Origin of the sequence: Streptomyces sp. NPDC060002 (genome assembly GCF_042737245.1) — a bacterium.
Classification (GTDB): domain Bacteria; phylum Actinomycetota; class Actinomycetes; order Streptomycetales; family Streptomycetaceae; genus Streptomyces.
Map to the genome: position 1 here is coordinate 254,540 of NZ_JBHWUW010000001.1, position 111,144 is coordinate 365,683.

General features: G+C 72.3%; 103 protein-coding genes and 3 pseudogenes (1 of these 106 running past the window's edge). 48 read left to right on the plus strand and 58 right to left on the minus strand.

From position 1 onward, the window contains the following. The first annotated feature begins 242 nt into the window (after nt 1–242). From ACFWBD_RS01125 to ACFWBD_RS01135, 3 genes are all read left to right on the plus strand, one after another. Nucleotides 243–950 carry a DUF4232 domain-containing protein gene (locus ACFWBD_RS01125; protein WP_385660840.1) on the plus strand — a complete coding sequence of 236 codons (708 nt, stop codon included), beginning with the start codon at nt 243–245 and terminating at the stop codon, nt 948–950. Between the two features lie 156 nt (nt 951–1,106). Beyond that, complete coding sequence (locus ACFWBD_RS01130; RefSeq protein WP_385660842.1) at nt 1,107–2,300, plus strand: sensor histidine kinase; 1,194 nt, start codon at nt 1,107–1,109, stop codon at nt 2,298–2,300. Between the two features lie 187 nt (nt 2,301–2,487). Further along, nucleotides 2,488–3,024 carry a LuxR C-terminal-related transcriptional regulator gene (locus ACFWBD_RS01135; protein ID WP_385660845.1) on the plus strand — a complete coding sequence of 179 codons (537 nt, stop codon included), beginning with the start codon at nt 2,488–2,490 and terminating at the stop codon, nt 3,022–3,024. A 144-nt stretch (nt 3,025–3,168) separates the two neighbouring features. Here ACFWBD_RS01135 and ACFWBD_RS01140 read toward each other — a convergent pair whose 3' ends face one another. Further along, nucleotides 3,169–3,567 carry an ATP-binding protein gene (locus tag ACFWBD_RS01140; RefSeq protein WP_385661493.1) on the minus strand — a complete coding sequence of 133 codons (399 nt, stop codon included), beginning with the start codon at nt 3,565–3,567 and terminating at the stop codon, nt 3,169–3,171. A gap of 225 nt (nt 3,568–3,792) precedes the next feature. Between ACFWBD_RS01140 and ACFWBD_RS01145 the strand changes: the two genes are divergently transcribed. The 4 genes and pseudogenes from ACFWBD_RS01145 to ACFWBD_RS01160 all read left to right on the plus strand — a co-directional run bounded on the left by ACFWBD_RS01145 (nt 3,793) and on the right by ACFWBD_RS01160 (nt 6,148). Further along, nucleotides 3,793–4,170 (plus strand): STAS domain-containing protein, encoded by a 378-nt coding sequence (locus ACFWBD_RS01145; RefSeq protein WP_385660848.1) that lies wholly within the window; start codon nt 3,793–3,795, stop codon nt 4,168–4,170. A gap of 1 nt (nt 4,171) precedes the next feature. Further along, nucleotides 4,172–4,557, plus strand: a pseudogene (locus tag ACFWBD_RS01150) (hypothetical protein); the annotation flags it as partial. Between the two features lie 205 nt (nt 4,558–4,762). Continuing rightward, nucleotides 4,763–5,329 (plus strand): universal stress protein, encoded by a 567-nt coding sequence (locus ACFWBD_RS01155; protein WP_385660851.1) that lies wholly within the window; start codon nt 4,763–4,765, stop codon nt 5,327–5,329. Nucleotides 5,330–5,776: 447 nt separating this feature from the next. Beyond that, nucleotides 5,777–6,148: a tetratricopeptide repeat protein gene (locus ACFWBD_RS01160; RefSeq protein ID WP_385660853.1), complete on the plus strand. Its 372-nt coding sequence runs from the start codon at nt 5,777–5,779 to the stop codon at nt 6,146–6,148. 64 nt (nt 6,149–6,212) lie between these two features. On the opposite strand, the gene ACFWBD_RS01165 is transcribed toward ACFWBD_RS01160, so the two are convergent. Next, nucleotides 6,213–7,604, minus strand: a complete 1,392-nt coding sequence (locus ACFWBD_RS01165; protein ID WP_385660856.1) for a PepSY-associated TM helix domain-containing protein — start codon at nt 7,602–7,604, stop codon at nt 6,213–6,215. 159 nt (nt 7,605–7,763) lie between these two features. Here ACFWBD_RS01165 and ACFWBD_RS01170 point away from each other — a divergent pair, with 159 nt between their 5' ends. After that, nucleotides 7,764–8,408 (plus strand): peptide deformylase, encoded by a 645-nt coding sequence (locus ACFWBD_RS01170; protein WP_385660859.1) that lies wholly within the window; start codon nt 7,764–7,766, stop codon nt 8,406–8,408. A gap of 76 nt (nt 8,409–8,484) precedes the next feature. On the opposite strand, the gene ACFWBD_RS01175 is transcribed toward ACFWBD_RS01170, so the two are convergent. Continuing rightward, nucleotides 8,485–9,903, minus strand: coding sequence for a dihydrolipoyl dehydrogenase family protein (locus tag ACFWBD_RS01175; protein ID WP_385660860.1), 1,419 nt, complete (start codon nt 9,901–9,903; stop codon nt 8,485–8,487). A gap of 143 nt (nt 9,904–10,046) precedes the next feature. On the opposite strand from ACFWBD_RS01175, the gene trxA reads away from it, so the two are divergent. After that, entirely contained in the window at nt 10,047–10,451 is a 405-nt protein-coding gene (gene trxA / locus ACFWBD_RS01180) for a thioredoxin (protein WP_385660862.1), read from the plus strand. Between the two features lie 30 nt (nt 10,452–10,481). On the opposite strand, the gene ACFWBD_RS01185 is transcribed toward trxA, so the two are convergent. Genes ACFWBD_RS01185 through ACFWBD_RS01195 form a run of 3 tightly spaced genes read right to left on the minus strand, consistent with a single transcriptional unit; the run spans nt 10,482 to nt 14,211 of the window. Further along, entirely contained in the window at nt 10,482–11,918 is a 1,437-nt protein-coding gene (locus tag ACFWBD_RS01185; RefSeq protein WP_385660865.1) for an aldehyde dehydrogenase family protein, read from the minus strand. A 39-nt stretch (nt 11,919–11,957) separates the two neighbouring features. Further along, complete coding sequence (locus ACFWBD_RS01190) at nt 11,958–13,136, minus strand: 4-hydroxybenzoate 3-monooxygenase (protein ID WP_385660868.1); 1,179 nt, start codon at nt 13,134–13,136, stop codon at nt 11,958–11,960. A gap of 25 nt (nt 13,137–13,161) precedes the next feature. Further along, complete coding sequence (locus ACFWBD_RS01195; RefSeq protein ID WP_385660871.1) at nt 13,162–14,211, minus strand: LacI family DNA-binding transcriptional regulator; 1,050 nt, start codon at nt 14,209–14,211, stop codon at nt 13,162–13,164. A 116-nt stretch (nt 14,212–14,327) separates the two neighbouring features. Here ACFWBD_RS01195 and ACFWBD_RS01200 point away from each other — a divergent pair, with 116 nt between their 5' ends. Further along, nucleotides 14,328–14,999, plus strand: a complete 672-nt coding sequence (locus tag ACFWBD_RS01200) for a TetR/AcrR family transcriptional regulator (RefSeq protein WP_385660874.1) — start codon at nt 14,328–14,330, stop codon at nt 14,997–14,999. Between the two features lie 17 nt (nt 15,000–15,016). After that, complete coding sequence (locus ACFWBD_RS01205; RefSeq protein ID WP_385660877.1) at nt 15,017–16,144, plus strand: FAD-dependent oxidoreductase; 1,128 nt, start codon at nt 15,017–15,019, stop codon at nt 16,142–16,144. Here ACFWBD_RS01205 and ACFWBD_RS01210 read toward each other — a convergent pair. Next, nucleotides 16,128–16,811, minus strand: a complete 684-nt coding sequence (locus ACFWBD_RS01210; protein ID WP_385660880.1) for a TetR/AcrR family transcriptional regulator — start codon at nt 16,809–16,811, stop codon at nt 16,128–16,130. The two genes, ACFWBD_RS01205 and ACFWBD_RS01210, sit on opposite strands and share 17 nt — an antisense overlap. A gap of 118 nt (nt 16,812–16,929) precedes the next feature. On the opposite strand from ACFWBD_RS01210, the gene ACFWBD_RS01215 reads away from it, so the two are divergent. Both ACFWBD_RS01215 and ACFWBD_RS01220 read left to right on the plus strand, forming a co-directional pair. Beyond that, nucleotides 16,930–17,493 (plus strand): NAD(P)H-dependent oxidoreductase, encoded by a 564-nt coding sequence (locus ACFWBD_RS01215; RefSeq protein WP_385660882.1) that lies wholly within the window; start codon nt 16,930–16,932, stop codon nt 17,491–17,493. A 376-nt stretch (nt 17,494–17,869) separates the two neighbouring features. Continuing rightward, complete coding sequence (locus ACFWBD_RS01220; protein ID WP_385660885.1) at nt 17,870–18,817, plus strand: FkbM family methyltransferase; 948 nt, start codon at nt 17,870–17,872, stop codon at nt 18,815–18,817. Between the two features lie 324 nt (nt 18,818–19,141). Here the strand turns inward: ACFWBD_RS01220 and ACFWBD_RS01225 are convergent, their stop codons facing one another. After that, nucleotides 19,142–20,599, minus strand: a complete 1,458-nt coding sequence (locus tag ACFWBD_RS01225; RefSeq protein WP_385660888.1) for an MFS transporter — start codon at nt 20,597–20,599, stop codon at nt 19,142–19,144. A 195-nt stretch (nt 20,600–20,794) separates the two neighbouring features. Between ACFWBD_RS01225 and ACFWBD_RS01230 the strand changes: the two genes are divergently transcribed. Beyond that, entirely contained in the window at nt 20,795–21,250 is a 456-nt protein-coding gene (locus tag ACFWBD_RS01230) for a MarR family winged helix-turn-helix transcriptional regulator (RefSeq protein WP_385660891.1), read from the plus strand. Between the two features lie 71 nt (nt 21,251–21,321). Here ACFWBD_RS01230 and ACFWBD_RS01235 read toward each other — a convergent pair whose 3' ends face one another. Then, nucleotides 21,322–21,741, minus strand: coding sequence for a hypothetical protein (locus ACFWBD_RS01235; protein ID WP_385661495.1), 420 nt, complete (start codon nt 21,739–21,741; stop codon nt 21,322–21,324). Nucleotides 21,742–22,075: 334 nt separating this feature from the next. Between ACFWBD_RS01235 and ACFWBD_RS01240 the strand changes: the two genes are divergently transcribed. Then, the gene (locus ACFWBD_RS01240; RefSeq protein WP_385660894.1) at nt 22,076–23,197 is read left to right on the plus strand and encodes a PP2C family protein-serine/threonine phosphatase; all 1,122 of its coding nucleotides are present in this window, start codon (nt 22,076–22,078) and stop codon (nt 23,195–23,197) included. A gap of 113 nt (nt 23,198–23,310) precedes the next feature. Then, a complete protein-coding gene (locus ACFWBD_RS01245; RefSeq protein WP_385660896.1) occupies nt 23,311–23,499 on the plus strand; it encodes a hypothetical protein in 189 nt (62 codons plus the stop codon). Nucleotides 23,500–23,577: 78 nt separating this feature from the next. Here the strand turns inward: ACFWBD_RS01245 and ACFWBD_RS01250 are convergent, their stop codons facing one another. After that, nucleotides 23,578–24,966, minus strand: a complete 1,389-nt coding sequence (locus ACFWBD_RS01250; protein ID WP_385660899.1) for an AbfB domain-containing protein — start codon at nt 24,964–24,966, stop codon at nt 23,578–23,580. Between the two features lie 248 nt (nt 24,967–25,214). Between ACFWBD_RS01250 and ACFWBD_RS01255 the strand changes: the two genes are divergently transcribed. The 4 genes from ACFWBD_RS01255 (at nt 25,215) to ACFWBD_RS01270 (ending at nt 28,893) form a co-directional block, all read left to right on the plus strand. Beyond that, nucleotides 25,215–26,663, plus strand: a complete 1,449-nt coding sequence (locus ACFWBD_RS01255; RefSeq protein WP_385660901.1) for an amidase — start codon at nt 25,215–25,217, stop codon at nt 26,661–26,663. A 2-nt stretch (nt 26,664–26,665) separates the two neighbouring features. Further along, nucleotides 26,666–26,884, plus strand: coding sequence for a hypothetical protein (locus ACFWBD_RS01260; RefSeq protein ID WP_385660904.1), 219 nt, complete (start codon nt 26,666–26,668; stop codon nt 26,882–26,884). Between the two features lie 135 nt (nt 26,885–27,019). Continuing rightward, entirely contained in the window at nt 27,020–28,402 is a 1,383-nt protein-coding gene (locus tag ACFWBD_RS01265) for a flotillin family protein (protein WP_385660907.1), read from the plus strand. 44 nt (nt 28,403–28,446) lie between these two features. Beyond that, the gene (locus ACFWBD_RS01270; RefSeq protein WP_385660910.1) at nt 28,447–28,893 is read left to right on the plus strand and encodes a type II toxin-antitoxin system PemK/MazF family toxin; all 447 of its coding nucleotides are present in this window, start codon (nt 28,447–28,449) and stop codon (nt 28,891–28,893) included. Here ACFWBD_RS01270 and ACFWBD_RS01275 read toward each other — a convergent pair. Beyond that, a complete protein-coding gene (locus tag ACFWBD_RS01275; RefSeq protein ID WP_385660913.1) occupies nt 28,878–29,738 on the minus strand; it encodes a TIGR02452 family protein in 861 nt (286 codons plus the stop codon). The genes ACFWBD_RS01270 and ACFWBD_RS01275 overlap by 16 nt on opposite strands. Before the next feature lie 308 nt (nt 29,739–30,046). On the opposite strand from ACFWBD_RS01275, the gene egtA reads away from it, so the two are divergent. Genes egtA through egtD form a run of 4 tightly spaced genes read left to right on the plus strand, consistent with a single transcriptional unit; the run spans nt 30,047 to nt 34,465 of the window. Next, a complete protein-coding gene (gene egtA, locus ACFWBD_RS01280) occupies nt 30,047–31,348 on the plus strand; it encodes an ergothioneine biosynthesis glutamate--cysteine ligase EgtA (RefSeq protein ID WP_385660916.1) in 1,302 nt (433 codons plus the stop codon). Further along, on the plus strand, nt 31,345–32,715 hold the full coding sequence (gene egtB, locus ACFWBD_RS01285; protein ID WP_385660919.1) for an ergothioneine biosynthesis protein EgtB: 1,371 nt from the start codon (nt 31,345–31,347) through the stop codon (nt 32,713–32,715). Before egtA ends, egtB begins: the two co-directional genes overlap by 4 nt. Beyond that, nucleotides 32,715–33,506 (plus strand): ergothioneine biosynthesis protein EgtC, encoded by a 792-nt coding sequence (gene egtC / locus ACFWBD_RS01290; RefSeq protein WP_385660921.1) that lies wholly within the window; start codon nt 32,715–32,717, stop codon nt 33,504–33,506. The genes egtB and egtC overlap by 1 nt, the downstream gene beginning before the upstream one ends. Continuing rightward, nucleotides 33,503–34,465: an L-histidine N(alpha)-methyltransferase gene (egtD, locus tag ACFWBD_RS01295; RefSeq protein WP_385660924.1), complete on the plus strand. Its 963-nt coding sequence runs from the start codon at nt 33,503–33,505 to the stop codon at nt 34,463–34,465. The genes egtC and egtD overlap by 4 nt, the downstream gene beginning before the upstream one ends. 68 nt (nt 34,466–34,533) lie before the next feature. On the opposite strand, the gene ACFWBD_RS01300 is transcribed toward egtD, so the two are convergent. Continuing rightward, nucleotides 34,534–35,793: an extracellular solute-binding protein gene (locus ACFWBD_RS01300; protein WP_385660927.1), complete on the minus strand. Its 1,260-nt coding sequence runs from the start codon at nt 35,791–35,793 to the stop codon at nt 34,534–34,536. Between the two features lie 230 nt (nt 35,794–36,023). On the opposite strand from ACFWBD_RS01300, the gene ACFWBD_RS01305 reads away from it, so the two are divergent. Beyond that, on the plus strand, nt 36,024–36,239 hold the full coding sequence (locus tag ACFWBD_RS01305; protein ID WP_385660930.1) for a dodecin: 216 nt from the start codon (nt 36,024–36,026) through the stop codon (nt 36,237–36,239). Nucleotides 36,240–36,375: 136 nt separating this feature from the next. Here the strand turns inward: ACFWBD_RS01305 and ACFWBD_RS01310 are convergent, their stop codons facing one another. Beyond that, nucleotides 36,376–36,864, minus strand: a complete 489-nt coding sequence (locus tag ACFWBD_RS01310; protein ID WP_385660932.1) for a hypothetical protein — start codon at nt 36,862–36,864, stop codon at nt 36,376–36,378. Between the two features lie 151 nt (nt 36,865–37,015). Between ACFWBD_RS01310 and ACFWBD_RS01315 the strand changes: the two genes are divergently transcribed. Together ACFWBD_RS01315 and ACFWBD_RS01320 are read left to right on the plus strand one after the other, a co-directional pair. Further along, nucleotides 37,016–38,029 (plus strand): LLM class flavin-dependent oxidoreductase, encoded by a 1,014-nt coding sequence (locus ACFWBD_RS01315; RefSeq protein ID WP_385660935.1) that lies wholly within the window; start codon nt 37,016–37,018, stop codon nt 38,027–38,029. 114 nt (nt 38,030–38,143) lie between these two features. Further along, nucleotides 38,144–40,513: an ATP-binding cassette domain-containing protein gene (locus ACFWBD_RS01320; RefSeq protein WP_385660938.1), complete on the plus strand. Its 2,370-nt coding sequence runs from the start codon at nt 38,144–38,146 to the stop codon at nt 40,511–40,513. Here the strand turns inward: ACFWBD_RS01320 and ACFWBD_RS01325 are convergent. The 6 genes from ACFWBD_RS01325 to ACFWBD_RS01350 form a co-directional block, all read right to left on the minus strand. Next, complete coding sequence (locus ACFWBD_RS01325; RefSeq protein WP_385660941.1) at nt 40,510–41,565, minus strand: NAD-dependent epimerase/dehydratase family protein; 1,056 nt, start codon at nt 41,563–41,565, stop codon at nt 40,510–40,512. The genes ACFWBD_RS01320 and ACFWBD_RS01325 overlap by 4 nt on opposite strands. Nucleotides 41,566–41,606: 41 nt before the next feature. Continuing rightward, a complete protein-coding gene (locus tag ACFWBD_RS01330) occupies nt 41,607–42,560 on the minus strand; it encodes a lysophospholipid acyltransferase family protein (protein ID WP_385660944.1) in 954 nt (317 codons plus the stop codon). After that, nucleotides 42,560–43,333: a GNAT family N-acetyltransferase gene (locus tag ACFWBD_RS01335; RefSeq protein ID WP_385660946.1), complete on the minus strand. Its 774-nt coding sequence runs from the start codon at nt 43,331–43,333 to the stop codon at nt 42,560–42,562. Before ACFWBD_RS01335 ends, ACFWBD_RS01330 begins: the two co-directional genes overlap by 1 nt. A gap of 317 nt (nt 43,334–43,650) precedes the next feature. Further along, entirely contained in the window at nt 43,651–44,400 is a 750-nt protein-coding gene (locus ACFWBD_RS01340; RefSeq protein WP_054241185.1) for a succinate dehydrogenase/fumarate reductase iron-sulfur subunit, read from the minus strand. Next, entirely contained in the window at nt 44,397–46,355 is a 1,959-nt protein-coding gene (locus ACFWBD_RS01345) for a fumarate reductase/succinate dehydrogenase flavoprotein subunit (protein WP_385660948.1), read from the minus strand. The genes ACFWBD_RS01340 and ACFWBD_RS01345 overlap by 4 nt, the downstream gene beginning before the upstream one ends. A 2-nt stretch (nt 46,356–46,357) precedes the next feature. Next, nucleotides 46,358–47,029: a succinate dehydrogenase gene (locus ACFWBD_RS01350; RefSeq protein ID WP_385661498.1), complete on the minus strand. Its 672-nt coding sequence runs from the start codon at nt 47,027–47,029 to the stop codon at nt 46,358–46,360. Between the two features lie 131 nt (nt 47,030–47,160). Here ACFWBD_RS01350 and ACFWBD_RS01355 point away from each other — a divergent pair, with 131 nt between their 5' ends. Then, the gene (locus ACFWBD_RS01355; protein WP_385660950.1) at nt 47,161–48,045 is read left to right on the plus strand and encodes a LysR family transcriptional regulator; all 885 of its coding nucleotides are present in this window, start codon (nt 47,161–47,163) and stop codon (nt 48,043–48,045) included. Between the two features lie 182 nt (nt 48,046–48,227). Here the strand turns inward: ACFWBD_RS01355 and ACFWBD_RS01360 are convergent, their stop codons facing one another. After that, entirely contained in the window at nt 48,228–49,118 is an 891-nt protein-coding gene (locus tag ACFWBD_RS01360) for an NAD(P)H-binding protein (RefSeq protein WP_385660953.1), read from the minus strand. A gap of 122 nt (nt 49,119–49,240) precedes the next feature. Between ACFWBD_RS01360 and ACFWBD_RS01365 the strand changes: the two genes are divergently transcribed. Continuing rightward, nucleotides 49,241–50,092, plus strand: a complete 852-nt coding sequence (locus tag ACFWBD_RS01365; protein ID WP_385660956.1) for a LysR family transcriptional regulator — start codon at nt 49,241–49,243, stop codon at nt 50,090–50,092. Between the two features lie 2 nt (nt 50,093–50,094). On the opposite strand, the gene ACFWBD_RS01370 is transcribed toward ACFWBD_RS01365, so the two are convergent. The 4 genes from ACFWBD_RS01370 to ACFWBD_RS01385 all read right to left on the minus strand — a co-directional run bounded on the left by ACFWBD_RS01370 (nt 50,095) and on the right by ACFWBD_RS01385 (nt 54,891). Then, nucleotides 50,095–50,427: a DUF4440 domain-containing protein gene (locus tag ACFWBD_RS01370; protein WP_385661500.1), complete on the minus strand. Its 333-nt coding sequence runs from the start codon at nt 50,425–50,427 to the stop codon at nt 50,095–50,097. Nucleotides 50,428–50,615: 188 nt separating this feature from the next. Beyond that, nucleotides 50,616–52,751, minus strand: coding sequence for a putative bifunctional diguanylate cyclase/phosphodiesterase (locus tag ACFWBD_RS01375; RefSeq protein ID WP_385660959.1), 2,136 nt, complete (start codon nt 52,749–52,751; stop codon nt 50,616–50,618). Continuing rightward, the gene (locus tag ACFWBD_RS01380; protein ID WP_385660962.1) at nt 52,748–53,560 is read right to left on the minus strand and encodes an SAM-dependent methyltransferase; all 813 of its coding nucleotides are present in this window, start codon (nt 53,558–53,560) and stop codon (nt 52,748–52,750) included. The genes ACFWBD_RS01375 and ACFWBD_RS01380 overlap by 4 nt, the downstream gene beginning before the upstream one ends. Nucleotides 53,561–53,919: 359 nt before the next feature. Next, nucleotides 53,920–54,891 carry an SCO0930 family lipoprotein gene (locus tag ACFWBD_RS01385; RefSeq protein ID WP_385660965.1) on the minus strand — a complete coding sequence of 324 codons (972 nt, stop codon included), beginning with the start codon at nt 54,889–54,891 and terminating at the stop codon, nt 53,920–53,922. A 285-nt stretch (nt 54,892–55,176) separates the two neighbouring features. Here ACFWBD_RS01385 and ACFWBD_RS01390 point away from each other — a divergent pair, with 285 nt between their 5' ends. From ACFWBD_RS01390 to ACFWBD_RS01400, 3 genes are all read left to right on the plus strand, one after another. Continuing rightward, nucleotides 55,177–55,797 (plus strand): hypothetical protein, encoded by a 621-nt coding sequence (locus tag ACFWBD_RS01390; protein WP_385660968.1) that lies wholly within the window; start codon nt 55,177–55,179, stop codon nt 55,795–55,797. Between the two features lie 21 nt (nt 55,798–55,818). Next, nucleotides 55,819–56,583, plus strand: coding sequence for a hypothetical protein (locus tag ACFWBD_RS01395; RefSeq protein WP_385660971.1), 765 nt, complete (start codon nt 55,819–55,821; stop codon nt 56,581–56,583). A gap of 224 nt (nt 56,584–56,807) precedes the next feature. Further along, the gene (locus ACFWBD_RS01400; protein ID WP_385660974.1) at nt 56,808–57,350 is read left to right on the plus strand and encodes a hypothetical protein; all 543 of its coding nucleotides are present in this window, start codon (nt 56,808–56,810) and stop codon (nt 57,348–57,350) included. Nucleotides 57,351–57,460: 110 nt separating this feature from the next. On the opposite strand, the gene ACFWBD_RS01405 is transcribed toward ACFWBD_RS01400, so the two are convergent. Further along, nucleotides 57,461–57,967 carry a hypothetical protein gene (locus ACFWBD_RS01405; protein ID WP_385660977.1) on the minus strand — a complete coding sequence of 169 codons (507 nt, stop codon included), beginning with the start codon at nt 57,965–57,967 and terminating at the stop codon, nt 57,461–57,463. Between the two features lie 333 nt (nt 57,968–58,300). Between ACFWBD_RS01405 and ACFWBD_RS01410 the strand changes: the two genes are divergently transcribed. Next, nucleotides 58,301–58,969 carry a class F sortase gene (locus ACFWBD_RS01410; RefSeq protein WP_385660980.1) on the plus strand — a complete coding sequence of 223 codons (669 nt, stop codon included), beginning with the start codon at nt 58,301–58,303 and terminating at the stop codon, nt 58,967–58,969. A 33-nt stretch (nt 58,970–59,002) separates the two neighbouring features. Here ACFWBD_RS01410 and ACFWBD_RS01415 read toward each other — a convergent pair whose 3' ends face one another. Continuing rightward, the gene (locus tag ACFWBD_RS01415) at nt 59,003–59,842 is read right to left on the minus strand and encodes a polysaccharide deacetylase family protein (protein ID WP_385660982.1); all 840 of its coding nucleotides are present in this window, start codon (nt 59,840–59,842) and stop codon (nt 59,003–59,005) included. A gap of 115 nt (nt 59,843–59,957) precedes the next feature. Beyond that, nucleotides 59,958–63,224 (minus strand): bifunctional lysylphosphatidylglycerol synthetase/lysine--tRNA ligase LysX, encoded by a 3,267-nt coding sequence (gene lysX / locus ACFWBD_RS01420; RefSeq protein ID WP_385660985.1) that lies wholly within the window; start codon nt 63,222–63,224, stop codon nt 59,958–59,960. Nucleotides 63,225–63,311: 87 nt separating this feature from the next. Here lysX and ACFWBD_RS01425 point away from each other — a divergent pair, with 87 nt between their 5' ends. Then, nucleotides 63,312–63,785 (plus strand): universal stress protein, encoded by a 474-nt coding sequence (locus ACFWBD_RS01425; RefSeq protein ID WP_385660988.1) that lies wholly within the window; start codon nt 63,312–63,314, stop codon nt 63,783–63,785. 33 nt (nt 63,786–63,818) lie between these two features. On the opposite strand, the gene ACFWBD_RS01430 is transcribed toward ACFWBD_RS01425, so the two are convergent. Beyond that, on the minus strand, nt 63,819–64,970 hold the full coding sequence (locus ACFWBD_RS01430; RefSeq protein WP_385661503.1) for a CapA family protein: 1,152 nt from the start codon (nt 64,968–64,970) through the stop codon (nt 63,819–63,821). 222 nt (nt 64,971–65,192) lie between these two features. Between ACFWBD_RS01430 and ACFWBD_RS01435 the strand changes: the two genes are divergently transcribed. The 3 genes from ACFWBD_RS01435 (at nt 65,193) to ACFWBD_RS01445 (ending at nt 67,214) form a co-directional block, all read left to right on the plus strand. Beyond that, on the plus strand, nt 65,193–65,741 hold the full coding sequence (locus tag ACFWBD_RS01435; RefSeq protein ID WP_355702204.1) for a sigma-70 family RNA polymerase sigma factor: 549 nt from the start codon (nt 65,193–65,195) through the stop codon (nt 65,739–65,741). 156 nt (nt 65,742–65,897) lie between these two features. Beyond that, entirely contained in the window at nt 65,898–66,413 is a 516-nt protein-coding gene (locus ACFWBD_RS01440) for a hypothetical protein (protein ID WP_385660991.1), read from the plus strand. Between the two features lie 141 nt (nt 66,414–66,554). Continuing rightward, on the plus strand, nt 66,555–67,214 hold the full coding sequence (locus tag ACFWBD_RS01445) for a zf-HC2 domain-containing protein (protein WP_385660994.1): 660 nt from the start codon (nt 66,555–66,557) through the stop codon (nt 67,212–67,214). Between the two features lie 22 nt (nt 67,215–67,236). Here the strand turns inward: ACFWBD_RS01445 and ACFWBD_RS01450 are convergent, their stop codons facing one another. The 4 genes from ACFWBD_RS01450 to ACFWBD_RS01465 form a co-directional block, all read right to left on the minus strand. After that, nucleotides 67,237–68,298 (minus strand): matrixin family metalloprotease, encoded by a 1,062-nt coding sequence (locus ACFWBD_RS01450; protein WP_385660997.1) that lies wholly within the window; start codon nt 68,296–68,298, stop codon nt 67,237–67,239. 509 nt (nt 68,299–68,807) lie between these two features. Further along, entirely contained in the window at nt 68,808–69,671 is an 864-nt protein-coding gene (locus ACFWBD_RS01455; protein ID WP_385660999.1) for an Fpg/Nei family DNA glycosylase, read from the minus strand. Between the two features lie 31 nt (nt 69,672–69,702). After that, a complete protein-coding gene (locus ACFWBD_RS01460; RefSeq protein WP_385661002.1) occupies nt 69,703–71,790 on the minus strand; it encodes a SpoIIE family protein phosphatase in 2,088 nt (695 codons plus the stop codon). Nucleotides 71,791–71,852: 62 nt separating this feature from the next. Next, entirely contained in the window at nt 71,853–72,335 is a 483-nt protein-coding gene (locus ACFWBD_RS01465; protein WP_385661005.1) for a hypothetical protein, read from the minus strand. A gap of 141 nt (nt 72,336–72,476) precedes the next feature. Between ACFWBD_RS01465 and ACFWBD_RS01470 the strand changes: the two genes are divergently transcribed. Further along, complete coding sequence (locus tag ACFWBD_RS01470; RefSeq protein WP_385661007.1) at nt 72,477–73,898, plus strand: lipase maturation factor family protein; 1,422 nt, start codon at nt 72,477–72,479, stop codon at nt 73,896–73,898. Here the strand turns inward: ACFWBD_RS01470 and ACFWBD_RS01475 are convergent. The 4 genes and pseudogenes from ACFWBD_RS01475 to ACFWBD_RS01490 form a co-directional block, all read right to left on the minus strand. Continuing rightward, a complete protein-coding gene (locus tag ACFWBD_RS01475) occupies nt 73,886–74,710 on the minus strand; it encodes an amidohydrolase family protein (RefSeq protein WP_385661010.1) in 825 nt (274 codons plus the stop codon). The genes ACFWBD_RS01470 and ACFWBD_RS01475 overlap by 13 nt on opposite strands. Then, a pseudogene (locus ACFWBD_RS01480) lies at nt 74,707–75,058 on the minus strand (L-rhamnose mutarotase). Before ACFWBD_RS01480 ends, ACFWBD_RS01475 begins: the two are co-directional and overlap by 4 nt. Then, nucleotides 75,055–76,023 (minus strand): aldo/keto reductase, encoded by a 969-nt coding sequence (locus ACFWBD_RS01485; protein ID WP_385661013.1) that lies wholly within the window; start codon nt 76,021–76,023, stop codon nt 75,055–75,057. Before ACFWBD_RS01485 ends, ACFWBD_RS01480 begins: the two are co-directional and overlap by 4 nt. Then, nucleotides 76,020–76,775 carry an SDR family NAD(P)-dependent oxidoreductase gene (locus tag ACFWBD_RS01490; protein WP_385661015.1) on the minus strand — a complete coding sequence of 252 codons (756 nt, stop codon included), beginning with the start codon at nt 76,773–76,775 and terminating at the stop codon, nt 76,020–76,022. Before ACFWBD_RS01490 ends, ACFWBD_RS01485 begins: the two co-directional genes overlap by 4 nt. A gap of 185 nt (nt 76,776–76,960) precedes the next feature. On the opposite strand from ACFWBD_RS01490, the gene ACFWBD_RS01495 reads away from it, so the two are divergent. Both ACFWBD_RS01495 and ACFWBD_RS01500 read left to right on the plus strand, forming a co-directional pair. Next, a complete protein-coding gene (locus ACFWBD_RS01495) occupies nt 76,961–77,677 on the plus strand; it encodes a FadR/GntR family transcriptional regulator (RefSeq protein WP_385661017.1) in 717 nt (238 codons plus the stop codon). A gap of 90 nt (nt 77,678–77,767) precedes the next feature. Then, on the plus strand, nt 77,768–79,111 hold the full coding sequence (locus tag ACFWBD_RS01500) for an amidase (RefSeq protein ID WP_385661019.1): 1,344 nt from the start codon (nt 77,768–77,770) through the stop codon (nt 79,109–79,111). Nucleotides 79,112–79,175: 64 nt separating this feature from the next. Here ACFWBD_RS01500 and ACFWBD_RS01505 read toward each other — a convergent pair whose 3' ends face one another. Continuing rightward, entirely contained in the window at nt 79,176–79,349 is a 174-nt protein-coding gene (locus ACFWBD_RS01505; RefSeq protein WP_020127513.1) for a hypothetical protein, read from the minus strand. A gap of 484 nt (nt 79,350–79,833) precedes the next feature. On the opposite strand from ACFWBD_RS01505, the gene ACFWBD_RS01510 reads away from it, so the two are divergent. After that, a complete protein-coding gene (locus tag ACFWBD_RS01510; RefSeq protein WP_385661022.1) occupies nt 79,834–80,283 on the plus strand; it encodes a hypothetical protein in 450 nt (149 codons plus the stop codon). Between the two features lie 25 nt (nt 80,284–80,308). Further along, nucleotides 80,309–81,127, plus strand: coding sequence for an SDR family oxidoreductase (locus tag ACFWBD_RS01515; protein WP_385661023.1), 819 nt, complete (start codon nt 80,309–80,311; stop codon nt 81,125–81,127). Here ACFWBD_RS01515 and ACFWBD_RS01520 read toward each other — a convergent pair. The 5 genes from ACFWBD_RS01520 to ACFWBD_RS01540 form a co-directional block, all read right to left on the minus strand. After that, on the minus strand, nt 81,106–82,614 hold the full coding sequence (locus tag ACFWBD_RS01520) for an SDR family NAD(P)-dependent oxidoreductase (RefSeq protein WP_385661025.1): 1,509 nt from the start codon (nt 82,612–82,614) through the stop codon (nt 81,106–81,108). The two genes, ACFWBD_RS01515 and ACFWBD_RS01520, sit on opposite strands and share 22 nt — an antisense overlap. Before the next feature lie 103 nt (nt 82,615–82,717). Then, the gene (locus ACFWBD_RS01525) at nt 82,718–84,076 is read right to left on the minus strand and encodes a wax ester/triacylglycerol synthase family O-acyltransferase (protein ID WP_385661027.1); all 1,359 of its coding nucleotides are present in this window, start codon (nt 84,074–84,076) and stop codon (nt 82,718–82,720) included. A 104-nt stretch (nt 84,077–84,180) separates the two neighbouring features. Beyond that, complete coding sequence (glgC, locus tag ACFWBD_RS01530; RefSeq protein ID WP_385661029.1) at nt 84,181–85,401, minus strand: glucose-1-phosphate adenylyltransferase; 1,221 nt, start codon at nt 85,399–85,401, stop codon at nt 84,181–84,183. A 51-nt stretch (nt 85,402–85,452) separates the two neighbouring features. Further along, nucleotides 85,453–86,604: a glycogen synthase gene (glgA, locus tag ACFWBD_RS01535; protein ID WP_385661032.1), complete on the minus strand. Its 1,152-nt coding sequence runs from the start codon at nt 86,602–86,604 to the stop codon at nt 85,453–85,455. A 38-nt stretch (nt 86,605–86,642) separates the two neighbouring features. Then, nucleotides 86,643–87,416, minus strand: a complete 774-nt coding sequence (locus tag ACFWBD_RS01540) for a (2Fe-2S)-binding protein (RefSeq protein WP_385661506.1) — start codon at nt 87,414–87,416, stop codon at nt 86,643–86,645. Nucleotides 87,417–87,643: 227 nt separating this feature from the next. Here ACFWBD_RS01540 and ACFWBD_RS01545 point away from each other — a divergent pair, with 227 nt between their 5' ends. Then, nucleotides 87,644–88,897, plus strand: coding sequence for a DMT family transporter (locus ACFWBD_RS01545; protein WP_385661035.1), 1,254 nt, complete (start codon nt 87,644–87,646; stop codon nt 88,895–88,897). Here the strand turns inward: ACFWBD_RS01545 and ACFWBD_RS01550 are convergent. Continuing rightward, nucleotides 88,887–90,131, minus strand: coding sequence for a transglycosylase family protein (locus ACFWBD_RS01550; RefSeq protein ID WP_385661038.1), 1,245 nt, complete (start codon nt 90,129–90,131; stop codon nt 88,887–88,889). The two genes, ACFWBD_RS01545 and ACFWBD_RS01550, sit on opposite strands and share 11 nt — an antisense overlap. Before the next feature lie 199 nt (nt 90,132–90,330). On the opposite strand from ACFWBD_RS01550, the gene gndA reads away from it, so the two are divergent. Further along, nucleotides 90,331–91,770, plus strand: a complete 1,440-nt coding sequence (gndA, locus tag ACFWBD_RS01555; RefSeq protein ID WP_385661041.1) for an NADP-dependent phosphogluconate dehydrogenase — start codon at nt 90,331–90,333, stop codon at nt 91,768–91,770. A 459-nt stretch (nt 91,771–92,229) separates the two neighbouring features. On the opposite strand, the gene ACFWBD_RS01560 is transcribed toward gndA, so the two are convergent. From ACFWBD_RS01560 to ACFWBD_RS01605, 10 genes and pseudogenes are all read right to left on the minus strand, one after another. After that, entirely contained in the window at nt 92,230–92,577 is a 348-nt protein-coding gene (locus ACFWBD_RS01560) for a GNAT family N-acetyltransferase (RefSeq protein WP_385661044.1), read from the minus strand. A gap of 38 nt (nt 92,578–92,615) precedes the next feature. Next, nucleotides 92,616–93,035, minus strand: a complete 420-nt coding sequence (gene panD, locus ACFWBD_RS01565) for an aspartate 1-decarboxylase (RefSeq protein WP_385661046.1) — start codon at nt 93,033–93,035, stop codon at nt 92,616–92,618. A 547-nt stretch (nt 93,036–93,582) separates the two neighbouring features. After that, nucleotides 93,583–94,713: an XdhC family protein gene (locus ACFWBD_RS01570; protein WP_385661049.1), complete on the minus strand. Its 1,131-nt coding sequence runs from the start codon at nt 94,711–94,713 to the stop codon at nt 93,583–93,585. A 159-nt stretch (nt 94,714–94,872) separates the two neighbouring features. Further along, nucleotides 94,873–96,804: pseudogene (locus ACFWBD_RS01575) on the minus strand (xanthine dehydrogenase family protein molybdopterin-binding subunit); the annotation flags it as partial. A gap of 267 nt (nt 96,805–97,071) precedes the next feature. Further along, nucleotides 97,072–97,839, minus strand: coding sequence for an SDR family oxidoreductase (locus ACFWBD_RS01580; RefSeq protein WP_385661052.1), 768 nt, complete (start codon nt 97,837–97,839; stop codon nt 97,072–97,074). Between the two features lie 69 nt (nt 97,840–97,908). Continuing rightward, nucleotides 97,909–99,165, minus strand: a complete 1,257-nt coding sequence (locus ACFWBD_RS01585; protein WP_385661053.1) for an MFS transporter — start codon at nt 99,163–99,165, stop codon at nt 97,909–97,911. 182 nt (nt 99,166–99,347) lie between these two features. Then, nucleotides 99,348–99,866, minus strand: coding sequence for a cyclophilin-like fold protein (locus ACFWBD_RS01590; RefSeq protein ID WP_385661056.1), 519 nt, complete (start codon nt 99,864–99,866; stop codon nt 99,348–99,350). A 14-nt stretch (nt 99,867–99,880) separates the two neighbouring features. After that, nucleotides 99,881–100,546, minus strand: a complete 666-nt coding sequence (locus ACFWBD_RS01595) for an SDR family NAD(P)-dependent oxidoreductase (RefSeq protein ID WP_385661059.1) — start codon at nt 100,544–100,546, stop codon at nt 99,881–99,883. 161 nt (nt 100,547–100,707) lie between these two features. Further along, entirely contained in the window at nt 100,708–101,661 is a 954-nt protein-coding gene (locus ACFWBD_RS01600) for an alpha/beta hydrolase (RefSeq protein ID WP_385661061.1), read from the minus strand. Between the two features lie 55 nt (nt 101,662–101,716). Then, nucleotides 101,717–102,733, minus strand: coding sequence for a zinc-dependent alcohol dehydrogenase family protein (locus tag ACFWBD_RS01605; protein ID WP_385661064.1), 1,017 nt, complete (start codon nt 102,731–102,733; stop codon nt 101,717–101,719). A 188-nt stretch (nt 102,734–102,921) separates the two neighbouring features. On the opposite strand from ACFWBD_RS01605, the gene ACFWBD_RS01610 reads away from it, so the two are divergent. Then, a complete protein-coding gene (locus ACFWBD_RS01610) occupies nt 102,922–103,803 on the plus strand; it encodes a helix-turn-helix domain-containing protein (RefSeq protein ID WP_385661067.1) in 882 nt (293 codons plus the stop codon). Nucleotides 103,804–104,070: 267 nt separating this feature from the next. On the opposite strand, the gene ACFWBD_RS01615 is transcribed toward ACFWBD_RS01610, so the two are convergent. Together ACFWBD_RS01615 and ACFWBD_RS01620 are read right to left on the minus strand one after the other, a co-directional pair. After that, the gene (locus tag ACFWBD_RS01615; RefSeq protein WP_385661070.1) at nt 104,071–104,313 is read right to left on the minus strand and encodes a hypothetical protein; all 243 of its coding nucleotides are present in this window, start codon (nt 104,311–104,313) and stop codon (nt 104,071–104,073) included. A 394-nt stretch (nt 104,314–104,707) separates the two neighbouring features. Next, complete coding sequence (locus ACFWBD_RS01620; protein ID WP_385661073.1) at nt 104,708–105,145, minus strand: hypothetical protein; 438 nt, start codon at nt 105,143–105,145, stop codon at nt 104,708–104,710. 276 nt (nt 105,146–105,421) lie between these two features. On the opposite strand from ACFWBD_RS01620, the gene ACFWBD_RS01625 reads away from it, so the two are divergent. The 3 genes from ACFWBD_RS01625 to ACFWBD_RS01635 all read left to right on the plus strand — a co-directional run bounded on the left by ACFWBD_RS01625 (nt 105,422) and on the right by ACFWBD_RS01635 (nt 109,655). Beyond that, the gene (locus tag ACFWBD_RS01625; protein WP_385661075.1) at nt 105,422–106,927 is read left to right on the plus strand and encodes a cryptochrome/photolyase family protein; all 1,506 of its coding nucleotides are present in this window, start codon (nt 105,422–105,424) and stop codon (nt 106,925–106,927) included. Between the two features lie 107 nt (nt 106,928–107,034). Continuing rightward, entirely contained in the window at nt 107,035–108,456 is a 1,422-nt protein-coding gene (locus ACFWBD_RS01630) for an RICIN domain-containing protein (protein WP_385661078.1), read from the plus strand. 290 nt (nt 108,457–108,746) lie between these two features. Next, on the plus strand, nt 108,747–109,655 hold the full coding sequence (locus ACFWBD_RS01635) for a YihY/virulence factor BrkB family protein (RefSeq protein WP_385661509.1): 909 nt from the start codon (nt 108,747–108,749) through the stop codon (nt 109,653–109,655). Nucleotides 109,656–109,718: 63 nt separating this feature from the next. Here the strand turns inward: ACFWBD_RS01635 and ACFWBD_RS01640 are convergent, their stop codons facing one another. From ACFWBD_RS01640 to ACFWBD_RS01650, 3 genes are all read right to left on the minus strand, one after another. Further along, on the minus strand, nt 109,719–109,886 hold the full coding sequence (locus ACFWBD_RS01640) for a hypothetical protein (protein ID WP_385661081.1): 168 nt from the start codon (nt 109,884–109,886) through the stop codon (nt 109,719–109,721). 177 nt (nt 109,887–110,063) lie between these two features. Beyond that, complete coding sequence (locus tag ACFWBD_RS01645) at nt 110,064–110,474, minus strand: nuclear transport factor 2 family protein (protein ID WP_385661084.1); 411 nt, start codon at nt 110,472–110,474, stop codon at nt 110,064–110,066. Nucleotide 110,475: 1 nt separating this feature from the next. After that, nucleotides 110,476–111,144 carry the 3' portion of an MBL fold metallo-hydrolase gene (locus ACFWBD_RS01650; RefSeq protein ID WP_385661087.1) on the minus strand. The gene runs 138 nt beyond the window's last position, so the window shows 669 of its 807 coding nt (coding positions 139–807); its start codon lies beyond the right edge, outside the window — the gene reads right to left on this strand; it ends in the stop codon at nt 110,476–110,478.

Consider the following 111,144-nt stretch of genomic DNA (forward strand, 5'->3'; position numbering starts at 1 on the left):
CGCGGGCCCCCTGCCGGACGCCGACTACACCCTCGCTCTCCTCGCCTGGTCCCCGGGGGCCGACATGGCGGCGCAACCGCCCGCGGTCCGCCCGGGGCGCGTCCCGACGTCATGTCGGGACTCGCCTCGGCGCGGAAGCCGGGGATCGAGAGTCGAGAGCGGCCGGGTACAGCCGGCCACGGGGGAACACCATGAATGCACGGGGGAACACCATGATTGCCGCTGTCCGCAGGAACCGCAGGATGTCCAGGAGCCCCAGGGGCTGGAAGTCCTGTGCCGTAGGCGCCGCGGCGATCGGCGCGATGCTCGCGTCCACGGCGTGCGAACCGAGCGCGGCCGACGACGCGGCGGACTCCACCGCCTCGGGCCGACCGAGCGCGACGAGCCCGGCGAAGCCCGGTCCGACGGGTACGACGGGTTCGGCCACGCCCGGCCCGTCGGGGTCGGCCACGCCGGGCGGCGGTTCGGGCGCCACCGGTGGCGGGAGCGGGGGCGGCAGCGGTGCCGTTCCCGCCTGCGCCGCGGAGGACCTCTCGTTCGGCACCACGCTCGAGGACGGAAAGGGCGAAGTCCCCAAGCATCTGCTCATCACCGTCACCAACGCCGGCGACGAGAAGTGCGTCGTCCACCACTACCCGCACCTCTTCCTCGGCGACTACGCCGAGGCCCGGTACCCGATCGACGTGTACGAGGACAGCGACCCGAAAGCGCCCGTCACCCTCGCTCCGGGTGACGAGGCGTACGCCGCTCTGCTCGCCTCCGGTGTCCCCATGGACCAGTACGAGACGAACACGATCACCCTCCTCCTCCACGGCCGCGAGCTCGGCAGCGACGGGAGCGAGCCGATCGGCGTCGACCTGCCCCGCACGGTGGCGTTCGACGACGGTGCCCGCGTCACCTACTGGACGACCGCTTCCGGTTTCGCCCTGGACTTCATCATGTCCTCCTGACCGGCCTCGACCAGGGACCACCTTCCTGTCACCGACCTCCGCCTGCCCCGCCCTGCCCTGCCGGGGATGTCCCCGGCAGGGCAGGGCGATCATCCGCAGCTCATGCAACTCACCTAGGAGACGGTTCAGTTGAGGGCCGTCGTCTACCATGTCCGGATGCCCGCGACGGAGGCCCTCCGCCCGCGCCCGGCCAACGTCGCCCTCGCCTTCGGTTTCGCCCTCGCGGGCTGCCTGGCCGGCGCCTTCTACCATCCGGCGTCCTGGCGGCCGTTCGATCTGTGGGCATATCTGCTCACCTTGCTGATCGCCCTGTCACTCGCTCTGCGGGAGAACCGGCCGTTCGGCGTGCTCCTGATCACGGCGGCCGGATTCGCCGGGTATCTACTGCTCGGATACCAGCCCTCCCTCAACTTCTGGGTTCCGGCGGTCGCGTTCATCTCCGTCGCGGCCCGGGAAGGACGCGGCCGCCTCGTGTGCGGTACCGCGCTGCTCGCCGCGGTCATCGCCCTCAGCGGGGTGTACGGCCGGCTGCCCTGGCCCGTCGTGGCCGTGCAGGCCCTGATCGTGCCGGCCGTCGCCTCCACCGTCGGGCTCACCCAGCGCCGTCTCGCCGGACGCAACGCCGAGTTGCGGCGGCTGACCGCCCTGCTCGATCAGCAGCAGCGCCAGGAAGCCCGCCGGGCCGTCCTCGACGAGCGCTTCCGCATCGCGCGCGAGCTGCATGACACGATCTCGCAGCACATGACGATCGTCACCCTGCAGGCCGGGCTGGCCGAGTACGTGTTCTTCACCGATCCCGCCTCCGCCCGCAAGGCGCTCGGCACCGCCGCCGCGGCCGGACGGGAGTCGCTGGAGGAGCTTCGCCGACTGCTGGTCGTACTGCGCACCCACGATCTCGGCGGCGCGTCCGGTCCCGGGGATCCGGCCGACCCGGTCGCCGACGACCTGCTGGCCGACGTCGACCGCATTCCCGCGCTCGCCGAGCGGCTGGAGGCGGCCGGCCTGCACGTCGAGGTCCGGTTCGAGGGAGCGCGCAGGCCCCTGCACCCGGGAATCGAACTGTGCGCCTACCGCGTCGTCCAGGAAGCCCTCACCAATGTCGTGAAACACTCCGGGTCGGCCACCGCCGAAGTGGCCGTCCGCTACCTCGACGACGAACTGCGCGTCACGGTTCTCGACGAGGGTGGCCCGCTTTCGGCCACATCCACCGATGGGTCCGGACACGGCTTGATCGGAATGCGGGAACGGGCCAAGATTTGGCACGGCTCGCTGACAGCCGGTGCGCGCCCGGGGGGCGGATTCCAGGTACGACTCGGTCTTCCCCTGGGGCAGGACCGCAACGGCGGCTGATCCGTGACGTGAGCATCTCCGAGGAGCGCTGTGGCCCGCATCCTGGTTGTGGACGATCAGCATCTCATCCGCTCGGGCATCGTCACGCTGCTGCGTACGGTGGAAGGGCTCGGCCCGGTCGTGGAGGCATCGGACGGCGTGGAGGCCGTCGCCGCGGCCCGTGAGCACCTCCCGGATCTGATCCTTGATGGACATCAAGATGCCCCGGCTCAGCGGGCTCGCAGCCGCGGAGCGCATTCTCGCCCTCGGTCTCGACCCGGCGCCGCGCATCGTCGTCCTCACCACCTTCGACGACGACGAGTTCGTCTACGCGGCCCTGCGCGCCGGCTGCTGCGGCTTCCTGCTGAAGGACATGCCGCCGCAACAGCTCCTCGGCGCCGTCACGGCGACCCTCTCCGCCGACCTCCTCATCGCTCCGGCCCACGTACGGCGGCTCATCGAGAGGCACGCCGTCCACCAACAGCGGCCCCGGACCGAGACCGACCCCACGAGTCTGCTCACGGACCGCGAGGTCGAAGTGCTCGGATTCGTCGCCGAGGGTCTCGCCAACGAGGAGATCGCCGGGCACATGTGCGTCAGCGAGTCCACCGTCAAGACCCACCTGCACCGGGTGATGACCAAGCTGGATCTCCACAGCCGCGCCCAAGCGGTGGTGTTCGCCTACGAGACGGGCATCGCGCAGGTCGGCGGCCGGCCGGTGCGGCCGGACGCGCCCGACGCCTGACGGTCGCCGCGAGTCCTTGGCGCCGGCATGTCGCCGTCAGCCGTGCGGTCGCTCGTGCCCGGTCGTCGCCTGTTCGTCGTCCTGCTCGTCGTCCTGCTCGTCCTGCTCGTCAAGAAGCCCGCGTCAGGTGCCGGTGGCGCCGTCTCAGGGAGCGGCAGCGAGGGCGATGCGTGCCGTGATGCGTTTGCCGACCGGTTCCTGCTCGATGAAGAGGTCCTCGGTGACGGCCTTGACGATCTCCAGTCCGTGCTGGCCGATTCTGCCGGGATCGCCGGCCCGAGCCACCGGAACGGTCGGGTCGCTGTCCCACACGACGACCTCCACCGCATGGGCGGTGAGGCGCAGTTCCATCGAAACGGGACCGGGGGCGTACTTACGGGCGTTGGTGACCAGCTCGCTGACCACGAGCTGGGTGAGGTCCCTCACGCGTGCGGGCACGGGCAGGCGATGGTGGGCATGGGCCCGGTCGAGGAAGGCGATGGCGTGGTGGCGGGCGTCCGCGATGCAGCCGTCGTCCGCGCCCAGGGCAAAGCCCGCGCGCATCAGATGCCCGTTCGGCCCGCTACGGCCGTCACCGCCGGCGTGGGATTCCTCCACTTTCTCGCCCTCACTCCCCCGTTCACGTGCGCCGGTACCCGCGATCGCGCCATGCATGCCACGGGGGTGCCGTTCGGCACAGCCGCAGGGGTGCATGCCGCCGTGCCGGTGGGGCAGACTCTTCCGCGCACGCCCTGACCCGGGGCCGGTCTGAACACAGTCGAGGAGACGGTGACCGACATCGAGAAAGCGGTCCGGCGAGGCGGCCTGTCCGTCGAGCATCGCGTGGTCGACGGCGTCCGTGTCGTGACCGTGCGGGGCGAGATCGACCACGCCGTCAGGGACGTCCTCAGCGAAGCCCTGCTCTCCGAGGACGGCGCGGCGCCGCCCCTGCGGGTCGTGGCAGACCTCAGCGGCGTGACCTTCATGGACTCCAGCGGCATCAACGTCTTCCTCGCCGCGCACCGGCGAGTGAGCGACGCGCACGGCTGGCTGCGCATCGCCGCCGCGCAGGAGCCCGTCCTGCACGTCCTGCGGCTGGTCGGCGTCGACGCCCTCCTCGCCTGTCACCCCACCACCGAGCAGGCCCTGAACCCCGAACCGGCATGACGGCATGCTCACCGGCCCCGTCACCATGCTCGCCCGGTCCTTCGCCCGCGACGACCAGCCCTCGGCGACACCGGCCGCCAGTTCGCCCTCGCCCTGCGCGACGAGGTCGACGACCTCGAGGCGGCCGGTACTTCGGTGATCCAGGTGGACGAACCCGCGCCGCGCGAGGCCCTGCCGTTGCGGGCCTCCGGCCGCCCTGCCTGTCTGGCGTGGGCCACCGAGGCGTTCCGGCTCTGCACCGGCGGAGTGCGGCCGGACACGCAGATCCCGGCCGAGCGCCTCTGGGTCCTCCCCGACTGCGGCCTGAAGACCCGCGGTTGGCCCGAGACCCGCGCCTCGCCGGAGAACCTGGTCGCCGCCGCCCGCGCGGTCCGCGAGGAACTTCCGCGTCCTGACGGCAGGCCGAGGAGGCCCAGGAGGAAGCACGGGGAGTCCCGGCCGCCGGGAGGCCGACCGGGGCTCCCCGTCAGAGAGGAGCCGGAAAAGGGCACATGGGCTGTTCGGAGCCTCGCAGGGTAGGCGGGACGGAAGCGGTTTTGCGCAGGGTCGCCGCCCGGACGGACCGGTCGGCGCACGCAGAACGGAGGAAGCGATGTCCGAGTCCCGCCCGTCGTCGGCCGCCCGTGTCGTCGTGGGGGTGAGCGGCTCGCTGGGGAGCCTCACCGCCCTGGGCCGGGCCGCCGACGAGGCGCGGCGCCGGGGAGCCGAACTCTGGCCGGTGCTGGCCTGGGAGCCGCCGGGCGGGGAGCTCGCCGCCCGCAGGTCGACTGCCGCGGCCGTCCTGGTCGAGGACTGGGAGCGGCTGGCGCGTGAGAGGCTGCTCGGCGCCCTGCGTGCGGTCGTCGGCGGCGACGGCCACGGGTTGCGCACGCGGGCCCTCATCGCGCGCGGCACCCCGGGTCCGGCGCTGGTCGGGACCGCCGACCGGGAGGACGACCTCCTCGTGATCGGCGCCGGACGGCGTGGCCTGCTGCACCGCGCGCTGTGGCCGTCGACCGGCCGCTACTGCCTCGCCCGCGCCGTCTGCCCGGTGCTGGCGGTGCCCCCGTCACCGCTCCAGGCCGCCCTGGCGACCGCGCAACGCCGCAACGCGTGGCGGCTGAAACTGGACACCGGGCACCTGGCGAGGGAGTTCGAAACCGTGCCGCCCGACCGCTGAGGCCGCGCCCGGGGGGACTGGTGGTCCCGGGTGGCACTCCTGCGTGACGGGATGAAGCGGTGATGGCCGCTGGAGCTCGGCGCGCTCGTCGAGCGGGTGATCCATGCGCTCAGGACCGGGGCGGCGGACGTACGCGTCACCGTCGACACCCTGCTCGCCGAGGGGCTGCCGGCGGCCGGCGGCCCGCTGATCCGGCCCACGGACCCCACGGACGCCGGGGGGGGGAGCTGTTCGCCGTCATCGGCGCCGAGACGGGCGAGATCTCGGCCCGCGTCCATGACGGGATCTCGCAGCAGGACCTGGCGACCGCCGGCCGCGTCCTCGCCCGCGTCACCGAGCGGGCCGACGCGGAGCCGGCGGAGCTGACACGCGCGTCCCGGTAGCGCACCCACCGGTAGTGGAATATTCAATCACCGCACCCGGTTGTCGGCCTCGAAGGAGGCACGAGTGGACACGACATACGAGACGACCGACGACACCGCCTACTACGCCCACGGAACGCCGGCCGAGCGGTGGGAGCGGGCGCGGCTGTTCTTCGCCGCGAAGGAGTACACCGCCGCCGCGCGGGTGCTGGCCGGACTGGTCGAGGAGGTGCCGGAGCAGACCGGACCGCGGCTGCTGCTGGCCCGCGCCTACTACCACTCGGCCCAACTGCAGCGCGCCGAGACCGAGTTGCGACTGATCGTGGAGCGTGACCCGGTGGAGGACTATGCCCGGCTGATGCTGGGCCGCACCCTGGAGCGACAGGGGCGGCACGCGGAGGCGGGACCGCATCTGCGCCTGGCCTCGGCGCTGGCCGGGGACTTCCCCGAGGTCTGAGTCCACACGACGAGCGGCCCGGCGGTGACCTCCACCGCCGGGCCGCTTCGGTGCCCGGGCCCGCTCAGGCGGCCGTCCGCCGCTCCCGCCGGTGCGCGATCTCGCCGAGGACGACGTCCACGACCAGGAAGCCGACGAGCGGGATGCCGAGGAGCGGGACGAAGTAGGCGACCACGGCGACCGCCGCCATCAGCGGGACGAGGACGTACGGCGGGACCTGCGCCCAGGCGCCGCGCGGGATGGGCCGGCCGAAGGCGGAACCCCGGCCGCGCTGCCACCACATGCGGTAGCCCCACACGATCAGCAGGATCAGGGAGCCCGCGAGGAGCATCAGCGCGAGCTGGTTGACCAGCCCGAACAGGACGCCGGTGTGCAGGTCGATGCCCCAGCGGGTCAGCTTGGCGAGCAGCGGGTGGTCGTCGAACCGCAGCACGTCGGTGACCTCGCCGGTGGCCGGGTCGATCGCCACCGCGTCCTGCTTCTCGGGCCAGCTGCGCTGCACCTGCTTGACCACGTACGCGGAGGAGGCGTCCGCGGGCGGGACGATCTCGACCGGGTCGCCCAGCCCCTCGGCCCGCGCGGCGGCCAGGACGGTGTCGAGGCCGACGCCGTGCTCGCCGTCCCCGCCCGCGCCGGAGGCCGCGTCGTGGCCGGCGTGTTCGCCGCCGCTCGCGGCCGCCGACACCGACGGGGTGGCCTGGCCGAGCGAGGTGCGCAGCACGTCGATGTTGGCGCCCGCGTACGTGGACCAGGTCAGGCCGGTCGCGGACAGGAAGATGAAGCCGACGGCGGCCCACACGCCGACGGTGCCGTGCAGGCCCAGCGTGCGGCGCCGTCCGGCGGTGCCGCGGACCTTGCGCAGGGCGCGCCGCCGGGAGAACCAGAGCACCAGACCACCGCCCGCGATCACCCACAGCCAGCTGGCGGCGAGTTCGCTGTAGAGGCGGCCGTTCTCACCGAGGCGCAGATCGCGGTGGAACTCGTCGATCCAGGTGCGCAGCGGCAGCGCGCCGGTGGAGCCGTACTGCTCCAGCGCGCCGCGCACCTTGCCTGTGTACGGGTCGACGAACACGGCGAGGGTGTGGGTGGCGTCGACGCCGTTGACGCCGGACAGCATCACCCGGGTCGTGGCGTCGTCTTCCGGCGAGGGGCGGACGGCCGAAACCGTGCCCTCGGGGTGGGCCTTGCGGGCGGCGTCCACCTGCTCGGAGATCGGCAGCTTCGCGTCGCCGACCGGCACGGTCATCTCGTGGGAGTACACGAGCTTCTCGGCCTGGAACGCGCCGGCGTAGAGGAACCCGGTGGCGGCGGCGACCAGCAGGAACGGCGCCACGAACACGCCGGCGTAGAAGTGCAGACGCAGTATCAGCGGGCGCAGCGGGGCCCACGGACCGCGGGACTTCGGCGCGGGGGCCGCTGTTCGCGGGGCCTCGTCCGTGGTGGGAGCGGTGGACATGATGGGGCTTCTCCGGGGGCAGGAGGAGTGGGGCGGGACAGCGATCCGGGGGACGATTTTCAGCCGTGACGCACCAGTAGTCGGCAGCGGACCATGCCGAGTTCCCGGCACTTCGAGTGACGTGCGTCACACGCCGTGCGGTCGTGGCATGCTGGCCCGATGGCATCTCCCAGTCCCCGCACGCCCCTTGCCGAACGGATCGAGGAACTCCTCTCCCCCGGCGGCCCGTTGCCCATCGTCGCGGCCGGAGACCCGGTCCTGCGGACGGGCACCCCGCGCTACGAGGGCGAGCTCGACCCCGCGCTGCTGGCCCGGTTCGTCGAGGCCCTGCGCGTCACCATGCACGCGGCGCCGGGCGTCGGCCTCGCCGCGCCGCAGGTCGGTGTGGAGCTGCGGATCGCCGTCATCGAGGACCCGGCGCCGGTGCCGGAGGAGGTGCGGGTGGCCCGCGGCCGGGTGCCCCAGCCGTTCCGGGTCCTGGTCAACCCGTCGTACGAGCCGGTCGGTTCGGCCCGCGCCGCCTTCTTCGAGGGCTGCCTGAGCGTGCCGGGCTACCAGGCGGTGGTGGCCCGGCACGCCGAGGTGCGGCTCACAGGCGCGGACGAGCACGGCCGGCCGCTGGACGAGGTGTTCGGCGGCTGGCCCGCCCGAATCGTCCAGCACGAGACGGACCACCTCGACGGTCTGCTCTATCTCGACCGGGCCGAGCCGCGCTCGCTCTCGGCCAACGAGGCCGTGCTCGAGCGCTGGACGCAGCCGACGGCGGACCGGGCCGCGAGGGCGCTGGGCTTCCAACTCCCCTGAGTGGCGGGCCGGCCGGCTCCCCTGAGCGGGGGGCCGGCCGGCTCCCCTGAGCGGCGGGCCGGCCGGCCGAGTTCCGTCAGTTGTCCCGGTAGGCCTCCAGCAGCCGCAGCCACACCTCGCTGAGCGTCGGGTAGGACGGGACGGCGTGCCACAGCCGGGCGAGCGGGACCTGGCCGGCGACCGCGATCGTCGCCGAGTGGATCAGTTCGCCGACGCCCGGACCGACGAAGGTGACGCCGCGCACGATCTCCTGCTCCAGGTCGACGACCATCCGCGCGCGGCCCTTGTAGCCCTCGGCGTACAGGCCCGCGCCGGCCACCGACGACATGTCGACGTCGACGGCCCGCACCCGGTGTCCGGCCTGCTCGGCCTCGGCGAGCGAGAGGCCGACGGCGGCCGCCTCCGGGTCGGTGAAGACGACCTGGGGGACGGACTCGTGGTCGGCCGTGGCGGCGTGGGCGCTCCACGGGTCGCTCTCCGGCAGATCGGTGCCGGCCGCGCGGGCGGCGATGGCGGCGCCCGCGATCCGGGCCTGGTACTTGCCCTGATGGGTGAGGAGCGCCCGGTGGTTGACGTCGCCCACCCCGTAGAGCCAGTCGGTGCCGGTGACGCGCAGGCTGTCGTCGACGGTGAGCCAGGAGCCGGGTGCCAGGCCGACCGTGTCCAGGCCGATGTCGTCGGTGCGCGGGGCGCGGCCGACGGCGAAGAGGATCTCGTCGGCCTCGATGCGTTCGCCGGTGTCGGTGACGACCACGACGGTGCCGTCGGAGCGGGTCACCGACACCACCGAGGTGCCGGTGCGCACGTCCGCGCCGGCCTCGGTGAGCGCCTCGGCTACCAGCTCGCCCGCGAACGGCTCCATCCGGTCGAGCAGGCCCTTGCCCCGCACGAGGAGGGTGACCTGTGAGCCGAGGGCCTGCCAGGCGGTGGCCATCTCGGTGGCGACGACTCCCCCGCCGACCACGACGAGCCGGCCGGGCGCGGACTGGGCGCTGGTGGCCTCCCTGCTCGTCCAGGGCTTGACCTCGGCGATTCCGGGCAGGTCGGGCAGCGCGGCGCGGGTACCGGTGGCGACGACGACCGCGTGGCGGGCCGTGAGCACCTTGTCCCCCACCGTCACCGTGCGCGGCCCGGTCAGTCTGCCGTGGCCGCGGTGGAGGTCCGCGCCGATGCTCTTGATCCAGTCGACCTGGCCGTCGTCCGTCCAGTCGCCGGTGAACCAGTTGCGGCGGGCGAGGACCGCCGTCGTGTCCAGCGGGCCCTGCACCGCCTCGCGCAGGCCGGGCAGCCTGCGGGCGTCCGCACGGGCGATCACCGGGCGCAGCAGGGCCTTGCTGGGCATGCAGGCCCAGTACGAGCACTCACCGCCGACCAGCTCGCTCTCCACGACCGCGGTGGTCAGGCCGGCCGCACGGGTGCGGTCGGCGACGTTCTCCCCCACGGGCCCGGCTCCGAGCACAACCACGTCGTACAGGTTGGTTTCCGTTTCCGTCATGGGGTCAGTCTGGTGGGTGGTGTGCCGGGTGGCCACACGGGTAGGGGCGCGGAATACGCGTCGGGCCGGCCGCGTTGTCGCGGACGGCTGCACCCATGTCAGGGGAGCCCTGGCAGGAAGCACCGGGAAGAGGGAATCACGCCATGAGCAGCACCGTGGAGCTCACCAAGGAGAACTTCGACCAGACGGTCACCGACAACGACTTCGTGCTGATCGACTTCTGGGCGTCCTGGTGCGGCCCGTGCCGTCAGTTCGCCCCGGTCTACGACAAGGCCGCGCAGGAGAACCCGGACCTGGTGTTCGGCAAGGTGGACACCGAGGCGCAGCCGGAGCTGGCCGCGGCCTTCGGTATCCAGTCCATCCCGACGCTGATGATCGTGCGGGACCGGGTCGCCGTGTTCGCGCAGCCGGGCGCCCTGCCCGAGGCCGCCCTCACGGACGTCATCGGACAGGCGCGCAAGCTGGACATGGACGAGGTCCGCAAGTCCGTCGAGGAAGAGCGGGCCAAGGCCGGGGCCGACGACTCCCCGGCCGCCCGGGGCGAGTAGTCCCGGACATCCCCCGAAGCCCGGGAATCCCTAGAAGGGGTACGGCGCGACGTCCGCGCGCACCGTCGTCCAGCGCACGTCGGTGAAGGCGTCGAGGTTGGCCTCGCCGCCGAAGCGGGCGCCGGTGCCGGAGGCGGCGACCCCGCCGAAGGGGGCGACGGCCTCGTCGTTCACCGTCTGGTCGTTGATGTGCACGATGCCGGTCGGGACGCGTTCGGCGAGTTCGAGACCGCGGGCGGCGTCGCGGGTGACGATGCCGAGCGAGAGGCCGTAGGAGCCGCGCGCGGCCAGGGCCGCCGCCTCGTCCACCGTGCCGAAGGAGCGTACGGGGGCCACCGGGCCGAAGACCTCCTCCGCGTAGGCGGGGGTGTCGTCGTCGACGCCCGCGAGGACGGTCGGCCGGTAGAAGAGGTCCTCGTGCCTGCCGCCCGCGGCGAGCTTGGCGCCGGCCGCGGTGCTGGCCTCCACCAGGCCGTGCACCTTGGCGAGTTGGCCGCCGTCGATGAGCGGACCGAGGTGGACCTGCGCGCGGTGCGGGTCGCCGACGGCGAGGGCGTCGGCCTTCGCCGCGAGCCGCTCCACGTACTCCTCGTAGAGGGAGGCGTGCACCAGGTGGCGGCCGGTGGTCATGCAGATCTGGCCCTGGTGGAAGAAGGAACCCCAGGCCGCGGTGGAGATCACCGCGTCCAGGTCGGCGTCCTCCAGCACGATCAGGGCGGAGTTGCCGCCGAGTTCGAGGTGGGCCCGCTTGAGATGGCGGCCGGCGGCCTCGCCGACGGCCCGGCCTGCGCCGGTGGAGCCGGTGAAGGAGATCACCGGCACGCGCGGGTCGGCGACCAGGGCCGCACCGGTCTCGGCGCCGCCCGGGAGGATGTGCAGGAGGTTCTCGGGCAGGCCCGCCTCCGCGAAGACGGCGGCCAGGGCCAGACCGCCGCACACCGCCGTACGCGGGTCCGGCTTGAGGACGACCGCGTTGCCGAGCGCGAGGGCGGGCGCGACGGACCGGATCGACAGGATCAGCGGGGCGTTGAACGGGGAGATCACACCCACCACGCCGACGGGCACCCGCCGGGTGTACGAAAGCCGGGGCGCCTCGCTGGGCAGGACCTGTCCGGCCGGGCGGGAGGCGAGCGCGGCGGCCTCGTAGCACTCCTGGGCGGCGACGTGCAGCTCGAAGTCGGCCTTGCCGGGTATGGAGCCCGACTCGCGGACGATCCACTCGCGCAGTTCGTCGGCGTGCGCGGTGAACAGGTCGCCGGCCTTGCGCAGCACACCGGCGCGCACGAAGTGCGGCAGGCGGGCCCACTCGGCCTGCGCGGCGCGGGCGGCCTCGGCGGCGGGGCCGACGTCCGCGGCGCCCGCCAGGTCGACGGTGCCCAGCGGGTCGCCGGTGGCGGGCTCGGTGACGGTGTACCGGGGACCCGACAAGGTGCGGGACTGCCAGTTCTTGGGGTCGAGCAGCGGCATGAAGGCTCTCCGATCGGTGACCCGCGGGACTCGCGGCTCTCACAGCGGGAGGGGAAGTCCCGTGTAGTTGGCCGCCAGTTCGGCGGCGGCGTGGCGGGATGCGGTGATCCGGCGCAGCCGGGCGAGCTGCATCCGATGGTCGAACGCATCTCCATCTGGTTGAGCGTGCAACATCCTAGTCATGTCGTCGGAAAAGCGGGCCGCCTGCCACACACGTCGCAGGCAAAGGTCCGAGTACCCGTCCAGCAGCCTCGTGGACCCGGTGGCGTGCAGTTCGGCGAAGGCCCTGCCGAGCAGCCGTACGTCCGAGACCGCGAGGTTGAGCCCCTTGGCACCGGTCGGCGGGACGATGTGGGCGGCGTCCCCGGCGAGCAGGAGCCGGCCGTGGCGCATCGGCTCGTGGACGAGGCTGCGCATCGGCGTCACGGACTTGGTGGTGATCGGGCCTCGGCGCAGCGTCCAGTCGGCGTCGACGGCGAAGCGGGCCGCGAGTTCGTCCCAGATCCGGTCGTCGGGCCACTCCTGCACATCGGTGCCGTTGGGGACTTGGAGGTAGAGCCGGGAGATCCGCGGCGAACGCATGCTGTGCAGGGCGAAGCCGCGTTCGTGGCGTGCGTAGATCAACTCCTCGCAGGAGGGCGGCACTTCGGCGAGGACGCCGAGCCAGGAGTACGGGTAGTCGTGCGTGTACGTCCGGCCCGCGTCGGCCGGGAAGGCGTCGCGGGCGACGCCGTGCGAGCCGTCGCAGCCGACGACCCAGTCGCAGGAGAGGGTCCGTTCGCGGCCCTCGTGCCGGAACCGTACGACGGGCGACCCGCTCAGCGGCTTCTCCACGGCGAGCGCCGCCGCCTCGAACAACAGGGGCGGCCCGTCGGCGAGTTGGAGGGAGACCAGGTCCTTCACGATCTCCGTCTGGGCGTAGATCGTGACCGTGCGGCCACCGGTGAGGACGGGGAAGTCGACGTGGTGGCGTTCGCGGTCGAAGCGCAGCTCGATGCCGTGGTGCACCAGGCCCTCGGTGTCGAGCCGGTCGGCCGCGTCCGCCGCGCGCAGAGCGTCGACCGTGCCCTGCTCCAGCATTCCGGCGCGCTGGCGCCGCTCCACGTACTGCCTCGTCCTGCTCTCCAGGACCACACAGCCGACGCCCGCGCGGTGCAGCAGCCGGGCGAGGAGCAGCCCCGCGGGGCCGCCGCCGATGATGCCGACCGTCGCACGCATGGCACGCCTCCCCCGCGACCGTAGTTCAGCTGGAGTCGCGCTGCACCACGGTGGCTCCGAACGGTTCGTGCGACTCGGGGGCGGCCGCGGGGCTGCGCACCGCGCGGTCGACCAGCGAGGCGAGGTCGCGGCCGGAGGGCAGCGCGATCCGGACGGTGCTGAGCCGGGGCCGCAGCAGCCGCCCGAGCATCAGATCGTCGGCGCCGATGACGGCGACGTCCTCGGGGACGCCTACGCCCGCGTCCTGAAGGGCGCGCATCAGCAGCATGGCGTACTCGTCGTTGTAGGCGAAGACGGCGTCGAGGCCGAGGGCGGGCCAGCGGGCGGCGAGGGCGGCCGCGGACTCCTCCGTGTAGGCCAGGGACAGCTCGGTGACGGTGGCGTCCGTGCCGTGCAGCGCCTCGCGGGAGCCGGCCAGGCGGGGCGCGGAGAAGATCTCCATGCCGCGCTCGGCCGGGACGACCACCCCGATCCGGCGGCGGCCGCGGGCGTACAGGTGCGCTGCGGCGCTGCGGCCGACGTCGGCGTGGTCCAGGAGCAGCGCGCGGGCGCCCTCGACCGCCGCGGGGCTGAGGGTCACCACGGCCCGGGCGCCGGACCGCTTCAGGACGGCGACCCCCTCGGGGCCGATGCCGGGGCTGGGCACCAGCACGGCGACGGGCCGCAGTTCGGCCCAGGCCCGGGCGGCGTCGTCACCGCGCAGGCCGGTGGCGCCGTACTGGACCACGGTGTAGTCGAGGCGGCTGAGCGCCCCCTGGAAGTCGTGCACGAACTGGGAGTAGAGGGGACCCGCCGGGACGGGCAGGGTGGGCATCAGGACCATGCGGCTGTGCCCGGCCCGCAGGGTACGGGCGGCCGCGTGCGGCACGTACCCGAGTTCCTCGGCGGCCTCGCGCACGCGGCGGCGGGTGGGCTCGCTGATGCGCACGGCGCTGGCGTTGTTCAGGACGTAGGAGACGGTCGCGCGCGAGACTCCGGCCAGGCGGGCCACATCGGCGCTCGTGGGCACGGGGCGCGGCGCCGGCGACTTCGTCGGCGCGGGCGTGTTCGGTATCTGCACCATGACGTACGGCATCTTGGCAGAAGCTGTGAACGGGTCTCCGGGCGGGGGACGCCGAAATCCGATGAGCCGTCAACGAACATGTTCGTGACGTACTTGTTCGCGACGAACATGTTCGCTACGGTGGGGGCATGACAGCACGCCCCGACACCCCGCGCAGTCGCCGTGAGCGCCCGGCCAAGCCCGCCCTGACCAGGGAGGGCATCGTGGCCGCCGCCCTCGCGGTGCTGCGCGCCGAAGGCCTGCGGAAGCTGACCATGCGGCGCCTGGCCGAGGAGCTCGACACCGGCCCGGCCTCCCTGTACGTGTACGTCCGCAACACGGCGGAGCTGCACGCGGCCGTGCTCGACGAACTGCTGGGCACGGTCGGACCCGCTCCGGCCGAGGGGAGCTGGCGCGAGCGGCTGGAAGGGGTGCTCACCTCGTACACCGCGATGCTCTTCGCCTACCCGGACCTCGCCCGCTCCGCGCTCACCGCCCGGCCCAGCGGGGCGCACTACCTGAACCTGATCGAGACCCTGCTGGCCCTGCTCGACGAGGGCGGCGTGCCGCCCGCGCAGGCCGCGTGGGGCGTGGACCTGCTGCTCCAGCACGCCACCGCGACAGCCGCCGAACACACGGACGAGGCCTCGCAGGAGGACTGGGACGCCTTGCGGCACGCGGTGCACGAGGCGTCGGAGCGGACCCGTCCGCACATCGCCGGGCTCGCCGGACCGCTGCTCTCGGGGCCGCCCGAGGCCCGCCTCTCCTGGGGGTTCCAGGCGCTGATCGGCGGCATCGAGCGGACCGCCGTACCCGGCTGACGACCACAGGAGGACCCATGCACCACCCCGTAGCGATCATCGGCGCCGGACTCGGCGGCCTCACCCTCGCCCGTGTACTGCACGTGCACGGCGTCGAGGCGGCCGTCTTCGACCTGGACGCCTCCCCCACCGCCCGCACCCAGGGCGGCATGCTCGACATCCACCAGGACTCCGGCCAGGAGGCCCTGCGCGCCGCCGGACTGCACGAGGGGTTCCGGGCGCTGGTCCTGCCCGGCGGCCAGGCCACCCGGGTCCTCGACAAGGACGCGGTGGTCCGCTTCGAGGGGGCCGACGACGGGACCGGCGAGCGTCCCGAGGTCGACCGCGGCGCCCTGCGCGACCTGCTGCTGCACTCACTGCCCGAGGGAACGGTCCGCTGGGGCCGGAAGGTCACCGACGCGCGGGCGCTGGGCGACGGGCGGCACGAGGTGCGGCTCGAGGACGGCTCCGCGTTCACCACGGACCTGCTGGTCGGCGCCGACGGAGCCTGGTCGCGGATCCGCCCGCTGGTCTCCGACGCCCGGCCCGCGTACACGGGCGTGTCGTTCGTCGAGACGGACCTGCTGGAGGCGGACGTACGCCATCCGGTGAGCGCCGGAGTGGTCGGCGAGGGGTTCCTCTTCGCGCTCGGCGCCGGCAAGGGATTCCTCGCCCACCGCGAGCCCGACGGCAGCCTGCACGTCTACACCGCCCTGCAAGTCGCCGAGGACTGGGCGGACGGCGTCGACTTCGGCGATGCCGAGGCGGCCAGGACTCACGTGCTGGAGCACTTCACGGACTGGGACAAGAGCCTGCGCGCACTGGTCGCGGACGCCGACGGACCGCTGGTCCCGCGCCTGATCCACGCCCTGCCGGTCGGCCACCGCTGGGACCGCGTCCCCGGTGTCACCCTGCTCGGCGACGCCGCCCACCTGATGTCGCCGTTCGCCGGCGAGGGCGCCAACCTCGCGATGCTGGACGGCGCCGAACTGGGCCTGGCCCTGGCCGCCCGCCCGGGCGGGCGCGAGGCCGCGCTGACCGCCTACGAGGAGAAGCTGTTCCCGCGCAGCGCGACGGCCGCGGCCGACTCCGCCCGCAGCGGCGTGACGCTGTTCGCCGAGGACGCCCCGCAGGCCGTCGTCGACCTCTTCACCGGGCAGCCCTGACCGGCGTCCCGCTCGGCACACCGCTCGTCACCCGGTCGACCAGTTCGCTCCAGCCGGCCTCCAGGCGCGCCGCCGGCATGCCGCACTGCCGGGTGAGGTGGTGGACGAGAACGGGGCTGAGGTACCCCATCAGCGTGTGGGCCAGCAGCTCGACGTCCGCGTCGGGCAGGGCCTGGCGCAGCAGCAGCACGAGGTGGCTGTGATGCACTCGGCGCGGGGGCACGGAGTACCGGCGGTCGGGTCCGGGCTCGGCCGCCAGCTGGAGGTCCAGTTCGTCCACGGCCCGTCTGAGCATGGCGACGCCGAACGCCCGCAGTCGCTCCACGGGCTCCGCGCCCGGCCCAAGCGGCGGGGGACCGCTCAGGAACGCGGCCTGGAAGTTCCGCTCCGAGTGGTCCAGGAGCGCGGTCAGCAGCCCGGTGCGGTCGCCGAAGCGCCGGAACACCGTGCCCTTGCCCACGTTCGCCGCGCTCGCCACCGCCTCCATCGTGACCCCGGCCGCGCCGTGCCGGGCGATCAGCCGGGCGGCGGCGTCCAGCAGCCTGGCGCGGTTGCGGGCCGCGTCGGCGCGCAGGCACGGCTCGTCACCGGCCGGCCCCAGGTGCAGCAGCTCGGGCTCGGTGAGGCTCTCCTCGGGCTCCGGACAGGGAGGCAGAACAGCGGACATGAACTCAGCGTAAAGCATCGGGAATGAAACTGGACCGTGGTCCGGTTAGGATGCTAGAACATTAAACGGACCTCGGTCCGGATTTGTAACAGCACTGTTTCAGCCTCTGGGAGTACCCATGTCTGTCCGCATCCTCGCGCTCGTCGGCAGCCTTCGCGCCGGTTCGACCAACCGCCAGCTCGCCGAGGCGGCCGTCAAGGTCGCTCCCGAGGGCGCCACCGTCGACCTCTTCGAGGGCCTGGCCGAGATCCCCTTCTACAACGAGGACCTCGACGTCGAGGACAGCGTGCCGGCCGCCGCCGCCAAGCTGCGTGCGGCCGCCCAGGCCGCCGACGCCTTCCTGCTCTTCTCCCCCGAGTACAACGGCACCATCCCGGCCGTCCTGAAGAACGCCATCGACTGGCTGTCCCGCCCGTACGGCGCCGGCGCTTTCGGCGGCAAGCCCGTCGCCGTGGTCGGCACCGCGTTCGGCCAGTTCGGCGGCGTGTGGGCGCAGGACGAGGCCCGCAAGGCCGTGGGCATCGCCGGCGGCAAGGTCATCGAGGACCTCAAGCTCTCCATCCCGGGCTCGCTGACCCGCTTCGCCGAGACCCACCCGGTGGACGACGCCGAGGTCGCCGCCCAGCTGACCGAGGTCGTGGCCCGTCTGCACGGCCACGCGGGCGAGGTCGCGGCCGCCTGAGCGCCTGACCGGCAGAACGGCGAGACAGCACGACGTGGGGGTTGAAGGGGTCCGGAGCGGTTTCCGGGCCCCTTTTCGCGCGCCCCCGATGCCGGAGTAGGCGATCGTCTTCAGAACGGTGTCGTAGTCACGCCGCTCCGCCTCGCGGTGCCCGCGCGGGACGTCCAGCTTGTGCCGGACCTCCTCGGGGTCGAGGCGAAGAGGTTGCGGGCGTCCGCGTCGGCGCTCACCGGTCCCGGTGACGCCAGACCCTGGAGCGCTCTCGAAGTCGAGGGACACCGGCCGGACCCGGCGCGTGTCTTCGTGCGGTCATCCGATCGGCGAATGTCGTTCAACTCGCGGACCGCCTCCCGTCGCGTCTGATAGGCCTGGGCAGATGCAGACCCTCTTTCGACGACTGCTCGGCCTGATGCCCCGCATCGGGGTCCAGGTGACCGACCTCGGGCCGGGGACGGCGGTGGTCTCGCGGCGCGGCGGACCGTACCGGGTGGCCCGCGCGGACAAGGACACCTGGGTGCTGCGGCGAACCCGGGACGGTGCGCGGTCCGAGGTCGCCGAGGGCGGCGCCGTGCGGCTGGGCGACACCGGCGCGCTGCTCCTGATGGAGAACCCGGGCGGACAGGACGAGCGCAGACTCCAGCTGGCGGCCGCCGAGTACCTCTGCACCCAGCACGTGGTCGCGATGCTGGAGCTCTACGGCGTGAACTGCGTCTTCGACGTCGGAGCCAACAACGGCCAGTACGCCAAACGGCTGCGGAAACTCGGCTACACCGGCCGGATCGTGTCCTTCGAGCCCACCTCGGAGACCTTCGCCCGGCTCGAGAAGGCCGCGGCGGACGACCCCGACTGGCAGGTGCACCGGTGCGGGCTCGGCCGCGAGGAGACGACGGCCGAGATCCACGTCGGCTGGAAGACGATGAACTCCCTGCTGGCGGCCAGCGACTACGGCAAGGGCCGCTACAGCAGGTTCACGAAGGCCGACACCGAGGAGATCCGCGTCCGCCGGCTGGACGAGGTCATGACCGAGGCGCTGGACGGCCTCGCCGAGCCGCGCCCCTACCTGAAGATGGACACCCAGGGCTACGACCTCGAGGTGTTCGCCGGCGCCGGGGAGCGGATCGCCGAATTCGTGGGGATGCAGTCCGAGGTCGCGGTGCTGAAGCTGTACGAGGGCAGTCCCGGCATGGGTGAGGCCGTCGCGGTGTACGAGGCCGCCGGGTTCGGTATCACCGGCATGTACCCCGTGACGCGCGAGGCGACCACGGGACGGGTGATCGAGTTCGACTGCGTGCTGATGCGGGCGGACACAGCGCCTGCACCGTAGAGCCGTCCCGCTCCGCCGCCTCCTGCCGCTCCTGCCGCGCGAAGGCCCGCCGGCTGACCCGGCAGGACGGCGCCAAGGCAGCGTTCCTGCAGCGCTTCCCGGACATAGACCTGAAGCCGATCGTCGCCTGCAGCGAGTACCACGGCGTACGCGTCGGCAACCAGCTCGCACCGGCACCCTCGTGCCCGACGTCGTCCAGCTCGCCGGGTGCGGACAACCGGGCGGCGGCGGTGTCCGAGGCGGTACGCAGGGGGCTGCTTGATCTGGCGTAGTACGGAGGCGGCACGGAGGGGGCGGCCTGTCGCGGTCGCCCCCTGCGGTGTCTCAGACCTTGGCCTGCTCGGGCGCGGCGCTCCGGTCGGTCGCGTCCTCGCCGGCCGCCGCGGCGCGGGCGGCGGGGATGACGGCGGCGATGGCCGCGGAGATCAGGGCGAGTGCGCCGCCGACCAGGAGCGCGGTGCGGAAGCCGTCCTCGGAGGCGAGGGTGTGGCCGCCCATGGTGGTGGTCATCTGGGAGAGGATCACGCCGATGACGGCGGAGCCGATCGAGGTGCCGAGCGAACGCATGAGCGTGTTGAAGCCGTTGGCGGCGGCGGTCTCCGTGAGCGGGACCGAGCTCATGATCAGGGCGGGCATGGCGCCGTAGGCGAGGCCCACGCCACCGCTGGTGATGAGCGTGACCACCATGACGCCCCAGGCGGAACCCATCAGGGCCAGGGAGACGAAGTAGCCGGCGGCCAGCACCAGGGCGCCGCAGACCAGCGTGAACTTCGGACCGCGGGCGTTGGTGAGCTTTCCGCCGAGCGGGGAGATCAGCATCATCATCAGGCCGCCGGGCGCCATCCACAGACCGGCCGCGAGCATCGACTGGCCGAGGCCGTAGCCGGTGGCCTCCGGGAACTGGAGCAGCTGCGGCATCACGAGCATGCTCGCGTACATGCCGAAGCCGATGAAGACCGAGGCGAGGTTGGTGAGGAGCACCCGGGGACGGGCCGTGGTGCGCAGGTCGATCAGCGGGTCGGTGGTACGCACCTCCCACACTCCCCAGCCGACCAGCGCCACGACGGCGGCGGCGAACAGACCGAGTGTGGCGCCCGAGGTCCAGCCCCACTCGGCGCCCTTGGAGACCGCGAGCAACAGCGAGACCAGGCCGACGCCGAGACCGATCGCGCCGGGCAGGTCGAAGCGCTGGCCCTTGGCGCCGGCGGGAACGTCGGGGACGAGCATGAAGATCAGGACGGCGACGGCGGCGGCCAGGGCGGCGGAGCCCCAGAACAGCACCCGCCAGTTCGCGTACTGGGCGACGGCGGCGGCCAGCGGCAGGCCGATGGCGCCGCCGATGCCCATGGAGGCGCTGACCAGGGCGATGGAGCCGCTGAGCTTCTCGGCCGGTACGACGTCCCGCAGCAGCGCGATACCGAGGGGCACCATGCCCATGCCCATGCCCTGGAGTCCGCGCCCCACGATCATCGTCACGACGTCGGAGGCGAACGCGCACACCACCGAGCCCACGATCAGCGGCACGGAACAGGCGAGCAGCATCCGGCGCTTGCCGACCAGATCGCCGAGGCGGCCGACGACCGGCACGCACACGGCGGCCACCAGCAGGGTGACCGTGATCACCCAGGCCGCGTTCGAGGACGAGGTGTTCAGGATCTGCGGCAGCTCGGCGATGAGGGGGGTGACCAGCGTCTGCATGATCGCCGCGGTGGTGCCGGCGAAGGCCAGCGTGGCGATCACGGCGCCTGGGCGGGCCGTGGGCTGGAGAGCGGGGGCGCCCATGGGGACTCCTCGACTTGGGATGTGCGGTGAAGGATCCGCGCGAAGGATCCGCGCGAAGGATCCGCGCGAGGGAGCTGCGCGAATCTGCGCGAAGAATGTGCATCGTACATGTCGTATGTATCAAGCACATGCCGTGGCCTGTGCACAGTGGTGTGCCAGGATGGTGCGGGCGCACGGAAGCAGGAGGTCGGGCACATGGAGACGCCGACGCACGAGGTCGAGTACGAGCAGATGCTGCTCAGCCGCCACACGTTCCTGAACCAGCGGGGCGGCCGCCGCAAGAACAGCCTCATGGAGCGCAGCGCCTACATCCTGCTGAGCCGGATCCGGGTCCAGGGACCCATGTCGATCGGGGAACTCAGCGAGGCCTTCGGCCTGGACGCCTCCACCCTGAACCGGCAGACCGCGGCGGCGATGCGGGCGGGGTTCATCGAGCGGATCCCCGACCCGGAGGGCGGGATGGCGCGCAAGTTCCGGCTCACCGACGAGGGCACCCGACTGCTGGACTCGGAGCGCGAGGGGATCGTGGACATCCTGGACCAGGTGATGACCGACTGGCCGGACGAGGACATCGCCGCCTTCGCGGGCTATCTGCGGCGCTTCAACTACGGCATCGAGGCCATCGGCGGCCGCCCCTGGCCACGCCCGTGACGGCGTGGCCGCTCAGGACCGGATGAGCTCATCGCCGCCGCCGGGCCCGCCCCGGGCCGGACGCGGTGGCGCTACGACGCGCTCGGCCCGGCGCTCGGGCCCGTGCCGCCCAGCTGCCGGATGGTCCCGCCGAGCACGGGCCGCAACCGCGTCAGCATCTTCGGCTGCGCGCTGACGACCCAGCGGGAACCCACGAGGTACTGGCCCCCGTAGATACCGGCGGACTCGAGCCAGGTCTCCTTGTACTGCTCCTCGGGGAAGGTGGTGATCAGGTAGTCGGCCTCCTCCGTGTGGCAGACGCCCTGGCGCAGCTCGTCCGCGTCGATACGGATCCTGGCCGTGCAGCCGGTCAGGCCGGCGATCACCTCGACCTTCGCCGGGGCCACGACGCCGGCCGCGGGAGCGGCGGTGACCGAGGCCGGCGTGGGAGTGCCCTTCCCGGCGGTGGCGTCGCTCTCGCCGCCGCCGCACGCGGTGGCGAGGGAAAGCATGGCCAGGCCGCCTGCCAGTGCGGCACCGCGCGCGAGGCGGGCCGTGGGCTGCTGAAGCACGTACAACTCCGTGGTCGGCGCTCTTCCCGTCACCTCCCGTGGACGCGCCCGCGGACGGGCCCGGGGACGGGCGTTCCACCAGGGGTACGGGCGGACACCGGCGCCCGTTCAGCCGCCGTCGCCGGCGCGCGGGACCGGGAAGTGGTGACGGGGGCGGCCTCGCGTGCGGGACCGCCGTGACCCGCGCCGGCGTCACCGCCCGCCCGGGCCGACGACCTGTCTGCCGACGACCTGACTAAAGTACAGAGAGATCACCGTCTGCGCGGGAGTTCCCATGACCGGTCTCCGTCAAAAGCGCCCCACCGACGCTCTCGAAGCCATCGAGCCCCCGGGCAACGCCGAGACGGTCGTCGGTGTGCTGTCGGTGACGGTGCTGGTGGAGCTGCTTGGCGTCCTGTCCGGATCCGAGGTGTGGCTCCTCGGGCTGCTGGTCTTCCTGCCGGGCACGGCGTCGGCGCTGTGCACCGTCCAGCAGACGAGGTTCGTCGCCGCGTGGACCACCCTGTTCGTCACCCTCACCCTGCTCGTGCGGGCCGACGACAACGGCCGGTGGCTGGACCGGGCGCTGCTGGTGCTGCTCACCCTCGCCCTGGGAGCCGCCTCCGTCTACGCCTGCCACCGGCGCATCGCGCGCGAGCACGAGATGCTGCGGCTGCGCTCCACCGCCGCCGCCATGCAGCGGCACATCCTGCACCCCCTGCCCCTGCTCACCGACGACGTGCTGGTCAACGGCGTCTACGAACCCGTGCAGGAGGACCGGCTCGTCGGCGGTGACATCTACGACGTCGTCGCCTCCCCCTTCGGCACGCGCGTGCTGATCGGGGACGTGCAGGGCAAGGGGCTGGCCGCCGTGGGCGCCGCGTTCGCGGTCATCGGCGCCTTCCGTGAGGCGGCCCACCGGGAGCCCACGCTCACCGCGCTCGTCGACGCCCTGGACGCCTCGGTCGTCCGGCACAACTCCTACGCCGAACAGACCGGCGACGACGAACGGTTCGTCACCGCCCTCGTCATCGGCGTCGACGCGGGCACCGAGGCGCAGGTCGTCAACTGCGGGCACATCCCGCCCCGGTTGGTGCACGACGGCGCCGTCACCACGCCGGCGGTGGACACCGGCGTCCCGCTCGGGCTCGCCGAACTGGCCGCCGAACCGACGACGGTCGAGTGGTTCGCGTTCCCGGCCGGTTCCACGCTGGTGCTGACCACCGACGGCCTCACCGAGACCCGCGCCCACGACGGCACGTTCTACCCGGTCGACGAGCGCCTGACGAAGCACCTCGACCTCTCCCCCACCGAGCTGCCCCTGGCCCTGCACGAGGACGCCCGCGCGTACGCCGGGGAGGACCGCCGGCACGACGACGTCGCCGTGCTGACCGTCCGCCGGTCACCGCGTCACTGAGGGCGGGCCGCCGGCCGGGCGGCCGATCCGCCCCGTGGCGCGCGCTCGGCTCACGCACATGCCCCTCATGGCGAACGGAGAGGGTCGAGCCATGTCCGGCGTCCCCGGTACCCGTGCAGGCACGGTTCGCGTGGATCGAGGTCGACTGCCAGGCTCCGGGCCCGCTCGCGGGCGCGTACGGCGCCGCCCAGGGCAGCGGCGCCATCCAGAAGTTCGTCCACTCCATCGGCACCCCCAACGGCAACGACCACGGCAGGGAACTCCTCAGGCACCACTACCTGACGTCGCCGCACCACCGCTGACGCCGGACCGCACGACCACCGGGCCGGGGCCCCGTCATCCCGGCCCGGTACCCGCGCGTACAGGGTGTGCGGGCGTCCTCAGGCCCAGGCGGTCACCGCCACGAACGAGCTGTCCTGGCGGAACAGGTCCGTGCCGTCCGGCTGTTCCACCCGGAGCTGGTAGTTGTAGTGGCGCAGGTAGTAGCCGGGGTAGTTGTACGACTCGAAGCGGACCGAACCACTGGCCGAGCCCGTCCGGGCGACGAAGGTGGCGTCCTTCGCGAAGGACGAGGTGCCGTCGTCGGCGTCGAAGCGGCCTCGGAAGGAGTAGTGGCGCAGGTAGTTGCCGGCCGCGTCGCGGAAGGAGTACGCGTTCGCGTCGGCGAGTCCGGCCACGACGGTGAAGGTGGACGCCTGCTTCTCGGCGGTGGTGCTCGAACTGGTCACCACCGGCAGGTTGAGCAGGGCGGACTGCTCCTGCCAGTAGCGGGTGGTGTAGTTGGCCGACCGGATGGAGCGAGTGGCGTTCTTCGTGAGGGTGGGGCCACCGGTCACCGTCTCCTTGATGACCGTGAAGTGGCGCGCCGTGCCGGAGATGCCGGGCAGCGCCTTCGGCGCGCTCCAGGTGGCGAAGGAGTCGTAGCTGTCGCTGTAGTAGTAATAGCCGTCGCCGTAGCCGTCGAAGAAGATCCGCCAGGCGCCGTTGTCGAGCTGGATGACGGACGGGCCCTCGCGGTAGCTGCCCCAGCCCGCCCAGTCGCCGGTCCTGGTGATCGTGTAGGGGCCGGCCAGGCTCGACGCGGTGCCGTACTCGATGTACTTCGCCGTCTCGTTCTTCGTGAACGCGTGGTAGGTCGAGCCGACCTTCACGATGTAGGTGTCGATGTGGTTCGACCCGATGCCGGACAGGGCGACCGGTGAACTCCAGGCGGTGAGCGCGGAGTTGGTGGCCTTCAGCAGATACGGCGTGAAGATCCACTCGTCGCTGGTCACCGAGCAGGACACGATGACGTTGACGCTGCCGTCGCTGTCGACGAACCACTCCGGCGCCCAGGCGCGGGAGAGGTTGGTGATCGGGACCGTGTAGTCGTACAGGAACGTCCAGTTGACCCGGTCGGAGCTGCGGGCGAACCCGATGGTGGTGCTGGCGTCCTGCCAGGTGTGGGTCGTGTAGGTGACGTAGTAGTAGCCGTTGGTGTGCTTGAAGATGCTCGCGTCGCGGATGCGGTTGCTCGGCGGGGTGTAGGCGGAGGACTGCACCAGCCGGAAGTCGGTGGCGTCGTCGGACTGGTAGACGTTCACCGTTCCGTCGTTGCTGTTGAGGAACGGCACGATCGTGTAGCGGGTGGCCGATCCGGCGGCCGGCGCGGCGGCCAGGGCCGTGCCGAGCAGGCCGGGCGCCTCGCCGAGCACGAGTGCCGTGGCGGGCAGGACGGCCATCGCGCGCAGCAGGGCACGGCGGGACGGGGCGGGGGGACGGGTCGTCATGGCGGCTCTCCTACGGCTCTGGGTTCGACATTCCGAACACGGTTCGGAAAGTCGATCAGAAGGTAGGGGCGGGGCAGGAACACGTCAATCCTTTGCGCAGGAACGGACGACGCCTGTGGGACGCCTGTGGCGGAGCGCGAGACCGCTCTTGTGGCGGACGGCCAAACCCCGCCCGCCCGCGCGCCGTTCCGCCACTCGGCCGCCAGACGTTACCGTGCGGTAGACATCGTCGTCCCGGAGGTGCCCGCATGACGCCCGACCGTGCCGCAGGCCTGACGGCCACCGCCCGCGCGCTGGCCGAGGGCGAGGTGTCCTCCCGCACGCTCGTCGAGCGGACCCTCGCCCGGATCGAGGCGAGCCAGGGCACCCTCAACGCCTTCCGGATCGTCCGGGCCGAGGCAGCGCTCGCCGAAGCCGACGCCGCCGACCGGAGGTTGGCCGCCGGGGACGGACGGCCCCTGCTCGGAGTCCCCGTCGCCGTGAAGGACGACATGGACGTGGCCGGCGAACCGACGGCCTTCGGCTGTCAGGGCGTGCACCCCACGGTCGCCGAGGACGGCGAGGCGGTACGGCGGCTGCGCGCGGCCGGGGCCGTGATCGTCGGCAAGACCAACACCTGCGAGCTGGGCCAGTGGCCGTTCACCGAGGGCCCGGCCTTCGGCGCGACCCGCAACCCGTGGAGCACCGGGCACACCCCGGGCGGCTCCTCCGGCGGTTCGGCGGCCGCGGTCGCCGCGGGTCTGGTGCCGGCCGCGCTCGGCTCGGACGGGGCCGGCTCCGTCCGCATCCCCGCCTCCTGGACGCATCTGGTCGGCATCAAGCCGCAGCGCGGCCGTGTCTCGACCTGGCCGCGCGGCGAGTCCTTCCACGGCATCACGGTCAACGGCACGCTGGCCCGCACGGTCGCGGACGCGGCACTGCTGCTCGACGCCGCGAGCGGCAACCACGCCAACGACCCGCACCGGCCGCCCACCGTCGACGCCTCGGCCGCGGTGGGCCGTGACCCCGGCCGGCTGCGGATCGCGCTGTCGCTGAAGCCGCCGTTCACCGCCGTACCCGCCCGGCTGCGACCCGAGGTGCGTGCCCGCGTCCTCGAACTCGCCGAGACGCTGGCGGGCCTGGGGCACACCGTCGAGGAGGCCGACCCGCCCTACGGGCAGATCGGCCTCACCTTCGTGCCCCGGGCGACCGCGGGCATCGCCGAGCGGGTCGCCGAGGCCCCGTTCCCCGCGCTTCTCGACCGGCGCACCCGGGGCGCCGCCCGGCTGGGCCGGCTGCTGGGCGGGGTCCCGCTGCGGGCGGCCCGGCGCGCGGAGGCCGTCCTGCACCGCCGTATCGGCGGCTTCTTCGAGAAGTACGACGTGATCCTCGCGCCGACGACGGCCGCTCCCCCGCCCCGCATCGGGGCCATGCTGCAGCTGAGCGGATTCGCCACCGACCGCGCGATGATCGCCGCCTGCCCCTACGCCTGGCCCTGGAACGTGCTGGGCTGGCCCGGCGTCAACGTTCCCGCGGGCTTCGCGCCCGGCGGGCTGCCGGTCGGGGCGCAGCTGCTCGGCCCGGCGAACAGCGAGCCGCTGCTGATCTCGCTCGCCGCCCGGCTGGAGGCGGAGCTGCGCTGGCACGAGATGTGGCCGCCGGCGCCGGTCACCGTGGAAAGCCCTGCGGTGGAAGGGCGTTCCGCCCCTACTCTGTGACCATGGACGATGCGTCGATGGTCGGGCTCATGGGGCGGGTCACCGGAACGGTCGGGCCCGGGCTCGTCGGCGAGGTGATCGTCCGCGTGCGCGGCGGCGCGGAGCACTTCCTCGCCTACGCCGCCTCCGGCACGGAACGCATCGAGCGCGGGACGATGGTGACGGTGGTGGACTACCTTCCGCCTAGGACGGTCTATGTCGCGGCGATGTACGGCGGTTGACGCGGTACGTGCCCGTCGTGTGCCGTATGTACCAAGCGGGCAACAGCAGTTCGGCCCCATCTGTACACGGCTCGTGCGCGGGCCCACACTCCCGTTACGTTCGGTGCCCGCGGGCACCCTGCACCGGGGGAGTGCATGCCCATGGAAGTCGGTCTCATCGTCGGGGCGGCAGTCGGCGCCGTCCTCGTCCTGATCGGTGCGTTCAAGTTGATGTGGCGGGTCGCGGAGCCCAACGAGGCGCTCATCATCTCCGGTTCGAAGCACAAGCTGGAAGGCCTCGAGGAGGGAATGGGGTTCCGCATCGTCACCGGGCGGGGCACGCTCGTGACGCCCGGGATGCAGGCCGTGCGCAAGCTCTCGCTCGACCTGAACCAGACGGAACTGCACGTGGACTGCGTGACCCACCAGGGCATCCCGCTGAAGGTGCGGGGCGTGGTCATCTTCAAGGTGGGCGACGACTTCGTGTCGATCGCCAACGCGGCCCGCCGCTTCCTCGACCAGCAGAAGCTGATGGCGGAGCGTGTGCACACCGTCTTCGCCGGTCATCTGCGGGCCATCGTGGGCGGGTTGACGGTCGAGGACATGATCCGCGACCGGGAGAAGCTGACCGGGCAGGCCCGCGCCGCGTGCGGCACGGAGATGGAGAAGCTGGGCCTGATCGTGGACTCGCTCCAGATCCACGAGATCGAGGACCCGACCGGGTACATCAAGAACCTGTCCTCCCCGCACCTGGCGGCCGTGCGGCGGGACGCGCGCATCGCGCAGGCCGAGGCGGACCGGCTCGCCACCGAGGCCGAGCAGCTGGCGTTCGGCCGGATGGCGGAGGCCACCCGGGACAGCGAGATCCTCAAGGCCGGATACCAGGCCGAACAGGACAAGGCCAACGCCAAGGCGCGCCAGGCCGGGCCGCTCGCCGATGCCGCGGCCCGCCAGGAGGTCGTGGTCCAGGAGACACGGGTCGCCGAACTCGAGGCGCAGCGGCGCGAGCAGCAGCTCCAGGCCGATGTCCGCAAGCCTGCCGACGCCAAGGCGTACGAGAAGCGGACGCTGGCCGAGGCCGAGCGCGACGCCCGGATCTCGGCGGCCGAGGCCAAGGCGACGGAGACCCGCTCCACCGGTGAGGCGGAGGCCGCCGCGACACAGGCGAAGGGTCTCGCGAAGGCCGAGGCGAACCGGGCCCAGGGGCTCGCCGAGGCCGACGCCATCAAGGCGCGGGCCGCCGCCCTCGCCGAGAACCAGGAGGCCGTCGTCGCCCAGCAACTCGCCGAGAAGTGGCCGGAGATCGTCCAGGCGGGCGCGTCCGCGTTCGCCAACGTCGACAACATGGTGGTGCTCAACGGCGCCGACGGCGTGGCCGACATGTTGGCCAAGGCGCTCACCATGGGTGGGACGGGGCTGGGGCTGGCACGTCAGCTGCTCTCCTCGATGAACCAGAACGGGCAGGCGTCGAACGGGACTTCACCCCTCAACGGGGTGGCGAACCCGTTGTCGCAGCATGTGCAGGTCGAGGAGAAGTGACCCGCTGACGACGCGGTCACGGGGGCACCGCTTAAGGTGCCCCCGTGACCGCGTTTACCGATGAAGACGTCCCGGGCCGCTCCGGCCCCACCGCCACCGCCGAGGCCGACCCGCGCCAGGTCGGCCGGGTGCGCACCGAGTACTCCCCCGCGCACGACGGCGACCCGGACCCCGGTGAGATCGTGTGGACCTGGGTGCCGTTCGAGGAGAACGACGGCCGGGGCAAGGACCGCCCGGTGCTCGTCGTCGCCCGGGAGGCGGGCGGGACCTTCCTCGCCGTACAGCTGTCGAGCAAGCGGCACGACGGCGACCGCGAGTGGGTGCCGATCGGCAGCGGGCCCTGGGACCGCTCCGGACGGGACTCCTGGGTGGACGTCGACCGGGTCCTGCGGCTGCACGAGGACGGCATGCGCCGTGAGGCCTGCGCGCTGGACCGGATGCGGTTCAACCTGGTCCGGCATCGACTGCACGAGCGCTACGGCTGGACCTGAGGACTCCTCCGGTCGAACACCCGCTCGAAAGCGCTCAGCACCACGCTCCCCGGCGTCCGGTCCAGCACCCCGAACACCACGTGCTCGAACCTCCGCTCGAACCGCCCGCCGGGACCGAGGAGCGCCCGGAACGCCCCCGCCACCTGCGCGGGGTCGTTGCGGAACACCCCGCAGCCCCACGCGCCCAGCACCAGGCGCCGGTAGCCGTGCGCGGCGGCCGTCTCCAGGACCCGCTCGGCCCGGACGGCCAGCGCGCCCGGCAACTCGGACGTCCGCTCCGGGGCCGTCCGCAGCACCACGCCCGCGTTCGGCGCGGCGGCCGTCAGGAAGCCGACGGCGTAGGGCTCGTCGAGCAGACGGCCCCGGTCGTCGCGGAAGACGGGCACGGCCGGCGAGTGGATGACGCGGTCCGTGTAGAACGGGTCGCGGTGGGCGCGGTGGTGGTCGTAGAACTCCCGGGCCTCGAGCAGGCACGCGTACAGCGCGGAGGCCCTGCACAGGGCCTCCTCCTGCGCCTGGGCCCCGTTGAGGTAGCCGCCGCCGGAATTGCGGGCGGAGGCGAAGTTCAGCACGGCGACCCGGCCGGCGCGGGCGAGCCGGCGGGCCGCCTCCAGACTGCTCTCGCCCGTGACCTCGATCAAGGTCTCACCCGAGGCGTGCGCCGCAGAGTCCACGGCCGGTCCGACCGGGACCGCGACCGGCCCCGGTCCCGCCATCCGCGTCCCGGCCCGGGCGATCTCGATCGCCGGGGAGAGGGACACCTCGCGCCCGTCGGACGCGCGATAGCGCCCCGCCGCGACGATCTCCTCCGTCTCCCGCGCGATGCCGCGCAGCCGCGCGCTCATGGCGCCACCCCCGTGGACTCCATGGCCGCGCGCCACGCGTGCCGCCGCGCCCCACCCGTCTCCCCCGTCGTGCTCATACACGCATCGTGAGCGATCCTGGACACGGCGTGCAACGTAGTTTCCCGGGCCGGGGAACACCGCACGGACCGGTCGGGAACGCCTGGAAAACAGGTCGAACTCGGTCCGAAATGTACGGTTGTGTACCCTTGTGCGGATCCGTTCGAGGGTTTTGGGTGGGACGAGCGATGCCTGCCCGGCCGCACCGAGGCCGGACCGGTGGCATGGTGGAATCTCAGGAGGATCCCGACATGTCCGACTCAGTCAGCGACTGTACCGACGAGACACCTTCCCGCAGCGCCCTCACCGAAGCCGAGGTGGAGGCCCTGGTCAGGGGCATCTGTTTCAAGACCGGACCACCCCGCACCGTCGGGGTCGAAGTGGAATGGCTCGTCCACGAGCTGCGCGAGCCGCGGCTCCCCGTCCCACCCGAACGACTCGAAGCGGCCTACGCCGCACTGCGCACCCTGCCCCTGAGCTCACCGCTCACCGTCGAACCCGGCGGCCAGCTGGAACTGAGCTCACCGCCCGCCGCCTCCCTGATGGAGTGCGTGGGCACCGTCTCCGCCGATCTGACCGCCGTCCGCGCGGTCCTGGGCGAGCAGGGTCTCGCCCTCTCCGGCAACGGCACGGACCCCTGGCGCACACCCCGCCGATTTCTGCGCGAACCCCGTTACGACGCCATGGAGGCGTGCCTCGACCGCACGGGTCCGGCCGGCCGCGCCATGATGTGCACCTCGGCCTCCGTGCAGGTCTGTCTGGACGCCGGATACGAAGAGCCCGGTCCCCTGGGGCACGGGCGGCGCTGGTGGCTGTCGCACACCTTGGGCGCCGTACTGGTGGCGGCCTTCGCCAACTCCCCGCTGCTCGGCGGCGCCCCCACCGGCTGGCGTTCCACCCGGCAGCTGCTGTGGACGGAGATAGGCGCCGGCCGCGCGGGCGGACCCGTCCTGGACGGCGATCCGCGCACGTCCTGGGCCCGCCACGTGCTGGACGCGCCGGTGATGTGCGTGCGGCGCGACAGCGGGCCGTGGGACGTGCCCGACCGGCTCACGTTCCGGCAGTGGACCCGGACGGGAGCACCGACCCGGGAGGATCTCGACTACCACCTCACCACACTGTTCCCCCCGGTCAGACCGCGCGGCCACCTGGAGCTGCGCATGATCGACGCGCAGCCCGGCGACGACGGCTGGATCGTGCCGCTCGCCGTGACGACAGCGCTGTTCGACGACCCGGAGGCCGCCGAGCACGTCTATCGCGCGGTGAAGCCGCTGGCCGAGCGGGCCCAGCCGCTGCCGGCCCCGCACAATCCGCTGTGGATCGACGCGGCCCGGTACGGACTGACCGACCCGGAGCTGCACGAGGTCGCCGTCACCTGCTTCACCACGGCTCTGCGGGCCCTGCCCCGCCTCGGCGCCACCGAGGCGGTGACGGCCGCCGTGTCGGACTACCTGGAGCGGTACGTCCTCAGGGGCCGTACGCCCGCCGACGACCTGCTCGACCGCCTGCGCGGCACGGACACCCGCGCGTACGGGAAGGACCTCCGCACATGACCGACCCCGCCCTGGACACCGGGCCGGCCCCGGAAGCCGTTCCCGGCCCGGACGCCGGCCCCGGCCCGGACGCGGACACGCTCCGCGCCCGGGTGCTCGCCTCCCTCACCACGGCCCGTGAGCGCACCACGCTCCTGACGAGCTGCGTCGAGGAGCCCGACCTCACCGCCCAGCACTCCCCGCTGATGTCCCCCCTGGTGTGGGACCTCGCGCACATCGGCAACCAGGAGGAGCTGTGGCTGCTGCGCGCGGTGGCCGGCCGTGAGGCGATGCGCCCCGAGATCGACGGCCTCTACGACGCCTTCGAGCACTCGCGCGCCGAACGGCCCTCCCTGCCGCTGCTGCCGCCGGGCGAGGCCCGCCGGTACGCGGCGGAGGTACGCGGCCGGGTGATGGACGTGCTGGAGTCCGCCGACTTCGGCGGCACCCGGCTGACCGAGGCCGGCTTCGCCTTCGGGATGATCGCGCAGCACGAACAGCAGCACGACGAGACGATGCTGATCACCCATCAGCTCCGCACCGGTCCGCAGGCCCTGACCGCACCCGACCCGGATCCGGTGCCGCTGTTCACCGGTCCGGCCGAAGTCCTCGTGCCCGGCGGCCCGTTCACCATGGGCACCTCCGGCGAACCCTGGGCGCTGGACAACGAACGGCCGGCGCACCGGCGCGAGGTGGCGCCCTTCCACATCGACACCACCCCGGTGACGAACGGCGCGTACCAGGCGTTCATCGCGGACGGTGGCTACGACGACGAGCGCTGGTGGACGAAGGAGGGCTGGTCGCACCTTCGCCACAGCGGCATCCGGGCGCCGCTGTTCTGGCACCGGGACGGCGGGCAGTGGCTGCGCCGCCGCTTCGGAGTCACCGAGGTCGTACCGCCCGACGAGCCGGTGCTGCACGTGTGCTGGTACGAGGCCGACGCCTACGCCCGCTGGGCCGGACGCCGGCTGCCCACCGAGGCGGAGTGGGAGAAGGCGGCCCGCTTCGACCCGGCCACCGGCGGTTCGACGCGCTACCCGTGGGGCGACGCCGACCCCGCCCCCGAACACGCCAACCTGGGCCAGCGCCATCTGCGGCCGGCCCCTGCGGGCAGCTACCCGGCCGGCGAGTCCCCGCTCGGGGTAAGGCAGTTGATCGGTGACGTGTGGGAGTGGACGTCCAGCGACTTCCTGCCCTACCCCGGATTCCGGATGTTCCCGTACAAGGAGTACTCGGAGGTGTTCTTCGGCCCCGAGCACAAGGTGCTGCGCGGCGGTTCGTTCGCGGTGGACCCGGTGGCCTGCCGGGGCACGTTCCGCAACTGGGACTACCCGATCCGGCGGCAGATCTTCTCCGGGTTCCGCACGGCCCGCTCGGGATCCGTCTGATGTGCCGCCACCTCGCCTACCTGGGGTCCGGGGAGCCGCTGGGCCGGCTCCTCGTGGAGCCCCCGCACAGCCTGTACCGCCAGTCGTGGGCGCCCCGGCGGCAGCGGTACGGGACGGTCAACGCCGACGGTTTCGGGGTGGGTTGGTACGCCGAAGGGGACCCGGTGCCGGCCCGCTACCGCCGGGCCGGGCCCATCTGGGCGGACCTGTCCTTCGCCGACCTGTCCCGGGTCGTACGCAGCCGGGCGCTGCTGGCCGCCGTACGCGACGCGACGCTGGCCGGCGCCGACGCGGAGGCCGCGGCGGCGCCGTACGCGGCCGGGACCTGGCTGTTCAGCCACAACGGGGCGGTCGCGGGCTGGCCGCGCTCGCTGGAGTCGCTGACCGGTTCGCTGCCCGCCGTGGACCTGCTGTCGATGGAGGCCCGCAACGACTCCGCGTTCGTCTGGGCGCTGGTCCTCGCCCGGCTGCGCGCCGGCGACACGGGGAGCCAGGCACTGGCGGACACGGTGCTCGAGGTCGCCGCGGCGGCTCCCGGTTCGCGCCTCAACCTGCTCCTCACCGACGGGGAGTCCATCACCGCCACCGCCTGGGGCGACACCCTCTGGTACCTGGCCGAGCCCGGCCGGGGCACGGTCGTGGCCTCCGAACCGTACGACGACGATCCGCGCTGGCAGGAGGTCCCCGACCGCACCCTGCTCGCGGCGAGCCGCGCCGACGTCCTGCTCACCCCACTGAAGGAACCGAGCACCGACACGGCATCCGCACCACCCAAGGAGACCGGCACGTGAGCCCGTTCCACATCACCCGCACCCTCCCCGAGGACGCCACGGACGCCGCCCTGCGCGCCGACGTCCAGCGCGGCCTCACCGACACCCCGAAGACGCTGCCGCCGAAGTGGTTCTACGACGCGCACGGCAGTGAGCTGTTCGAGCAGATCACCGAACTGCCCGAGTACTACCCGACGCGCGCCGAGCGCGAGATCCTCGTGGACCGGGCCGGCGAGATCGCCGCGGCGGCCCGTGCCCGCACGCTCGTGGAACTCGGCTCGGGCTCCTCGGAGAAGACCCGCTATCTGATCGACGCGCTGACCGGCCTGGACACCTACGTGCCCGTCGACGTCAGCGAGAGCGCCCTCACCCAGGCCGGGCAGGCCCTGATCGCCGAGCGGCCGGGGATGCACGTGCACGCCCTGATCGCCGACTTCACGGCGGAACTGGCGCTGCCCGACACCCCGGGGCCGCGCCTCGTGGCGTTCCTCGGCGGCACGATCGGCAATCTGCTGCCGGCCGAGCGCGCGCTGTTCCTCGCCTCGGTGCGCGCGCTGCTCGCGCCGGGCGACGCTCTGCTGCTGGGCACCGACCTCGTCAAGGACGACCGGGTGCTGGTGCGGGCGTACGACGACGCGGCCGGCGTGACGGCCGCCTTCAACAAGAACGTGCTGGCGGTCGTCAACCGTGAGCTGGGGGCCGACTTCGACCCCGGAGCCTTCGAGCACGTGGCTCGCTGGGACGCGGGGAACGAGTGGATCGAGATGCGGCTGCGCTCCCGTACGGCACAGACGGTGAAGGTTCCCGCGCTCGACCTCGCCGTCGACTTCGCGGCCGGCGAGGAACTGCGCACCGAGGTGTCGGCGAAGTTCCGGGAGGAGGGAGTGCGCACGGAACTGGCCGCTGCCGGACTGGAGTTGACCCACTGGTGGACGGACGCCGCAGGCCGCTTCGCGCTGTCGCTGAGCACCGCCCGCTGAGCACCGACCGCTGAGGGCAGGCCGCAGAAGACCGCCCTCTGAGGACCGGTGCGGGGCGGCCGAGGCCGTCAGAAGGTCACCGTCAGCGCCTCCGTGATCCGGCGGGCGGCGCGGCGGGCCTCGGTCGCCGGGTCGGCACCGGTGAGCACCTTCGTCATGTAGTCCTTGATCGGGTTGTCCGCCTCGACCGCGGCCCACTCGGGTGTGCTGGGGGTCGCGCGGCCCTGTGCGGCCCCCGCCGCCATGGCCGCGACCCCCTCCTCACCGGCGACGGACTTCGCCAGCTTCGCCTTGTTCGGCACGTAGTTCATGGTGCGGGCCAGTTCGGTGTCCCACTTCGCGCCGGTCAGCGCGGCGACCGCCGCGATCGCGCCCTCCCTGACGTCGGTGTTGCGCGGGACGACGAGATCGGAGCCGCCGGTGAAGACCGCGCCGGGCTTGCCCGCGTTCTTGCCGGGCACCGGAAAGAAGCCCAACTCGCCCTCCAGGGACGGATTCTGCTGCACCACCGCCCGGGCCAGTCCGGGCACGGCCACGATCTGCGCCACCTTGCCCGCGGCGAACACCCCTGCCTGGGGCGGGTGTTCCTCGTCCGCCGCCACGGGGCCGCCGCCGAGCGACTGGAGCCGCCGGTAGAAGTCCATGCCGCGCAGGGCGGCCCGGGTGTCGAGGGCGCCCTCCCAGCGGCCGCCGTCCTCGGTGGCGAGGTCACCGCCCTCTTCCCAGACGAACCCGGCGAGCGTGTACCAGTCCTGCCCGGCCAGGTAGATGCCCTGATTTCCGCCCGAGTTCAGCTTCTCGGTGGCGGCCAGCCACTCGGCGCGGGTGGCGGGCGGGGCGGTGACACCGGCCCGCTCGAAGAGGTCCTTGCGGTAGATCACGACCCGGTTCGCGGCGTACCAGGGGATGCCGTACTGGTGGAAGCGCTGCTGCCCCGGTTCGGCGAGGCCTGGCAGCCAGTCGTCCCGGCCCCACTTCGCGGCGGACTCCAGGGTCAGGTCGAGCAGTCCGTGGCCGTCGACGTACTGCGGGACCTGGGTGTTGCCGACCTCGATGACGTCCGGCCCCTTCGGGTCGTCGGCCTCCAGCGCGGACTCCACCTTGCCGCCGATCCCGGTCCACTCCTGGATACGGATGTCGAGGTCGAGGTCCGGATGCTCGTGTTCGAAGTCCTCGGCGAACCGGTCCAGGAACTCCTGCGACGCGCTGTCCTTCATCAGCCACACCGTGACCGTCCGGCGGTCGGGTCCCCCCGTCCCCGGCAGGACGCCACAGGCGGTCAGGAGGCAGGCGGACACGCAGAGGAGGGCGAGGAGGCGACGTCTCACGGGGATCCTGTTCTGCCTGGCGGACAGGGCGAGGGGCCCGACGTGGGGGACGAGCGCGGCGCTCGTACGGGTGTCCCGGATTTTGGTATGTACCAATGCGGAGGGTCAAGGGGGCCCGGGCGGAAGGAGGCCGTCCGGTCCGACGCCTCGCGCTCCGCCGCAGCCTGGGGCACGGTGGAGTGACGCGTGACACACGTGACGAGGCCGTCACGGTCGAGAGGAGCACCCTGATGTCGAAACACACCTACCGGGTCACGGAGATCGTCGGCACCTCGCCGGAGGGCGTCGACGACGCCGTCCGCAACGGCATCACCCGCGCCTCGCAGACCCTGCGCAACCTCGACTGGTTCGAGGTGACGCAGGTGCGCGGCCAGATCGAGAACGGCGACATCGCGCACTGGCAGGTGGGCCTGAAGGTGGGCTTCCGCCTGGACGAGTCGGACTGACGGCCGGGCACCCTCCGCAGGGCCGCGCATTCCCGCAGGGCCGCGCCATCCCGTACGGCCGCGCCATCCCGCAGGGCCGCGCCATCCCGTACGGCCGCACCTTCCCGTACGGCCGGCCCTCAGGCTCGGCCGGCCCTCAGGTGCGCCCCTCGCGCTCCTGCGCCTGCTTCAGCGCGCCCGAGGGAGCCGTCCAGCGTGCCAGGACGACGGTGAAACCGGCCCGTCGGGCGTCGCCGCACACCAACTCGTCGTCGTCCACCAGGACACGCACCTCCCGGTCGCGGGCCAGCCGGCGCAGAACCTCCAGCTTGGTGCGCCGGGCGGGCCTGCGGTCGTCGTCGCGCCGCATGTGGACGCGCCCCTCCGGCAGCCCCTGCGCGGCGAGCCACTCCAGCGTGTCGCGTCGGCAGCGCTCGGGCCGGCCGGTCAGGTAGACGATCTCGCACTCCTCGGCGCGGGCCAGCACCAGCGCGACGCCCTCCGGGATCGGCGGGTCCTGTGGCGCGGCCGCGAAGAACGCGGCCCAGTCGCGCGGGCTGCGCTCCAGGAACCGCTGCCGGTGGGCCGTGTCGGCGAGGGTGTTGTCCAGGTCGAAGACGGCGAGGGGCCGCTTGCTGTCGGTCACGCCGTCCACCCTAGACAGTCGGCCCCGGCCGAGCCGCAGTCGGCCCCGGCCGGTCGGCCCCGGGGGCTGACCCGCGTCGGCACGGCGGGTGATCCCGCGCACGGCATCGCGCCGGGCGGAATCCACCGGGCCCCGCGGTGTTGAACCCTGTATGAGCTCCGTGATCGCTTCGGCCCGCTTCTCCGTCCTCGACCGCTCGCGCACGCGCGAGGGTCACACCGGCGCCGAGGCGCTCCGGGACACCGTGCGGCTGGCGCGGGAGGCGGAGGCGCTGGGCTACCACCGGTTCTGGGTCTCGGAGCACCACGGTGTGCCCGGGGTCGCCGGATCGGCCCCCACCGTGCTGGCCGCGGCCGTGGCCGGCGCGACGGACCGGATCCGGGTCGGCACCGGCGGGGTGATGCTGCCCAACCACCGGCCCCTGGTCGTGGCGGAGCAGTTCGGCGTCCTGGAGTCCCTCTTCCCGGGCCGCGTCGACATGGGGCTGGGACGCTCGGTGGGCTTCACCGACGGGGTGCGCAGGGCGCTGGGACGCGACAAGGAGGACGCGGACGACTTCGCCGGGCAACTGCAGGAACTGCTCGGCTGGTTCCTCGGCACCTCGCCCACGGGGGTGCACGCGCGGCCCTCGGAAGGGCTGACCGTGCCGCCGTTCGTGCTGGCCATGGGCGAGGGCGCGGAGATCGCCGCCCGCGCGGGGCTGCCGATGGTCATCGGCGACCTCCGCGACCGCGAGAGGATGCGGCGCGGCGTCGACCGTTACCGGGCCCGCTTCCGGCCCTCCCCCTGGGCGTCGGAGCCGTACGTGGTCGTCTCCGGGACGATCGCGGTGGGCCGGACGCCCGAGGAGGCCCGACGGCTCCTCGTCCCGGAGGCCTGGTCGATGGCGTACTCGCGCACCCACGGCACCTTCCCCCCGTTGCCGCCCGCCGAGGAGGCCGAGGCCCGCGCGATGACCGCGAAGGAGCGCGGCTTCTACGAGTCCGGGCTCACCGGCCACCTCGCGGGCACCGAGGAGCAGGTCGCGGACGGGCTGGAGACGGTGCTGAAGGAGACGGGGGCGCAGGAGATCCTGGTGACCACCAGCACCTACGACCGTGCCGCGCTGCTGGACTCCTACCGGCGGCTCGCCGGGATCGTGCACGGGGCGCGGAGCGGCGGCTGACCGGCGGTCCCCCGCGCAGGTCACCGGGCGTCACACACCCCGCGCGCGTAGGATTGCGGGGTTTGTCCCGTCCGGCAGCAGCCGCGCAGCCGAAGACCCGTACGGAGTTCCCCCATGCCGAGCCCACCCGAGCCGCACGGCGACGAGCCGTCCACGAAGGACGGGTACATCCGGGTCCGGGGAGCCCGCGAGCACAATCTCCAGGGCGTGGACGTCGACGTCCCGCGCGACGTGGTGGCCGTGTTCACGGGGGTGTCCGGCTCCGGGAAGTCGTCGCTGGCGTTCGGGACCATCTACGCGGAGGCCCAGCGCCGCTACTTCGAGTCGGTCGCGCCGTACGCGCGCCGGCTGATCCACCAGGTCGGCGCGCCGAAGGTCGGTGAGATCACCGGGCTGCCCCCGGCGGTCTCGCTCCAGCAGCGCCGCTCGGCGCCCACCTCCCGCTCGTCGGTGGGCACGGTCACGAACCTGTCGAACTCGCTGCGGATGCTCTTCTCCCGGGCGGGCGACTACCCGCCGGGCGCGGAGCGCCTCGACTCGGACGCCTTCTCCCCCAACACGGCGGCCGGGGCCTGCCCCGGGTGTCACGGCCTCGGCGAGGTCCACCGCACCACCGAGGAGTCGCTGGTACCGGACCCGTCGCTGTCCGTCCGCGAGGGCGCGATCGCCGCCTGGCCGGGCGCCTGGCAGGGCAAGAACCTGCGGGACATCCTCGACACGCTCGGTCACGACGTCGACGTCCCGTGGCGCGAACTGCCCGCCGGGGAGCGGGAGTGGATCCTGTTCACGGACGAGCAGCCGGTGGTGACGGTCCACCCGGTGCGGGACGCGGACCGCATCCAACGCCCTTACCAGGGCACCTATATGAGCGCCCACCGCTATGTGATGAAGACCTTCGCGGACTCCAGGAGCCAGACCCTGCGGGCCAGGGCGGAACGCTTTCTTACGGCCGCCCCCTGCCCGGCGTGCGGTGGCGGCCGACTGCGGCCGGAGTCCCTCGCGGTGACCTTCGCCGGCCGGACGATCGCGGAACTGGCCGCGCTGCCACTGGCGGAACTGGCCCAGCTCCTCGAGGGGACGTCCGAGACGGCCCGCGTCCTCACCGACGACCTCAGGACCCGGATCTCCCCCGTCCTCGAACTCGGACTCGGCTATCTCGGTCTGGACCGCGCCACCCCCACCCTGTCGGCGGGCGAACTGCAACGGCTGCGGATCGCGACCCAGCTGCGCTCCGGGCTGTTCGGCGTGGTGTACGTGCTCGACGAACCGTCGGCGGGACTGCACCCGGCGGACACGGAGGCGCTGCTCACGGTCCTGGAGCGGCTGAAGGCCGCGGGCAACTCGGTGTTCGTGGTGGAACACCGGCTGGACGTGATGCGCGCCGCCGACTGGCTGGTGGACGTGGGCCCCCGGGCGGGCGAGCACGGCGGGCGGGTGCTGCACAGCGGCCCGGTCGCGGAGCTGGCGTCGGTCGCGGAGTCGGCGACGGCACGCTTCCTGTTCGGCCGCTCCCCGGCGCCCGCCCGTGAAGTCCGCACCGCCCACGGCCGGTTGACGGTCGGTCCGGTGACCCGGCACAACCTGCGCGGGGTGACCGCGGAGTTCGGTCTTGGCGTGTTCACGGCGGTGACCGGTGTCTCCGGCTCGGGGAAGTCCACGCTCATCGGGGAGATCACGGAGGACCTGCCGGGCGTGGGCCGGCTGGTCGCGGTCGACCAGAAGCCGATCGGCCGCACTCCGCGCTCGAACCTGGCGACGTACACGGGCCTGTTCGACGTGGTCCGCAAGGTCTTCGCGGCGACGGACGCGGCACGGGCCAGGAAGTACGGCGTCGGCCGGTTCTCCTTCAACGTGGCCGGAGGGCGCTGCGAGACCTGTCAGGGCGAGGGTTTCGTGAGTGTCGAACTCCTCTTCCTGCCCAGCACGTACGCGCCCTGCCCGGACTGCGGCGGGGCCCGCTACAACCCCGCCACACTCGAAGTGACCTACCGGGACCGGAACATCGCGCAGGTGCTGGACCTGACGGTGGAGTCGGCGGCGGCCTTCTTCGCCGACGTGCCGGCCGTCTCGCGCAGTCTGGCCACCCTCCTCGACGTCGGCCTCGGCTATCTGCGCCTCGGCCAGCCGGCGACGGAACTCTCCGGCGGTGAGGCCCAGCGCATCAAGCTGGCCGCCGAGTTGCAGCGCGGCCGGCGTGGTCGCACGCTCTACCTCCTCGACGAGCCGACGGCCGGCCTGCACCCGGCCGACGTCGAGGTCCTCATGCGGCAGCTGCACGGCCTGGTCGACGCCGGACACACGGTGATCGTGGTCGAGCACGACATGTCCGTGGTGGCGGACGCCGACCGGGTGATCGACCTCGGGCCCGGCGGCGGCGACGCGGGCGGACGGATCGTGGCGACGGGGACTCCGCACGAGGTGGCGGATGCCGAGGAGAGCGCGACGGCGCCGTATCTGCGCCGCGTGCTGGGCACGCGCCGCTAGCCTCGCTGCTCCCGCCAGGCCCGGTGGTGGTCCACCAGGGTCTCCTCGATCGGACGGTAGGTGAGGCCCAGTTCCTCGGTGCTTCTGCGGTTGTCGACGCGGAAGCGGATGCCGAGGTGATTGCGGATGTACTCCTGGGAGAGGCCGAAGGCGGGGCCGAGGATCCGCACCGGCCAGTGCGGGAGAGCCGTCCGGGGGAGGCGCCGGTTTCGCGGGTGGTGCTTCAGCAGGGCTCTCGACATCTGGTGGAAGGAGGTCATCTCCCGCGCCGCGACGATGTAACGGCCGTGCGCCCCGGGGTGTTCCGCCGCCGCGATGTGGGCCGCCGCGACATCGCGGACGTCGGCCGTGGTGAAGCTGAAGTCCGGGGCGCCGTAGAAGAAGTAGCCCTTGAAGAGCTCGTCCAGGAGGAAGAGGCTGCCGGAGTCCGAGTCGGGGGTGAGGGAGGGGCCGAGGATCAGACCGGGGTTGACGGAGACCATGCGCCAGCGGTTCTGGGCGGCCTCCGCCTCCCAGGCGGCCTTCTCGGCCACCGTCTTGGCGTAGTGGTACGGGTTGTTCTCCACGGTGCTGGTGGTGTTGAAGTACTTCTCCGACAGGGTCTGGTCGTCCATCTCCCGTACGTCGGCGTAGTCGCCGAAGATCGCGCCCACCGTGGACGTGAGGACGAGGCGCTCGACGGACTCGGTGCGCTCGATCGACGACACGACGTTGCGGGTGCCCGTCAGGGCCGGTTCCACCACGTCCCGTCGGCCGTTTTTGATCTTCTCCGGCATCAGGAAGGGCGAGGCCACGTGGAAGACCACCGCACAGCCCTTCATGGCCTCGTCGAAGGAGCCCTCCGTCAGCAGATCCGCCTCGAAGAGGTCGAGGCGGCCGGGGTGGGCGTCCCCCAGGACGTGCAGCGGCCGGCGCTTGGCCGCGTCCGCCGTACCCCGCACGGTGGTGTGCACCTGGTAGCCGCGCTCCAGGAGCTGCTGGACGAGATGGGCGGCCACGAAACCGCTGCCCCCCGTCACCAGTGCCGTCCGGCCGGCCGGGCTTCCGCTCACGCGCACGCTCCCCTCGGAGGTCGGGATGCGTCATGATCCCATCAAGACGCCCCGAGAGCCCCTCGCTCAACGGGAATTCGTCCGGCGGGTGCCTGCGCACCGGCTCGCTCACCGGCTTTCCGGGGCACCCGGCGGCGACCGTCGAGGCGGTGGCCGGCCGGCCCGGAAAGGCCGTCGGGCCGGCCGAACGGGGTGACGAGCTGCCGCTCCCGCGCCTCGCCCCGCACCTGGGCGCCGGCGGCCGCGGCCAGCGTCCTGCGGTCGGGGTGGCTGCCCGGCGCGAGCGCGGGCAGGACCTCGACCTCCGCCACCAGGCCGCGCGCCGACACGACCCGCCACAACGAGGCGAGCAGCGGGTCGTCGCCGACGAACGCGGCCACGGTGCCGGCCGCTCCCGCACGGTCCCGGTAGCGGATGCGTACGGGCTGCACCGGCACCCGGGCGTCCAGGGCGGCCTGGAACACCGCCCGCCGGAAGCGCCCCTGGGCGCGGCCGCACCAGGTGCTCCCCTCCGGGAACACCGCCACCGCCCGGCCGGCGCGCAGCGAGTCGGCGATCGTGGCGACCGTCGCGGGCAGCGCCCGCAGCCGGTCACGGTCGATGAACAGGACACCGCCGCGTGCCACCAGCGCGCCCGCCACCGGCCATCCGCGGATCTCGGCCTTGGCGAGCATCCGGGCCGGACGGACGCCGGCCAGCAGCGGGATGTCCAGCCAGGAGATGTGGTTCGCGACCAGCAGCAGCCCGGTGCCGGTGGGCGCGGCCGCGCCGGTCACCCGGACCCGCACCCCCGCCGCCCGCACCACTGTCCGGCTCCACCCCCGCACCACCCGGGACGGGAACCACCCGCCCGCCGGCGCCAGCACCACCCCGACCAGGACCAGCACGACCACCGCCGTGAGCCGCAGCACGGCCCGCGGGACGGCCGTGAGGGACACCGTCGCCTCCACGCACGCCCGCGGGGTACAGGGCGCGCTGGGCAGCCAGACGCTCATCAGGCCGGGACGAGCGAGAGGAAGTGCCGCAGGTAGCGCGGGTTGACCCGGCTCATCGGCAGCAGCACATACAGGTCTGCGACACCGAAGCCGGGGTCGTGGGCGGGTTCCCCGCACACCCAGGCGCCGAGGCGGAGATAGCCGCGCAGCAGGGCCGGGAGTTCGGTGCGGGCGGCCGGGCCGGTGCCGTTCGGGGTCCAGGGCCGCAGCGGCCGTACCCGGTACTGCGGCGGGGCGAGGTGCTTCTCGCGCACCCGGTCCCAGGTCGCCGTCGCCAGGGTGCCGCCGTCCGCCAGCGGGATGGAGCAGCAGCCGGCCAGCCACTCGTGGCCGCGGTCCACCATGTAGCGCGCTATCCCGGCCCAGATGAGCCCGATGACGGCGCCGTCGCGGTGGTCGGGGTGCACGCACGAGCGGCCGACCTCGACCAGGCCGGGCCGGATCGCGTCGAGCGGGCCGAGGTCGAACTCGCCCTCGGAGTAGAGCCCTCCGGCGACCGCGGCCCGCTCGGGCGGCAGCAGGCGGTAGGTGCCGACCACTTCACCGGTGGCGTTGTCCCGGATGAGAAGGTGATCGCAGTACGCGTCGAAGGCGTCCGTGTCCAGGCCCGGTTCCGGGCCGTCGAGCCGGGCGCCCAGCTCCCCGGCGAACACCTGGTGGCGCAGCCGCTGCGCGGCCCGGACGTCGTCCTGGTCGCGGGCGAGCGACACGAGATAGCCGGATCCGCCGGGCGGGACGGCGAGGGCGGGGGGTGCGACGGGCATGGCGGTCATGGAGGTCTCCTGCGCGGGGCGGAAGAAGCATGGGGACGGTGCACGGGGATGCGCACCTGCTTTCTTCCGCGCCCGGCTGGCCTCGGCGTGACCGGCACGGGGCCCGTGGATGTGCGGCTGCTGAATGCCAGAAGCTCCGCCCGGGGCCGGACGCGAGACGGGGCCGGGGATGAGCACCACTCCCGGCCCCGCCCGTCCGCACCTCGTCGGCGAACGTCTCTTCTCGAAGCGGGCGTCAGGGATCCCAGGGGTGCGGGGAACCAGGCGACCTGCCCGACCGGACCCGCGGCCCCGGAACACCGCTCCGACCTGCGGCGCTACCGCTTCGCGACCTTCCGCGTGGCCCGCAGCCACTCCTTGTTCATACCGGTGATGGACACCAGCGGGATGCCCTTCGGGCAGGCGGTCGCGCACTCGCCCGCCAGCGTGCACCCGCCGAACCCCTCCTCGTCCATCTGCGCCACCATGTCCAGCACCCGGGTCTCCCGCTCGGGCGCGCCCTGCGGCAGCACGTTCAGGTGGTTGACCTTGGCGGAGGTGAACAGCATCGCCGCGCCGTTCGGGCAGGCGGCCACGCACGCCCCGCAGCCGATGCACTCGGCGTGCTCGAAGGCGAAGTCGGCGTCGGGCTTGGGCACCGGCGTCGCGTGCGCCTCGGGGGCGGCGCCGGTCGGGGCGGTGACGTACCCGCCGGCCTGGATGATCCGGTCGAAGGCGCTCCGGTCGACCACCAGGTCCTTGACGACCGGGAAGGCCGCGGCCCGCCACGGCTCGACGTCGATCGTGTCGCCGTCCCGGAAGGACCGCATGTGCAGCTGACAGGTGGTGGTCCGCTCCGGCCCGTGCGCGTCGCCGTTGATGACGAGCGAGCACGCGCCGCAGATGCCCTCGCGGCAGTCGTGGTCGAAGGCGACCGGGTCGTCGCCGCGCAGGATGAGCTCTTCGTTGAGGGTGTCGAGCATCTCCAGGAAGGACATGTCGGGTGAGATGCCGTCCACCTCGTACGTGGACATGGCGCCGTCGGCGTCCGCGTTCTTCTGGCGCCAGACGCGCAGGTTGAGCCTCATGCGTAGCTCCGCTGGGTGGGATGGACGTACTCGAAGACCAGGTCTTCCCGGTGCAGGGCCGGGGCCTCGCCCGTCCCGGTGAACTCCCAGGCGGCCGCGTAGGCGAACGCGTCGTCGCGCCGGGCCGCCTCACCGTCCGGGGTCTGCGACTCCTCGCGGAAGTGGCCGCCGCAGGACTCGGCACGGTGCAGCGCGTCGAGGCACATCAGCTCGGCGAGCTCCAGGTAGTCGACCACGCGGTTGGCCTTCTCCAGGGACTGGTTGAACTCCTCGCCGGTGCCGGGCACCTTGATGCGCCGCCAGAACTCCTCACGGATCTGCGGGATGCGCTCGAGGGCCTTGCGCAGACCGGCGTCCGTGCGGGCCATGCCGCAGAACTCCCACATGAGTTCGCCGACCTCGCGGTGGAAGGAGTCCGGGGTGCGGTCGCCGTCGACCGAGAGCAGCAGGTTGAGGCGGTCCTGGGTCTCCGCCAACACCTCCTGGACGACCGGGTGTTCGAGGGTCACCTCGCCCTGGTGCGGGTTGCGGGCGAGGTAGTCGTTGATGGTGGCCGGGAGCACGAAGTAGCCGTCGGCCAGCCCCTGCATCAGCGCGGAGGCGCCGAGGCGGTTGGCCCCGTGGTCGGAGAAGTTGGCCTCGCCGATCGCGAACAGGCCGGGAACGGTGGTCTGGAGGTCGTAGTCGACCCACAGGCCGCCCATCGTGTAGTGCACGGCCGGGTAGATCCGCATCGGCACGGTGTACGGGTCCTCGGCGGTGATCCGGGCGTACATCTCGAAGAGGTTGCCGTACTTCTCCTCGACCGCCGCCCGGCCCATCCGCCGGACGGCGTCGGCGAAGTCCAGGTAGACGCCCTGTCCCCCGGGGCCGACTCCCCTGCCCTCGTCGCAGACGTTCTTGGCGGCGCGGGAGGCGATGTCCCGTGGGACCAGGTTGCCGAAGGAGGGGTAGATGCGCTCCAGGTAGTAGTCGCGCTCCTCCTCGGGGATCCGGTTCGGCGGACGGTCGTCGCCCTTGGCCTTCGGCACCCAGATCCGGCCGTCGTTGCGCAGCGACTCGCTCATCAGCGTCAGCTTCGACTGGTGGTCGCCGGTGCGCGGGATGCAGGTCGGGTGGATCTGCGTGAAGCAGGGGTTGGCGAAGTACGCGCCTCGCCGGTGTGCCCGCCAGATCGCGGTGGCGTTGGAGTTCATGGCGTTGGTCGACAGGTAGAAGACGTTTCCGTAGCCGCCGCTCGCCAGGACGACGGCGTCCGCGAAGTAGGTGTCGATCCTGCCGGTGATCAGGTCGCGCGCCACGATCCCGCGGGCCCGGCCGTCCACGACGATCAGGTCGAGCATCTCGGTGCGCGGGTGCATCTCGATGTTGCCGGCGGCGATCTGCCTGCTGAGGGCCTGGTAGGCGCCCAGCAGGAGCTGCTGGCCCGTCTGGCCGCGGGCGTAGAAGGTCCGCGAGACCTGTACGCCGCCGAAGGAACGCGTGTCGAGCAGCCCGCCGTACTCCCGCGCGAAGGGCACGCCCTGGGCCACGCACTGGTCGATGATCTCGACCGAGATCTGCGCCAGCCGGTGCACGTTGGACTCCCGGGCCCGGAAGTCGCCGCCCTTGACGGTGTCGTAGAACAGCCGGTGGATGGAGTCGCCGTCGTTGCGGTAGTTCTTCGCCGCGTTGATGCCGCCCTGCGCGGCGATGGAGTGGGCCCGGCGCGGGGAGTCCTGGTAGCAGAACTGGACGACGTGGTAGCCCTGTTCGGCGAGGGTGGCGCCGGCCGAGCCGCCCGCGAGGCCGGTGCCCACGACGATGACCGTGTGCTTGCGCCGGTTGGCCGGGTTGACCAGCTTGGCCTCGAAACGGCGCTTGTCCCAGCGCTCGGCGACGGGGCCGGAAGGGGCCTTGGTGTCGACGACCGGCTCACCGGTCCGGTAGTCCGCGTAGGCGGAGAAGGCAGTCATGTTCAGCTCACCACTCCGGTCATGACGCCCACGGGTACGGCGAGGAAGCCGGCCGTGAGCAGCAGCGCGAGGACGTCGGCGACGGTCTTGAGGGCGCGGTCGCGGGTGCGGCTGCCGACGCCGAGGGTCTGGGCGGCGCTCCAGAAGCCGTGCCGGACGTGCAGGCCGACGGCGAGCATCGCGACGATGTAGATGACGTTGCCGTACCAGGTGGAGAAGGTGTCCACGACGTTCTGGTACGGGTGGCCCGCCTGGAAGCCGCCGCTGTGCACGGTGCCGGTGGTCAGGTCCAGGATGTGCCACACGATGAACAGGGCCAGGATGATGCCGCCCCAGCGCATGGTGCGGGTGGCGTAGCTCGCCCGCGCCTTCTTGTGCACGTACTTGCTGGGCCGCGCCTTGATGTCGCGGCGGCTGAGCTGGTAGGCGGAGACGGCGTGGGCGACCACCGCGACGACCAGCACGACGCGCACGAGCCAGAGCGTCCACTCGTAGTGCATGAACGGTTCGCCGACGGTGCGCAGCCAGTGGGCGTAGTGGTCGAACTCCTCCGCACCGAAGAAGATCTTCAGATTGCCGATGACGTGGACGACCAGGTACAGCAGCATGATCATGCCGCTGACGGCCATCACCGTCTTCTTGCCGACGGAGGAGTCCCACACGGTGCGCGCCATGGACGGCCGTCGGTCCGTCCGCGTTGCCAGAGCCATGGGTCAAGACGCTAGGGCCGGACCACCCCATCGGTCCAAGACATGGTTGGCCTTGATTCCATAGGCTCCGACTATCGCCGAGCTAGTCTTGGGGCATGCAGTTCCAGCAGCTCCAGTACTTCGTGGCGGTCGCCGAGACCCGGCACTTCACCCGGGCCGCCGAGCTCGTGCATGTGGCGCAGCCTTCGCTGTCGCAGCAGATCAAGGCGCTGGAGCGGGAGTTGGGGGCGGATCTGTTCCTGCGGGCGCGCGGCAACATCACGCTCACCGACGCGGGCGAGGCGCTGCTGCCGCTGGCGCGGCGGATCCTCGCGGACACGGAGACCGCGCGGTACGAGGTGCAGGAGCTGGTGCAGCTGCGCAGCGGGCGGGTGCGGCTCGGGGCGACGCCGAGTCTGTGCACGGGTCTGCTGCCTGACGTGCTGCGCGCCTTCCACGACCGCTATCCCGGCATCCGGCTGCTGATCGAGGAGGGCGGCTCGCACGACCTCGTCCGGGAGCTGGCCCGCGGCGCCCTCGACCTCGCCCTGGTCGTCCTGCCCCTGCCGACCCCGGCCCCGGCCCTGACGACGGTGGAGCTGCTGCGCGAGGACCTGGTGGTGGTGTCCTCCCCGGAGGCCTCCCGGCCGGGGAACGGGCGGCGGACCGTGCGGATCGCCGACCTGGAGGGCGAGCGTCTGGTGATGTTCCGGCACGGCTACGACCTGCGGGAACTGACCGTGGCCGCATGCCGGGCGGAGGGGTTCGAGCCGGACTTCGCGGTGGAGGGCGGGGAGATGGACGCGGTGCTCGGCTTCGTGCGGGCCGGGCTGGGGGTGGCCGTCGTCCCCCGGATGGTGGCCGCCCGGGCGGGCCGGGGGCTGCGGGTCACCCCGCTCACCCGGCCCGGCCTGCACCGCGCGATCGCCCTCGCACACCGCAGCGATGTGGCCCCGCCCCGGGCGGCCCGAGAACTCCAGCGCATGCTGCTGGAACGCTGACCAGCACCCACACCCGACGCCAATCCCGCCAGGCGATACTCACGAGCCGGTGCCGGCGAGGCGTCGCCTGCCCGGGGCGGCGCCGTCGGCGGGGCGGGAGTGCCGAGCGGCCACTCCTGCGAGGCGAGGCCCACGGGCCGACGCCGGTGTGGCAGGCCCGCGGGGTGCGGCGGCGGGCGTTGTCAGCCGTGGACGGCCGGCTTCAGTACCTCCTCGCACCACTGGCGGAAGCTCGTGGGCGCGGTGTCCGGGGTGCTGGGCTGGGTGGCGCCGTAGAAGCCCTGGGTGTTCTGGGCGTGCATCATGTCGGCCACACCCCGTGCCCAGGCCTCCGTGGCGCCGAAGCCCGTCAGCCTCGCCCTCAGGTCGGCGACGGTGATCTGCCGGACCCGTACGGGCCGGTCCAGCACCTCGGAGACGACCCGGGCCATGCCCTCGGGGCTGAAGGCGTCGGGGCCCACCAGCGGAACGTCCGCGTATCCGGTCCAGGAGTCGTCCAGGAGCAGCCGGGCCGCCTCGGCGGCGACGTCCCGGACGGCGCAGGTGCGCACCACGCGATCCTGCGCGAGCGCCTCCGACCACACACCCTCGGCGCGGATCGAGGCCGTCTGGCGGAGCAGGTTCTCCATCAGCGACGGCGGACACAGCGCCCGGTAGTGCACGCCCGTGGCGGCGATCGCCTCGTCCATGGCCAGGGAAGCCGAGATCTGCCCGGCGTTCTCGGCGACGCCCCGGCCGAGGGTCGAGACGGCCACCACCCGCTCGACGCCCTGGCCCTCGATCAGCTCGCACAGCGGATCGGTGAAGGCACGGAAGTGGCCCTCGACGCTGTCCGCCCCGGGCGTCGGGGGCACCAGCCAGAAGATCCGGCCGGCGCCCTCGCACGCCTCCTTCAGGACGGCGGGGTCGGCGTGGGACCCCTGGACGACCTCGACGCGTTCGCGGGTCTGCGGCGAGAGCCGGGCGGGGTCGCGGACGATCACCCGGACCGGTGACACGCCGTTGCCGGCGTCGAGCACACGGGCCAGGACCTCGCGGCCGATCTGGCCGGTCGGAGTGGTGACGACGATCATGAACTGCTCCAGAGCTCGCGGTGGTCGGTATGCGTCGAGCCTGCTGCCCCGCGCGTCGGAACTGAAGGATCGATCGGCTCGCGGTTGTTACCCTCAGAGCAATACCGATCGGAGGGCCGCCCATGGAGTCCCGCCCGCTGCGCTACTTCGTCGCCGTCGCCGAGGAGCTCAACTTCGCCCGCGCCGCCGGCCGGCTGGGCATCTCGCCGCCGCCACTGTCCCGGGCGATCCGACAGCTGGAGACGGAGCTGGGGGCGGTCCTGTTCGAGCGGACCACGCACAGCGTGTCGCTGACCCCGGCGGGCGAAGTCCTGCTGGTGGAGGCCCGGTTCGCGCTCGCCGCGCTGGAGGCCGCGGGGCGACGGGCCCGGCGGGCCGCGGCCCCCGAGCCGAAGCTGGCGCTTGCGGTGAAGGCCGACGGGGACGCCGGGCTGCTGGAGGGGATCCTCGCCCGGTACGCGTCCGATCCCGCGGCGGTGCCGGTCGCCGTCCGGCTGTGCGCCTGGCACGAGCAGTCCCGGCTGCTGTGCCGGGGCGAGGCCGATGTGGCCCTGGTCTACGAGCCGTACGACCGCACCGGCCTGGACACGGAGGACCTGGCCGCCGAGCCGCGCGTCGCCGCCCTCGCCGTGAGCCATCCGCTCGCCGCCCGGGCCGCGTTGCGCCTCGCCGACCTGGGCCTGCGCCCGGACGAGGCGCACCGCTACATCGACGAGGTACGCGGCAGGGGCCAGGACCTCGCCCAGCTCCTCACGCTGGTGGGCCTCGGCGAGGTCGTCGCCCTGCTGCCCGCGTCCGTCGCCGACCGCTACCCCCGGCCGGGCGTGGTCTACCGCCCGGTCCTGGACGCGCCTCCTGCCGTCCTGGCCATCGCGTGGCCGCAGCAGTCCCGCTCACAGGCCGCGGCGGCGCTGGTGCGGGCCGCCGTCTCCGTGGCCGAGGAAGCCCGCGAACGCGAGCGCGAGGCGGGCTGACGCTACGCGGCCTCGGGCGGCACCGGGGTCCCCTGGTGGTAGTACATCCGCCAGCCCGTCTCCTCGCTGCGCTTGCGCCACAGTGAGCTGCGCCGGGCATGCCGGCCGTCGAAGTCCGTCTCGTAGGTGAGGTGGACCAGACCGGGCGCCAGGAGGACGCCCTCGATCGCCGACGGCCGGTAGCGGGGGCCGCTCCGCGAGCTGCCCTGGTGCTCGGGCAGCCAGGCCAGCATGTCCTCGTACGCGTAGCGGCGGCCCGAGGAGCCGACCTCGACGAACTCGGGGTCGAGCAGCCGCTCGAAGAGGTCCCGGGAGGCACGCACGGCCGGGTCCATCAGGGCCAGCTCCCCGGCGATCGCCTCGCCCACGCCCTCGTCCACGCAGCCGCCCACGCCGTCGTTCGCGGCGTCGTTCGCGTCGCGGTACAGGCCGTCGTCCGCGGCGCGGTGCACGTCGTCGTCCTCGTGGGTCACCCGGCCATCCTCGTGGGTGACCCCCGCACTCCCGCAACCGGGTTGTCCGCTCACCCGGTGGCGTCCACCAGGGCCAGCTCGTGGAGCCGGTCCGGCGGGCCCGGGCGGGCGTAGTACCAGCCCTGGGCCGTGTCGCAGCCCAGTATCCGCAGTTGCTCGGCCTGCGCGCCGGTCTCCACGCCCTCCACCGTGACCGCGAGGTCCAGGCTGTGGGCGAGCGAGACGATCCCCTCGACGATCTTGAGGTCGACGGGGTCCGCCGGGAACTGCTGCATGCCCTGGGTGAAGGAGCGGTCCAGCTTGAGCACGCTCACCGGGAGACGCCGGAGGTTGGCCAGGTTGGAGTAGCCGGTGCCGAAGTCGTCCAGGGCGATGTCGACGCCCATCTCGGCGAGCCGGCGCAGCGGCTTGAGCAGGTCGTCGTCGGCGCCGATCAGCGCCGACTCGGTCACCTCCAGGCACAGGGCCTCCGGTGCGACCCCCGCGCGTTCCAGGATGTCGACGGTGTCCTGCACCAGACCGGGATGGGTGAGCTGGCACGGGGAGAGGTTGACGTTGATCCGGAGGAGATCCGTGTCGCCGCCCCGCTCCCGCCACTCGCCGGCCTGACGGACCGACTCCTCCAGGACCCAGCGGCCCAGCGGCACGATCAGCCCGGTGTGCTCGGCGAGCGGGATGAACTGGTCGGGGCCGAGCACCCCGTGCTGCGGATGCAGCCAGCGCACCAGGGCCTCCGCGCCGCGCACACTGCCGTCGCCGAGGTGGACGAGCGGCTGGTACTCGATGAAGAACTCGCCGCGGTCGAGGGCCGCCGGCAGCGCGGTGGTCAGGCTGTGGCGGGTGATCGCGCGGGCGTCGGCCTCCGGGTCGGCGAGCTCGAAGCGGTTGCCACCCGCCGACTTGGCCCGGTACATGGTGATGTCGGCGCTGCGCAGCACCTCCGCCGCGCTGCGCTCCCCCGCCGGGCCCTCGACGATGCCGATGCTGCCGCGCACGGTCAGATCCCGGCCGTCGATGCCCACCGGCGCGATCAGGGCGTTCATGATGCGCGCGGCCAGTTCGTCGACCTCACCGCGGGTGTCGGGGCCGGTGGTCAGCGCGACGAACTCGTCGCCGCCGAGGCGCGCGACCATCTCACCGGGCGCGGTCGCGCAGGACTGGAGCCGGTCGGCGACCTCGACGAGCAGCCGGTCGCCGGCCGCGTGCCCGAGACTGTCGTTGATGGTCTTGAAGCCGTCCAGGTCGAGATAGCACAGCCCGAAGCGCTGCCCCTCGCCGGCGCCGAGCGCCTTCTCCAGGCGTTCGAAGAACAGGGTGCGGTTGGGCAGGCCGGTGAGCGCGTCGTGGGTGGCCTCGTAGCGCAGCCGGAGGTTGAGCAGCCGGCGCTCGGTGGTGTCTTCCATCAGGGCCAGCGAGTACTGCGGGGCGCCGTCCGCGTCGCGCAGCAGGGAGACCGTCAGATTGGTCCACAGGGCAGTTCCGTCGGGGCGGCTGAACGCCTTCTCCGTGTGGTAGTGCTCGCGTTCGCCGCGGACCAGCTCGTCGTACAGTCTCCAGGTCTGGGGCGCGTCCTCGGGATGGGTCAGGTCCTGGACCTTGCGGCCGCGCAGGGTCTGCTCCGAGCCGCCGAACATGCGCAGCAACGCCCCGTTGACCTGGAGGACGTTGCCTTCCAGGTCGGCGATGCCGATTCCTATCGCGGCGCCCTCGAAGACGGCGCGGAAGCGGGCCTCGCTCGCGTGCAGCGCCAGCGCGACCACGCCCTGGGCCCGCAACGCGGCCTGGGCGATGGCTTCCTGTTCGGCGAGCGTGCGCTCGCGCAGGGCCTGTGCGTAACCGGCCGCCATGGCGTGCTGGAGCCTGGCGGAACGGGCGCGCAGATCCTCCTGGAGCCCGTTCTCGCCGCAGTAGAGCACCAGATAGGCGTCGACGCAGTCGAGGGAGCGGCTGAGTGCCTCGGGGTCGGTGCAGTGCGCGTCGACGAGGGCGGCGCCGACCGCCTTTCCCGTGTCGGCGTCGAAAGCTCGCTCCAGCAGCGCCCCGCGCAACCGCCGGGCCAGCGGCAGGAGTTCTTCCTCCAGTTCGGGCCGGGTCAGCGACGTCGAGGTCACCGGGAACACGGCCCGGCTCCAGATCGTCGCGAACCGCCTCAGTCTGTCCTCCGGCCCGTCCGGCTCGGCGGTCACGCCGTACGCCCCACGCCGGCGAAACCGGAGAGGGCCCATGGGTCCTCGTCCTCCGGCGCCGTGTCCGGCCGCCAGTGCGGCATCGGCACCAGTCCGGGTTCCACCATGTCGTACCCCTCGAAGAACCGCGCGATCTCGTCACGCGAGCGCATGATCAGCGGGTTGCGGATGTCCTTGTACACGTCCACGGCGCCCCCGGCCCGCTCCGGTGGCAGTGGGATTCCCTCGTACGAGGCATGGGTGAGCAGGAGCAGACTGCCGGGCGCGAGCGCGGCGGTGAGCTCTTTCACCGCCGCGAACGGGTCGTCCGCGTCCTCCACGAAGTGCAGTACGGCGACGAGCAGCAGCGCCACCGGCCGGTCCAGGTCGATCAGTTGCGCCACCTGCGGGCTGCGCAGGATCTCCTGCGGCTTGCGCAGATCGGCGGCCACGACATCCGCGTCGGCGTTGCCGGCCAGCACCGCCTGGCTGTGCGCGACGGCCACCGGGTCGTGGTCGACGTAGACCACGCGCGCCCCGGGACTCACCGCCTGGGCGACCTCGTGCACATTGCCGAAGGTGGGGATGCCGGAGCCGATGTCGAGGAACTGGGTGACGCCCTCGTCGGCCGCGTACCGCACGGCGCGGCGCATGAACGCCCGGTTCGCCTGGCTGATCTTCGGAAGCCCCGGCAGGAACTCCATGGCCTTGCGGGCTGCTTCCCGGTCGACCTCGAAGTTGTGCGAGCCGCCCAGGTAGTGGTCGTAGATCCGCGAGACGCTCGGCACCGAGATGTCGATGCTCCGAGGGGCCCATGCGGGTCGCTCCATCTATCTCTCCAAGGCGTAGGCGATCCGGTGTTCGAGCTGAGGCTACTGATCGCCCGCCAAAGGGGCGAGTGGAAACGGAAATTGACCGTCCGTTCCCGGTCACTGCCTGCGGCACGTGCCGAATCGACGTCCCCCGACGGGCTACTTGAGGTTCCCGGGTCGTTCCGGAGGGTTCCGGAGCGGTCCGCGGGGCGGCGAAAGTCTACGCACAGGAAGCGGCACCCGGACAAGCACGGCGGACCGGCGGAACGGACAAGCACAACGCACAACGGCCCGCCCCCTCCGTGCGGCGCGGAGGGGGCGGACCAACGGTCGTGCGCGATGGGGCAGCTGTGGGATCAGCCCTGGGGAGGTGACCTCTACTGCGCCGGCGCTCCGACCAGCTTTCCGTTCGGCGCGACGGCGTACCACGTGCCGCCCACGCCCTGGCCGTTGATGTCGCCGGGCGACTTGTCACCGGAGAAGGTGTAGATCGGCGAGCAGTTGATCGTCTGCTGCTTGGTGCCGTCGGACCGGGTGAAGTTCATGTAGCCCTTCTCCTGGATGCCCTCGGTCTCGTTGAACGCGACCGGCGCGACGGCCGGCCACTTCTCGAGGCAGGCGCCGTTGCAGTTCGACACCGGCTCGGGCCAGGCCTTGTCCTTCAGGAAGCGGTAGACCGTCATGCCGTTCTTGTCGACGACGATCTCGCCGAGGTTGGCGTCCTTGCGGACGGACAGCCCGGCCAGCTCGGTGCCGGACTCGGAGGACGAGCCGGACTTGGCCTTCTTGCCCTCGGGGGTGAGCGCGAACCACTTGTTGCCCACGCCCTGACCGGTGGTGTCACCGGCCTTGGCGTCCTTGGCGTAGTAGTACGCGGGCCAGCCGGCAACGGTCAGCTGCTTGGTGCCGTCGGTGCGGGTGACCTCGCCCAGCAGCGACTTGTCGATGCCGTCGCCGGCGGAGATGTCATCGGCGGAGACCGGCGGCCAGGCGGTCGCGCAGTCGCCGTCACAGTTCGACTTCGGGGGTTCGGCGGTGTCCGCGTCGAAGCGGTAGAGGGTCTTGCCGCCGCCGTCGGTAAGGATCTTGCCGAGTTCGCCGTTCGCGGTGATGGCCAGTTCGCCGGCGCCCTGCGCGGCGGCCCCTCCGGTCGCACTGGCGCTCGCACCGGAGCCGACGCCACTGCCGACGCCCGTGCCCACGCCGACGCCCGCGATGCCACCGGCCGGAGCCGTGGCCCCGACGTTCTGGCTCGACGACGTGCCGCTCTCAGAACCGCACGCCGTCGTCAGCGCCAGCACGGCCACAGCACTCGCCGCAAGTGAGGCGCTCCGCCAGGTGGTCTTCATCCTCAACAACTCCCCGATCGTCACAAGGTGTTGCAGCGCCCTGCTGCGCCGCCGCACGGCACTGAATACGCATGGTGACGGTCGTTGTGTTCAAACACGGCACAAAATTCTTTTCGCGACCTGTGACACCGGCCGCGACGGGGCCGCCGGATCGCACATGCGCACGGCCTCCCGCATGCGCGAACGCACCGCCCGGCAAACCTGTGGACGTGAACTTCCCCCGTTCGGGGCAATCCCCACCGGGCGTGGGCGTGAGCCGGTACGAGACGCCGCATGATCTCCGTCGTGCATGGACCCGAACCGACCCGATCCGCCCTTCTCACCCGGACTCTGGCCCTGGTGACCGCGGCCTGGATCCTCGCGGCCGTCCCGGCCGGGGTGGCCGCGGCCGACGCGTGCGCGTACGCCTCGACCGGCCCGGACGGCACCGAGGCGGTGGCGGTCGCGGGGAGTCACTCGTGGCCGACTCCCCCGGTGTGCCCGGAACCGACGCCGACGCCCACCCCGACCCCCACCCCGCCGAAGCCGAAGCCCCCGCCCAAGCCGACGCCGACCCCCACACCCACCCCGGCCCCCACCCCGCCCCCGAAGCCCCCGCCACCGCCTCCCGAGCCCAGGCCGCACGCGCCGGAGCCGCGCCCGAAGCCGCCACCGGCGCCCGCGCCGCCCCGCCCCGCGGCACCGCTCCCGCGGCCGGCCCCCACACCCCCGCCGCCCCCACCGGCTCCCGCCCCCGAGCCGAAGCCGACGCCCACGCCACGCCCGTCCGCGACCCCGGTGAGCTACCCGGCGTACCACGCCTCGCCGCGGCAGCGACCGGTACGCCGTGGCCAGTCGCCGGTCACCTACGTCCTGCTCGTCACCGTGCCCGCGGTGATCGCCGTCGCCGCGCTGCGGCCGCGCTAGTGCCGACCCTGGAGGCATCTCTTGCCGGAATGGCTTGTTCTCACCCTCGCGATGCTCGCCGCCTGCGCGGTGGTGGTCGTCATCACCCTCCTACGGCACCGCAGGGCGCCCGAGGACGAGGACCCCTCCGAGACCCCGGACGTCATCGAGTACATGACGATGTGGATCGGCGTGGTGTACGCCATCGTCCTGGGCCTGGCCATCGCCGGCGTCTGGGAGGCGCGCAGTGTCGCCCAGGACCACGTCCAGGCGGAGGCGCAGGCGCTCCACGAGATCTCGGAGCGGGTACGCGTCTACCCGGCCGACGCCCGTGACCGTATTCGGGAGGATGTCAACGCCTATGTCGGACACGTCGTCACCACCGAGTGGAAGTCGATGGCCGAAGACGGCGAGGTGACGAAGCGCGGCGACGAACTCCTCCAGCGGGTCCGGGTGGACGTCACCGACTACGTGCCGGCGTCCGACTTCCAGGCGCAGGCCTACCAGCCGCTGCTCGACCAGATGGCCGCCGCGGACCAGGCGCGCAACGCCCGGGCCGAGTCGACCGGGGCGACCATGCCGGGCGTGGTGTGGTTCGGACTGCTGGCGGGGGCCGGCATCACCATCGGCATGGTCTTCGCGCTGCAGATCCGGCGCACACCCCGCGAACTGGTGCTGGCCGGGCTGTTCTCCGCGCTGATCGCGTTCCTGCTCTTCCTCATCTGGGACTTCGACGCGCCCTACAGCCGGGGCGTCACCGCGTCGGCGGAACCGTTCCTCCATCTGTTCCCCGGCGTCAAGGGCTGACGTCCGCTCACCGCACGCTCCCGCGACGGGGGACGGCCGCCACGCCGTCACCGTCCCCCGGTTGCGGGAACGGCATCCCCTGAGCGGCCCACACGCTTGCCCCATTCGCGCGACTGCGCGCGCGGGAGCGCACACATGTTCCTAGCGTTTCGGTCATCGAGGTGCATTTATGGCGCGAGCGGAAAAAGGTCCGCCGCTGCTCCTCGGGGACCGGAGGATCCACCATGCACGCGATACGCGTCGCTTCGGCCGCACTGCTGGGCGTCACCGCCCTGGCCCTCTCCGCACCCGCCGCCGCCGTCGCGAGCGACGACGACGACCACTACGTCATGTCCAACGGCTACAGCGTGCTGCCCTCGACGATCGCGGCGGGCGGACAGGTCAGTCTTCAGGTGGACCGCAACGCCAGTGGCTGCCGAAGCTCCGTGACGGTCTCCTCGGGCGTGTTCGACGCGGTCGTCATCCCCAGGGGGTCCTCCTCCGCGGTGGCCAGGGTCGACCGGGACGCCAGGGCGGGTGCCTCGTACCGGGTGACGTTCGCCTGTGGCGGCATCAGCGCCGTCACGGAGTTGACGATCGCCGGCGGCCGTCCGGTCGACCCCACACCGGTGCCCTATCCGGTCCCGCGGGGCGTGCAGGCCGGTGAGGGCGGCACCGTCGCCGGGTTCGACCTCGAGGAGATCGGGCTGGGCGCCGCGCTCATCGTGGGCTCGGTCGGCGCCGCGTACTACTTCTCGCGACGCCGCGCCGGCGGGGACGGCGGCTGACGGCACACCGCCGACAACTCCGCCGTGCGCGGGCCTTCGCCCCGGATCCCGGCGGGACCGGGACGAAGGCCCGCGTCACGTGCGACGTGCGGTCCCCTTCGGGGCGGACCTCAGACGCGGCGCTCGGCGCGGCGGCGCATCCAGAACAGACCACCCCCGACCAGGGCCGCTGCGACGAGACCGCCGCCGATCGCCATGTCGGTCGGGGTGGCGCCGGTGGTGGTGCTGCCGCCGATACCGCCGCGGACACCGCCGATGACGGTGAAGGCGGCCGGGCGGGTCAGGGTCCGGCCGGAGCAGTTGACGGTGATGTCGTAGGTGCCGGGCCGGGCGTTTTCGTTGATGGTGGCCGTCCCCTTGGCGGTCTGGTTGGCGCCGTTGATCGGCGTCAGGTTGGCCTGGGGGAACGCCGCCGAGGTCATGGTTCCGCCGCCGGGGCAGCCGTCGACGGTGACCGTCATCTGGCCACCGCGGGCGATGACGGCGGGCAGGGCCACGATGTTGCTCGGGTTGGCGCCCATGCCGTCGCGCGCGACGGCGGCCGGGGCGGTGACGCCGAGAGAGGCGACCGCGGCGACCGAGGCCGCCGAGACCGCCAGAACACGAGTGATGCGCATGTGATCCTCCGCGGAAGGCGCCCCGGGGCCCGTCCCCGGCATGTCGGCGAGTAGGCACCTCCCGAAATGACCCTCAGATGCCGTGCACGCGCCCGCATTTCGGGAATGGTCCGTCCTGGTGAGAGGACACGCCGAACGAAATGCACACAATCGGATATTGCCGCAGGTCACGGACCGTCAGAAAATTCCTTCCGTCGGCAACTCGGATGGCGCACCGAAAGGCGTAGGAGCCACCCGTTCGCTGCTGCCCCGTCGCCGGTTCCCGCCCGGGGACTTAGCGTTCTCGTATGCGCGAAGGGACGCGGTGACGGCCGCGTCGAAAGGGGATGGCGAATGTCTGCGTACGAGCTGTCCGAGGTGGCGGAAGAAGAGGAGCGGCGGCGGAAGCGCGCCCCATGGGGCGTGATAGCGCTTGTTCTGCTGACCGGTCTCGCGCTCATCCGGAACGGGTCGGGAGAGTTCGACATCGGCCCGCCGCAGCCCGCGTCGGCGGCGGCCGCGGACGGCCGCACCGCCGGCGCCTTCGGCCGGGCCCCGGCACCGCTGCCCTACGCCGTGCCGGACCGGGTCCGGATCCCCGCCATCCGGGTGGACGCGCCGGTCACGTCGGTCGGCCTGGACGCGGACGGCTGGGTCGGCGCGCCGCCGCCGGAGGACCCGAATCTGGCCGGCTGGTTCACCGGTGGCGTCTCGCCAGGCGAAAAGGGGACCGCGGTCGTCGTCGGCCATGTCGACAACAAGCTGGGACCGGCCGTCTTCTATGGTCTCGGGGCCCTGAAGAAGGGAAATCGCGTCGAGGTGTCGCGGGGGGACGGAAAGACGGCGGTCTTCGAGATCTACGGCATCGAGGTCTTCGAGAAGAACAACTTCCCCGGCGACCGTGTCTACGCCTCCAAGGGCTCCCCCGAATTGCGGGTCATCACCTGTGGCGGCGGTTTCTCCAAGGCGAGCGGATACGACGGGAACGTCGTCGCCTTCGCCCGCCTGGCCGAGGTCCGCTGAGCGGTTCCCGGCCGGGCGGGCGAAGGGCTCACCTCAGGTGTACCGCCGTCGCGGGACGGTGATGTGGTAGCCGGAGTCCAGCAGTTGCGGCAGATATGCGCGCAGTGCCCGCACGCTCTGCGAGCGGTCGCCCCCGGCGTCGTGCGAGAGCACCACGACGCCGGGGGCGGCGCCCTTCTCGACCCGCTCGACGATGGTGCCCTCGCCGGGGGCGGTCCAGTCGAGGGTGTCGACCGTCCAGGCGAGCGGCTCCATGCCCAGTTCGGCGCCGAGCTGGAAGGCGGCACGGTTCCAGGCGCCGTAGGGGGCGCGGAACCAGCGGGGCCGCTCACCGCAGCCCTCTTCGATGACGTCGCTGGTGCGGGACATCTCGGAGCGGATCTGACGGCGGGTGAGGCCGGTCAGCAGGGGGTGGGACCAGGTGTGGTTGCCCACGACGTGGCCCTCGTCGGCCATCCGTCCCAGCAGGTCCTGGTTGAGGGCGGCCATCTCCCCGCACACGAAGAACATCGCGCGCACGTCGTAGTGGGCCAGCGTGTCGAGGATGCCCGGGGTGTAGCGGGGGTCGGGTCCGTCGTCGAAGGTCAGCACCATGGTGCGGCCGCGGCCGGTCATCTTCAGCAGCGGTTCGTGGCGCACCGGGGTGCGGCGGGGGGCGGTGCGCGGGGGGCCGTAGCCGGTCAGCGGCTGCAGGCGGTAGGCGGAGGGCTTCAGCGGCAGGCTCTGCGCCGGGGCGCCCGCGGCGGGGGCGGCGGCCCGGACCGGCTTGCCGTCCTCGCCCCACAGGAACACTCCGGCCGTGCCGACCGCTCCGACGGCGGTGGCGCCGGCGATCAACGCCCGGCGGCGCGTGAACAACTGATCCTTCTTCATGCAGTCATCAGTCGCCCGGCCGGGCCCCGACCCACCACACCGACACCGGACCGGCGGCACGATTCCACCCGCCCGGCGCAGTCACGGTCGGTCCGAACAGTTGAAGAGGTCCGGATCAGCGGTGTCGTACCAGCGGGAACGGCAGGGTCTCGCGGATCGTGAGGCCGGTGAGGAACATGACCAGGCGGTCGACGCCGATGCCGAGGCCGCCGGTCGGAGGCATCGCGTACTCGAGGGCGTCGAGGAAGTCCTCGTCGAGTTCCATCGCCTCGGGGTCTCCGCCGGCGGCGAGCAGGGACTGTTCGGTGAGGCGTCGGCGTTGTTCGACCGGGTCGGTCAACTCCGAATAGGCGGTGCCGAGTTCGGTGCCGAAGGCGACGAGGTCCCAGCGTTCGGCGAGCCGCGGGTCGGTGCGGTGCTGCCGGGTGAGCGGGGAGACGTCGGTGGGGAAGTCCTTGTAGAAGGTCGGGAGTTGGGTCCGCTCCTCGACCAGGCGTTCGTACATCTCCAGGACGACGTCGCCCCGGCCGTCGTCCGGTGTGTACGGGACTTTGGCGCGGTCGCAGTGCCGCTTCAGGACCGTCAGCGTGGTGTCGGCGTCGATCTGCTCGCCGAGCGCCTCGGAGATCGCGCCGTGGACCGTCCGGACCGGCCACTCCCCCGAGATGTCGTGCTCCCGCCCGTCCTTGCGGGCGACCGGTGAGCCGAAGGCGGCCGTGGCCGCGCCCTGGATCAGCTCACGGACCAGGTCGAGCATCACGTCGTAGTCGGCGTACGCCTGGTAGGCCTCCAGCATCGTGAACTCGGGGTTGTGCTTGTAGGAGACGCCCTCGTTGCGGAAGGTGCGGCCCATCTCGAAGACCTTCTCCAGGCCGCCGACGCAGAGCCGCTTGAGGTACAGCTCGGGGGCGATGCGCAGATAGAGGTCGAGGTCGTAGGCGTTGATGTGGGTGGTGAAGGGGCGGGCGTTGGCGCCGCCGTGGATCCGCTGGAGCATCGGGGTCTCGACCTCGAGGTAGCCGCGCTCCAACAGGCCCTGGCGCAGCGCCTGTACGGCGTGGGAGCGGGCGCGGACGACATCGCGGGCGGCGGGGCTCGCGACCAGGTCGAGACAGCGCATGCGGACCTTGGCCTCGGGGTCGGTGAGGCCGCGGCGCTTGTCGGGCAGGGGCCGCAGACACTTGGCGGTGAGCTGCCAGGAGGTGACGAAGACGGTGGGCTCGCCGGTGTCGCTCGTCCCGGCCGTGCCCGTGAGGACGAGGTGGTCGCCGAGGTCGGTGTCGGACCTGAAGGAGCCGAGGGCTTCGTGGGTGAGGGCGAGTTGGTGGTCGCCCGACCAGTCGCGCAGCGTCACGAAGACGATGCCGCCGAAGTCGCGTACCCGCATGATCCGGCCGGCGACGGTGACCGTCTCCCCCGTACGGATCCGGGCGAGGGTGTGGGTGCGGAGCGGGACGCCGACCGGGTAGGGGTCGATGCCCTCGGCGCGCAGCCGGTCGAGCTTGCGGTGCCGGACACGGACCTGCTCGGGCAGGCCCGCGTCCGGACCTGCGTCCCCGGCCTCGTCCCCTCCGTCGAGGCCGAGCGCCGCCAACGGCGGCAGGCCCTCGGTGGTGGCGGGGCGGGGCCCGCCCTTGGAGCTCCTCTTGCCCCAGAGCTTGCGCAGCGAGGGTACGGAGACGAAGCCCTCGGCGATGCCGGAGGCGAGGCCGACCCGGGCGAGGGAGCCGGCGTCGGCGTAGCAGAGGAAGCGCGGGTACCACTCGGGGTGGTACTTGGCGTTGGAGCGGTACAGGGCCTCCAGTTGCCACCACTTGGAGAAGAACAGCAGCAGCCGGCGCCACAGCCGCAGGACCGGTCCGGCGCCGATGCGGGCGCCCTCCTCGAAGGCGGAACGGAAGACGGCGAAGTTGAGGGAGATCCGGCGCACGCCGAGCTTCGGGGCGGCGGCGCACAGGTCGGCGACCATGAACTCCATGACGCCGTTGGGGGCGGAGCGGTCTCGGCGCATGAGGTCCAGGGAGATGCCGTCCCGGCCCCAGGGGACGAAGGAGAGCAGGGCGAGGAGGCGGCCGTCGTCGTCCAGTGCCTCCACGAGGAGGCAGTCGCCGTCGGCGGGGTCGCCGAGGCGGTCCAGGGCCATGGAGAAGCCGCGTTCGGTCTCGGTGTCGCGCCAGGCGTCGGCGCGGCCGAGGACCTCCTCCATCTCCTGGTCGGTGAGGGTGGAGTGGCGGCGGACGCGGCAGCCGGCGCCGGTGCGCCGCACCCGGTTCACGGCCTGCCGGGTGACCCGCATCTCGCGGCCGCCGAGGTCGAAGGAGGCGACCGGCAGGATCGCCTCGTCGCCGAGCTGGAGGGCGCCGAGTCCGGCACGGGCGAAGGCCTTCGCGCCGTCCTCGGAGGCGCCCATGACCGCGGGCGCCCAGGCGTGCAGGCGGGCGGCGTCCAGCCAGGCGGCGATGGCGTGCGGCCAGGCCTCGCGGTCGCCGACGGGGTCGCCGCTGGCGAGGCAGACACCGGCCTCGACGCGGTAGGTGACGGCGGCCTTGCCGCTGGGTGAGAAGACGACGGCCTTGTCGCGCCGGGTGGCGAAGTAGCCGAGGGAGTCCTGGTCCCCGTAGGCCTTGAGCAGGGCCCGGATGCGGGATTCCTCGTCGCCGTGCAGGGCCGCTTCCATCCGCTGGGAGCGGAAGAGGGTGGCGGCGGCGTTCAGGAGGGCGAGGGCGCCGAAGAGGCCGAGGAGGAAGAAGAGGGGGCGGGGCGGCCGGCCGTCGAAGGAGCGGGGGGAGACCAGCCCGCCGAGGACCCGGTTGGCGGCCCATCCCGGACGCTGGCTCTGCGGCAGCGTCCCCGGGAACAGTTCCACCAGGCCCCAGCCCGCGAGGATCGCCAGGACCAGCCCGGCGAGCAGGACGGCGAGCGCCCGCCGGACCGCCGCGCGGCGGGAGGCGGCGTAGAACTCGCCGCGGGCGACGACCAGGAGGGCCAGCGCGAGCGCGCACACCACCAGGGACGGGACGGACTGCGCGTACAGGCCGACGGCCACGCCGAGGATGTCGGTGAGGACGAGCAGGCCGAGGTAGACGACGACCAGCCACCAGGCGACCTTCTTGCGGGCGGCGGTGGCCGCGGCCAGCAGGAAGAGGAAGACGGCGTAGGCGAGGTTGGCGCTGACCGGGACGATCAGCAGGTCAAGGAAGCGGACGACCGGGCGCAGCAGGCGGCGCAGCGGCGGGACCAGGGCCAGCAGGACGCAGAGCAGGCCGAGGGCGCCGAAGAAGGTCGCGAAGCCTTCGGGCACCCGGCCGAGGAAGCGGCCGGCGGGCCGCCGTGCCGGGCCCGGGATGCCCTCGGCCGTGGCGGTCTCCACGGTGGCACTCATGTTCCGACTGTAGGAACACCGGGCCAGGACCGCCCGTCGAGCGGCCCGCGCACCGGCCGGACCTGCGGCTTCCGATAGCCTCTGGCCGTGACGGAACAGCACTCGCAGCAGCCCGCGCACCAGTTCGAGCGGGGCACGGACGGGCCCAAGGTCATCCTCGTCGGGGTGGACGGCTCCGAACCCTCACTACGGGCCGCGGCCTACGCCGGTGGCCTGGCCCGCCGGCAGCACGCGCTGCTCGCCGTGGTGTACGTGCAGCCGGTGCTGGCGGCGGGCGCGGCGCTCGGGGTGCCGGTCGCGGAGACGACCGACGAGATCGCCCGGGACCTGGTCGCGCAGATCCGGGAGGCCACCGAGCGCACCCGGGGGATATTCGACGTGCGCTGGGAGTTCCACACCTTCCACGGCGACCCCTACGGCGGTCTCGTGAGGGCGGCGGACCAGCTCAGGGCGGACGCGGTGGTGGTGGGCGCCTCCGAGCAGGCCGGCCACCGGATCGTGGGGTCCGTCGCGGTGCGGCTGGTGAAGGCGGGGCGGTGGCCGGTGACGGTGGTGCCGTAGCCCCCGGCCACCCCGTGGGCGCCTACTCCCGGCTCACTTCCCCATCACCAGCCCGTCCTTCGCCGCGCCCCGGCCCAGGACGACCTCTCTGATCCGGTCGCGCACCCCCTCGACGCCCGCGCCCTGGGCGAGGGCCTTGTCGATGTCGACCACCCGGCCGGCGTCGATGTCGAACAGCTGCGGCACGAACTCGGCCTTGCGCACCTGCCAGCGACCGCCGGACCGGGCGGGCGGGGCGAAGGTGAAACGGGCGACGGTGGACTGGTTTCCGCGCGCGTCCTGGACGCCCTGGTGGTTGAACATCTCGCCCGCGATCTGGTCGCCCATGCCGTAGACGACCCAGGTGCCGTTGACCTTCTCGTACGCCTGGGGGACGTGGGCGTGCGTCCCGAGGATCAGGTCGATGTCGGGGCGGCCGCCCGTGCGGGAGGCGGTGAGGGTGCGGGCGAGGGTGAGCTGGCGGTCGTCCGGGGCGTCCTGCCATTCGGTGCCCCAGTGCACGGAGACGACGACCACGTCGGCGCCCGCCTTCCGGGCGGCCTTGGCGTCGGCGAGGATCCGGTTCTCGTCGAGGAGGTTGACGGTCCAGGGCCGCCCCTGCGGGACGGGGTGGCCGTTGGTGTCGTAGGTGTAGGCGAGGTGGGCGACTTTCGCCGGGCCCGCGCGCAGGAGCGTGACCGAGTTGCCCTCGGCCTCGGTGCGGGCGGTGCCCGCGTGCCGTACGCCGGCGGCGTCGAGCGCGTCGAGGGTGCGCTGTACGCCGGGGGCGCCGTCGTCGAGGCTGTGGTTGGAGGCGGTGGAGCAGCCGTCGTAGCCGGTGGCGGCGAGGGCCGCGGCGATCTCCGGCGGGGACTTGAAGTCCGGGTAGCCGGTGTAGAGGCCGTCGGCGCCGTACACCGTCTCCATGTGACACAGCGCCAGATCGGCGCCGGAGACGACGGGTTTGATGCCCGCGAGCATCGGACGGAAGTCGTGGCCGGTGCCCCCGGCGTCGAAGCGGGCGCGGTCGATGACGCTGGTGTGCGGAAGGATGTCGCCGGAGGCGACGAGCGTGAAGCCGCGGGCGGCGGACGGCGCCGGGCGGCCGGGCCGCCCGGTCGGCCCGTGGTCGTGGGCCTGGCAGGCGGCGGCCGAGGTGAGGAGGGCCGTCAGGGCCAGGGCCACCTGGTGTCTGCGGGCGATCACCGGTTCACCCCACTTTCCATGAATTGTCATATTTACGCATGTATCAGTACTAATCCATGAGAGGCGGCCGTCCGCCCCGGCACTCCCTTCGTCCAGGGCCGATGCCCGCGATCGGCGTAGCCCGGACCGTTCGTCGAACCGTTCGTCGACGCGATCGACCGTCCGCCGCAGATCCGTGTGCGTGCCCTGTCCCGAACCGGCGCACTGCGGTGCCATACGCCCATGACCGCCGGAACCACCCTCAACGCCCGGACGACGACCGCCGAGCACGAGCTCGCCGCACTCCAGCGGGAGCACGGCAGGCCGCTCTTCGCGCTGCTGCTGAGGCTGTGCGACGGCGACCGCCAGCGCGCAGAGGACCTCGTCCAGGAGACCCTGGTACGCGCCTGGCAGCATCCCGAGGCCCTGCGCGCCGACGCCTTCGACTCCGTACGGCCCTGGCTGCTCACCGTCGGCCGGCGGCTCGCGATCGACGCGCGGCGGGCCCGGCAGGCGCGACCCGCGGAGGTCGGGGACGCGGTGCTGGAGAACGCGCCCGTCTGCGCCGACCACGCCGAGCGGGCGGCCGCCACCCTCGACGTGCGCGAGGCTGTGAAGACACTCACTCCGGAGCACCGTGAAGTACTGGTGCTGGTGTATTTCCAGGGGGCCAGTGTGGCGGAGGCCGCCGAAGCCCTCGGGATCCCGCCCGGTACCGTGAAGTCCCGCGCGTACTACGCACTGCGCGCCCTGCGCCGGGTGCTTCCGGGATACGCGGCCGACCTGCGCTGAAACCCACGACTGGGTCAAGCCTCCGTAAAGCGCCTTGCCGTGGACCCCCTTTGAGTAATCGGGTGTCCTTATCCGTGTTCCGGATGGGGCCCGGTGACCGGGTCCCCAGCGTCCCGGCAACGGGCGAGCGCAAGCACCGGAGGAAGGCAGGAAGGGATGCTGCACAGAGGTCACCAGAGCACGGACGGCACCGGCGGCGGTGAACTCACCGTCCCCATGGCCTGGTTGTACGCCGAGTACATCGCCGACGAACTGCTGCGGACCGGCGATCTGATGCCGCCGACGTCCTTCGAGTTCCGCGCCGGGCGCGACGCCCTGGCGCTCACCATCTTCCTGTCCGACACCGACGGCGAACTGCCCGGCATCCGGGTCGTCACCCAACTGGAGACCTGGCTTTCGCTCACGGCGTACGACCAGCCGTGGCAGAACTGGGTCGACGAACGTATGTCTCAACTGAAGGCCGAGGCGGCCGAGTCGGACGCACCGGCTCCCGATCTCGACCTGGCGGCCGCGGCCTGGCGCTGGCTGGAGGAGACGGAGCTGCTCGCTCCCGATCTCAACGCGGTTCCCGGCGGTGCGCCGGTGGTCGGCGAGGACGAGGGACCCAAGGTCTGGACACTCGCCTGGCAGCTCGGACTGCCCCTCGGCCACCTGGCGATTCATCTTTTTTAGATTCGCACCAATCCGGGGACCGGTCCGCTCCGAACATCTGGGTCACGATTCGGTACGTGGCTTGAGTGATTCGACGGCCGGGTGCGTACCGGTGGGAGCAAGGAGTAACCCCACTGGCACTCAAAGGCACGAGGTTTCGGCATGAGGTCCCTGGAAAGGCATCGCGACGTCGGCGCGTACGCGCTCGGCGTGCTGGACGAAGCGGAAGCCTTCCGCTTCGAGGACCACCTCATGGAGTGTCCTCAGTGCGCGGCGCAGGTCACCGAATTCGGCCCCACCGCACGGCAGATGATGCTCTACCGGCGCGCCACCCCGCGCGCCGTGCACCCCTTCGCCGGACCCGGCCCGCAGCTGCTGGACCGACTGCTGGGCGAGGTGGCGGCCCGGCACCGGGCCGTGCGCCGGCGGGTGCTCTACGCCGTGGCAGCCTCGGTGGTGGTCGCTCTGGCCGGCCCCGTGATCGCGATGCTGGCGGGCGGCGGCGCCGAGGGCGACGGCGCCGTACGGGTCACCGCGACGGACGAGAAGTCCGGGGTGTGGGCGCAGGTCACCACCGAGAACGAGGCGTGGGGCAGCCATGTGGAACTCGAGGTCAAGGACGGGGCGGGTCCCCGCTCCTGCCGGCTGATCGCCATCGGCCTCGACGGCTCCGAGCAGACGGTCACCAGCTGGAACGTCCCCAAGCACGACGCCCGCCCCAACACCATGCAGGGCGCCGCGGCCTGGCACCCCGACGAGATCGTCCGCTACGAGCTGCGCACTTCCGCCGGGGAGCACCTGGTGACGCTCGAGTCCCACTGACGACGGCGTCGTGGGCGGGCACTCACCAGTACATGAGCGCCGCGCCCCCGCTGTTCCAGGTCGAGTAGAGCCGGGCCCGGGCGACGTACCTCCGCCCCTTGACCAGCCGCATCCGGAGCCGGCCGTTGCGTTCCTCGCCGCTGTCGTCGTCCCCGCCGGCGTAGCGCAGCTCGCCGTCGCGCTCCTCGAAGAGAACCAGCAGGAAGTCGGCGTCCCCGAAGGTGCCGATCTCGTACCTACGGGTCTCCGTGGGAACGATCTCGAAGTCCACCTGCTCGCCGGAGGACAGCCGCAGTGCCTGTGAACGGTAGGGTTCCAGCCGGGCCGGCCGGGCGGCGAGCGCCGGGTACCACCGCTGGACACGGTCCTTGTCGACGGCCGAGAGGTCGAGGGGATCCGGGATGCCGTCGCGGCCGTACTGCTCCGGCTTCACGATCAGTCCCGGCCCGAACGGGTACTCCATGACCGACCCCGGGTCCCACGGGGAACCCCTCACCTCGCTCCTGCTCAGCTTGCGCAGGATGTTGTGGTAGGTGACATCCCGCGGCCATCGGTTGGGCGGTCCCGCGAGATCGTCGTAGACGGCTTCGTCGTCCCACACGATTCCGGCGTCCGGATTCTGGTGCTCGTGGGCGAAACCGATGACGTGGCCGAGCTCGTGGAGCGCGGTGGCCCTGCCGTACGGGCTGTTCAGCTTCCAGCCGTAGTGCGTCGTGGGCTCGTCCGTGCCGACGGTCAGGGCGTCCCTGCCGACGGTCGACTTGGAGCCCTCGCTCGTGCTGAAAGCGATGCGGATCTCGGACTCGTCGGGAGAGGTCACCTCTGTGAACTCCAGCCCGATCCCCAGGCCCTTCCACTTGCCGAAGGCGTGCCGGACCTCTTCCAGTTGCTCCGGGCCTCCCACGTCTCCGCCCTCGTCGAGGAAGGCGTAGTGCAGGACGGTGCCGTTGGCCCACTTCGTGCGGTTCTGGAGTATGGCGGCGGCCCGGTCGTGACCGAGGTCCGATCGCAACACCGGCTGTGGCTGCGGGGGTTGGGCGCAGTAGAGGCGATCCGGTGTCTCGTACTCCGCTTGTGCGTTCATGGCGGTTTTCCCTCTGCCGAAGGCCGTTCGCTGTCGCCACCGCGGTGATGTGGTTTCTGGTGAAGTTCCCGAGCGGGTGATTCCACCGTCTTTCCGTCACGGCAGTTCCGCAAGTCGATGTCCCCGCCGATCTGCCCGGAACATACGGGATTTGCGACCGCACGGCGGCCGACGGAACATGGAGGTGAAGGACGTGGAGCCACCGAGGATCCGACTCCGCGCCGCCCCTGTGCGTGCGACCGGAAGGGGCTCATCCGGTGGACGGGACGGGACATTGCGCATCCTCGTGACCGAGGAGGGTGCGGACGCCGAGGACATCGCGGAACTGATGCCAGACACGCGCTGATCATCGCCAACGACCGCCACGCCGACCAGGGGCTCAAGAGGCTCAGGGCGCCCGCCCAGGACGACAGCCCTCGCCGGGATGCCGGTCCTGGTCCTGGGCGTGCTCATGCTGGTCGCCTACCTGGTGGCAGCGCCCACCGGTGACCGCCTCACCCCGCCTACGGCTACTTCAGCAGCCGCGACATCCTCCGGTCCGCCAGCGGCTTGCCGCCCGTCTGGCAGGTGGGGCAGTACTGCAGCGAGGAGTCGCTGAAGGAGACCTCTGCGATGGTGTCGCCGCAGACCGGGCAGGGCTCGCCGGCGCGGCCGTGGACGCGCAGACCGCTCTTCTTCTCGGCCTTCAGCCGTCCCGCCGCCAGGCCCCGTGAGCGCTCGACCGCCTCGGTGAGCGTGGCGCGCAGGGCCTCGTAGAGGGTGTGGGTCTCCTCCGGTGTCAGGGTGGCCGCCAGTTTGAACGGGGACATCCTCGCCGCGTGCAGGATCTCGTCGCTGTAGGCGTTGCCGACGCCGGCGATCAGGCCCTGGTCGCGCAAGGCGCCCTTCAGCCGGCGCCGTTCGCCCGCGAGGAGCGCGGCGAGGCGGGCCTCGTCGAAGTCGGCGGCGAGCGGGTCGGGGCCGAGGCGGGCGACGCCGGGGACCTGCCCCGCCTCCTGGACGACGTGGACCGCGAGCCGCTTCTGGGTGCCTGCCTCCGTCAGGTCGAAGCCCGCTCCCGTCTCCAGGGCGACCCGCAGGGCCAGGGGCCCCTTGCCGGGGCGGGGCGGACCGTCCGGGAGCTTGTCCTTCCAGTGCAGCCAGCCCGCGCGGGCGAGGTGGGTGACGAGGTGCGGTCCGTCACCGGTCGCCAGGTCGAGGAACTTGCCGTGCCGGTGCACGGCGGTGACCTCCCGGCCCTCGAGGGCGGTGACGGGCGGGTCGTACGTCTTCAGCACGCTGATGGCGACGGGCAGCACGCGGACGATCTCGTGGCCGACGAGATGCTCGGCCAGGAAGTCCTTGAGCGCTTCGACCTCGGGGAGTTCCGGCATACGTCCAGAGTGCCATCCGGAACCGGAGTGCTCAGGTCCGTTCCGCCACCACGAACTCGCACCACACGCACTTGCCGCCGCCCCGCGCCTCCACGCCCCAGGCGTCGGTGAGCAGGTCCACCAGCAACAGGCCCCGGCCGGAGACCCCCGACTCGCCCGCCTCACGGCGGCGCGGGAGGGCGCTGGAGGAGTCCTCCACCTCCACGCGCAGCCGGTGTTCGGTGCCGGTGAGCACCCGCAGGGTGACGATCGCCGCGCCCTCGGTGTGCATGAGCGCGTTGGTGATCAGTTCGTCGGCGACCAGTTCGACCTCGTCGGCGCGGTCCCGGACACCCCAGGTGCGCACGGCCGCGCGGATCATGTGCCGGGCCTCGCTCAGGGCCTCCGGGTCGCCGGGGGCCACATGCTGCTGGAGCCGGTTCCCGGCCCGGGGGCTGTCCTGGCCTCGCCGGCGCAGCAGGAGCAGGGCCACGTCGTCGTCCCCGCCGCGCTCCTCGGCGACCTCGATGAGCTGGTCGGCCAGTTTCCGGACGTCCTCGGGGCCCGCTGCGATCAGGGCGGCGAGGGCCCGCATGCCGTCGTCGAGGTCCGCGCCGGGCTGCTCGACCAGCCCGTCGGTGCACAGCAGCAGGGTGTGGCCGGGGTCGAGCTCCACGGTGCCGACCGGGTACTCGAGGCTGCCGAACTCGGCGGACAGACCGAGCGGCAGCCCGCCGGGCACCGGGACACGCCGGCAGGTCCCGTCGAGGCCGCGCAGCAGGGGGTCGATGTGCCCGGCGCGGACCACCTGGACGACCCCCGTGGAGAGGTCGGCCTCCGCGTACAGGCAGGTGGCGAAGCGGTCGGTGTCGAGCTCGTGCAGGAAGGCCGAGGCACGGGCCATCACGGTGGCCGGGGTGTGGCCCTCGGCCGCGTAGGCCTTCAGGACGATGCGCAGCTGGCCCATCACGGCGGCGGCGTGCGTGTCATGGCCCTGGACGTCGCCGATGACGGCGCCGACCCGGCCGCCGGGCAGCGGGATCAGGTCGTACCAGTCGCCGCCGATGTCGCGGCCCAGGGAGCCGCCGATGGTGGCGGCGCGGTAGCGGACGGCGACGTCCGCGCCGGGCACGCTGGGGATGGTGCGCGGCAGCATGGCCTGCTGGAGGCTCTGCGCGATGTCCTTCTCCTGCTCGTAGAACATCGCGCGCTGGATGCTCTGCGCGATGCTGCTGCCGAGGGCGACCAGTATGTTGCGGTCCTCCTGCGTGAAGCCCCGCCGGGCGCTGTAGAGCAGGCCCATCGCACCGATCGGGCGGGCCTGCACGATGAGCGGCAGATAGGCCGCCGAGGTGATCTTCAGATCGGTGAGGTGCGGCCAGAGCACGGGGTAGCCGTCGGCGAACTCCTCCGGTGACTCGATGAACCGCGGGGTGAGGGTGCGCACGACCTCGCTCATCGGGTAGGGCTCGTCGAGGCGGGTGACCAGCGTGCCGGGCACGAAGCTGCCCTCCGGCCCCTCGGCTATCAGCCGGATCCGGCCGGCCTCGACCAGCCCCATGACGAGGCTGGTCGCGCCGAGGTGGGTGAGGCCCTGGGTGTCCTTGAGGACGTCGATGACGTCGCGCACGGTACGGGCGTGCGCCAGGGCCGCCGTGGTGAGCTGGACGACGTTGGTCTGCTCACGGCGCGATTCGTCGAGGGCGGCCTCGTCGCGGCGGGCGGCGAGATCGCTGAGCTCGTCGGTCGCGTCCCGCACGATGCCCACGATGCGACGCGGCCGGCCGGTCCCGTCGCGCCGGATGTAGCCCTGGGTGTGGGTCCAGCGCAGGGTGCCGTCGCGCAGCCGCGTGCGGAAGTAGGCGCCGTAGTTCTCGCTGCCGTCCTTGATGGCCTGGGCGACCAGCCCGTCCAGGCGGATGCCCTCGGCCGGCGGGACCCGGACGGCGAGGGTCACGGGGTCGCCGTCGTACTCGTCGGGCCTCAGGTCGAAGATCTCGTGGGCCCGGGCGTCCATGTGGAACTGCCCCGAGTCCAGGTCCCAGTCGAAGCTGCCCATGCGGTTGAGCGCCAGGATCGGATCCGGGTGGGCGGGCCAGTCGTCCGGGAGGGACAGGGCGCTCGCTCCCCGATCAACCATGGGGCCACCTTGCCAGGATTTGCCCGATTCTTCGACCGGGGAGCCGGGGCCCGGGACCACGGTCAGCCCATGACGATGTCGAGCGGGCTGCCGAAGATGCTGTCGGGCGGGTCCTGCGCGCCGGACTCGTCGGGCCCGTCGGGGACCAGCCCGCCGCCGTCGGGCAGGTCGGGTACTTCCGGCACGGTCTCGGGGCCGATCTCACCGGGGTCGACACCGCGGTCCAGGTCGGAACCGAGACCCTCGTCGGAGTCGTGGTTCCCGTCCGGACCGAGGCCTTCGTCGGAGCCGGAGCCGGAGCCGGAGCCGGGTGCCGCGCCGGGATCGGCGTCGCCGGAGGAGGAGCCGGAATCCGGGTCGGTGGCCGCGGGATCGGCGAAGAGGCCGGTGAAGGGGTCGCCGGAGACGACGCGCCCCTCGGCCGCCGGGACGACGGCCTCCGCGCCCGGCATCGTGATCCTCTCTCCCGCACCGCCGCGTCCGGCGACGAGGAACGCCGCCGAGAGCGCGCAGGCGGTGAGGAGAGTGGCAGTGGGTAGTCGCACCACGTTCTCCCGCATCGTCTCGATCCCTCACCTGAAGGTGATTCGACCACTATTGTCTGCTTCGCCCGCCAGGGTCACGCAACCGGAGCGAACGGACACGCACAGTGGCAGGGTCCGACCGGAGAGAAGGAGCGCACGGCCGTGGACTGGTTCACCGCACCCGAGTACTGGCTGAGCCGCCTGGTCTTCCAGCGGGCCCTGGCCGGTGTCTACCTGGTCGCGTTCCTGACGGCCGCGCTCCAGTTCCGGGCACTGCTCGGCGAACGGGGGATGCTGCCGGTGCCCCGCTTCGTCGAGCGGGTGCCCTTCCGGCGGGCGCCGAGCCTGTTCCAGCTGCGCTACACCGACCGGCTGTTCGCGGGCTGCGCCTGGACGGGCTGCGCGGTGTCGGCGGCGCTGCTCGCCGGCCTGGACGGCCTGCTGCCCCTGGGGGCGGCGATGCTGCTGTGGCTGGTGCCGTGGGCGCTGTATCTGTCGATCGTCAACGTGGGCCAGACCTGGTACGGGTTCGGCTGGGAGTCCCTGCTCCTCGAGACGGGCTTCCTGGCCGTGTTCCTCGGCAACGACGAGGTGGCCCCGCCGGTCCTCGTGCTCTTCCTGATGCGCTGGATCCTGTTCCGGGTCGAGTTCGGCGCGGGTCTGATCAAGATGCGGGGCGACGCCTGCTGGCGGAAGCTGACGTGTCTCTACCACCACCACGAGACCCAGCCGATGCCCGGCCCGCTGAGCTGGTTCTTCCACCATCTGCCCAAACCGCTGCACCGGGTGGAGGCGGCGGCCAACCACCTCACCCAACTCGTCGTGCCGTTCCTGCTGTTCGCCCCGCAGCCGATCGCGACGGCGGCCGCCTGCCTGATGATCCTGACCCAGCTGTGGCTGGTCCTTTCGGGCAACTTCGCCTGGCTGAACTGGATCACCGTCGTCCTGGCCGTGCCCGCGCTCCGTCTGCCAGCCGGCCATCGGCCGGCCCCCGCCGCCCCGCTCTGGTACGAGATCGTGGTCCTCACCGCGGCCGCGCTGCTGCTGTTCCTCAGTCACCGCCCGGTGGTCAACATGCTCTCCCGCCGCCAGGTGATGAACCGCTCCTTCGATCCGCTGCATCTGGTCAACACCTATGGCGCGTTCGGCAGCGTGAGCCGGATCCGCTACGAGGTGGTGATCGAGGGCACGCTCGACGACGTGCCCCGCGAGACCTCCGACTGGCGGGAGTACGAGTTCAAGGGCAAGCCGGGCGATCCCCGGCACTGGCCGCGCCAGTTCGCCCCGTACCATCTGCGCCTGGACTGGATGATGTGGTTCGCGGCGCTCTCCCCCGCCTATGCCGGGACGTGGTTCGCCGCCCTGGTGGAACGGCTGCTGGAGAACGACCGCGACACGCTGAAGCTGCTGCGCCGCTCCCCGTTCCCGCCCGACGAGCCCCCGCGCCACATCCGCGCCCGTCTCTTCCGCTACCGCTGCACCACATGGCGGGAGCTGCGGGAGACCGGCGCGTACTGGCATCGGACCTACGTGCGGGAGTATCTGCCGCCGACGCGGCTGGCGGGGTCGGCTCAGAGGTCGTAGACCCGGACGGCGGTGGTCTCGAAGATCTCGCGGTGCGTGCCCGGGTCGGTCAACCGCCTTGCGATGTCCAGGACTTCGCCGTAGGACGCGATGGGCGTGCACACCGGCCAGTCCGAGCCGAACATCAGCCGGGCCGGCCCGAAGGCCTCGAGCACGGTGTCCGCGTACGGGCGCAGGTCGTCGGCGGTCCAGGACGCGGGGTCGGCCTCGGTGACCATGCCGGAGAGCTTGCAGACCGTGTTGGGCAGCGCCGCGAGGGCACGGACGTGGGACGCCCAGGGTTCCAGCGCGGCGGAGGCGATCGGCGGCTTGCCCAGGTGGTCGAGGACGAAGGTGAGTCCGGGCAGGGAGGCGGCCGCCTCGGCACAGGCCGGGAGCTGGTGGGGCAGCACCACCAGGTCGTGGACGAGGCCGGCGGCGGCGAGGGCGGCGAGCCCGCGATGCACGTCCGCCCGCAGCAGCCACCGCGGGTCCGGCTCGCCCTGGACCTGGTGACGGATGCCCTTGAGGTACCGGCCGCCTGGGAGCTCCCGCAGCCGGGCCAGTTCGTCGGCGATGTCCGCGCGGGTGAGGTCGGTCCAGCCGACGACACCCGCGATCAGGTCGCTCCCGGCCGCGAGGGCGAGGAACTCGGGGGTCTCCTCGGCCACGGTGACCGTCTGGACGAGCACCGTACGGCCGACTCCGGCCGCGCGGGCCTCAGGTGCCAGGTCGTCGACGGTGAAGTCCCGCCGCAGCGGGCTGCCTTCGGCGATCCAGTCCTGGTCCCGTACCGACAGGTCCCAGACGTGGTGGTGCGCGTCGACGGTCACGGCAGCTCCCACACGACGGGCAGGCCGGCGCCGGCGCCCCCGTCGGAGTAGTCGTGCACCACATCGAGCAGTTCGGCCATCCGGGCCTGCCACACCACGTTGAGAGGAAGTCTCTCCAGCTCGGCGAGGAGGCGTGCGTAGTCCTCGCACTCCAGGACGTGGAACAAATCGCTGCCTCCCCCACCCTCGGCTTCGCTCGTGCGGGGGGGACCCCCCTCGCCAGATCGTCCAGGAGGTGGCGCCGGCCGCGCGGATGGCGTCCGTCAGCTCCTCGGGCACCTCACGGTGTGCGGCCTCGTACGCGGTGACGCTGTCGGCGCGGACCCTGGTGTGCAGGGCGACCCTCATGACGGCTCCTTCGGGGGCAGCAGCCCCGTGTCCCGCAGCTCCTGCCAGAAGGCGGCGGGGACGGGGGTCGCGAACTGCTCGGCGCAGTCCCGCACCTCGGCCGCCGAGCGGGTGCCGACCAGGACGCTCGCCACGGCCGGGTGGGCGGCGCAGAACGCCAGGGCGGCGGCGCGCAGCGTGATGCCGTGCCGGTCCGCGGTCTCCCTCATACGCCGGGCCCGGACCAGCAGCTCGGCCGGCGCCCGCGCGTAGTCGAAGGTGGCGCCGGGCCGGGGGTCGGCCAGCAGACCGGAGTTGAAGGCGCCCCCGACGACCACCGACACACCCCGCTCGACGGCGGCAGGCAGCAGCTCGGCCCGGGCCCGCTGATCGAGCAGCGTGTACCGGCCCGCGCACAGCACCACGTCGACGTCCGTGTCACGGACGAAGCGGGTGAGCATCTCCGCCTGGTTCATTCCGGCGCCGATCGCCCCGACGACGCCCTCCGAGCGCAGCTTCTCCAGCGCCGGGTAGCCCTCGCGGAAGGCCTGTTCCGCGTGGTCGTCGGGGTCGTGGAGGTAGACGACGTCCGCGCGGTCGAGGCCGAGCCGTTCCAGGCTGGCCTCCAGGGTGCGTCGTACGCCGTCGGCGCTGAAGTCCCATACCCGGCGGTGCGTGGCGGGGACGGCGAAGCCGTCGGCCAGGTCGTCGCCGCCCCGGTCCGTGGCCTCCAGGCGGCGGCCCACCTTGGTCGAGACCGTGTACTGCGAGCGGGGGTGCTCGCGCAGGGCCGCGCCGAGGCGGCGCTCGGACAGGCCGAGGCCGTAGTGCGGCGCCGTGTCGAAGTAGCGGATGCCCTGCTGCCAGGCGGTGGCCACCGCCTGGTGCGCCTGCTCCTCGCCGACCTCGGTGAAGAGGTTGCCGATGACGGCGGCGCCGAAGGCGAGCGGGCTGACCGGGACGCCGCTGCGCCCGAGCGTGGTCACCGGCCCACCGGCCGCAGCCGCAGGCCCTGCATCCCGCCGTCGACGGCGAGGGAGGTGCCGGTGGTGGCGCCGGACAGGGGGCTCGCCAGGTAGGCGATGGCGCCCGCGACCTCGTCGGCGCCGACCAGCCGGCCGGTGGGCTGGCGGGCCTCCAGGGCGGCGCGCTCGGCGGCCGGGTCGTCGGCCGCGTCGAGCAGCCGGCCGACCCACGGGGTGTCCGCGGTGCCGGGGTTGACGCAGTTGACGCGGATGCCCTCGCGTACGTGGTCGGCGGCCATGGCGAGGGTCAGCGAGTACACCGCGCCCTTGGTCGCGCTGTAGAGCGCGCGCCGCGGCAGGCCGGCGGTGGCGGCGATGGAGCACGTGTTGACGATCGCCGCGTGCGAGGAACGCCTCAGGTGGGGCAGGACGGCGCGGGCCGTGCGGACCATGCCGACGACGTTGACGTCGAGGACGCGGTGCCATTCGGCGTCGTCGTTGTCCTCGACGGTGCCCTGGGCGCCGACACCCGCGTTGTTGACCAGGATGTCCAGCCCCCCGAGGTCGGCGACGGCGGCCGCGACCGCCACGCGCACGGAGGTGTCGTCGGTGACGTCGGCGGGATATCCGAGAAGGGGCTTGTGCACGCCCGACGGATCCAGGTCGAGGACGGCGACCCGGGCGCCGCGCTCGGCCAGGAGCTCCGCGGTCGCCCGCCCGATGCCGGAGCCGCCCCCCGTCACCAGGGCCGTCAGCCCTTCGAAGTCGCTCACGCCGCCTTCTCCTTCCGGATCGCGAGGTCGGCGGCCCGGAAGTCGCCGGCGGATACCTGCCGCATATTTATCAGACCACTTCCGCTCCACAACACCCCCCGGGTAGCTTTTTGACGAGTCTCGGGTCCAAGTGGTCCGACCACATCGGTGGGGATCGGGGGCGCACCGGCGACAGGAGAGGCCACGTGGAAGACACCCCGCGCAGCGGGACCGCCGTGCCGAAGGGCACGGTGACCCAGCGCGCCATCGAGCGGATCAAGGCGATGATCACCGACGGGTCGCTGGAGCCCGGCCAGCGACTGCCGACCGAGCGCGATCTCGCGGTCCAGCTGGGGATCTCCCGCAGCTCGATGCGCGAGGCGATCCGGGCGCTCACCGTGCTGGGGGTGCTGGAGGCCCGGCACGGTTCCGGGATCTACGTCACCGCGCTGAAGGCGGGGGACCTGCTGGAGACGTTCGGGGTGGTGGCCGATCTGTCGCGGGGCCCGCGTCTGGTCGAACTGCTCCAGGTACGCCGGATCCTGGAGTCGACGGCCACCGCACTGGCCGCGGCCCGCATCACCCCGGAGCAGCTGGCCGTCGTGGAGGGTCACCTGGCGGCGATGAACGCGACGGACGACCCGGAGGAGATCCTCGCGCACGACCTGGAGTTCCACCGGGTGATCGCGGCGGCCGCCGGCAACGAGACGATGGCGGCGATCCTGGAGGGCCTCTCCTCACGCACCTTCCGGGCCCGCGTCTGGCGCGGCTACCAGGAGGAAGGCGCCTTCGCCCGGACCCGTCGCGAACACGCCGCGATCCACCGCGCGCTGGCCGCCCGCGATCCGGAGGCCGCCCGGGCGGCGGCGGCCGCCCACGTCGGCGAGGTGGAGGAGTGGCTCAGGGGACAGGTGGGGCCCTGAGTCCCGGCCGCCTCTCGACGCGCGACCTCCGGCGGGGCAGAGTTCTCCCACGTACTCGCCAGTAGTGCACGCACACCGAGGGAGCTGCCTGTGACCAGCTGGGCCGGCCGGACCGCCGTCGAGATCGCCGCCGCCGTACGCGCGAAGGAGGTCACGCCCCGTGAGGTGGTGGCCGAGCATCTCGCGCGGATCGAGCTGCTGGACGGCCGGATCGGAGCGTTCCGTACGGTGCGGGCCCGAGCGGCCCTGGCCGAGGCCGACGCGCTGGCCGCCCGGGGCGACCTGGCCGGACTGCCACTGGCCGGGGTGCCGGTGGCAGTCAAGGACAACCTCGGCGTGCGGGGCGAGTCGACCCGGGTCGGGTCGGCCGCGACACCGGACACCCCGGCCGACGCCGACCATGTCACGGTGGCCCGGCTGCGGGCGGCCGGCGCGGTGGTCGTGGGCCTGACCAACGTGCCGGAGCTGTGCGTCTTCGGCACCACGGAGGGCGTGCACGGCACCGCCCGCAACCCCTGGGACACCTCCCGCACGGCGGGCGGCTCGTCGGGCGGCAGCGCGGCCGCGGTCGCCGCGGGCCTGGTGCCGATCGCCCTCGGCAACGACGGCATGGGCTCGCTGCGCATCCCGGCGGCCAACTGCGGCCTGGTGACCATCAAGCCGGGCCACGGGGTGGTGCCCGCCGGGATCGGCGAGGGCGACTGGTTCGGGATGTCGGAGAACGGTCCGCTGGCGACGACGGTCGAGGACGCGCGGCTGATGCTGTCGGTCCTCGCGGACGCGGACATCGCGTCGGCCGGGGAGCCCGGCGGGCTGAGGATCGCCGTCTCCGTGCGCAGCCCGCTGGCCGGGATCACGGTGAGCAAGCCGTACACCGGCGCCGCGCGGGACGCGGCCGGGGTGCTGGTCCGGGCGGGGCACCAGGTGGAACGGGCCGAGCCGCCGTATCCGCTGTCGCTGGGCGTCACCTCGCTGGCGCACTGGACGGCGGGCACGGCCGTGGACGCCGCGAGCCTCGACCCCCGGCTGCTGGCCCGGCGCACCCGGGTGCACGCGGCCGTCGGCCGGCGCTTCCTGTCCGGGGTGCGCGGCGGCTCGGCACGGGACGCACTGCGCCGACGTCTCGAGCCGTTCTTCGCGGAGTACGACGTGCTGCTCACCCCGGCGCTGGCGCGACGGTCGCCGAAGTCGGCGCCGTGGCACGAGCGGGGCTGGCTGCGCAACGTCCTGGTGAACACGAACTACTCGCCGCTGACGCCGCCGTGGAACCTGACCGGCTGGCCCGCCGTGGCGGTCCCCTTCGGCACGCTGCCGTCCGGTGCTCCCACCGCGGTGCAGCTGGTGGGCCTGCCGGGCCGGGAGGGCGAACTGCTGCGGCTGGCCGAGCAGTTGGAGAGCCTGCGTCCGTGGCGACGGACGGCTCCGCTCGACTGAGCGGAGCGGCGGGCCCGGCTCGGGTGTGTCTGGCGCACACCCGAGCCGGGCGACCGCGAGCGACTCAGTCCACGCTGGGCAGGATGTGGGGCTCGGCGAGGTCCTCCTCGTAGCCCGCCAGGCGGATGGGGGCGGAGCGGGCCCACACGTCGAGGCTGCCGATCTCGCCGGGCCGGCGGCCGGCCCGCTCCGGGCGTTCCTTGGGGCGTTGCTCGCGATTCGTCTTCTCCGGTGTCACCGCGCACTCCTTATGTGTCGGGTCACCCTCGGGGCGTGCCGGCCAGTCTGCGGTCCGGCGCCTGACGCTCCCTCGGGCCTGGCTCAAGTCGGTCGAGGACGCGGTGGCGCCGGCAACTTCTTGGAGGGCGAGCCGTTGTGAAGCGGCCTGTCCCATGACGGACCGTGGGTGTGGGTGGCACTCCGTACTGCTGTCCGTCCGCTACACATTAACCAAATGAGCGGGTGGCCGCTCGATAGGGCTGAAAATTTGGGGTAACCATGGCAAGTCACCCGTATGTCACCGCAGGTGAATTGAACTCTTTTCCACCTTGATGCACCTTCTTAATTCACCCGTCCGGGGGATATTGATGGGCGTGGCGGACCAGCGAGGCCGCGCATTCGCCCGAGAGTTCGCCGCGCAGTTCAAGTGCCGTTCGTCCGGTCGCAAGCAGGCCATGGTCTGCTGGCGTCCGGCACCGGCGGTCTCGCGGAAGGACTGACGCATGGAGCTGCGCAGCGTCGAGGAGCTGATGGACCTGCTGTACGCCTGCCGGGGTGTGCGGGACACCCCGGACCGCGGTGTGCCCGGCGTAGACCTGCACGATCACGCGCTCCAGACGGCGGCACTGCTGCGCCGCGGCCGCCCCGCCGACAAGGAGCTCCAGCTCACCGGGCTCGTCCACCCCATCGGCCACCTGCTGTGCCCCACCGGCGCCGCCGGCCGGCCGGACCGGGCCGCCGACGCCGTACGGCCCCTGCTCGGCACCCGCGTCTCCCGCCTCGTCCGGCTGCACCCCTGGCACGAGCCCACCGCCGACGACGATCTGCTCAGCCTGCGCCAGGCCGACGAGGACGGCCGGGCGGCCGGCTTCGACGCGGGCGTGCTGGAGGACTGGCGCACGGTGCTGGAACTCGTGGCGGCACGGAACTCGCGCCTCGGGGCTGTCGACTGACGGTCCGTCATGAGACCGTACGCCGATGACGTCGTCGTACGGGTTGCGGGGCAGGGCCGCCGTCGTCACGGGGGCCACACGCGGGATCGGCTGGGCGGTGGCGCGGGCGCTCGCCGACGCCGGGGCGCGTGTGTGCGTCAGCGCGCGGGACCCGGACCGGGTCCGCCGTGCGGCCGGGGAGCTGGACGGCGTCGGACTGGCCGGCGACATCGGGGACCCCGGGCATCCGCGGAAGCTGGCGGAGCTGTGCCTGGACGCGTTCGGCCGGCTGGACGTGCTGGTCAACAACGCGGCGACCAACCAGCCCTACGGACCCCTCATGGACGCCGATCCCGGCGCCTGGCGGGAGGCGTTCACGGTGAACGTCGAGGCGCCGCTGCGGCTGGTGCAGTGCGCGTGGCGGGGCTGGATGCGCGAGCACGGCGGTGTAATCGTCAACATCTGCACGGAGGGTGCGGGACACGTCGGCCCCGGCGTCGGCGCCTACGGCACCAGCAAGGCGGCCCTCCTCCACCTCACCGGGCAGCTCGCGGGCGAACTGGGCCCGCGAGTGCGGGTGAACTCCGTCTCCCCCGGCCTGGTACGGACCGAGATGGCCCGGTTCGTCTGGGAGCCGGGGGAAGCGGAGATCGCGCCGGGCCTGCCGCTCGGCAGGATCGGCGAGCCGGCGGACGTGGCGAGGGCGGTGCTGTGGCTGGCGTCGGACGAGGCCGACTGGGTCACCGGCGCGGACCTGGTGGTGGACGGCGGCACGAGGGTACGGGCGGCGCGTACCGCGTCCCCGGGGGACGACGGGTCACGCGCGACCCGTACCCCGGACCGTCACCACTTGCCCGGCGCGTAGTCCTTCAGGAACACCCCGTACAGGTCCTCGCCGTGCTCGCCGCGCACGATCGGGTCGTAGACCCGGGCCGCGCCGTCGACCAGGTCGAGCGGGGCGTGGAAGCCCTCCTCGGCCAGGCGCAGCTTGTCGTAGTGCGGCCGCTCGTCGGTGATCCAGCCGGTGTCGACCGAGGTCATGAGGATGCCGTCGGTCTGGAACATCTCCTGGCCGCTGGTCCGCGTCACCATGTTCATCGCGGCCTTGGCGGCGTTGGTGTTCGGGTGGCCTGCGCCCTTGTAGCCGCGGCCGAAGACGCCCTCCATCGCCGAGACGTTGACGATGTACGCGCGCCCGCTGGCCGCCTTCCCGGCGGCATCGGCCATGGCCGGGCGGAGCTTGCTGATCAGGATGAACGGCGCCGTGTAGTTGCACAGCTGGGTCTCGAGAAGCTCCACCGGGGAGATCTGCTCGATGGTCTGTACCCAGGTGTTGGTGTCGACGACGTCCGGTACCAGCCCGCCCGCGTCGATGGCGGTGCCGTCGAGGTGCCGGGCGATGCTGGCGTTGCCCGCGACCAGGGCGAGGTCGGCGACCTTCTGCGCGTCCGGGCCGCCGGTGCCGAGCGGCAGCGTGGCGAGCCCGTCGACCGCGCCGGAGTTGAAGGCGCCGATGACGTGGTGGGCGGGCAGCTCGCCGGCGGGCAGCGAGGCGCTCTCGCCGCCCACCAGGGCGGCGTAGGCGGAGGGCAGCCGGCGTACGGTCTGCGTCGCGTTGTTGACGAGGATGTCGAGCGGGCCCGCCTCGGCGACCCGGTCGGCGAGCGCCACGACCTGCGCCGGGTCGCGCAGGTCGATGCCGACGACCTCCAGGCGGTGCATCCAGTCGCCCGAGTCGTCCATGGCCTTGAAGCGGCGGATGGCGTCCTTCGGGAAGCGCGTCGTGATCGTGGTGTGGGCGCCGTCACGCAGCAGCCGCAGCGCGATGTACATGCCGATCTTGGCGCGGCCGCCGGTGAGCAGCGCGCGCTTGCCGCCGAGGTCCGCACGGGCGTCGCGGCGGGTGCGGTTCTCGTTGGCGCAGTCCGGGCAGAGCTGGTGGTAGAAGTAGTCGACCTCGACGTACCGGGTCTTGCAGGTGTAGCAGGAGCGCGGGCGCTGGAGTATCCCCGCGATCCTGCCCTCCTCGGTGACCGAGGAGGGCAGGATGCCCTCGGTCTCGTCGTCGATGCGCTGGGCGGAGCCGGTCGCGGTGGCCTCGGTGACCGCCTTGTCGTGGGCGGTCTTGGCGGCCCGGCGGTCCTGGCGGCGGCGCTGCTTCACGGTGCGGTAGACGCCGGCGGTGGCCCGGCGCACGGCGATCGCGTCGGGGTGGTCGACGTCCAGCCTGTCGAGCTCGTCCAGCACGGCGAGGCAGACGGCGAGCCGCTCCGGGTCGATGCCGGGCCCGTACACGACCTCGTCCACGACCTCCTCCGTGACCGCCGTCGAGCCGTCCTCTGTCACCGTCATCGCGCTGCCGCTTCCCTGATCACCCGTGCGGCGCTCCGACCGAGTCCGCCCTCGAAGGACGGATTTTACGGAGCGCCGGGCCTCTCCTCCAAACCCGTTCCCGTCAAGAGCCGCAGGCCGTGATGAGCGTCTCCACCTCAGCGGTCAGGGCGCGCGCGAACAGGTCGAGGTCGGGAACCGCCTCGGCGTCGGCGACGAGCCCGTAGTGGATCCGGCCGCGGTAGGTGGATACGGCGACCGCCAGGGCCTGGCCGCGGGCGAGCGGGGCGTACGGGAAGACCTCGGTCACCGGGTTCCCGCCGAGCTTCAGACCGAGGCTGGGCAGGGGCACGCTGGTGACGAGGATGTCGAACCAGAGCCGGGCGGCCTGGCCGACCAGCGGGCCGCCGAGGCGGTGACCGAGGGCCGGGACGTGGTCGGCGAGCAGGGCGACGGCGCCGGCGCCCCGGCCGGGCCCCGCGTCCTTGTTGCGGTCCATGGCGGCGCGGACCGTGTCGAGGCGGCGCAGCGGGTCCGGGTCGTCGACGGGAAGCCGCATCAGGTACCCGGAGAGCCGGTTGCCCTGCGGATGGGCGGTGCGCGGGCGGCGCTTGGAGACGGGGATGAGCGCGCGCGGCACGACGCCCTCGCTGCCGTCGCCGCGTTCGTCGAGCCAGCGGCGCAGGGCCCCGGCGACGACCGCGATCAGCACGTCGTTGACGGTGCCGCCGGCGACCTTGCGGATCCGGTGCACGTCGTCGAGGTCGATGACGACGCCGGCGGTGCGGCGGGTGCCGCTGGGCGCGGCCGTGAGGGCGGGGGTGGGGCGCATGCCCAGGGTGTGCACGGCGACGGAGGCGCCGATGTCGAGGGCGCGGCCCACGTCGGAGACGGCTCCGCGCAGGATGCCGGGCAGTCTGCGCACGTCGGGCAGGAGTCCGCGGGCCGGTTCGGCGGGGCGGGGCCGGGGCGCGGGCAGATCCATGGGGTCGAGGACGGCCGCGGCCAGGGTCAGGGCGCGCAGGCCGTCGGCGAGGGCGTGGTGGAACTTGAAGAGCACGGCGAAGCGGTCGCCGTCCTCGGCGGGCAGGACGTGGGCCTCCCAGGGCGGGCGGCCGCGCTCCAGGGGGCGTTCCATGAGCCGCCCGGCCTCGGTCTGGAAGTCGGCGGCGGGCGCGTGCAGCGTGACGTGGTGCAGGGGGTCGAAGTCGGGGTCCGCCTCCCGGGTCGCGCCGCCGAAGGCGAGCGACCGGCGCAGGTCGAACGGTTCCGAGCGGTCGAACGGCCGCCACACGTCCCGGATCCGCATGCGCAGACCGGGGACGGCGGCGGCGCGGGCCGCGAGCAGGTCGGCGGCGTGGGCGCCCGCGGTGGGCGACTGCGCCGTGAAGACGCCGAGCGCTCCCAGGTGCATGGGGTGCTCGGCCGACTCGAGGTTCCAGAACGCCAGGTCGAGGGGGGCCAGCAGATCATCAGCAGTCAAGGGCTTGCCTCGCGTCGGCTAAGAGTGGAGGCAATCAGTCAAGCGCGCCCGGGCGATTACGGTCAAGTACGATCAAGCTACACACAGTTAACAGCGCATTAAGTTCAGGGCACCTGTTGGCCCTTTCCCAGGGCTATCACGCCGCCCTTCGACACCGTGTACAGCTCCGCGTCCCGCTCCGGGTTCACGCCGATGGTCGCACCCGGAGGGACCTCCACGTTCTTGTCGAGCACCGCCCCGCGCACGACCGCACCCCGTCCGATGTGCACGTTGTCGTGCAGGATCGACCCCTGCACGACCGCTCCCGGGTCGACCACCACGCCCGGCGACAGCACCGAGCGGGTCACCTGCCCGCGGATCAGGCACCCCGAACTGATGATCGACTCGCCGGCGATGCCGCCCGCGTTGAAACGCGCCGGGGACAGCTGGCCCGAGTGGGTGTAGACGGGCCAGCCGCGGTTGTACAGGTTGAAGGCGGGGCGCTCGGCGATCAGGTCCATATGGGCGTCGTAGTACGCGTCGAGCGTGCCGACGTCCCGCCAGTAGCCCTGGTCCCGGGTGGTCTCGCCGGGCACGTGGTTGTCGTGGAAGTCGTACAGCCGGGCCTCGCCGCGCTGGGTGAGCTGGGGCAGGATCGAGCCGCCCATGTCGTGGACGGAGCTCTCGTCCTCGGCGTCCCGCTGGAGCGCCTCTATCAGCGCCTTGGTGGTGAAGATGTAGTTGCCCATCGACGCGAACACGCACTCCGGGTCGTCGGCGAGCCCGGGCGGGTCGGCCGGCTTCTCCAGGAAACGCTCGACCGTCAGCCCGTCCGAGCCCGGGGTGATCACCCCGAAGGAGGAGGACTCGACGCGCGGGACGCGGATCCCGGCCACCGTCACACCCGCGCCGCTCTCGATGTGCTGGGTGAGCATCTGGCGCGGATCCATGCGGTAGACGTGGTCGGCGCCGAACACGGCCACGTACTCGGGCCGTTCGTCGTAGATGAGGTTCAGCGACTGCAGGATGGCGTCGGCGCTGCCGAGGTACCAGCGCGGGCCGAGCCGCTGCTGGGCCGGGACCGGCGTGATGTAGTTGCCGAGCAGGCTCGACATCCGCCAGGTGGTGGTGATGTGCCGGTCCAGCGAGTGCGACTTGTACTGCGTCAGCACACAGATGCGCAGGATGTCGGCGTTGACGAGATTGGACAGCACGAAGTCGACGAGCCGGTACGTGCCACCGAAGGTGACCGCTGGTTTGGCGCGGTCGGCCGTCAGCGGCATCAGGCGTTTGCCCTCACCGCCCGCCAGCACGATTCCGAGCACCGAAGGCCCACCACGACGCATGGCCGCTCCCCTCACCCTGGTTGAAACCATGGTTGCCCCCGGCCGGGGGAACTAAGCCTGTTTGACGATCTCCTCGTACAGCCGGACCGTCCGCCGGGCCACCGCGTCCCAGCCGAACTCCCCCACCGCGCGCGCCCGTCCGGCCTCGCCCATCAGGCCCCCGGCCGCCGGGTCACCGAGGACCGCGTCCAGCGCCCGCGCGAGGCCCGCCTCGAAATCCTCGTCCACGTCCACGAGCGTCCCGGTCACCCCGTCCTCGACGACCTCCGGGATCCCGCCGATCCGGGAGGCCACGACGGGAGTGCCGCAGGCCATCGCCTCCAGATTGACGATGCCGAGCGGTTCGTACACCGAGGGACAGACGAACACGGCGGCGTGCGTGAGGAGTTGGATCACCTCGGGGCGCGGCAGCATCTTCGGGATCCAGTGCACGCCGTCCCGGGCCCGGCTCAGCTCGGCGAAGAGGTCGCGGAACTCCCGGTCGACCTCGGGGGTGTCGGGCGCTCCCGCGCACAGCACGACCTGCGCCGCCGGGTCGATGTTCCGTACGGCGCGCAGCAGATGGGGCACACCCTTCTGCCGGGTGATGCGGCCGACGAACAGCACGAACGGGCGGTCCGGGTCCAGGCCGATCCGGGTGAGGGCGCCGGTGCCGTGGTCGGGACGGTAGAGGTCGGTGTCGATGCCGTTGTGGACGACGTGGACCCGGTCCGGGGCGAGCGTCGGGTAGCAGGCGAGGATGTCCTCGCGCATCGCGGTGGAGACGGCGATCACCGCGTCGGCGGCCTCCACCGCGGTCCGCTCGGCCCAGCCCGACAGGGCGTAGCCGCCGCCGAGCTGCTCGGCCTTCCAGGGCCGCAGCGGCTCCAGCGAGTGCGCGGTCACCACGTGCGGAACGCCGTACAGCTCCTTGGCGAGGTGGCCGGCCAGGTTGGCGTACCAGGTGTGGGAGTGGACGAGCTCGCGGCCTTCGAGGGCGGCCGCCATGGCGAGGTCCACGGAGAAGGTGCGCAGCGCCTCGTTGGCGCCGTCCAGCGCGGACCAGGGGCGATGCCGCTGGACCCCCTCGGTGCGGCCCTCGCCCCAGCAGTGCACGTCGAGGTCGACCAGCCGCCTCAGCTCACGGGCGAGGAACTCGACATGGACGCCCGCACCGCCGTACACGTCCGGGGGATACTCCCGGGTCAGCAGTCCCACTCGCACCCGGAACCCCCACTCTCAGCGACCGGCTCCCTTCATGGTCACCCAGACGGGGCGCGTGGGGAAGAGCGCGGGGGCCGTGCGAAGCAACAGTCGCCGCAGACGCCTCCGCCGGGCACCCGGTAGTACAGGCAGCAGCTGCGGCGGCGGAACGCGGTGCCGGTGAGTGTCCCGGTGGCCGCGAGGAGGGGGTGGGCGAACAGTTCGGCGGTGAGGGCACGCGCGCGTTCGGCGAGGTCCGGACGGCCGTGCGCCCGGGCCCACAGCTCCATCTGGCGGGCGGCTCCGGCCAGCGCCGATCCGGAGTTGCCCCGCAGCAGGCCCGGCGCGACCGGGTGGCGGGCGCGCAGCGCGGCGGAGAGGGGTACGAGGTGGCCGTCGAGGACCGTCGCGGCGACGGTCGCCGCGTCCCCTGGGCGGGCCCGCACCTCGGTCAGCCACAGGTCGTCCGGGGCGGCCGCGTCCGGGTCCCAGCGCAGCAGCCCCGGCGCGAGGTCGGGGACGCTCCCGTACAGGACGGCGCAGCCCAGCGTCACCGACCAGAGCCGGGCCGCGAGGCCCTGCTGCGCCACCGAGGCCCCGATCCGGTCCTCGGGGGCGCGCAGGGCCCGGGCCACCTTGCGGACCCGGAAGGCCAGCGGATCCCCGTGGACGTCAGGTGCCGCGCTCCCGGGGGTCGCCCGGCAGGCCTTCTCCGTGTAGGCCCGGGCGAGGGACGGCAGCGCCGCGGCCGGCTCTACGGGGCTGCCTGGTGTGCGCAGGGCGAAGAAGGGGCCGAGCGGGCGGAGCGCGGTGAGATCGGGGTCGAGGTCCACGAAGTGCAGTAGTACCAAGGAGGGTAGGGGTCGCGCTCAGGGGGATCCCTGGTCCGTCACCCGCCTGAGGGAGGACGGCGGGCTCTCCGTACTCCATCGGTAGTAGGACTTATTGCGTGCTCAGGTACGACGACGGGAACAGATCGACAGGGCATCGTGTTGGTTATGAGAGCCGACCGTTCGCCGCGCCGGGCCCCGCGCCCCCGCCTCACGCAGAGGAGCAGCTCATGAGCGCCCTCGCGTTGTCCGTGGTCCTGTCGCTCGTCTCCGCTGTCGCGTACGCGGCCGGGGCGATCGTGCAGGAGCAGGTCGCGCTGTCCTCGCCCGTCGAGGAGTACGCCCCGCTGCGCCGTCCGGGCTGGTGGGCCGCGGTGGCGCTGAACGGTCTCGGCGGACTTCTGCACGTGGTGGCGCTCGCCTACGGTCCCCTCAGCCTGGTTCAGCCGCTCGGCGCGCTGACCATCGTGTTCGCGCTGCCCATGGCCGCGCTGTTCGTCGGCCGCAGGGCCGGGGCGACGGCCTGGCGGGGCGCGATCATGGCGACGGTCGGTCTCGCCGGTCTGCTGTCCCTGGTGGGGGCTTCCGACGCACAGTCGCTGAGCACCCCGCAGCGGGTCAGCGTGGCCGTGGTGACCGCGGGCGCGGTCGTGGCCCTGATGGTGGCCGGGCGGGCCGCACACCGGCACCCGGCGGTCCGCAGCATGCTGCTGGCGACGGCGTCCGGCATAGCGTTCGGCATGTCGTCGGTGTTCACCAAGACCGTCGCGGTCGACTGGACCGGCGGCGTCTCGACGGCCGACGTCCCGTCCCTGGCCGTGATCGGCGTGCTGGCCACGGCCGGCATGCTGCTGTCGCAGGCCTCCTACCGGGGCGCGGGCCTCGAGGCCCCGCTGGCCACGCTGACGGTGGTCAACCCGGTGGTGGCGGCCGCGGTCGGCATCACGATGTTCGGCGAGACCTTCCGCTACGGCACCACGGGCACCGTGCTCGCCCTGGGCTGCGGAGTGGTGGCGGCGGGCGGACTCATCCTGCTCACGACGGAGCGCCTCCAGGGCGCCCGGCCGGAGACGGCGGCGACCACTGTCCCTTCCGCGCGGACCCAGATGGACACCGGTACGGCGAAGGGCCGGGCCGTCGCCCCGGCCCCGGCCCCTGTGGCCGAGGTGACCGGAAGCGCGACGGGCGGGATGCGGTTCCCCGAGCAGGCGGGCGCGCCGCTGCCGCAGGACGTGCGGTCGGCAAAAGCGGCACGGGAGAACCTGGGGCTCGCCGGAGCGGCGCCGGTGGAGGCGCGGTCGGCACAGGTGTCGGAGGAACGGCTCGTACTGGCCCCGACCACGGTCGTCGACGACGGCGAGGACCGCTACGAGGAGGACCCGCCGGGCGGGGACGTGCCTCCGTCGTTCTACACCCCGCTGTACGGAGGTCTCTACGTCCCGATGCCGGTCGTGGACCGGCATCGGGAGCGAGTCAAATCTTGACGCCGCCGGCCCGGAGATACGCCACCGGGTCGACGTCCGTCCCGAAACCGGGCCCGGTCCGCACCTCGAAGTGCAGATGCGGGCCCGTGCTGTTGCCGGTGGAACCGGACCGGCCGATGCGCTGCCCGCCGCTCACCGACTGCCCGTCCCGTACGGAGATCGCCGACAGGTGGGCGTACTGCGAGTAGCGTCCGTCGGCGTGCCGGATGACCACCTGGTAGCCGAAGGAACCGGCCCAGCCCGCGCTCACCACCTCGCCCGGCTTGACCGCCCGCACGGACGTGCCGGTGGGCACGGGGAAGTCGACGCCGGTGTGGTAGCCCTTCGACCAGGACGAACCCGTCGCGTGGTACGGCGTTCCGGTGGAGGCGCTGACGGGCGACACGAGGGAATGGCCGGTCGTCGCCTTGCCGTCGGTGTCCTTGGCCTTGGTGCTCTTGGCCGGCTTGCTCTCCTTGGCGCCCGGGGAGGTCTTCGGCTTCTCCGTCCGGGGCTCGGTGCCGCCCGGGGCCTTGGCCGTGGCGCCCGCCCGGCCGTCCAGGCTGAGCCGCTGGCCGGGGAGGATCAGGTCGGGGTCGCCGCCGACGGTCGTCCGGTTGGCGGCGTAGAGCCCCCGCCAGCCGCCCTCGACCTCCTCGGTGTCCGCGATGGCGGAGAGGGTGTCGCCGCGGACCACGGTGTACATCTCGGCGGTGCCCGCGCGGGACTGCGGTGTGCTCTGGGGCCGTACGTCGTCCAGGGACGTCGTCGACGTCGTGGACGACTTGGTGGACGACCCGGACGGCGTCGCCGCCCTGCCGGACGGCTTGGCGGACTTCGCCGAGGTGCCGTTCGGGCGGATGTCGGGGGCGTCGCCGCTCCGGCTCAGCCCGGCCCGCACCGAGCAGACGGGCCAGGCGCCGGGCCCCTGTCCGTCCAGCACCCTCTCGGCCACGGCGATCTGCTGGTCCTTGGTGGCCAGATCCGCACGGGGCGCGTACCGCGTACCGCCGTACGCCTCCCAGGTGGACTGGGTGAACTGGAGTCCGCCGTAGTAGCCGTTGCCGGTGTTGATGTTCCAGTCGTTGGTCGACTCGCACGCGGCGACCTTGTTCCAGGTGTCCACGTCGGCCGCTTGAGCTGCGCCGGTGCCGATCAGCGGCAGCGCGATACCGGCACCGCCCGCCGTGACGGTGAGTGAGGCCCGGTTGATCCTGTTCGGCTGATACCGGCGGTGCCGGCCGCGTACGGCCATGGAGATCCCCCTCGACATGCGTCAGGAGGGGCAAAAGTAAGGGCGGCGAACAGGCCATGACAAGGCGACAACCGGCCGCTCCGACGCGCGGGCGGACGCCGGGCGCCCCGGGCGGGAATCCGGCCGGGGAACCCGTCAAGATGGTCTCAGGACGACACTGACCGAATGCACGGGCACACCCCCTGGAGGAGCCAACCGTATGAGCACTTCAGCTCAGATCGGCGTCACGGGACTCGCGGTCATGGGCCGCAATCTCGCCCGCAACTTCGCACGCAACGGCTACACGGTCGCGCTGCACAACCGTACGGCGGCCCGGACGCACGCCCTGGTCGAGGAGTTCGGCCACGAGGGCGAGTTCGTCGCCGCCGAGACCGCCAAGGAGTTCGTGGCGGCGCTGGAGCGGCCCCGCCGCCTGGTGATCATGGTGAAGGCCGGTGAGCCGACCGACGCGGTGATCCGGGAGTTCGCCCCGCTGCTCGAACCGGGCGACATGATCATCGACGGCGGCAACGCGCACTTCGCCGACACCCGCCGCCGCGAGCGCGAACTGCGCGAGCAGGACATCCACTTCGTCGGCACGGGCATCTCCGGTGGTGAGGAGGGCGCGCTGCACGGCCCGAGCATCATGCCGGGCGGCTCACCCGAGTCGTACGAGTCGCTGGGCCCGATGCTGGAGAAGATCTCGGCGAAGGCGGCGGACGGGGCGCCCTGCGTCACGCACATCGGCCCGGACGGCGCCGGTCACTTCGTGAAGATGGTCCACAACGGCATCGAGTACGCCGACATGCAACTGATCGGCGAGGCCTACCAGTTGTTGCGTGATGTCGCCGGGTACGAGCCCGCGCAGATCGCGGACATCTTCCGCACCTGGAACACCGGCCGCCTCGACTCCTACCTGATCGAGATCACCGCCGAGGTGCTGTCCCACGTGGACGCGGCGACGGGCCGGCCCTTCGTGGACGTGGTGGTCGACCAGGCGGAACAGAAGGGCACCGGCCGCTGGACGGTCCAGATCGCCCTCGACCTGGGCGTTCCGGTGTCGGGCATCGCGGAGGCCGTCTTCGCACGGTCGCTGTCGGGGCACGCGGAGCTGCGCGAGGCCTCGCGCGGCCTGGCGGGACCGAAGGCGTCCGCGCTGGGCAGGGCGGAGGCGCAGGCCTTCGCCGACCGGGTGGAGCAGGCGCTGTACGCCTCGAAGATCGTGTCGTACACGCAGGGCTTCCACGAGATCGCCGCGGGCAGCGAAGAGTACGGCTGGGACATCGATCTCGGCGCCGTCTCCTCGATCTGGCGCGGCGGCTGCATCATCCGCGCGGCGTTCCTCGACCGGATCCGCGCCGCGTACGACAACCGGGCGGACCTGCCGAGCCTGCTGTCCGACGAGACGTTCGCCTCGGAGATCGCGGCCGCGCAGGACCCGTGGCGTGAGGTGCTGGTGTCCGCGACGCTTCAGGGCGTGCCGACGCCCGGGTTCGCGGCGGCGCTCGCGTACTACGACGCGTTGCGCGCGGAGCGGCTGCCGGCGGCGCTCACGCAGGGACAGCGGGACTTCTTCGGGGCGCACACCTACCGGCGGGTGGACCGCGAAGGCGCGTTCCACACCCTGTGGGGCGGCGACCGGTCGGAGACGGAGGCGTAGTCCTCCGTCGATGGCATCGCGGTGGGCGGCGGTCCCCGTCGCCCACCGCTGTCCCCTCGTCCCCTTGTCCCGTCAGGTGAGGGGTGGGCCCGGTTCCGGACTCGGAACCGGTTCCGGTCCCGGCGGAACCGGCGACGGGGACGGGAAGGGATCCGGCGGCGGGCCGGGCCGCGGCGGCGGCGTCGGCTCCGGTCCCGGCGGCGGCTCGGGAGCGGGCACCGGGCTCGGGAACGGCTCCGGAGGGCCCGGGTCCGGTCCCGGCGGCGGACCGGGCCGGGACGGATCGGGCTGCACGGGGTCGGGGTGGACGGGATCGGCGTACGGGTTGGTCATGGTGTCCTCCGGCCGGATGTGAGGCTTGGCTCTGGACTCCTCCCCCGCGTACCCGGGGCGGCCTCGGCCACTCACCCGGGTGGGCTCGACCGGCCGGCACCGCGTTCGGCGCCGCGGGCGCGCCGGTCAGAAACGGCCGGGGTGCGCCCGCAGCCAGTCCTTGGCGGCGCGCAGCAGCTCGGGGTCGGCCGCCGGAGCCTCCTCGGGGTGCCGTTCGGCCCACTTCACGACGTACGGGCAGAGCGGCGCCACCGGGATGCCCTCACGCCCCGAGGCGGCGTACAGTTCCCGCGCCAGCGACCCGGCGATGCCCTTTCCCTCGTGGGCGGGCTCGACGAGGGTGTGCACCGGCACCAGGGCGGGCGCGGGCGACTCCAGGACGAAGTACTCGATGTGACCCACGACTTCACCGCCGTCGCCGAGGGCCTCGAGGCGGCCCGCCGCCCGGTCGTCGCGGATCTCGATGTCGCTCATGGGCACTCCCGGTGCGATGCGTGCGATGGCTGCTGCGGTCAGACCGACACCGCCTGCGGGCTGCGCTCCTGGTCGGAGCCCGGTACCGGCTCCGAGGGGTCCGCTCCGAGGGCCACGATCCGGTTGTCACGGTCCACGTGCACCACCCGCGGCTCCAGGGCCCGCGCCTCGGCGTCGGCCACCTGAGCGTAACTGATGATGATCACCAGATCGCCGGGGTGCACGAGGTGGGCGGCGGCCCCGTTGATGCCGACGACGCCCGAGCCGCGCTCGCCCTCGATGACATACGTCTCGAGCCGCGCCCCGTTGGTGATGTCGACGATGTGGACGAGCTCCCCCGGCAACAGGTCGGCAGCGTCCAGCAGCTCGGCGTCGATGGTCACCGATCCCACATAGTGCAGGTCGGCCTGGGTGACGGTGGCACGGTGGATCTTGGACTTGAACATGGTGCGCAGCACTTTGGACTCCTGGAGGACGGCTCCCCGCCAGCTTTCTGCAGGTCAGGGGCTTCGTTCACTGTACATCGGCATGTCTTCCACTCGAAGACTTTCTACAACATCGTGCGCCGTGGAGACCAGGGCTTCTCACCTGCGCGATCTGCTCGACCGGCTGCCACGAAGCCGTCAACCGGGAGCATGGACGGAAGACCGCCTCGGTCCAGTGCCGATTGATGCATCGTCCGGACTTGGCGGAGTCCGAAGGCCGGGGCGCGGCCGGCGCGCCGCCTCGAAGGCCAGGGGAACAATCGCAGGACGGGCTGCTGCTCGCCGTCGCCGTCGAAGCCCAGCCGGGCCCGCGCCCCGGAAGCGGAGCACGGTGGACCCCAGGTTCTTTCGCGACGCGACGGCCAACGGTACCTACGACCAAGTCCTGGCCATACTTGACGACTACCACTGAACGGCACCCGGCGCTTGCCGGACGGACTGATGAAGTCGACAGGTTTCCAAAGGATGTTGAGGAAGAACCAAGGCTCGATGTGAAACGAATGCAGAGTTCGAGGCCGGCCTACCGGTAGCTCGTCAACCTCGGGGACCGGTGGATCGGGCCGGTGATCCAGGTCAGGGGCTGCCCCGTGCCCCGGTTGGCCTCAGCGATGATCTCCGCGGTGATGGAGACGGCCGTCTCCTCAGGCGTGCGCGCTCCGAGGTCGAGGCCGATCGGGGAACGCAGCCGGGCCAGACGGTCTTCCGCGACGTCCTCCTCGCGCAGGAGCCGCAGGCGCTCCTCGTGGGTACGGCGGGAACCCATGGCCCCCACGTAGGCGACGGGCAGGTCGAGTGCCAGGCGCAGCAGGGGGATGTCGAACTTGGCGTCGTGCGTGAGGACGCATACCGCCGTGCGCTCGTCCACACTGGTGCGTTCCAGGTAGCGGTGGGGCCAGTCGACGACGATCTCGTCCGCGTACGGGAAACGGGCGGCCGTGGCGAAGACGGGGCGGGCGTCGCAGACGGTGACCCGGTATCCCAGGAAACGGCCGGCCTGGCTGAGGGCGGCGGCGAAGTCGACTGCGCCGAAGACCAGCATGCGGGGGCGGGTGGCCGCCACGTGGACGAGGACGGACAGGTGCTCGGGGCATCCGTCCCCGGTCCCGCCGAGGTCGACGCGGGCGGTGCGGCCGGCCCGCAGCAGGGCCCTGGCCTGGTCGGCCACCGCCCGGTTCGCCGGGCCGTCGTCCACTGCCCCGCAGACGACCTGGTCAGCGCCGAGCACGCTCAACGTGAGGCCGAGGAGGCGCTCCGGGCCGTCCACGACCTGCGCCACGGCGGCCGGCCGGCCCTGTACGACCTCGTCGAGGGCGTCGACGAGATGCGGCTGCGCCGTGGGGTCGACGCGCTGGACGAAGACGTCGAGTTCGCCGCCGCAGGTCAGGCCGATAGCGAAGGCGTCGTCGTCGGAGTAGCCGAACCATGCGCGCTGCGGAGCGCCCCGGTCACGGAGCACCTGTCGGCACAGTTCGTAGACCTGTCCCTCGACGCAGCCGCCGGAGATGCTGCCGACGGCGTCACCGTCCTCGTCCACCGCGACCGACGTACCGACCGGCAGCGGGGCACTGCCGCGCACACCGACGACGGTGGCCAGGGCGAAGGGGCGTGCCTCGCGGCACCAGCGGTGCAGTGTGTCCGCGATGTTCAGCATGGCAGTTCTCCATGGCGGGGCCAGGATCGGTAGGTGAGCGGGCCGCCGCCGTGACGCCGGGGAGACGTCACGCGGCGGCGGCCCTGGGGCGTCCGGCAGCCGGACGGGGGCAGGCTGCCGGACGAGCGGTGTGCACCGCGCCGGACCGAAGTCCGCGGATCAGAGCAACGCCTCAGCGGTGATGGGTAGTTCGCGGATGCGGCGGCCGGTGGCGTTGAAGACCGCGTTGGCGACGGCGGGCGCCACGCCGATCATCACGAGCTCTCCGAGGCCCTTGACGCCGAGCGGGTCGGCCTCGCGGTCCTCGCCGTCCAGGTAGATCGCCTTGAGGTCGGGGACGTCGGCGTTGACGGGCACGAGGTAGTCCGCGAGGTTGGCGTTGACGATCCGGCCGTCGCGGTGGTCGGTGACCGTGTGCTCCAGCAGAGCCGTGCCGATGCCGCCGACCATGCCGCCGAGCGCCTGGCTGTCGGCGAGCTTGGGGCTGATGACGCGGCCCGCGTCGTACACGCCGAGCACCCGCCGCACCCGCACCAGACCCAGGGCCGCATCCACCGCCACCTCGGCGAAGGTCGCGTTGTAGGCGTAGAAGGAGTGCCGCTCCGGCCCCGACGGCGGCGCGAAGGAGCCGTCCGCTTGCAGGTGGGTGCGGTCGTTGCGGGCCAGCAGCCGCCGGTATGTCTCCCCGCGGGCCGGATCGTTCTGCACGTGCAGTCGGCCGCCCCGGACCACGACATCGTCGGCCGCCACCCCGTACAGCGGCGACTCGCGGTCCTCGACAGCCAATGTGATCGCCTGACGGCGGACCTTGTTGCAGGCGTCGAGGGTGGCGGAGCCGACGCTGGCCATGGTCATCGAGCCACCGTGCGGTGGGGTCGGCGGGTAGAGGGAGTCGCCCAGCCGGAAGGTGACCGTGCGCACGGTCAGGCCGAGGGCGTCGGCGGCGACCTGGGTCTGGGAGGTGTACGTACCCGGGCCCATGTCGGTGGCGGCGGCCTCGACCACGGCGGTGCCGTCGGCGTCGAGGCGGGCCCGGGCCTGGGCCGGGGCACGCGCCGTGTCGTAGACGCCGGCGGCCATGCCCCTGCCGATCAGCCAGTCCCCCTCACGCGTCGAGCGGGGCTCGCGGTTGCGGCGGTGCCAGCCGAATTCGCGGGCGCCGACGGTGTAGCACTCGCGCAGCCGGCGGGTGGAGAACGGCAGCCCGGACGACTCGTCCTCGTTCGGTTCGTTGCGGAGGCGCAGTTCGATCGGATCGACGCCGAGCTGGTGGGCGAGTTCGTCCATGGCCGACTCGATGACGAAGGAGGCCGTCTGAAAACCGGGGCCGCGCATGTACAGGGGCGTGGGCAGATCCAACGGCACCGTCTGGTACGCCTGGCTCACATTCGGCATGCTGTAGAGCATCTGCCCGGCCGCCAGGATGGACTCGGTGAACGTCTCGTACGACGACGTCTCGGCGTCCAGCTCGTGCACCGCGGCGGACAGACGGCCGCGCCGGTCGCTGCCCAGGCGCAGGCGGTATGCGTACGAGGGCCGGAACCCGGTCCCGAGGTACATCTGCTTGCGGCTCAGGACGAGCTTGACCGGACGCTTCGTCTCGCGGGCGGCCAGCGCGGCGACGATCACGTGCGGCCAGCAGCGCAGCGCCGTGCCGAAACCGCCCCCGACGAACGGCGAGATGACCCGCACCGCGTCCATCTCCAGGCCGAACACCGCGGCGAGTTCGGTCTGCGTGCCCACCACCCACTGCGTCTTGTCCCACACGGTGAGCTCGCCGCCGTTCCAGCGGGCGATGGTGGCGTGCGGCTCCATCGGATTGTGGTGGTTGCGCGCGGTGCGGTAGGCCAGGTCCAGCCGTACGGCCGCCGAGCGCAGGGCGGCCTCGGCATCGCCGCGCGCGTAGTTCGTCGGCTTGTCCGGCTCGGCCCCGGTGAGGTCGGTCGAGGGCTGCTCGGCGTCGTAACGGACCTTGACCAGGCTCGCGCCGTGTTGCGCGGCCTCCAGGGTGGTGGCCACCACGACGGCGACCGGCTGGCCGTGGAAGAGGACCCTGTCGTCCTGGAAGACGCGCAGTCGCCGGCCGGGCGGAGCGTCGATGAGTTCCTTCGCGGTTGCGTTCAGGGCAGCTTCGTCGATGTCGGTCAGGGCGACGGCGGCTCCGGACGTGGCGAACGCGCGGGCGGTCGCCAGCCCATACCGGCGCCGGCTCCGGTAACGAGGGCGACCTGGCCGGTGAAGTCGTACGTGGGGTTCACGTCGTGGTCTCCGTTCGAGAGCGGATACGTGGCGCCGCGAGTGGCCTCGGGGCTGCCCGGACGGGCTTGCGGCGGCACGACGCCTTGCCATGAACCGCCGTCAGACGGTCTGGCCGCCGTCGACGACCAGGGCGTGGCCGGTGGCGAAGGAAGCGGCGTCCGAGCAGAGCCAGAGCACTGCGGCTGCGATCTCGTCCGGTGTGCCGAGGCGTCCGATCGGCTCGTCCGCGATCAGGGCGTCCCGTCCGCCGGGGGTGCTTTCGGCGAAGCGTTGGATCATCTCGGTGTCGATGATGCCGGGGCAGACGGCGTTGACCCGGACGTTGGAGGACGCGTAGTCGAGGGCGGTCGAGCGGGTCAGGCCGATGACGCCGTGCTTCGCGGCGGCATAGGCGGCCTGTCCCTTGAAGCCCTTGACGCCGGCGCCCGACGAGGCGTTGACGATCGCGCCGCCTCCCTGCTGGAGCATCAGGGGAATCTGGTGTTTCATGCACAGGAACATCCCGGTCAGGCTGACGCCGATGACTCGGTCCCACTCGTCCTTCGCGATGTCCGCGGCCGGCTTGACCGGCTGCTCGACGCCGGCGTTGTTGAAGGCGACGTCCAGCCGTCCGAACGCCTGGACGGTGTCGCCCAGCGCGGACCGCACGTCGTCTTCGCTGGTGACGTCACAGGTGAGGGCCAGGGCCTGCCCGCCCGCCTCCTCGATGAGCCGTGCGGTCTCCCGCAGGCCGTCCTCGGACCGGTCGGCGAGGGCGACGTGGGCGCCCGAGCGGGCGAAGGCGACGGCTGTGGTGCGGCCGATGCCGGAGCCGGCTCCGGTCACGAAGGCCACCTTGCCGGTGAAGGTCGCGTTGCTCACGGTCATGGGAAGAGTCCTCTCGCTTGCTGGTACGTCGTCGGGTACGTGTCGGCAGTACGCGGATCGGGGCTTGAGTCAGTGCTGCGAGGGCACCTGCGCGGGTTCGTCGTGTCGCGTGTGCGTGGGAGCGCTGCTCCGGGCCACGATCCGGCCCTTGCGGGAAGTGCCGTGGACGGCGAGGGCGATCAGGGGCAGCAGGGTGAGGGCGGCGATGACGGTGCCGACCAGGGGCGGGCCGGTCAGGCCGAGGGAGGAGTCCAGGGCCGTACCGGCGATCAGCGAACCGGCGGCGATGCCGGTGTTGAAGGCGGAGGTGGTCAGCGCCGAGGTGAGGGTGGGCGCGTCGCCCGCGAAGCGCATGGCGAGGGCCGTGACGACCGGGTTGACCGTGAAGCCGGTCAGGCCCATGAGGAAGACGAGAAGGGTGGCTGTCGCCGGGTTGCCGGACAGCGGGATCATCAGGAGCAGGACCATGGTGGTGGCCGCGGCGGCCGTGATGGTGGTGACCATCGGACGTCGGTCGCCCAGGCGGCCTCCCGTGGTGGTGCCCCCCAGGGCGCCCACGCCGAAGGCGATGAGGACGAGCGGAACGGCACCTGCGGGGATGCCGGCGCGGTCGGTCAGCAGCGGAGTGACATACGTGTATGTCGCCAGGACACCGCCCATGATCAGCATCGCGGCGGCGAGCGCCAGCCACAGCCGGCCCTGACGCAGAGCCCGGACCTCGGCTCGGACGGACACCTCGACACGCTGCTCCTGGGCGGGGATGAAGCGGCCGATGAACACGGCGGCGAGCCCGGAGAGGACGGCCAGGGCCCAGAAGGGGCCGCGCCAGCCGGTGAACTGGCCGGCGAAGGACCCGATCGGCACGCCGACGACGTTGGCCAGGGTCAGCCCGCCGATCATGACACCGGTGGCGCGGGTGGCGTTGCGCGGTCCCGCGGCGGTGGTGGCCACGACGAAACCGACGGACCAGAACGCTCCGGTGGCCAGGGCGGTGACGACGCGGGCGGCCAGGACGACCGTGAAGGATGCGCTGAGGGCTGCGACCAGATGTCCGAGGCAGAACACGGACAGGGCCAGGATCAGCGTCCGGCGTTGAGGCAGGCGCAGGGTCGCCATGGCCATCGTCGGCGCGCCGATGATCATGCCGATGGCGAAGGCGGTGATCAGCAGGCCGGCCTGGGAGACGCTGACTCCGAGGTCACCGGCCAGCTCCGGCAGCAGCCCGGCGACGACGAACTCGGTGGTCCCCATCAGGAACGTGCCGGCGGCGAGCACCCAGACGACGAAGGGAAGCTTGCCGGGGGTGGTCCCGGACGCGGAAGGCATACGTGTGCTCTCTCCTTGCGTAGAAAACGGCGAATCAAGGTGGCGGCTGAAGTTGTCACGGCGGCCAGCGGACTGCGCGGCCACGTCTTCGACGGTTCCAGGAACCGAACCGGACGAAAAGAGGAGGACCTCCTCCCCCCTTCCTGCGGGAGCCTCCCGTGCGGGACGAGCGGTGGGGCGGGTCAGGGCGCGGCTTCGATGGTGATCTCGTCGGCGGTGGCGAGGTGCTCGGCGCCGCCGTCGGCCATGCGCCCGAGGGGGACCAGGCCGGCCGCGTAGGGGGCGTCGCGGTAGTAGGTGGCCAGGGTGCCCCAGGGTGCGTAGTACGCCAGGTCACCGGCCTTGGGGTCGGCGCCTTCCGGGGCACCGGAGGTGGACAGCTTTCGCGGCAGGTCGGCGGTCTTCTCGACCTTGTTGAAGTCGCGCAGTGACAGGGTGAGGGGGAGCTGGGCGGCGAAGTCGCGGGCGGCAGCGCCGTCGTTCAGGGTGGCGGTGATGCGGTGGCCGTTGAGCGTGAGCCGAATGTTCATGGCGGTGGTCCTGCCGGTCGGTGCGGTGGCGGCCGGAGCTGTCGAAGCCTGCGGCGACACGGGCTCGGGAGCGGAGGAGGAGGGGGCATCGTTGGTGCAGGCGGTCGCGACCAGCAGCAGGGCGGCGGCCGGGACCAGGCGGGCAAGAGCGCGAAGGGATGCCGGGTGCACGGGTCTTCCTGTGGCTAGTCGGGCAGGGGCTCGGCGTAGTGGCGGAAGCCGTCCCGCTGCTGGTGGATGTCGTACAGACGCTGGGCCAGGACGTCGGGGCTGCTGTGCTCGGCGTCGGGCCGGATGGCGCCCGGGATGATCAGTTGGGCGGCGTGGATGTTCTCCGGGGCGAGCGCGTCGTGCAGCATGCGGGCGTAGGCGCTTTCGGCGGCGAAGGCGATCGAGGTGCCGGCGACGTTGGGGTTGGGGCGTACGGCGCTGGAGCCGTTGACGAACAGCAGGGTGCCGCGGCCGAGGGCGCGCATGCCGGGCAGGACGGCGTTCACGCAGGTGACAGGGCCCTTGACGGAGAAGGCCAGGGGTGCGTCGAGCTCGTCGGCGCCGGTGTCGAGGACCGGCTTCATGAAGTCGGCGCGGGGCACCGGGCTGTACTGCAGGATCTCGATGGGTCCCAGGTCCTTGGCGGCCGCGTGCAGGGCCGCGTCCAGTGACTCGATGTCGAGGACGTCGGCGGCGAAGCCGCGCGCCTGGATGCCGTCACGGGCCAGCTCGGCGGCCATCTCCTGCAGGCGCTCGGCCTTGCGTGCGATGAGGGCGACGGTGTGGCCGGCGGATCCGAAGCGGCGGGCGGTGGCCAGCCCGAGACCGGGGCCGGCGCCGATGAGCGCGAAGGTCGTCATGGGGTTCGTCGTTCCTTGTGTGAGGCGGTGGCTCCCGCCCGCATCCGCGCTGCCGGTGATGCGGCCCGACGGTGTGGGGGCGGGGCGGGAGGGGGCCGAGGGCCGGGGACGATGTGCGCCCGGCGCCTTCCGGTGCGGCCGTACGCGAGGGCGGCGTGCGATCAGGTCAGGTTCTTGCTGAAGAACTCCTCCAGCTTGTCGAACGGGATCAGGTCCGTCCTGTCGTACAGATCGACGTGGCCGGCGTTCGGGACGGCGTAGAACTCCTTCGGCTCGGCCGCGAGTTCGTAGGCGTCCTCGCTGAAGTACCGCGAGTGGGCGTTCTCGCCGACGACGAACAGGACGGGCCGCGGCGAGATCCACTCGATCTTCGACAGCAGCGGAAAGTTCATCAACGACATGCCGCTCGTCAGCGTGAACTGGGTGAGGGAGTTCGGGTGGTAGCCCCGCGAAGTGGAGTAGAACTCACCGAACTCACGGCCGACCGGGTCGGTGTGCTCGTCGAACCCGATGGGCGCGCCGCGCGGGGTCAGGGCGGGGGCGGGGGCCTCGAAGTCCGCGTACCGCTGCTCGGCGATCGCGTCGAGCATGGCGCCTCGTTCCTCCGCGCTGAGGGAGCCCTGCCAGCCCTCCGAGGAGATCCGGGCGATGTCGTACATGACGACCGTGGCGACCGCCTTGATGCGGCGGTCGACCTGGGCCGCGCTGAGCGCGAAGCCGCCGCTGCCGCACATGCCGACGACGCCGATGCGGTCCCGGTTCACGAAGTCACGGGTGCCCAGGTAGTCGACGGCCGCGCTGAAGTCCTCGGTGAAGACGTCGGCGGAGGAGACGTGTCGCGGGTCGCCGCCGCTGTAGCCGTTGTAGGAGGGGTCGAAGGCGAGGGCCACGAAGCCGCGCCGGGCCAGGTTCTGGGCATAGATGCCCGGGCCCTGCTCCTTCACGCCGCCGTACGGTGCGCCGACGATGATCGCCGGGTGTTCCGGGGAGGCGTCGAAGTCCTTCGGCTGGTAGAGGTCCGCGGAGATGCTGATCCCGTACCTGTTCTCGTACGACACCGGCTTCCGGGTGACGTTCTCGTCCAGGTCGAAGATGTAGTTGTCTGCTGCAGGCATTTCTTGTCTCATTTCTGCGGTGCTCGACACGGGCAGCCGGTCACCGGGCTGGGGGTCAGGGCTTGAGGAGGGCCTTGATGGCGCGGCGCTCGTCCATGGCCTTGTAGCCCTCGGCGACCTGCTCCAGGGCCAGGGTGAGGTCGAAGACCTTGCCCGGGTTGATCCGTCCGGAAAGGACCCGGTCGATCAGGTCGGGCAGGTAGGCGCGTACGGGGGCGGGGCCGCCGCGCAGGCCGACGTGGGAGAAGAACAGCTCCTGGCCGTCGACCGCCACCTCGTGCGGGACGCCGACAAAGCCGACGTTGCCGCCGGGCCGGGCGGAGTGCAGGGCCTGCCGCATCGACTCGGCGCTGCCGACGCACTCCAGGACGGAGTCGGCGCCGATGCCGCCGGTGAGGTCCTTGACGCGGGCGATGCCTTCGTCGCCGCGTTCGCTGATGATGTCGGTGGCGCCGAAGTCCAGGGCGAGCTTCTGCCGGGAGGCGTGGCGGCTCATGGCGATGATGCGTTCGGCGCCGAGTTCCTTGGCGGCGATGACGCCGCACAGGCCGACCGCACCGTCACCGACCACGACGGCCGTCGAGCCGGGCTTCACCTCGGCGGCCAGGGCGGCGTACCAGCCAGTGCCCATCACGTCCGAGACAGCGAGCAGGCTCGGCACCACCTCGGCGTCCGGGTGCTCGTCGGTGGCGACGAGGGTGCCGTGGGCGTTGGGGATGCGCACGTAGTCGGCCTGGCAGGTGCTCATGAACTCGCGGTGCAGACAGGACGACTGCCAGCCGTTGCGGCAGTTGGCGCAGGTGTTGTCCGAGGTGGCGAAGGAGCCGACCACGAACTGGCCCGGCTTGACGTTGGCGACCTCGCTGCCGACCTCCTCGACGATGCCGACGTACTCATGCCCCATCGGGTGCGGGTCGCCGATGGGTTCCGCGCCGCGGTAGGGCCACAGGTCCGAGCCGCACACGCAGGTGGCGACCGTGCGGATCACCGCGTCGGTCGGATGGAGGATCTTCGGGTCGTCGAGGTTCTCGAAGCGCACGTCGCCGGGGGCGTATATGACTGCTCCGCGCATGGGGGGCTTCCTTCGGTGCGAGGATCGGTGAGCGCGCAGCCGGGGTCGGGATCGGGTCGGGGTCGGGATCGGCTGCTCGATATCGAGCCTCACACGCGAGGGCAGGCGCGAGAAGCGGAGAAATCCATCCTGGGAGGGGAACATCCTGGGAGTAAATTCTCCCCCCTTTCCCGAGTGGAATCGGTGTCATGCTGGGAAGCATGACCGCCAACGTTCCCCTCAATGAGCTGGGAGAATTCCTCAAGAAGCGCCGCTCCGAGCTGAGCCCGCGCACGGTCGGACTGCCCGAGACCGACAGGCCCCGCCGGGTTGCCGGGCTGCGCCGCGAGGAGGTCGCCCAGCTCGCCAGCATCAGCACCGACTACTACACCCGCCTCGAACAGGGCCGTATGCAGGCATCGGCGCCCGTGCTGGGCGTTCTCGCCCAGGTACTCCATCTGGATGACGACGAGCGCGGTTACCTCTTCCAGCTCGCGGGCAAGACCACCGGCCGCACCCGGCGGCGCGGCCGGCAGAAGGTCCAGCCGCAGTTGCAGCGGGTCCTGGACGACCTGACCGCCACCCCGGCCGTCGTGCAGGGCCGGCGCGGGGACATCCTGGCCTGGAACGCACTGGCCGCAGCCCTGGTCACCGACTTCTCCCGCGTCCCGGAAAAACACCGCAACTACCCCCGGATCGTCTTCACGGATCCGGCGATGCGCACCCTGTACGCCGACTGGGAGACTTCCGCGCAGATTTCCGTGGCCCAGCTTCGGATGGAGGCCGCGAAGTATCCGGAGGACCCCAGCCTGGTCGAACTGGTCGGTGAACTGTCGATGCGGGACAAGCAGTTCGCGAGGTGGTGGGGCGACCACCACGTCGCCGCCCGCACCGTGGGCACGAAGACCCTCAACCATCCCGTCGTCGGCGAACTCGTCCTGGACTGGGACACCCTCACCGCCAACACCGACCCCGACCAGCACCTGACCGTCTGGACCGCCGCACCCGGCTCCCCCACCCACGAACGACTGCGCATCCTGGCCTCCTGGGCCGCCGACCAGGACCTGTCGGCTTCCTTTCCTCTCAGCTGACCGCGACGGGCCGCCGCTGTCGGAGCAGGCCGGTGGATCGTGCCGGTCCCCTGACGCTGAGGCAGGCCCGTGCCTGGTTGGTGCGGGCGATGCCCTCCGCAGGCGATGGACGTCTCCGTCTCTTCGGCCGACGCGCACCGAGATCACGGCCGATCGGCGAGCGCCCGTATCAGCGGCACCGTCCAACGGCGGGCAGAGCGTCCGACACCAGGAGGTGCGGCTGTCTCGACGCGCGACAGTGGAGGAAAGGGCTCCTCTGGGATGTCTTCAGGCCAGGTCCTGATGGCCGGCCTCGACCGACTGGTCTGCGGCTGCTCCTGGCCTGGCCAGCGGTGTGCCGGAACGGGTGGCGCGCATCAGCACGAGCGCCGTCAACGGTACGAGGGTGAGCGCGGCAGCCACCGTGCCGACCAGCGGTGGCCCTGCCTGCCGCGGTGGTGAGGCCAGGGCGATGCCCGCCACTCCGGAGCCGATGGAGATACCGACGTTGGACGCCGAACCGCGCAGCATCGAGCACTCCCTCAATTCGGCTCCCTGCCTGCTTTCCGCAGGTCAAGGGCTGTGTGCCGTCAGCCTACGGAACAGCGGGCGGGTACCACGGGGGCTCCTTTGCCACGTCGCCTGCGCTCGGAGCGTCCACTGCCGGTGCTCAGGAGCCCGTTGTCGAAGCCGTTGTCAGGAGTGCCCGTTGTAGGGCGCGAGCCACTCCGCGGCGTGGCGGTCGCCGCGTGTGAAGACGACGCCTCCACGTCGGCCTCTCGAAGAGTCGTCGGGATGGCCCGGCGGGTACGCGGCAGGTAGACCGGACCCCGGTCGGGGAAGACGTGCAGGTCGGCGCCGATGACGCCGTAGCCGAACCCGCCGTCGACGCGGACCGTCTGCCGCGGCCCGGTTCCGGGCCGGCTCACGGGGCGGCTCCGGCGCCTCCCGCCTGTCCAGGAGGCGCCGGGTGCACGATGACATTGCCGCCCAGAGCCGCGAAAACCTGTCCGTTGTCCTTGGCCACGTTGTTCTGCACCTGGAGCTGCCGCGTCTCGGGCAACCGCTTCTTGATCTCCTCGGTCAGCTCACGCAGTTCGTCCGCGGCGTCCGGGTACTCGCCAAGGAGCGATTCCAGCTCCAGCATCCACACGGGGAGCAAGCTCTGACGTACCCGCTCGGCGTCGTCGGCCCTCGCGACGAGGGCCTCGTTGTTGTCGAGCTGGGCCTCGATGGCGGTCTGTCGGTCCTCTCCGCGGCGACGGAACAGCTGTGCGACTCCCCCGCGCGCGACCGTCCACGAGTCGGTGGCCATGGCCGCGACGACCGTGGTTCCCCCGGCCAGAATGAGTTCCTCCAGCATCTTGTCCCTCTCCCCGTAACCCAACGACGTTGCCCTGCACGGACATTGTCCCCTCCTTTTGATCCAAGTCCGCACCGGACAGCCGCGTTTCCCCTCCTGCGCAGATCGACTCGAGCGAGGGGTCCGCCCCAGTGAGCTGCCGCGCGGCCCGTTTCACCCGTTCGCCGGGCATCCGCCGTCGCCGTGACCGGTGAAACCTCCAGTACGCACCTCCTCGCACCGCACCAGACCAAACCGCACCCCACCCCACCGGAGTCGCTCCATGAACGCGCGCGTATGACCGGCCTGCACTGGCTCTTCGGCGACCAGCTCGGGCCTCACTTCCTCACGCCCGGTCAGGGCGGCCCGGAACGCGACTCGGCCGTCGTGATGATCGAGGCGCGGTCGGTCTTCCGGCGACGCCGCTTCCACCGGGCCAAGGCGCATCTGCTGCTCTGCGCGATGCGCCACCGGGCCGCGGAACTCGGGGACCGGGTGCACTACGTCAAGGCGGACACCTACCGCGAGGGACTGCGCGAGGCGGTCGGCTCGACCGCGCTGACGGTGCACCACCCCACCTCACGCGCCGCTCTCGGGCTCGTCCGTGCGCTGGACGGCGTACGCGTCCTGCCCGCCCGGGGATTCCTCGTCCCCCAGGAGGACTTCCGGGCATGGGCCGACGGCCACGGGGGCGAACGGCTGCGCCAGGAGGACTTCTACCGCTGGGTGCGTCGAGATCACGACCTGCTGATGAACGGCGCAGAGCCGGCGGGCGGCCGCTGGAACCACGACCACGACAATCGTGAGCCCGCGCCCACCGGCGCCCGTACGCTCGACGCCCCCAAGCCGTACCGTCCGCGCGAGAACGGCATCGACGACGAGGTGCGCCACGACCTCGACCGCTGGGAACGCTCGGGAGAGGTGTCCTTCGTCGGGCGGGACGGCCCACGGCTCTTCCCCGCGTCCCGCCGGGAGGCCCTCAAGGCCCTGCGGCGCTTCGTCGAGTACCGGCTCGCCGGGTTCGGTCCGCACGAGGACGCCATGCTCGCCGGCGATCCCGTGCTCAGCCACAGTCTGCTGTCCTCGTCGCTCAACCTGGGGCTCCTGGATCCGCAGGAGTGCGTCGACCTCGCCGAGGAGGCCTGGCGCCGCGGTGACGCACCGATCAACAGCGTCGAGGGATTCGTGCGCCAGATCGCGGGCTGGCGCGAGTACGTATGGCAGCTGTACTGGTACTTCGGCGAGGACTACCGGCGCAGCAACGCCCTGCGCCACCACGCCCCGCTGCCCGACTGGTTTCTGGAGCTCGACGCGGAGGCGGTCACCGCGCGCTGTCTGTCCACCGTCCTCGCTCAGGTGCGGGACAGCGGCTGGACCCACCACATCCCGCGGCTGATGCTGCTGGGCAGTCATGCGCTCCAGCGGGGATGGGATCCGGCGGCGGTGACCGACTGGTTCCACCGCTGCTTCGTCGACGGCTACGACTGGGTGATGCTGCCGAACGTCGTCGGCATGTCGCAGTACGCCGACGGCGGGCGGATGACGACCAAGCCGTACACCTCGGGTGGCGCGTACGTGAACCGGATGAGCGACTTCTGCGGTCCCTGCGCGTACCGCCCGACGCTACGGGCGGGCGAGAACGCCTGCCCGTACACCGCCGGATACTGGGCGTTCCTGCATCGCCACCGCTCCCGGCTCGAGCACAACCCGCGCATGTCGCAGGCCGTACGGGGGCTCGACCGTCTGACCGACCTCGACGAACTGCTGGAACAGGAACGGCTGCGTGGGGACGAGCCGCCCTGACGGCCCCGCTCACCTGAGCGTCTGCCGGACTGCCGGTGCCCGTCGGGGCAGTGCGGCCTGCCCCGACGGCTCCTGACGGATGCTCTTCGCCCCCGTAGCGTCGAGCAGTGAGCATTTGGACTTCCCTCGAACCCTCCTCCGCCACCGTGGATCCCGGTGGCAGTACGACCGTGCGGCTGCGGCTGCGCAACACCGGTGACGTGGTCGACGAGTACCGCTTCGAACCCATCGGTGACATCGCGCCCTGGACCACGGTGGAGCCCGCCTCCCTGCGGCTGTACCCGGGGACGACGGGGACGGTGGAGCTGACCTTCGCGCCGCCTCGTACGCCCGACGCGACCGCCGGCCCGAACCCGTACGCGGTACGGATCACCCCGACCGAGCATCCGGAGGCGGTGACCGTGCCCGAGGGGAATCTGACGATCGCCCCCTTCACGGAAGTGCGGGCCGAGCTCGTCCCGCCGACGGTGAAGGGCCGTTTCCGGGGGCGGCCGAAGCTGGCTGTCGACAACCTCGGCAACACGAAGCTGACCGGGTCGCTGAGCGGCAGCGACTCCGGCGACCAGCTGTCGTACGACATCCAGCCGGGCAGCTTCCAGATCGAGCCCGGCCGGGCCGCGTTCGTGAAGGCCACGCTGAAGCCTCGGCAGATCATCTGGTTCGGGTCCAGGACGGAACGGCCGTACACCCTCGCGGTGAAGCGGTCGGGGGTGACGCCGCTCACGGTCGAGGGCACCTATGTGCAGCGGAGTTTTCTGCCCGGCTGGCTGGCCAGGACGCTCGGGATCCTCCTGGCGCTCTCGATCGCCGTCGTGATGCTGTGGATCGCCTACAAGCCCAAGGTCACCAGCACCGCCCGGGAGTTGCAGGAGGTCGCCGTCAGCACGCTGTCGCCTTCCCCCTCAGCGCCGCAGGCACCGCCTTCGGCACCTGCCGCGTCCGCGGCGCCCGCCGAGTCGGCCCCGCCTGCCGCGTCGCCCTCGGCACAGGCCGGCGGAGGCGGCGGCTCCGCGTCCCCGCAGGCCAGGAAGAAGACCCCGAGCGTGCTGCCCGCGTCCGACATCATGCTGCGCAACACGACCACCAAGATGTGCGCCGGCCTCCCCGCCGACGACGACACGGATTCGGCGGGCCTGGTGGTGCAGGCCACCTGCGACGAGAACACCGGCGGCACCCAGCGGTGGAACCTGGAGGTGAAGTACCCGAAGCTGGGCCCCGGCGGCTCGGCTCTCTTCCAGATCCGCAACGTCGAGGACCAGCTGTGCGTGGATCTGCCGGACTACGGCGCCAAGCCCATCAGGTCCCCGATCCTTGAGTACACCTGCGCCGGAACGACCGCCGACAACCAGCTGTGGTGGCTCGACAAACAGGACAGCGGCAACTACTGGATCCGCAACTACGCCGGCAACAACGCCTGCCTGGACGTCGCCGGATACAGCACCGGCGGCAACGGAGCCCAGCTCACGCTCTTCACCTGCTCCAACACCGACGACCAGGAGTGGCAGATCATCCGCCCCTCCGATTCCTGAGACGCAGCCCACCCGCTCCGTCGACCTCCGCCCGCCCGAAGAGGGGGAGCCCGCGAGCACGTCCGAGTCCCGGGTCGAGAAAACTGCGGCTCGCCTCGGGGTGTGCGGGAGCGGATCCGGGTGAGAGGTGCAGGGACATGAGCACACGGTTCGTAGGGATGATCACGGGCGCGGCCCTGTCGGCCTCCGGTGGCACGGGACGCCGCCGGAGGCGGACGGCCGCCCTCGACGCACGCACGCCCGCCCGCGCCCCGGCACCCGGACTCCCGACCGGGCTCTCCGGCGCTGCCATGTCCGCCGACCCGTACACCGGCGAGGCACGCCGCACCCTCCGGCCCCGGCTGCCCGCCGCCTGGTGGCCGGCGCTGCGGCGTACCCCGGTGTCCCTGTGGAACGACGACATCACGGACTACGCGGCGGCGCTGACGTACTACGCGATCCTGGCCGTGCTCCCCGCGATGCTGGTCACCGTCCTCGCGTTCGGGCTGATCAGCCCGGACACGGCCGAGGAGTTCGTCACCCACGTCACCGCCTACGCCCCGGCCGAGTCCGGCGCCGACCTGCACGCCGTGCTGTCCCGTGCGCTGGGCGCCGACAGTACGGCCTGGCCGCTGCTGGTGGCCGGCGCGACCAGTGCGCTGTGGTCGGCCTCCAGCTATCTCGCCGTCTTCCGTCGCGCCCTGCACCACATGCACCGGGCCGAGGACCGGCGCTCGCCCTGGCGCAAGGCGCCCCGCATCCTGCTGACCGCCCTCGCCCTGCTGGGACTGCTCCTCGCCGGTTCCCTCGTCCTGCTGCTGACCGGTCCGCTGGCCGAGGCGGCCGGCCGGATCATCGGCGTGGGCACCACCGTGACCTGGGCCTGGAGCGTGCTGCGCTGGCCGCTGTTGCTGTGCCTGGTCGCCCTCCTGGTCGTGGTCGTCTTCCACACCGGTCCGCCGCCGGCCCGCCTGCGCCGGCACAGTCTGCCGGGCGGGGCTCTGGCGGCCGCGCTGTGGCTCGCGGTGTCGGCGGGCTTCGCCTGGTACGCCGCCGGCCTGAACGCGTACAGCAGGCTCTACGGCTCGCTCGCGGGCGTGGTCGTCTTCCTCGTCTGGCTGTGGCTGTCCAACCTCGCCCTGCTGACGGGGGCGCAGTTCGCCGCGGAGATCGCCGGGTCACGCGGTCGGAGCGCGGGGAAGCCTTCCCCTGTGCCGTAGCACTCGTACGGCCGCCCGGGCCCGCTCTCGGCCCCGCTGCCCCCGGCTCGCCGCCGGCCGGGGCTACCGGGGTCGGCAGTGCCGGCCTGTCCGCCGGTTCCCGGTCGTGTCGGTGATGACGGTGTCGAGCTCTTTCCGGGCGCTCACCAGCTCGCCGATCTGCCGGTCGATACGGTCCCGTTCGACGGAGAGCCGGTCGAGCAGCTCCGGCGTGGCCTCACCGTCCACCACGCCCGGCAGCAGCTCCAGGATCGCGCGAGCATTCCCAAGGCGAGGACGAACAGCGCGAGTACGGCAAGGATCCCGAGCTGGAGAACGAGTCTGTCGTCGGTCCCGGGTGCGGCCCGTACGCCGCGGCGCGTGTGCGCTGCGGCGTACGGGTGGTGGTGCGGGTGATGGTGCGGGGGATCAGCGGGTCATCGCGTCGCGGACGAGCGCGGTGTCGACGAACTGTTCGAAGCGGACGATGAGCCCGCCGCGTACGACGAAGTGGTGCGCCACGCGGACGTCGATCGCCTTGGCGGTGGCGTTGTTGGTGGCGGTGTAACGGGCCAGGACGACGACGTTCTCGCCGTCGACGACATAGGTGTCGTCGTGGGCGGTCCAGTCCTTCCAGTCCCGGCCGAGCCGCTCCATCACGTTGGCGGTCACGCCGTCGGGGGTGCGGTAGGTGCCGGCGAGGGGGAAGCCCGCCATCTCGGTCCACTCCACGTCCGGGGCGAGGGTGGCCCGAAGGGCCTCCAGGTCACCTGCCGCGGAGGCCAGGTACTGGCGGCGTACGACGTCGGCGGGGGCGGTGGAAGTCGCGAACTCGCTCATCTCAGCCCCACTTCATCTCGCCCTTGGCGACCTTCGCGCCGATCTGCGCGGCGATCAGCATGCCGTTGTCCGGGTAGCGCTTGACGAGTGCGCCGGTCAGCGCGGCGCCGTCGGCCGCCTTGCCGAGCTCCTCCTCGAAGGTGAGGAGGTACTCGCGGGTGGCGGAGATGGCGGTCGCGTTGGCCGCGGTGCCGGGCAGGCGGTGGCCGGGGACGACCAGTTCGGGCTGGAGGGCGGCCATCTCGTCGAGCAGGCCGATCCAGGCGGCGCGGTCACCGGGGGTGGCGGTGTCGGCGACCCAGACGTGCTCCTGCTGGAAGAGCAGGACACCGCCCAGGAGAGCGCGGTTCTCGGCCTGCCACAGGTAGTGACGGTCGGGCAGCGCGGCCGGGCCGCCCTTGAGCTCGAAGACGTGGCCTTCCAGGGTGAGGTCGCCGATGAGGGGCTGGAGGTCCACCAGGCGGGTGGGCAGGTTGGGGCCGAGGGCCGCCCAGGCCTTGAGCTTGCCCTCGTAGGAGTGCGCGATGTGCTCGATGACGAGCGGGGTCGCGACGAACTTCGCCTCCGGGAAGGCGTCGGCGAGGACCTCTGCGCCGAAGTAGAAGTCGGGGTCGGCGTGGCTGACGAAGACGGTGGTGAGCCGCTTGCCGGAGTCGAGGATCTCGGCGGC

Bases quoted from the DNA above. Each gene is read 5' to 3' on its own strand.
- ACFWBD_RS01450 (WP_385660997.1), bottom strand. From the start codon at position 68,298: ATGAACGCACAAGCGGAGTACGAGACACCGGATCGCCTCTACTGCGCC.
- ACFWBD_RS01380 (WP_385660962.1), bottom strand. From the start codon at position 53,560: ATGGAGCGACCCGCATGGGCCCCTCGGAGCATCGACATCTCGGTGCCG.
- ACFWBD_RS01175 (WP_385660860.1), bottom strand. From the start codon at position 9,903: ATGACGGAAACGGAAACCAACCTGTACGACGTGGTTGTGCTCGGAGCC.
- ACFWBD_RS01620 (WP_385661073.1), bottom strand. From the start codon at position 105,145: ATGCTGGAGGAACTCATTCTGGCCGGGGGAACCACGGTCGTCGCGGCC.
- ACFWBD_RS01625 (WP_385661075.1), top strand. From the start codon at position 105,422: ATGACCGGCCTGCACTGGCTCTTCGGCGACCAGCTCGGGCCTCACTTC.
- ACFWBD_RS01215 (WP_385660882.1), top strand. From the start codon at position 16,930: ATGTCTGTCCGCATCCTCGCGCTCGTCGGCAGCCTTCGCGCCGGTTCG.
- ACFWBD_RS01305 (WP_385660930.1), top strand. From the start codon at position 36,024: ATGTCGAAACACACCTACCGGGTCACGGAGATCGTCGGCACCTCGCCG.
- ACFWBD_RS01455 (WP_385660999.1), bottom strand. From the start codon at position 69,671: ATGCCGGAACTCCCCGAGGTCGAAGCGCTCAAGGACTTCCTGGCCGAG.
- ACFWBD_RS01585 (WP_385661053.1), bottom strand. From the start codon at position 99,165: ATGCCTTCCGCGTCCGGGACCACCCCCGGCAAGCTTCCCTTCGTCGTC.
- ACFWBD_RS01435 (WP_355702204.1), top strand. From the start codon at position 65,193: ATGACCGCCGGAACCACCCTCAACGCCCGGACGACGACCGCCGAGCAC.
- ACFWBD_RS01600 (WP_385661061.1), bottom strand. From the start codon at position 101,661: ATGCCTGCAGCAGACAACTACATCTTCGACCTGGACGAGAACGTCACC.
- ACFWBD_RS01400 (WP_385660974.1), top strand. From the start codon at position 56,808: ATGCACGCGATACGCGTCGCTTCGGCCGCACTGCTGGGCGTCACCGCC.
- ACFWBD_RS01155 (WP_385660851.1), top strand. From the start codon at position 4,763: ATGTCCGAGTCCCGCCCGTCGTCGGCCGCCCGTGTCGTCGTGGGGGTG.
- gndA (WP_385661041.1), top strand. From the start codon at position 90,331: ATGAGCACTTCAGCTCAGATCGGCGTCACGGGACTCGCGGTCATGGGC.
- ACFWBD_RS01635 (WP_385661509.1), top strand. From the start codon at position 108,747: ATGTCCGCCGACCCGTACACCGGCGAGGCACGCCGCACCCTCCGGCCC.
- ACFWBD_RS01410 (WP_385660980.1), top strand. From the start codon at position 58,301: ATGTCTGCGTACGAGCTGTCCGAGGTGGCGGAAGAAGAGGAGCGGCGG.
- ACFWBD_RS01550 (WP_385661038.1), bottom strand. From the start codon at position 90,131: ATGGCCGTACGCGGCCGGCACCGCCGGTATCAGCCGAACAGGATCAAC.
- ACFWBD_RS01125 (WP_385660840.1), top strand. From the start codon at position 243: ATGTCCAGGAGCCCCAGGGGCTGGAAGTCCTGTGCCGTAGGCGCCGCG.
- ACFWBD_RS01170 (WP_385660859.1), top strand. From the start codon at position 7,764: ATGGCATCTCCCAGTCCCCGCACGCCCCTTGCCGAACGGATCGAGGAA.
- ACFWBD_RS01225 (WP_385660888.1), bottom strand. From the start codon at position 20,599: ATGGGCGCCCCCGCTCTCCAGCCCACGGCCCGCCCAGGCGCCGTGATC.
- ACFWBD_RS01580 (WP_385661052.1), bottom strand. From the start codon at position 97,839: ATGACCGTGAGCAACGCGACCTTCACCGGCAAGGTGGCCTTCGTGACC.
- egtA (WP_385660916.1), top strand. From the start codon at position 30,047: ATGTCCGACTCAGTCAGCGACTGTACCGACGAGACACCTTCCCGCAGC.
- ACFWBD_RS01260 (WP_385660904.1), top strand. From the start codon at position 26,666: ATGGACGATGCGTCGATGGTCGGGCTCATGGGGCGGGTCACCGGAACG.
- ACFWBD_RS01165 (WP_385660856.1), bottom strand. From the start codon at position 7,604: ATGTCCACCGCTCCCACCACGGACGAGGCCCCGCGAACAGCGGCCCCC.
- ACFWBD_RS01445 (WP_385660994.1), top strand. From the start codon at position 66,555: ATGAGGTCCCTGGAAAGGCATCGCGACGTCGGCGCGTACGCGCTCGGC.
- ACFWBD_RS01515 (WP_385661023.1), top strand. From the start codon at position 80,309: ATGACGTCGTCGTACGGGTTGCGGGGCAGGGCCGCCGTCGTCACGGGG.
- ACFWBD_RS01460 (WP_385661002.1), bottom strand. From the start codon at position 71,790: ATGGTTGATCGGGGAGCGAGCGCCCTGTCCCTCCCGGACGACTGGCCC.
- ACFWBD_RS01275 (WP_385660913.1), bottom strand. From the start codon at position 29,738: ATGAGCGCGCGGCTGCGCGGCATCGCGCGGGAGACGGAGGAGATCGTC.
- ACFWBD_RS01200 (WP_385660874.1), top strand. From the start codon at position 14,328: ATGACAGCACGCCCCGACACCCCGCGCAGTCGCCGTGAGCGCCCGGCC.
- ACFWBD_RS01140 (WP_385661493.1), bottom strand. From the start codon at position 3,567: ATGCGCGCGGGCTTTGCCCTGGGCGCGGACGACGGCTGCATCGCGGAC.
- ACFWBD_RS01405 (WP_385660977.1), bottom strand. From the start codon at position 57,967: ATGCGCATCACTCGTGTTCTGGCGGTCTCGGCGGCCTCGGTCGCCGCG.
- ACFWBD_RS01360 (WP_385660953.1), bottom strand. From the start codon at position 49,118: ATGATCGTCGTCACCACTCCGACCGGCCAGATCGGCCGCGAGGTCCTG.
- egtB (WP_385660919.1), top strand. From the start codon at position 31,345: ATGACCGACCCCGCCCTGGACACCGGGCCGGCCCCGGAAGCCGTTCCC.
- ACFWBD_RS01265 (WP_385660907.1), top strand. From the start codon at position 27,020: ATGCCCATGGAAGTCGGTCTCATCGTCGGGGCGGCAGTCGGCGCCGTC.
- ACFWBD_RS01210 (WP_385660880.1), bottom strand. From the start codon at position 16,811: ATGTCCGCTGTTCTGCCTCCCTGTCCGGAGCCCGAGGAGAGCCTCACC.
- ACFWBD_RS01335 (WP_385660946.1), bottom strand. From the start codon at position 43,333: ATGACCGCCATGCCCGTCGCACCCCCCGCCCTCGCCGTCCCGCCCGGC.
- ACFWBD_RS01230 (WP_385660891.1), top strand. From the start codon at position 20,795: ATGGAGACGCCGACGCACGAGGTCGAGTACGAGCAGATGCTGCTCAGC.
- ACFWBD_RS01235 (WP_385661495.1), bottom strand. From the start codon at position 21,741: ATGCTTTCCCTCGCCACCGCGTGCGGCGGCGGCGAGAGCGACGCCACC.
- ACFWBD_RS01370 (WP_385661500.1), bottom strand. From the start codon at position 50,427: ATGGACCCGGCCGTGCGTGCCTCCCGGGACCTCTTCGAGCGGCTGCTC.
- ACFWBD_RS01545 (WP_385661035.1), top strand. From the start codon at position 87,644: ATGAGCGCCCTCGCGTTGTCCGTGGTCCTGTCGCTCGTCTCCGCTGTC.
- ACFWBD_RS01195 (WP_385660871.1), bottom strand. From the start codon at position 14,211: ATGCCGTACGTCATGGTGCAGATACCGAACACGCCCGCGCCGACGAAG.
- glgC (WP_385661029.1), bottom strand. From the start codon at position 85,401: ATGCGTCGTGGTGGGCCTTCGGTGCTCGGAATCGTGCTGGCGGGCGGT.
- ACFWBD_RS01250 (WP_385660899.1), bottom strand. From the start codon at position 24,966: ATGACGACCCGTCCCCCCGCCCCGTCCCGCCGTGCCCTGCTGCGCGCG.
- egtC (WP_385660921.1), top strand. From the start codon at position 32,715: ATGTGCCGCCACCTCGCCTACCTGGGGTCCGGGGAGCCGCTGGGCCGG.
- ACFWBD_RS01320 (WP_385660938.1), top strand. From the start codon at position 38,144: ATGCCGAGCCCACCCGAGCCGCACGGCGACGAGCCGTCCACGAAGGAC.
- trxA (WP_385660862.1), top strand. From the start codon at position 10,047: ATGAGCAGCACCGTGGAGCTCACCAAGGAGAACTTCGACCAGACGGTC.
- ACFWBD_RS01205 (WP_385660877.1), top strand. From the start codon at position 15,017: ATGCACCACCCCGTAGCGATCATCGGCGCCGGACTCGGCGGCCTCACC.
- ACFWBD_RS01560 (WP_385661044.1), bottom strand. From the start codon at position 92,577: ATGAGCGACATCGAGATCCGCGACGACCGGGCGGCGGGCCGCCTCGAG.
- ACFWBD_RS01135 (WP_385660845.1), top strand. From the start codon at position 2,488: ATGGACATCAAGATGCCCCGGCTCAGCGGGCTCGCAGCCGCGGAGCGC.
- ACFWBD_RS01340 (WP_054241185.1), bottom strand. From the start codon at position 44,400: ATGAGGCTCAACCTGCGCGTCTGGCGCCAGAAGAACGCGGACGCCGAC.
- ACFWBD_RS01255 (WP_385660901.1), top strand. From the start codon at position 25,215: ATGACGCCCGACCGTGCCGCAGGCCTGACGGCCACCGCCCGCGCGCTG.
- ACFWBD_RS01220 (WP_385660885.1), top strand. From the start codon at position 17,870: ATGCAGACCCTCTTTCGACGACTGCTCGGCCTGATGCCCCGCATCGGG.
- ACFWBD_RS01185 (WP_385660865.1), bottom strand. From the start codon at position 11,918: ATGCCGCTGCTCGACCCCAAGAACTGGCAGTCCCGCACCTTGTCGGGT.
- ACFWBD_RS01415 (WP_385660982.1), bottom strand. From the start codon at position 59,842: ATGAAGAAGGATCAGTTGTTCACGCGCCGCCGGGCGTTGATCGCCGGC.
- ACFWBD_RS01385 (WP_385660965.1), bottom strand. From the start codon at position 54,891: ATGAAGACCACCTGGCGGAGCGCCTCACTTGCGGCGAGTGCTGTGGCC.
- ACFWBD_RS01365 (WP_385660956.1), top strand. From the start codon at position 49,241: ATGGAGTCCCGCCCGCTGCGCTACTTCGTCGCCGTCGCCGAGGAGCTC.
- ACFWBD_RS01190 (WP_385660868.1), bottom strand. From the start codon at position 13,136: ATGCGTGCGACGGTCGGCATCATCGGCGGCGGCCCCGCGGGGCTGCTC.
- ACFWBD_RS01240 (WP_385660894.1), top strand. From the start codon at position 22,076: ATGACCGGTCTCCGTCAAAAGCGCCCCACCGACGCTCTCGAAGCCATC.
- ACFWBD_RS01510 (WP_385661022.1), top strand. From the start codon at position 79,834: ATGGAGCTGCGCAGCGTCGAGGAGCTGATGGACCTGCTGTACGCCTGC.
- ACFWBD_RS01350 (WP_385661498.1), bottom strand. From the start codon at position 47,029: ATGGCGCGCACCGTGTGGGACTCCTCCGTCGGCAAGAAGACGGTGATG.
- ACFWBD_RS01345 (WP_385660948.1), bottom strand. From the start codon at position 46,355: ATGACTGCCTTCTCCGCCTACGCGGACTACCGGACCGGTGAGCCGGTC.
- ACFWBD_RS01520 (WP_385661025.1), bottom strand. From the start codon at position 82,614: ATGACGGTGACAGAGGACGGCTCGACGGCGGTCACGGAGGAGGTCGTG.
- ACFWBD_RS01610 (WP_385661067.1), top strand. From the start codon at position 102,922: ATGCTGGGAAGCATGACCGCCAACGTTCCCCTCAATGAGCTGGGAGAA.
- lysX (WP_385660985.1), bottom strand. From the start codon at position 63,224: ATGAGTGCCACCGTGGAGACCGCCACGGCCGAGGGCATCCCGGGCCCG.
- ACFWBD_RS01355 (WP_385660950.1), top strand. From the start codon at position 47,161: ATGCAGTTCCAGCAGCTCCAGTACTTCGTGGCGGTCGCCGAGACCCGG.
- ACFWBD_RS01615 (WP_385661070.1), bottom strand. From the start codon at position 104,313: ATGCTGCGCGGTTCGGCGTCCAACGTCGGTATCTCCATCGGCTCCGGA.
- ACFWBD_RS01130 (WP_385660842.1), top strand. From the start codon at position 1,107: ATGCCCGCGACGGAGGCCCTCCGCCCGCGCCCGGCCAACGTCGCCCTC.
- ACFWBD_RS01330 (WP_385660944.1), bottom strand. From the start codon at position 42,560: ATGAGCGTCTGGCTGCCCAGCGCGCCCTGTACCCCGCGGGCGTGCGTG.
- ACFWBD_RS01605 (WP_385661064.1), bottom strand. From the start codon at position 102,733: ATGCGCGGAGCAGTCATATACGCCCCCGGCGACGTGCGCTTCGAGAAC.
- ACFWBD_RS01315 (WP_385660935.1), top strand. From the start codon at position 37,016: ATGAGCTCCGTGATCGCTTCGGCCCGCTTCTCCGTCCTCGACCGCTCG.
- ACFWBD_RS01595 (WP_385661059.1), bottom strand. From the start codon at position 100,546: ATGACGACCTTCGCGCTCATCGGCGCCGGCCCCGGTCTCGGGCTGGCC.
- ACFWBD_RS01645 (WP_385661084.1), bottom strand. From the start codon at position 110,474: ATGAGCGAGTTCGCGACTTCCACCGCCCCCGCCGACGTCGTACGCCGC.
- ACFWBD_RS01570 (WP_385661049.1), bottom strand. From the start codon at position 94,713: ATGCTGAACATCGCGGACACACTGCACCGCTGGTGCCGCGAGGCACGC.
- ACFWBD_RS01440 (WP_385660991.1), top strand. From the start codon at position 65,898: ATGCTGCACAGAGGTCACCAGAGCACGGACGGCACCGGCGGCGGTGAA.